Annotated in this window: 95 protein-coding genes (2 of these 95 cut by a window edge); 76 read left to right on the plus strand and 19 right to left on the minus strand. The window is 36.6% G+C overall.

The window, feature by feature from the left end; genetic code table 11:
• From ACQ33O_RS09825 to ACQ33O_RS09835, 3 genes are all read left to right on the plus strand, one after another.
• Positions 1-55, plus strand: the final stretch of a protein-coding gene (locus tag ACQ33O_RS09825) for a hypothetical protein (RefSeq protein WP_430995402.1). It extends 1,121 nt beyond the left edge of the window; the window shows 55 of its 1,176 coding nt (coding positions 1,122-1,176); the start codon falls outside the window, past its left edge; the stop codon is at positions 53-55.
• Positions 56-281: 226 nt separating this feature from the next.
• Entirely contained in the window at positions 282-5,459 is a 5,178-nt protein-coding gene (locus ACQ33O_RS09830; RefSeq protein WP_430995403.1) for a hypothetical protein, read from the plus strand.
• A gap of 322 nt (positions 5,460-5,781) precedes the next feature.
• On the plus strand, positions 5,782-12,342 hold the full coding sequence (locus ACQ33O_RS09835; protein ID WP_430995404.1) for a beta strand repeat-containing protein: 6,561 nt from the start codon (positions 5,782-5,784) through the stop codon (positions 12,340-12,342).
• 154 nt (positions 12,343-12,496) lie between these two features.
• Here the strand turns inward: ACQ33O_RS09835 and ACQ33O_RS09840 are convergent, their stop codons facing one another.
• Positions 12,497-12,811, minus strand: a complete 315-nt coding sequence (locus ACQ33O_RS09840) for a hypothetical protein (protein WP_430995405.1) — start codon at positions 12,809-12,811, stop codon at positions 12,497-12,499.
• Between the two features lie 61 nt (positions 12,812-12,872).
• Here ACQ33O_RS09840 and ACQ33O_RS09845 point away from each other — a divergent pair, with 61 nt between their 5' ends.
• The 52 genes from ACQ33O_RS09845 (at position 12,873) to ACQ33O_RS10100 (ending at position 77,363) form a co-directional block, all read left to right on the plus strand.
• Positions 12,873-25,082, plus strand: coding sequence for a fibronectin type III domain-containing protein (locus ACQ33O_RS09845; protein WP_430995406.1), 12,210 nt, complete (start codon positions 12,873-12,875; stop codon positions 25,080-25,082).
• A 47-nt stretch (positions 25,083-25,129) separates the two neighbouring features.
• A complete protein-coding gene (locus ACQ33O_RS09850; protein ID WP_430995407.1) occupies positions 25,130-25,348 on the plus strand; it encodes a PID-CTERM protein-sorting domain-containing protein in 219 nt (72 codons plus the stop codon).
• A gap of 206 nt (positions 25,349-25,554) precedes the next feature.
• On the plus strand, positions 25,555-26,370 hold the full coding sequence (locus tag ACQ33O_RS09855) for a polysaccharide biosynthesis/export family protein (RefSeq protein WP_430995408.1): 816 nt from the start codon (positions 25,555-25,557) through the stop codon (positions 26,368-26,370).
• Between the two features lie 30 nt (positions 26,371-26,400).
• A complete protein-coding gene (locus ACQ33O_RS09860; protein WP_430995409.1) occupies positions 26,401-28,800 on the plus strand; it encodes a polysaccharide biosynthesis tyrosine autokinase in 2,400 nt (799 codons plus the stop codon).
• Between the two features lie 73 nt (positions 28,801-28,873).
• Positions 28,874-29,380, plus strand: coding sequence for a UpxY family transcription antiterminator (locus ACQ33O_RS09865; RefSeq protein WP_430995410.1), 507 nt, complete (start codon positions 28,874-28,876; stop codon positions 29,378-29,380).
• A gap of 47 nt (positions 29,381-29,427) precedes the next feature.
• Complete coding sequence (locus ACQ33O_RS09870; protein WP_430995411.1) at positions 29,428-30,375, plus strand: GDP-L-fucose synthase family protein; 948 nt, start codon at positions 29,428-29,430, stop codon at positions 30,373-30,375.
• A gap of 34 nt (positions 30,376-30,409) precedes the next feature.
• Positions 30,410-32,182, plus strand: a complete 1,773-nt coding sequence (gene asnB, locus ACQ33O_RS09875; RefSeq protein WP_430995412.1) for an asparagine synthase (glutamine-hydrolyzing) — start codon at positions 30,410-30,412, stop codon at positions 32,180-32,182.
• A complete protein-coding gene (locus ACQ33O_RS09880) occupies positions 32,169-33,314 on the plus strand; it encodes a glycosyltransferase family 4 protein (RefSeq protein WP_430995413.1) in 1,146 nt (381 codons plus the stop codon). The genes asnB (ACQ33O_RS09875) and ACQ33O_RS09880 overlap by 14 nt, the downstream gene beginning before the upstream one ends.
• Before the next feature lie 9 nt (positions 33,315-33,323).
• Complete coding sequence (locus ACQ33O_RS09885; RefSeq protein WP_430995414.1) at positions 33,324-34,199, plus strand: ABC transporter permease; 876 nt, start codon at positions 33,324-33,326, stop codon at positions 34,197-34,199.
• A gap of 36 nt (positions 34,200-34,235) precedes the next feature.
• Positions 34,236-35,492, plus strand: coding sequence for an ABC transporter ATP-binding protein (locus tag ACQ33O_RS09890; protein ID WP_430995415.1), 1,257 nt, complete (start codon positions 34,236-34,238; stop codon positions 35,490-35,492).
• 2 nt (positions 35,493-35,494) lie between these two features.
• On the plus strand, positions 35,495-37,036 hold the full coding sequence (gene asnB / locus ACQ33O_RS09895) for an asparagine synthase (glutamine-hydrolyzing) (RefSeq protein ID WP_430995416.1): 1,542 nt from the start codon (positions 35,495-35,497) through the stop codon (positions 37,034-37,036).
• A gap of 3 nt (positions 37,037-37,039) precedes the next feature.
• Positions 37,040-37,456 (plus strand): adenylyltransferase/cytidyltransferase family protein, encoded by a 417-nt coding sequence (locus tag ACQ33O_RS09900; protein ID WP_430995417.1) that lies wholly within the window; start codon positions 37,040-37,042, stop codon positions 37,454-37,456.
• A 4-nt stretch (positions 37,457-37,460) separates the two neighbouring features.
• The gene (locus ACQ33O_RS09905; protein ID WP_430995418.1) at positions 37,461-38,624 is read left to right on the plus strand and encodes a CDP-glycerol glycerophosphotransferase family protein; all 1,164 of its coding nucleotides are present in this window, start codon (positions 37,461-37,463) and stop codon (positions 38,622-38,624) included.
• 318 nt (positions 38,625-38,942) lie between these two features.
• A complete protein-coding gene (locus ACQ33O_RS09910) occupies positions 38,943-40,058 on the plus strand; it encodes an MBOAT family O-acyltransferase (RefSeq protein WP_430995419.1) in 1,116 nt (371 codons plus the stop codon).
• A complete protein-coding gene (locus ACQ33O_RS09915) occupies positions 40,059-40,910 on the plus strand; it encodes a hypothetical protein (RefSeq protein WP_430995420.1) in 852 nt (283 codons plus the stop codon).
• A gap of 21 nt (positions 40,911-40,931) precedes the next feature.
• Positions 40,932-41,711, plus strand: coding sequence for a glycosyltransferase family 2 protein (locus ACQ33O_RS09920; protein WP_430995421.1), 780 nt, complete (start codon positions 40,932-40,934; stop codon positions 41,709-41,711).
• On the plus strand, positions 41,711-42,682 hold the full coding sequence (locus tag ACQ33O_RS09925) for a glycosyltransferase (RefSeq protein WP_430995422.1): 972 nt from the start codon (positions 41,711-41,713) through the stop codon (positions 42,680-42,682). The genes ACQ33O_RS09920 and ACQ33O_RS09925 overlap by 1 nt, the downstream gene beginning before the upstream one ends.
• Before the next feature lie 8 nt (positions 42,683-42,690).
• Complete coding sequence (locus tag ACQ33O_RS09930) at positions 42,691-43,119, plus strand: hypothetical protein (protein ID WP_430995423.1); 429 nt, start codon at positions 42,691-42,693, stop codon at positions 43,117-43,119.
• Positions 43,120-43,872 (plus strand): class I SAM-dependent DNA methyltransferase, encoded by a 753-nt coding sequence (locus tag ACQ33O_RS09935; RefSeq protein WP_430995424.1) that lies wholly within the window; start codon positions 43,120-43,122, stop codon positions 43,870-43,872. It abuts the gene before it with no gap.
• A 2-nt stretch (positions 43,873-43,874) separates the two neighbouring features.
• Complete coding sequence (locus tag ACQ33O_RS09940) at positions 43,875-44,984, plus strand: DegT/DnrJ/EryC1/StrS family aminotransferase (RefSeq protein ID WP_430995425.1); 1,110 nt, start codon at positions 43,875-43,877, stop codon at positions 44,982-44,984.
• On the plus strand, positions 44,985-46,229 hold the full coding sequence (locus ACQ33O_RS09945) for a glycosyltransferase family 4 protein (RefSeq protein WP_430995426.1): 1,245 nt from the start codon (positions 44,985-44,987) through the stop codon (positions 46,227-46,229).
• Positions 46,230-46,231: 2 nt separating this feature from the next.
• Complete coding sequence (locus tag ACQ33O_RS09950) at positions 46,232-47,329, plus strand: acyltransferase family protein (protein ID WP_430995427.1); 1,098 nt, start codon at positions 46,232-46,234, stop codon at positions 47,327-47,329.
• A gap of 11 nt (positions 47,330-47,340) precedes the next feature.
• Positions 47,341-48,342 (plus strand): glycosyltransferase family 2 protein, encoded by a 1,002-nt coding sequence (locus ACQ33O_RS09955; RefSeq protein ID WP_430995428.1) that lies wholly within the window; start codon positions 47,341-47,343, stop codon positions 48,340-48,342.
• Positions 48,339-49,460: a glycosyltransferase gene (locus ACQ33O_RS09960; protein WP_430995429.1), complete on the plus strand. Its 1,122-nt coding sequence runs from the start codon at positions 48,339-48,341 to the stop codon at positions 49,458-49,460. Before ACQ33O_RS09955 ends, ACQ33O_RS09960 begins: the two co-directional genes overlap by 4 nt.
• Positions 49,444-50,445, plus strand: a complete 1,002-nt coding sequence (locus ACQ33O_RS09965) for a GDP-mannose 4,6-dehydratase (RefSeq protein ID WP_430995430.1) — start codon at positions 49,444-49,446, stop codon at positions 50,443-50,445. The genes ACQ33O_RS09960 and ACQ33O_RS09965 overlap by 17 nt, the downstream gene beginning before the upstream one ends.
• On the plus strand, positions 50,445-51,407 hold the full coding sequence (locus tag ACQ33O_RS09970; RefSeq protein ID WP_430995431.1) for a glycosyltransferase family 2 protein: 963 nt from the start codon (positions 50,445-50,447) through the stop codon (positions 51,405-51,407). Before ACQ33O_RS09965 ends, ACQ33O_RS09970 begins: the two co-directional genes overlap by 1 nt.
• Before the next feature lie 5 nt (positions 51,408-51,412).
• Positions 51,413-52,249: a glycosyltransferase family 2 protein gene (locus tag ACQ33O_RS09975; protein ID WP_430995432.1), complete on the plus strand. Its 837-nt coding sequence runs from the start codon at positions 51,413-51,415 to the stop codon at positions 52,247-52,249.
• Between the two features lie 9 nt (positions 52,250-52,258).
• Positions 52,259-52,903: an acyltransferase gene (locus tag ACQ33O_RS09980; protein ID WP_430995433.1), complete on the plus strand. Its 645-nt coding sequence runs from the start codon at positions 52,259-52,261 to the stop codon at positions 52,901-52,903.
• Positions 52,903-53,520, plus strand: coding sequence for an imidazole glycerol phosphate synthase subunit HisH (gene hisH, locus ACQ33O_RS09985; RefSeq protein ID WP_430995434.1), 618 nt, complete (start codon positions 52,903-52,905; stop codon positions 53,518-53,520). Before ACQ33O_RS09980 ends, hisH begins: the two co-directional genes overlap by 1 nt.
• Complete coding sequence (locus ACQ33O_RS09990) at positions 53,521-54,279, plus strand: AglZ/HisF2 family acetamidino modification protein (protein ID WP_430995435.1); 759 nt, start codon at positions 53,521-53,523, stop codon at positions 54,277-54,279. It abuts the gene before it with no gap.
• Entirely contained in the window at positions 54,280-55,410 is a 1,131-nt protein-coding gene (locus ACQ33O_RS09995; RefSeq protein ID WP_430995436.1) for an N-acetyl sugar amidotransferase, read from the plus strand. It begins immediately after the preceding gene.
• Positions 55,410-56,414: a Gfo/Idh/MocA family protein gene (locus tag ACQ33O_RS10000; protein ID WP_430995437.1), complete on the plus strand. Its 1,005-nt coding sequence runs from the start codon at positions 55,410-55,412 to the stop codon at positions 56,412-56,414. The genes ACQ33O_RS09995 and ACQ33O_RS10000 overlap by 1 nt, the downstream gene beginning before the upstream one ends.
• A complete protein-coding gene (locus ACQ33O_RS10005) occupies positions 56,411-56,872 on the plus strand; it encodes an acyltransferase (protein ID WP_430995438.1) in 462 nt (153 codons plus the stop codon). The genes ACQ33O_RS10000 and ACQ33O_RS10005 overlap by 4 nt, the downstream gene beginning before the upstream one ends.
• Positions 56,873-56,880: 8 nt before the next feature.
• A complete protein-coding gene (locus ACQ33O_RS10010) occupies positions 56,881-57,981 on the plus strand; it encodes a DegT/DnrJ/EryC1/StrS family aminotransferase (RefSeq protein WP_430995439.1) in 1,101 nt (366 codons plus the stop codon).
• A gap of 1 nt (position 57,982) precedes the next feature.
• Positions 57,983-59,128 (plus strand): hypothetical protein, encoded by a 1,146-nt coding sequence (locus tag ACQ33O_RS10015; RefSeq protein ID WP_430995440.1) that lies wholly within the window; start codon positions 57,983-57,985, stop codon positions 59,126-59,128.
• 55 nt (positions 59,129-59,183) lie between these two features.
• Complete coding sequence (locus tag ACQ33O_RS10020) at positions 59,184-60,383, plus strand: hypothetical protein (RefSeq protein WP_430995441.1); 1,200 nt, start codon at positions 59,184-59,186, stop codon at positions 60,381-60,383.
• A gap of 1 nt (position 60,384) precedes the next feature.
• Complete coding sequence (locus ACQ33O_RS10025; RefSeq protein WP_430995442.1) at positions 60,385-61,104, plus strand: polysaccharide deacetylase family protein; 720 nt, start codon at positions 60,385-60,387, stop codon at positions 61,102-61,104.
• A gap of 78 nt (positions 61,105-61,182) precedes the next feature.
• Complete coding sequence (locus ACQ33O_RS10030) at positions 61,183-62,481, plus strand: glycosyltransferase (RefSeq protein ID WP_430995443.1); 1,299 nt, start codon at positions 61,183-61,185, stop codon at positions 62,479-62,481.
• Positions 62,482-62,523: 42 nt separating this feature from the next.
• Positions 62,524-63,162: a class I SAM-dependent methyltransferase gene (locus ACQ33O_RS10035; protein WP_430995444.1), complete on the plus strand. Its 639-nt coding sequence runs from the start codon at positions 62,524-62,526 to the stop codon at positions 63,160-63,162.
• A gap of 16 nt (positions 63,163-63,178) precedes the next feature.
• The gene (locus ACQ33O_RS10040) at positions 63,179-64,342 is read left to right on the plus strand and encodes a glycosyltransferase family 4 protein (protein ID WP_430995445.1); all 1,164 of its coding nucleotides are present in this window, start codon (positions 63,179-63,181) and stop codon (positions 64,340-64,342) included.
• On the plus strand, positions 64,342-65,502 hold the full coding sequence (locus ACQ33O_RS10045) for a glycosyltransferase family 4 protein (RefSeq protein WP_430995446.1): 1,161 nt from the start codon (positions 64,342-64,344) through the stop codon (positions 65,500-65,502). The genes ACQ33O_RS10040 and ACQ33O_RS10045 overlap by 1 nt, the downstream gene beginning before the upstream one ends.
• A gap of 42 nt (positions 65,503-65,544) precedes the next feature.
• Positions 65,545-66,981 carry a hypothetical protein gene (locus ACQ33O_RS10050; protein WP_430995447.1) on the plus strand — a complete coding sequence of 479 codons (1,437 nt, stop codon included), beginning with the start codon at positions 65,545-65,547 and terminating at the stop codon, positions 66,979-66,981.
• 52 nt (positions 66,982-67,033) lie between these two features.
• Positions 67,034-67,555: a hypothetical protein gene (locus ACQ33O_RS10055; protein WP_430995448.1), complete on the plus strand. Its 522-nt coding sequence runs from the start codon at positions 67,034-67,036 to the stop codon at positions 67,553-67,555.
• The gene (locus tag ACQ33O_RS10060; protein ID WP_430995449.1) at positions 67,552-68,694 is read left to right on the plus strand and encodes a glycosyltransferase family 4 protein; all 1,143 of its coding nucleotides are present in this window, start codon (positions 67,552-67,554) and stop codon (positions 68,692-68,694) included. The genes ACQ33O_RS10055 and ACQ33O_RS10060 overlap by 4 nt, the downstream gene beginning before the upstream one ends.
• Positions 68,691-69,248, plus strand: a complete 558-nt coding sequence (locus ACQ33O_RS10065; protein ID WP_430995450.1) for a WcaF family extracellular polysaccharide biosynthesis acetyltransferase — start codon at positions 68,691-68,693, stop codon at positions 69,246-69,248. The genes ACQ33O_RS10060 and ACQ33O_RS10065 overlap by 4 nt, the downstream gene beginning before the upstream one ends.
• Positions 69,249-69,283: 35 nt before the next feature.
• Positions 69,284-71,224, plus strand: a complete 1,941-nt coding sequence (locus ACQ33O_RS10070; RefSeq protein WP_430995451.1) for a dehydrogenase E1 component subunit alpha/beta — start codon at positions 69,284-69,286, stop codon at positions 71,222-71,224.
• Positions 71,224-72,537 (plus strand): 2-oxo acid dehydrogenase subunit E2, encoded by a 1,314-nt coding sequence (locus tag ACQ33O_RS10075; protein ID WP_430995452.1) that lies wholly within the window; start codon positions 71,224-71,226, stop codon positions 72,535-72,537. Before ACQ33O_RS10070 ends, ACQ33O_RS10075 begins: the two co-directional genes overlap by 1 nt.
• 2 nt (positions 72,538-72,539) lie before the next feature.
• Positions 72,540-73,274: a holo-ACP synthase gene (locus ACQ33O_RS10080; protein ID WP_430995453.1), complete on the plus strand. Its 735-nt coding sequence runs from the start codon at positions 72,540-72,542 to the stop codon at positions 73,272-73,274.
• Positions 73,275-73,353: 79 nt separating this feature from the next.
• Positions 73,354-74,109: a glycosyltransferase family 2 protein gene (locus ACQ33O_RS10085; protein WP_430995454.1), complete on the plus strand. Its 756-nt coding sequence runs from the start codon at positions 73,354-73,356 to the stop codon at positions 74,107-74,109.
• Positions 74,110-74,144: 35 nt separating this feature from the next.
• The gene (locus tag ACQ33O_RS10090; protein WP_430995455.1) at positions 74,145-74,882 is read left to right on the plus strand and encodes a tyrosine-protein phosphatase; all 738 of its coding nucleotides are present in this window, start codon (positions 74,145-74,147) and stop codon (positions 74,880-74,882) included.
• A gap of 93 nt (positions 74,883-74,975) precedes the next feature.
• Entirely contained in the window at positions 74,976-76,808 is a 1,833-nt protein-coding gene (locus ACQ33O_RS10095) for an ABC transporter ATP-binding protein (protein ID WP_430995456.1), read from the plus strand.
• A gap of 108 nt (positions 76,809-76,916) precedes the next feature.
• Positions 76,917-77,363 carry a DUF3276 family protein gene (locus tag ACQ33O_RS10100; RefSeq protein WP_430995457.1) on the plus strand — a complete coding sequence of 149 codons (447 nt, stop codon included), beginning with the start codon at positions 76,917-76,919 and terminating at the stop codon, positions 77,361-77,363.
• Between the two features lie 57 nt (positions 77,364-77,420).
• Here ACQ33O_RS10100 and pgi read toward each other — a convergent pair whose 3' ends face one another.
• The 3 genes from pgi to ACQ33O_RS10115 all read right to left on the minus strand — a co-directional run bounded on the left by pgi (position 77,421) and on the right by ACQ33O_RS10115 (position 81,038).
• Positions 77,421-79,013 carry a glucose-6-phosphate isomerase gene (gene pgi, locus ACQ33O_RS10105; protein ID WP_430995458.1) on the minus strand — a complete coding sequence of 531 codons (1,593 nt, stop codon included), beginning with the start codon at positions 79,011-79,013 and terminating at the stop codon, positions 77,421-77,423.
• Between the two features lie 101 nt (positions 79,014-79,114).
• Complete coding sequence (locus ACQ33O_RS10110) at positions 79,115-80,002, minus strand: hypothetical protein (RefSeq protein WP_430995459.1); 888 nt, start codon at positions 80,000-80,002, stop codon at positions 79,115-79,117.
• A gap of 19 nt (positions 80,003-80,021) precedes the next feature.
• A complete protein-coding gene (locus tag ACQ33O_RS10115) occupies positions 80,022-81,038 on the minus strand; it encodes a threonine aldolase family protein (protein ID WP_430995460.1) in 1,017 nt (338 codons plus the stop codon).
• A 109-nt stretch (positions 81,039-81,147) separates the two neighbouring features.
• Here ACQ33O_RS10115 and ACQ33O_RS10120 point away from each other — a divergent pair, with 109 nt between their 5' ends.
• Together ACQ33O_RS10120 and ACQ33O_RS10125 are read left to right on the plus strand one after the other, a co-directional pair.
• Positions 81,148-82,854: an endonuclease/exonuclease/phosphatase family protein gene (locus ACQ33O_RS10120; RefSeq protein ID WP_430995461.1), complete on the plus strand. Its 1,707-nt coding sequence runs from the start codon at positions 81,148-81,150 to the stop codon at positions 82,852-82,854.
• A gap of 261 nt (positions 82,855-83,115) precedes the next feature.
• Positions 83,116-83,973, plus strand: a complete 858-nt coding sequence (locus ACQ33O_RS10125) for a sigma-70 family RNA polymerase sigma factor (RefSeq protein ID WP_229760408.1) — start codon at positions 83,116-83,118, stop codon at positions 83,971-83,973.
• A 54-nt stretch (positions 83,974-84,027) separates the two neighbouring features.
• Here the strand turns inward: ACQ33O_RS10125 and ACQ33O_RS10130 are convergent, their stop codons facing one another.
• Complete coding sequence (locus ACQ33O_RS10130; protein WP_430995462.1) at positions 84,028-84,945, minus strand: T9SS type A sorting domain-containing protein; 918 nt, start codon at positions 84,943-84,945, stop codon at positions 84,028-84,030.
• Positions 84,946-85,093: 148 nt separating this feature from the next.
• Here ACQ33O_RS10130 and ACQ33O_RS10135 point away from each other — a divergent pair, with 148 nt between their 5' ends.
• The 5 genes from ACQ33O_RS10135 (at position 85,094) to ACQ33O_RS10155 (ending at position 90,206) form a co-directional block, all read left to right on the plus strand.
• A complete protein-coding gene (locus tag ACQ33O_RS10135; protein WP_430995463.1) occupies positions 85,094-85,975 on the plus strand; it encodes a DUF4249 domain-containing protein in 882 nt (293 codons plus the stop codon).
• A 51-nt stretch (positions 85,976-86,026) separates the two neighbouring features.
• The gene (trxB, locus tag ACQ33O_RS10140) at positions 86,027-86,974 is read left to right on the plus strand and encodes a thioredoxin-disulfide reductase (protein ID WP_430995464.1); all 948 of its coding nucleotides are present in this window, start codon (positions 86,027-86,029) and stop codon (positions 86,972-86,974) included.
• Between the two features lie 94 nt (positions 86,975-87,068).
• Positions 87,069-87,419, plus strand: coding sequence for a dihydroneopterin aldolase (locus tag ACQ33O_RS10145; protein ID WP_430995465.1), 351 nt, complete (start codon positions 87,069-87,071; stop codon positions 87,417-87,419).
• Position 87,420: 1 nt separating this feature from the next.
• Entirely contained in the window at positions 87,421-88,176 is a 756-nt protein-coding gene (locus ACQ33O_RS10150; protein ID WP_430995466.1) for a tetratricopeptide repeat protein, read from the plus strand.
• 68 nt (positions 88,177-88,244) lie between these two features.
• A complete protein-coding gene (locus ACQ33O_RS10155; protein ID WP_430995467.1) occupies positions 88,245-90,206 on the plus strand; it encodes a M1 family metallopeptidase in 1,962 nt (653 codons plus the stop codon).
• Between the two features lie 57 nt (positions 90,207-90,263).
• On the opposite strand, the gene ACQ33O_RS10160 is transcribed toward ACQ33O_RS10155, so the two are convergent.
• Complete coding sequence (locus tag ACQ33O_RS10160) at positions 90,264-91,628, minus strand: MATE family efflux transporter (protein WP_430995468.1); 1,365 nt, start codon at positions 91,626-91,628, stop codon at positions 90,264-90,266.
• Positions 91,629-91,670: 42 nt separating this feature from the next.
• Between ACQ33O_RS10160 and ACQ33O_RS10165 the strand changes: the two genes are divergently transcribed.
• From ACQ33O_RS10165 to ACQ33O_RS10185, 5 genes are read left to right on the plus strand one after another with little or no spacing between them, the layout of a single operon-like run.
• On the plus strand, positions 91,671-92,489 hold the full coding sequence (locus ACQ33O_RS10165; RefSeq protein WP_430995469.1) for a DUF3822 family protein: 819 nt from the start codon (positions 91,671-91,673) through the stop codon (positions 92,487-92,489).
• Positions 92,480-93,016: an RsmD family RNA methyltransferase gene (locus ACQ33O_RS10170; protein ID WP_430995470.1), complete on the plus strand. Its 537-nt coding sequence runs from the start codon at positions 92,480-92,482 to the stop codon at positions 93,014-93,016. Before ACQ33O_RS10165 ends, ACQ33O_RS10170 begins: the two co-directional genes overlap by 10 nt.
• Positions 93,017-93,033: 17 nt before the next feature.
• Positions 93,034-93,603 (plus strand): 5-formyltetrahydrofolate cyclo-ligase, encoded by a 570-nt coding sequence (locus tag ACQ33O_RS10175; protein ID WP_430995471.1) that lies wholly within the window; start codon positions 93,034-93,036, stop codon positions 93,601-93,603.
• A gap of 6 nt (positions 93,604-93,609) precedes the next feature.
• Entirely contained in the window at positions 93,610-94,677 is a 1,068-nt protein-coding gene (gene lpxK / locus ACQ33O_RS10180) for a tetraacyldisaccharide 4'-kinase (RefSeq protein ID WP_430995472.1), read from the plus strand.
• A 52-nt stretch (positions 94,678-94,729) separates the two neighbouring features.
• The gene (locus tag ACQ33O_RS10185) at positions 94,730-95,788 is read left to right on the plus strand and encodes a cytochrome-c peroxidase (protein WP_430995473.1); all 1,059 of its coding nucleotides are present in this window, start codon (positions 94,730-94,732) and stop codon (positions 95,786-95,788) included.
• A gap of 122 nt (positions 95,789-95,910) precedes the next feature.
• Here the strand turns inward: ACQ33O_RS10185 and ACQ33O_RS10190 are convergent, their stop codons facing one another.
• The 3 genes from ACQ33O_RS10190 to gyrA all read right to left on the minus strand — a co-directional run bounded on the left by ACQ33O_RS10190 (position 95,911) and on the right by gyrA (position 101,305).
• On the minus strand, positions 95,911-97,242 hold the full coding sequence (locus ACQ33O_RS10190; RefSeq protein WP_430995474.1) for a DEAD/DEAH box helicase: 1,332 nt from the start codon (positions 97,240-97,242) through the stop codon (positions 95,911-95,913).
• A gap of 132 nt (positions 97,243-97,374) precedes the next feature.
• Positions 97,375-98,595: a hypothetical protein gene (locus ACQ33O_RS10195; RefSeq protein WP_430995475.1), complete on the minus strand. Its 1,221-nt coding sequence runs from the start codon at positions 98,593-98,595 to the stop codon at positions 97,375-97,377.
• A 79-nt stretch (positions 98,596-98,674) separates the two neighbouring features.
• Entirely contained in the window at positions 98,675-101,305 is a 2,631-nt protein-coding gene (gyrA, locus tag ACQ33O_RS10200) for a DNA gyrase subunit A (protein ID WP_430995476.1), read from the minus strand.
• A gap of 241 nt (positions 101,306-101,546) precedes the next feature.
• Here gyrA and ACQ33O_RS10205 point away from each other — a divergent pair, with 241 nt between their 5' ends.
• Both ACQ33O_RS10205 and ACQ33O_RS10210 read left to right on the plus strand, forming a co-directional pair.
• Entirely contained in the window at positions 101,547-101,945 is a 399-nt protein-coding gene (locus ACQ33O_RS10205) for a hypothetical protein (protein ID WP_430995477.1), read from the plus strand.
• Between the two features lie 108 nt (positions 101,946-102,053).
• Positions 102,054-103,319 (plus strand): saccharopine dehydrogenase C-terminal domain-containing protein, encoded by a 1,266-nt coding sequence (locus tag ACQ33O_RS10210; RefSeq protein ID WP_430995478.1) that lies wholly within the window; start codon positions 102,054-102,056, stop codon positions 103,317-103,319.
• Here the strand turns inward: ACQ33O_RS10210 and ACQ33O_RS10215 are convergent.
• Positions 103,308-104,000, minus strand: a complete 693-nt coding sequence (locus ACQ33O_RS10215) for an SIR2 family NAD-dependent protein deacylase (RefSeq protein ID WP_430995479.1) — start codon at positions 103,998-104,000, stop codon at positions 103,308-103,310. The genes ACQ33O_RS10210 and ACQ33O_RS10215 overlap by 12 nt on opposite strands.
• The gene (locus tag ACQ33O_RS10220; protein ID WP_430995480.1) at positions 103,990-104,400 is read right to left on the minus strand and encodes an EVE domain-containing protein; all 411 of its coding nucleotides are present in this window, start codon (positions 104,398-104,400) and stop codon (positions 103,990-103,992) included. Before ACQ33O_RS10220 ends, ACQ33O_RS10215 begins: the two co-directional genes overlap by 11 nt.
• A 143-nt stretch (positions 104,401-104,543) precedes the next feature.
• On the opposite strand from ACQ33O_RS10220, the gene ACQ33O_RS10225 reads away from it, so the two are divergent.
• The 4 genes from ACQ33O_RS10225 to ACQ33O_RS10240 all read left to right on the plus strand — a co-directional run bounded on the left by ACQ33O_RS10225 (position 104,544) and on the right by ACQ33O_RS10240 (position 106,862).
• Positions 104,544-105,209 carry a DUF4331 family protein gene (locus ACQ33O_RS10225; RefSeq protein ID WP_430995481.1) on the plus strand — a complete coding sequence of 222 codons (666 nt, stop codon included), beginning with the start codon at positions 104,544-104,546 and terminating at the stop codon, positions 105,207-105,209.
• 35 nt (positions 105,210-105,244) lie between these two features.
• Positions 105,245-105,766 carry a DUF4331 family protein gene (locus tag ACQ33O_RS10230; RefSeq protein WP_430995482.1) on the plus strand — a complete coding sequence of 174 codons (522 nt, stop codon included), beginning with the start codon at positions 105,245-105,247 and terminating at the stop codon, positions 105,764-105,766.
• 91 nt (positions 105,767-105,857) lie between these two features.
• Entirely contained in the window at positions 105,858-106,169 is a 312-nt protein-coding gene (locus ACQ33O_RS10235; protein ID WP_430995483.1) for a hypothetical protein, read from the plus strand.
• A 12-nt stretch (positions 106,170-106,181) separates the two neighbouring features.
• Positions 106,182-106,862, plus strand: coding sequence for a HupE/UreJ family protein (locus ACQ33O_RS10240; RefSeq protein WP_430995484.1), 681 nt, complete (start codon positions 106,182-106,184; stop codon positions 106,860-106,862).
• Here ACQ33O_RS10240 and ACQ33O_RS10245 read toward each other — a convergent pair.
• Positions 106,851-108,137: a hypothetical protein gene (locus tag ACQ33O_RS10245; protein ID WP_430995485.1), complete on the minus strand. Its 1,287-nt coding sequence runs from the start codon at positions 108,135-108,137 to the stop codon at positions 106,851-106,853. The two genes, ACQ33O_RS10240 and ACQ33O_RS10245, sit on opposite strands and share 12 nt — an antisense overlap.
• A 267-nt stretch (positions 108,138-108,404) precedes the next feature.
• Between ACQ33O_RS10245 and ACQ33O_RS10250 the strand changes: the two genes are divergently transcribed.
• Positions 108,405-109,100: a HupE/UreJ family protein gene (locus tag ACQ33O_RS10250; protein ID WP_430995486.1), complete on the plus strand. Its 696-nt coding sequence runs from the start codon at positions 108,405-108,407 to the stop codon at positions 109,098-109,100.
• A gap of 7 nt (positions 109,101-109,107) precedes the next feature.
• Here ACQ33O_RS10250 and ACQ33O_RS10255 read toward each other — a convergent pair whose 3' ends face one another.
• Genes ACQ33O_RS10255 through pdhA form a run of 5 tightly spaced genes read right to left on the minus strand, consistent with a single transcriptional unit; the run spans position 109,108 to position 112,468 of the window.
• On the minus strand, positions 109,108-109,824 hold the full coding sequence (locus tag ACQ33O_RS10255) for a (Fe-S)-binding protein (RefSeq protein WP_430995487.1): 717 nt from the start codon (positions 109,822-109,824) through the stop codon (positions 109,108-109,110).
• A gap of 2 nt (positions 109,825-109,826) precedes the next feature.
• A complete protein-coding gene (locus ACQ33O_RS10260) occupies positions 109,827-110,234 on the minus strand; it encodes a hypothetical protein (RefSeq protein WP_430995488.1) in 408 nt (135 codons plus the stop codon).
• Between the two features lie 6 nt (positions 110,235-110,240).
• Positions 110,241-110,717 carry a 6,7-dimethyl-8-ribityllumazine synthase gene (gene ribH, locus ACQ33O_RS10265; protein WP_430995489.1) on the minus strand — a complete coding sequence of 159 codons (477 nt, stop codon included), beginning with the start codon at positions 110,715-110,717 and terminating at the stop codon, positions 110,241-110,243.
• Between the two features lies 1 nt (position 110,718).
• Complete coding sequence (locus tag ACQ33O_RS10270; protein WP_430995490.1) at positions 110,719-111,426, minus strand: tetratricopeptide repeat protein; 708 nt, start codon at positions 111,424-111,426, stop codon at positions 110,719-110,721.
• 49 nt (positions 111,427-111,475) lie between these two features.
• Positions 111,476-112,468, minus strand: coding sequence for a pyruvate dehydrogenase (acetyl-transferring) E1 component subunit alpha (pdhA, locus tag ACQ33O_RS10275; RefSeq protein WP_430995491.1), 993 nt, complete (start codon positions 112,466-112,468; stop codon positions 111,476-111,478).
• A 122-nt stretch (positions 112,469-112,590) separates the two neighbouring features.
• On the opposite strand from pdhA, the gene recF reads away from it, so the two are divergent.
• Together recF and ACQ33O_RS10285 are read left to right on the plus strand one after the other, a co-directional pair.
• Positions 112,591-113,661: a DNA replication/repair protein RecF gene (recF, locus tag ACQ33O_RS10280; protein ID WP_430995492.1), complete on the plus strand. Its 1,071-nt coding sequence runs from the start codon at positions 112,591-112,593 to the stop codon at positions 113,659-113,661.
• 41 nt (positions 113,662-113,702) lie between these two features.
• Positions 113,703-113,984: a DUF721 domain-containing protein gene (locus ACQ33O_RS10285; protein WP_430995493.1), complete on the plus strand. Its 282-nt coding sequence runs from the start codon at positions 113,703-113,705 to the stop codon at positions 113,982-113,984.
• Here the strand turns inward: ACQ33O_RS10285 and ACQ33O_RS10290 are convergent, their stop codons facing one another.
• Both ACQ33O_RS10290 and ACQ33O_RS10295 read right to left on the minus strand, forming a co-directional pair.
• A complete protein-coding gene (locus ACQ33O_RS10290) occupies positions 113,985-115,019 on the minus strand; it encodes an ABC transporter permease (protein ID WP_430995494.1) in 1,035 nt (344 codons plus the stop codon).
• A gap of 3 nt (positions 115,020-115,022) precedes the next feature.
• Positions 115,023-115,343: the end of a BT_3928 family protein gene (locus tag ACQ33O_RS10295; RefSeq protein ID WP_430995495.1), read on the minus strand. It continues 906 nt past the right edge of the window; the window shows 321 of its 1,227 coding nt (coding positions 907-1,227); its start codon lies beyond the right edge, outside the window — the gene reads right to left on this strand; its stop codon occupies positions 115,023-115,025.

Below are 115,343 nucleotides of genomic sequence, written 5' to 3' on the forward strand. Positions count from 1 at the left end.
TATACTTGGCCCCGAAAATAAATCTTTTCCGTCTGTTAAAATATTGAACAGATAGATGGTCCGTACCCCAATTTAAATTGATCCCGTTCATTTAGTTGAACGGGATTTTTTTGTTAATGAAAAAGGTTTCGCAATCGTTCCCGACATCGATTGTTTAAATTATTACCAAACCGTTTTGCTAATGAATACAATTAATGTGTATTTTTCGGTACACATTGTAGCGATCCTTGTGGCTTGTTTTCTGATTATAAGGAGAAAATGTTCTTAATACAATTGTCATTATGAAAAACTATTTTCTAAGAATTCTCACAATAATCTTTATTTTCCTTTTTAGTACTGAAAAGTCAAACAGTCAGGTTATTGTTGAAACTTTTGAAGCAAGTGGATGGGATCCTTTGCAAACTGCTCCGGGGCCAATATCAAGCGTTAGCAGTATTGCCATCAATGTCGCAGCTACAACTTCAGCGATCAGCATCAGCACATATTCCGGAAACAATTCTACAGCATTGGTTACAACGCCGATCACTACAGTTGGTAATATTTCAACAGGGAACTGGACATGGAATTACTCTAAAGTAAGTGTTATTCCAAATACAGGAAACTCCGCTTACAGAAAACACTCGGCCTACAGAAGTCTGGCTATGGTAAGTTCATCTTATCTAATCACACCGGTTATATCAAGTGGTATTGCAACCATAAGTTTTTGGGCCACTGGTGGTGATCTTAAAGTAGCTTATCAAACTAACACTACCAACAATGCTCTTTCCTCAACGGCATTCGAAGCCGGTTCAACCGGAACTGCGGGCATATCCGGAAATACTTCATTATCTACATTTGGTGCTACAGGTACCGGCGCATATCCTACACAAGCTCAATTCACATTCAACCAAACCGCTCCGGGCAGGGTAATTATATGGACGCAAGGTTCAAATGTTTTTATTGATGATGTGGTGATCACCGGATCTGCACCAACAGCTCAAAATCCAACGGCTGTTTCTCTTGCTACACCTTCAGGTTGCCAGAATGATCGATTGACATTGACATGGACAGGCCCATCGGGTTATAGTGCTACTAACAATACGATCATTGCATTTTTAAAGCAAGGTTCAGCAGTTACCGTAGGTACTCCTACAAATTTTATGTCATCCTATACAGCTGATGCAAACTTTGGCGGTACAGGAACAGTATATCAACATGACGGAAGCGCTAAATGTATTTACAAAGGTGATGGTACAAATGCCGCAGGGGATCACAGTGGATTGACTATAACTGGTTTGACTGCAGGAACTACTTATCATCTCTTGATTTTTAATGTGATAGATGCTACCCCTACTTATTCAACAGGTTCAACAGCAAATTTATCAACAATAAAAGCAGAGCCAAGTCAGCAAGCAACAAGTCTTGTAAGTGGTACTATAACAACAAGTAATATTCCTGTGTCGTGGACAGCAGCCACAGGAGCAGATGGGTACCTGCTTCAGGTTGCAACCGGTACTACTCCTTCTGAACCAACAGATACTAACAGCCCGTCAGATCAAACAAACGTTTCAGGCGGAACAGCTGTAGTAAAAACTGCAGCAACTTCTTATAACTCTTTTTCAGGTTTTTCTGCAGGCACTATGTATTATTTCAAAGCCAATAGCTATTCGAATTCGGGCAGTTGTATAGATTACAGAGCAACTGGTGCAACCATGAATGCTGCTACATTACCCAATGTTGCCACATCTCCCGGTATTTCTATTTCAGGCACAACCGGAACCATTACATGGACGGCAGCTACAGGATATAACAATACCAATCATACAACATTGGTGTTTGTAAAGGCGACCTCTGCAGTTACTTATGGAACACCTACTGACGACCCTGCTTCATATACAGCCAATACAGTCTATAATGCAGGTACTCAATATCAGGGAGATGCATCGGCAAAATGTGTTTTTAATGGCGATGGTACATCTGTTTCTGTAACAGGTTTAACGACCGGCACTACCTATCATGTTTTGATACTAACGGTAATGGTTAGTCCAAATTCAAATACGTACTATTCCTATTCGGCAGCAGCAACGGCAAGTGCACTGGCGCCTGCTACGTACACGTGGAAGGGGGGCAGCTCCGGTTCCTGGGCATCTAGTTTAAACTGGGATCCGGCAAGGACAACACCTGCTGCAACGGACATATTATTGATAAATACGCCATCAGTTATTGCATGTACAAATGTGCCTACGGAAACAATAGCAAGTCTTATAATAAGTGGCACTTGTGCAGTAACGTTAACAGGTAGTAGTTCTACACTTTCTTTTGCCAATAATAATGGTTCTTCCAACGATTTTGTGATAGGATCATCGGCATCATTAACTCAAGGCACAAGTGTTGATATAACAATGGGTACTAATACTTCGGCAAGTATTGGAGGTACACTAACAGTAAACAGTAGCCGAACATTTGATACCGACGCTTCAGGTGCTGTTACAACTGTAACAGGTACTATCAGTAATGCAGGAACCGTTACTTCAACAACTGCTTCAAAACTTGTATTGAATTCCGGAGGAACGTATATTCATGCCAGAAACGGAGGGGCTGTTCCCAAAGCTACCTGGAATACCAATTCCACTTTAAAAATTACCGGGCTTACAACATCCGAATCATTAGATGGTCTTGGGCAAAACTTCAGCAAACTGATCTTTGATTGTCCTTCATTAAATGCAACCAAAGTTTTTGTGCTAGGTGCGTTTAGCGGAGCGGATGATGGTAATGGAGTAGGCCCCGATACTTGCTATGTAGCTGATTCTTTTATTGTAAGAAGTACAGGTTCGGATACTTTACAGATCACTTCATCTGGTGGTCAACGCTATGTGAATATCGGGAACTATTATCAAACCGGAGGTATTGTGGCCGTGAACTATAACACTAACGGTTCCGGGTACAGGGAGCTTATCGTACGAAATAATTTTTATGTAGATAATTCTACTCAGTCTCCATCAAAGTTTTATATTATCAATGCATCTGTTAATGTCACAGGTAAACTAACGGTCTATGGCAACATCTTAATGACTAATGCAACGATTGCAAGAGAAGACCTGGGAGCGGCAGGTTCAACAACAGCCGAACTGTATTTTAACGGAGCTAGCGGTAATCAGTCTGCAACTTTTGATAATATTGTAGGAGATATTCATTTTTATATAAACAATACCAATGGTGTAACCTTAGGAAGTAATGCAATCTGTAAAAACCTTTATTTGAATCAGGGTGTATTTACTTTGGGAGCCAATAACACACTTACAATAAACGGAGCTGTATCAAGAACTTCAGGCTCTATTGCCGGATCAAATTCGTCCAATATTACCATCGGTGGAACGGCCGGTTCTCTGTATTTTACAACCGGCTCACAAATATTAAAGAACCTAACCTTACAAAAAGCTACTTCGGCCACATTAGCTACACCTTTGTCCTTAACTGCAGGTGCATCATTCGGAACTTTGCGTTTAGATACTTCAGCCGTTATCACAACCAACGATCAGCTTACTTTAAAATCAGATAACAATGGTACTGCCAGGATCGACAGTATTCCCGTAAACGGATCTGGGGTAGCACAGGCTACCATCACAGGTAAAGTAATACTGGAACGTTATCTTCCGATGCAAACACCATACTCCGGCAGAAGATGGCGATTACTTGGAGTGCCGATTTCGTCAACCGGAGCACCAACCATTAAAGCAGCATGGCAGGAAAATGCAACAGCTACCCCGGCTACTACCAGTGCCACATCTTCAACAAGTGTTTACAATCCTAATCCGGGATATGGTACTCATATAACTAACGGTATTGGTAGTACGAATAATGGATTAGGTTTCGATGCCGGATCAACGGCTAATCCATCTATCTATAAAACAGAACCGGGATCGGGTGTATGGACAGTTCCTTCTTCTACCAATAGCATAACAATCACGGATTATAATGCCTATATGCTTTTTGTGAGAGGAGATAGAAGTATTGTTGTAAGCAATCAATATATTAACACAACAGGAGGTGCCAACCTGCGTATTACGGGTAATATGAATACTGGACATGTGAGTAAGAGTATTGTTGCAGGCAAACAAATACTTAGCAATCCTTATGCATCAACCATCAGTATGAAAAGAGTAGTTTATGGCGGTGATACTATCGGCACAAAAACCGGTAAGACATACTACATGTGGGATCCGAAATTACTGGGTAGTAAAACAGTTGGCTCCTGGGTAACATTCAGCAGTAATGGTAATAATACTTTTGCAGTTGTGCCCAATCCGATCGACTCAAATTACATGAGTACGTTTACCAATGCAGGTACTATTGAATCCGGGAATGCATTCATGATCAATTCAACTGCTTCGGGTTCGGTAATATTTCATGAATATGATAAAGTAGCAAGCAGCACTACAACAGGCTTGGCAAGCAGACCGGTAAGAGGTAGTCGTCCGGAAATTAAACCGGCTACCTTATATACTAATCTTGCTTATAGAGATGAATTGAATAATCCTGTATTGGCAGATGGTGTATTGACCATGTATACCGATGATTTTAATAATGAAGTGGATGAGCAGGATGCACAAAAAATGCAAACATTTTTAACCCGGGAAAAGATTGGTCTGTTAAGAGATAATAATGATCTGTCAATTGAAAGAAGACAAACCATTCATAAGAACGATACCATCTTTCTTCAGATGTACAGATTGGATTATAACTACAACTATCAGTTACAATTCATTGGGGAAAATTTTGCAAAAAATCTGGATGCATATCTGATAGATAAATTTTTAAACAAAACATTTGAACTTTCTACGGAAGGTATTACAAGGCATGATTTTTCAACTGATGGTACAGACGCTAGTCTGGATATCAACAGATTTAAAGTAGTGTTCAAACAAAAGGGTGGTGGGCCTTTGCCGGTTACCTTTAATTGGATCAATGCCATCAAAAATAATAATACCGGTATTGTTACATGGAAAGTAGAAAACGAAATAAACATTGATCATTATGAAATTGAAAGATCAACAGATGGTTTGCATTTTACAAAACTGAGTACAACGATTTCGGCAGGTAATCTAACGGGTATGTATAGTTGGTCAGACAATACATTGAGTGTCGGTAATAATTTTTATCGTATTGTATCGGTTGGTAAGAATGGGGCTATAGTGTATAGCAAGATCGTTAGTATAGAATATTTACTTCAATCAAATTTTACGGTATATCCTAATCCTCCCAAAGATGGAAGGATCAATCTTGCAATCAGCAATGCGCCAAAAGGAAACTATACTATACAACTCACCAATGAGATTGGTCAGTTGCTGCATTATAAAAAACTGAATTTTACCGGCGGCACAACTGTTATAGCATTACCAAGGTTGATATCAAAAGGTGTGTATCATGTAGAAATACTTAAGCCGGATGCTACAAAAGAATTGATCAAAGTTTTGTATTGATCAATTCTTTTATCAGTTGTTTTCATTTCATAATCATCTTTTCCCAAAAGTCTTAAGCTGCATAACCGAATGTTTTTGCGTCTTACAAGTGAAATATCTCTATGAAATGTAGTGCTTTGAAATTTACGCAATCGTTCCCGACAGCGTTCCCGTTCATTTTATGCCCATTTTATTGATTTTGTTGACAATTCCATGCATAAAATGAGTTAAAAAAATTCTACATTTATACCACGATATTTACATGCTGCCAATAACATCCGATACTAGAAAAGCAAAAAATTAATTCGAATTGTTGTTGTAAAAAAAGTGTAAAACTTACTGTATGAAAAAAATGTTTACTTCTACTTTGAAAGTACTTTCTCTTATTTGGGTCCTTCTGCTAAGTGCTTTAAATAATGATCTTTTTGCTCAAACAATTACAGAGAATTTTGACAATACAACCACATGGGTATCTGTAACAGCTTTTAGTACATCGACAGTGCAGATAGGAACAAGTACTCAATCAACCTGGATATATAGCGGAGCAAGACCACAAACGACTACTTTTAATTCCAGTACACAGAGTTTTAATATCACTAATTCGGGGAATGCTTATCTGATATCTCCAATTATCACAGGAGGTTTTTCTACTTTAAGTTTTACCTACAGGAATAGTTCGAACAATGCTGCCATAGGTGTTGCGTTTGCTACAAACATTACATTTGTAACTGGTTCTGCTACGGCTGCAAGATCAAGCACCCTTACAACCGGAGCCAGCCCATGGTTTTCGACAGTACAATTTACAAATGCCACAAGTGCCAACTGGTCTACCTGGACATATGATGCTACAGCTTTGGGAGCCAATTCTACAAAAGATATGTACATTAAATTTTTTAGGGTTGGCGGAGCTATTTTTCTTGATGATATTAATATAACCTTGAATTGTTCCCCTCCAAATGTAACAGGCTTATCTGCAAGCGCTGCTACTATTTGTGCTAAAAATCCTGCAACCGTTACCGTTAGTTCAAGCAATCTGGCGTCAGGGTCATATACTGTAACCTATGATGTGAGTGGTACAAATACACTTAGTTCCAGAACGGCTACTATGAATTTTACCGCAGGCAGTCCGGGTACGGGTACATTTTTAACAGATACACTGGTTAGTGCAGGGGCAGCTAACGTGGTAAATATTACCAAGATTGCATCATCCGTAAGCTGCTTCAGTAATACTACAACATCAACCGCTGCTTTTACTACCGATGTAATTCCTACTGCTGCCGCAATTTCGGGCAGTTCATATATTTGTTCTATTGGTGGTACAACCACTCTAACTACTACCGATGTAGGCGGCACTTGGGGTACATCTAATGCAAGTATTGCAACGGTCAGCAGTGGCGGTGTTGTAACGGCTGTTGCCAATGGAACTTGTAACATTACTTATACCACTGCAGCCAACGGTTTTGGTTGTTCAGACGTTGCTTATAAGACAATGAATATTGGCGGAGTTAGTATCACACCTACAACGCCGTTAACAGTATCGTTAGGGCCCGGGGCAATGAGCCCCACACCACCTGCTTTGGCTTTTACTACTTCAGGTAGTCCTGATCAATATATTATAGATTACAGTGACGCTGGTTTTACAGATATATCATCTTATACATCCTTAGGATCTAGTCCGTTAAGTTTAACGGTACCTACAAATATTACAACACCAACTACCTTTAATGGTAATACAATCACTGTCAAAAATTCAACGAGTGGTTGTACTAGTTCAGCAACATCTTTCTCATTAGTATTTGGTACTTCTTCTACCGACTATTTCCGATCTAAAAGTAGCGGTAACTGGTCTGATGCTGCTAACTGGCAAAGTTCCGGTGATGGTTCAAATTGGTATGATGCTACTGCAGCACCAACAACTACCTCGAAGGGGGTTACTGTACGGAATGGACATGTTATTACTGTAGATGCAAACTTATCTGCTCCACCAATTACAATCAATAGTGGAGGTGAGCTCACTACTTCAGCAAGCACAATTACTCCCAGTGGATCCAACACAATTACTGTTGATGGCAGATTAAGTGTAACAGCCAATACAAAATTGCTTATTACAACCACTAGTAATTTGAGTTTTGGATCAACAGGTGTTTTTTATCTTAACGCAAATGGTGGGTACATGCCAAATGCTGCATGGAACGCAACTTCAACTGCATATATTACAGGTTGGACAACTGCCTACTCATTTACAGCTGATAATGGTACATTCCCGGCTACTGCAACAAACAGAGTTGGTTCACCTGCATCGCAATGGGGAAATTTAGTTTTCGATTTTCCCGCCTTCAATCCATCTTCTACAGCAAGGATTTTAGCAGGGTTTGCTAACAATGCTGCAATAACAATAGGAGGTAACCTTACATTACTAAGAACAAATAGTTTAAATACTCAGTTATTTACATCATCAGGTGCTACCGGACTTACTTGCGAAAGCTTAACCATAAACTGTGGTACTTGGAAGTTTAATAATGCCTCTTATAATGTAACAGTCAATAAAGATTTTAGAATGGTCGATTCGTTGAGTGCTACAGGAGGATACAGTGTTGCTGCACTCGATTTTGGAACAAGTGCTACTGATAATCTGAATGTAAAAGGGAATTTTGTACAAAGTATTGGCACCATAACAAGTAATGCAGGTTCACAAAGCATAAATTTTACAGGTACCTCTGCACAAAGTGCTACTTTTAATACACTTGTTAATGCAGTGCACCTGAACATAAATAATAGTGCCGGCGTAACTGTAACTTCAGGTTCAGCTAATCTTACGATGGAGGGATCAATTACGTTAACAAGTGGTGTATTTGATTTAAATGGTAAAACCTTAACATTGTCTAATAATACTTCTTTTCAGCCGATCATCAGAACAGCAGGAACGCTTACAGTTGGCTCGGCCGGTAGTTTGGTCTTTGGTATTGCAGGTAAAATATCAGGTGTTGATGTTGTTATTCCTAATGGAACATTTACAACCAGTAATCCCGCCATCACCAATTTAACATTATACCGAGATGATGTTTTAACATGGGGCGACCAAGGGGTTGAAGTAACAGGTACTTTAACTTTAACACAAGGAACGTTTAATATTGGTTCCGGTTTATTGAATTTAAATGGTGCGGCACTATCTGCACCGGCTGGTTACCTGTCTGGTAGTTCAACATCCGACTTTACGCTTACCGGAACGCCGGGTTCTGGTGCAAGCATTAACATGCCCATTGCTTCAACAATTAGTTTAAGAACAGTAACTATTGGCGGAAACAGAACATTGGTTATGCCGGGCACTACTGGTGTAAACCTTGATCTTTACGGTACAATGACGATTGGTTATACCAACTCAACTACTTATGGTACTTATGATAATAATGGAGAAAGTCAGATCACGAATAACGGATCTGCTGCACTTGTTATTAATGGTAGGTTTATTACCAGAGATGCTCAGGGATTTTGGGGTACCAACTCATCCGTTCCAACTGTTCCGCTTACTATAAATACAAATAGCACAGTTGAATATGGTCGTGCTGGTACTCAGGACGTTCAAGGTGGCTTAGGTGGTGCGGTTTATTATAATCTTTTAATTTCAAATAGTGGTACTAAAACTGTATTAGCTAGTAATACAATTCCCCCGGGTGGCACAATTACTATCACCGGATCGGCGGTATTGGATGTGGCTAATTTTAGTTTAGGAGCTACCGGAACTGCGGTGAACGTTACTATGACCGGTACGTCAAAAATGATTGTAGCAGGTACATCAACCAGGCCAGTTCAGGCTGGTACCTACACGCTGGCAACTACTTCTACCATTGAGTTTAATAACACTACTGTTGGTAATGTTACAGCAATAAGAACAACGGGTGTTACTTACGCAAATGTGATCATCAGTGGAACTTATGTAGCAAATATTTCTGTTGCGGCATCAGCCGGAATCACTTTACAATCGGGGTGTTCCTTTACTGTAAAAACCGGAGCAATTTTTAAAGTATCTAAACCGGATGGATTCTCAGGTAATGTCAACTCTGCAGTAAGTAGTACCAATAACCCAACGATTGTTTTAGAAACCGGCTCTATTATCGATTATTATGGTGGTGGCAATACAGCAACCGGTTCAAGTAGTGTGGCTGTAATCAGTAATGCTATTCCATATCAAGGTATCAGGCTTTCTTCCACCGGTACAGTAACGGCTCCGGCAGGTACGGTAACCGTTAATGGTAGCTGGTCAAATACCGGTTCTACTTTTGCACATGGCAATGGTACTGTTTTGTTTACAAGCAGCACAGCTTCTCATACCTTTACACAAAGTGGCGGTTCGGGTACATTCTATAATCTTACTTTAGATAATACATTTACAGGTGGTAAGTTGACCTATATGAACAACATGACTGTTGATGGTCAGTTAACCTTAACCAGTGGAGAGTTGGTTAATAATAGCAACTATACATTAACGCTGAACGGAACAATTGCCAATTCAGGTACCGGAACCATTACCGGATCTACAACAGCTAATATATACATTGGTGGCTCGTCAGGCGGAGCGTTGGGTATTATGAAGTTTACTTCAGGAGCAAGAATGGTATCTAATTTTACACTTAACCGTACAGGCGGAAGTGGTGCCTCAGCTACCATGGGAACAGATCTGAACATACAGGGTAATTTTATTGCAACTGCCGGTGCGATGGAGATCAATGGTAATACATTAAGATTCTACAATGGTATCTGGACGGGTGCTACCTTGACAGGTTCAAATACTTCCAGTTTGATAGTAGCGAATATTGGAGGCAATATGAGCTGCACCAATTCACATACAACTTTAAAAAGTTTGTCTCTTACAACAGGTGCTACTTTAACACTTGTAGATAGTTTAGATATTACAGCATGGTCTGGCTCAGTAGTTGGTGATGTAACACTTGCCAGTGGTGCAACATTAACCACCGGGGATAAACTAACCTTAAAATCAACTGTAAACGGTACGGCCAGGGTAGGAGTTTCTTATGGTAGTTTTAGTGGAAAAGCCATTGCAGAAAGATATATGCAGATAGGCACGGTAGCTACATCTAGAAGATGGCATTTATTATGTACTCCGTTCATAGATAACGGTAACGCACAAACGATAAAGCAGGCGTGGCAGGAAAACTCATCCAATACCGATAGAAATAGTCCGATCAACCCCAATCCGGGTTATGGAACGCAAATAACCAAAAGTACTACTGCAGCAAATGGGTTCGATCAAGGTAGTACCAATAATCCGTCAATTTACCACATGATACCGGGTGGCCAGCTGGGAAGTATTCAGTATTCTACTATTACAACAACCGATACGGTAATAACTGGTCGTGAGGCTTATATGATCTTTGTAAGAGGTGATAGAAGCATTATTGTTAGTTCGCAATATATCGATGCAGGCCCTACAACGCTTAGAGCAAAAGGTAATCTTTATGTAGGTGATAAGACCAAAACACTGCAGCCTTATATTAATGTGCTGGGTAATCCTTATGCTTCAGCAATAAGTGTAGATTCATTGACCTTTCACGGTGTTAAATTCGTAGCTTCCGGATACAATATGTATATTTTCGATCCGAAAGTTGCCGGAAGTTTGCCTAGTCCTGTTGGCAGATTTGTTACACTGAGCAGTGAGGCAGACAGTACTTATACTTTCAGCGGTAATGTTTCGAATTTCCTTGATGTTGCTCATGATTCGGTACCGTTTATTGAATCGGGAATGGGCTTTGCTGTTTACTCACAATCTGCTCCACACTCTTTTGGTTTTCATGAAACAGATAAAATAAGTATAAGTTCCAACACAGGCTTGGCAAGCAGACCGGTTGCAGGAGCTGCTAAGAAACCATCTAAAGTAAAAACAGTTGAAAAGCTCTTTACGGATCTTTATGCAGTTTTAAATAATGGCACATATTCTCTTGCAGATGGTGTTGCTAATACTTTCCATCAATCGTATAGCAATGAGGTAGATGAAAAGGATGCACTTAAATTATCATCATTTAATTTGAGAGAAGGGTTAGGTATTTTGAGTGGAGGAAAAGAGTTGTCTATCGAAAAAAGGAAAAAAGTTCTTCCTAATGATACTATCTTCCTGCAAACAAGAATGATGCAGGATCAGGCATATCAATTTAAATTCAGAGCACAAAATTTTAATCCGGGATTGAATGCATATTTGCAAGATACTTATACGGGTACAATCACACAGATTGATATCAGTGGCAGTAATGCAAGTGCATACGACTTTACCATTAACAATAGTATTCCGGCATCAGCCAATGTTAATCGTTTCCGTATTATATTCAAAAATGATCAGGGCGGACCATTACCGGTTACTTTCAATACAGTAAAAGCTACTCCGGAAAATAAGAATATTGCAGTAGAATGGAAAGTGGAAAATGAATTGAACATTAAAAATTACGAAGTGCAAAGAGCTGCAGATGGTGTGAATTTCAGCACTGTTGCAACTGTTACTGCCGATGGAAGTGCAGGTTACAATTGGTTAGATGTAAATCCGTTTAGTGTAACTAACTATTACCGTATACGCAGTATTAATCAGAATGGCGAAGTGTTGTACAGCCGTATTGTAAAAGTTACCACCGGAAAAACTTCACCTGCAATTACTGCTTATCCGAATATCATTGAAAACGGTGTAACAGGGTTACAGTTGAACAATATGCCGAAAGGTAAATATGATGTTCGAATGATCAATTCTACCGGGCAGGTAGTATTGGTTAAACAAATTAATTATGCAGGAGGTACCAGCGTTGAAACATTGAAGATCGATAACGCTTCGGTAAAAGGAATGTATCAGTTAGAAATTACAAAACCCGATAGAACAAAAACGGTTTTGAAAGTTTTGAATCAATAAAAATAGATGCAAAAGTGAATATAAAGAGTGCCCTCAAAAGCACTCTTTTTTTTATGCTATTTTATAAATCATCAACTACCCTTATACGTTAATATTTTTTCACTTAAAATTATACTTTTTAAATAGCAATAACTGCCAATAATGACCGTTTTGATTAACCTGTAAGTATTGTGAGCGGAGGTGTAGACAAATAAAAATAATCGCAATATGAGTAGGGTTGACCTGAATGTTTTCCACATGCCATTGCATAAATAATTGATTTGTAACAACAATACTGTAAATACTTAAAATATTTGTTAATATTGTTGATTTTCTGTACTTTAGCAGCCAGCCTTGGGCTAAAATTTCCGATATCCTTGTTATTGTTTGTTTGAATAAAAAACACCGTTGGTGCAACCAATATGCTATTTTTTTCATCATGTAATAATTGTAGTGAAAGCAATGATCCGGTTATTTTATGTAGAGTCATAATTTTTTAAAGATTTAATCAAGGTACGGTCTTCGATTGCTAACAATTCAATGTTGCTATTATGAGAAAAATATTTACTCCAGCCACTGGCATTTCTATCTTAAGTTTTCAATTTAAATTCATGAATAAATTTTTATCCAAAGCTGCTGCTTTGTGCGTAGCTGTGTTGTTACTTTTGTGTGGTGCTTTACATGCACAAAATCCTGTTTATATCAATACAGGAGATTATGGTGGATTTTCATGGAACTCAATCTCCGCTTCTAATAATTTAACAACTGCTTCCAATTATCCTGGTAACAGAATTGTGTTAACTCCAAGTGGAGCCGGTAACAAGTATTTTAGATTTACAAGTGCAACTTCAAGTTGGACGGAATATGGACCAACTACCGGTGCTGACATTCAAGTTACTTCCGGTGCAGCTCCATTATCTACAATTAGCGGAGCTTCAGGTGCATGGTTTTTAAATATTGCCAGTGGTTCAAGTAATGTTGTATTTAAAACAACTAATGGTGCACCTGCAACTGCAAAAATATGGGCTACGGAAGTACAAGGTGCAGTTAGAAGTCTTTCAGGTACAGTGCAGTCTCCATTGGCTTCAGGAAATATTTATGCATCACAGGTAGTAACTGTAACCTCAACATTATCCGGAGCTTTATCTACAGGACAAAATGCGTATATCCGTTACACAAAAGATAATTTTTCTACTTCTACAATAGCAGCAGCAACTTCTGTTGTTGGTACAACTGCTACATTTACAATTCCTGCATCATTCAATACTTCAGCAGCGTCAGTAAAATATTACGTTTTTACTTCAGGGGCTACAACTCCAACACATGCAGATGCCGATGCGATGACAATAAATTATGACAATAACAGCGGTAGTAATTATTCTTATACAGTAGTTACAGGTACTGCATATTATTGGGTGGGTGGAACTGGGCCTGCTGCAGCATTTAATGATGGAACAAACTGGAGTACAGCAGGTGTAGGCGGAACAGCAGGATCTTCCGGAGCAATTGCATTTACAACAAGTAATATTTTAATTATCGATGGTAGCGATGTTAGTGCTACTGGTGGTCTGCAAACGGGGCAAATCTCAGCAATAGCCACTTCTGCAAATTTAACGATTGGGCAATTAGTTTTAATGAACTCAGCTAATATACGAATAGGGGCCCTTTCCTCTACTAGGTCATATACGATTGGTGGCGGTATTGCAGGTGCCGATTTAGATATACAGGCAGGTAGTACATTGATCTTTGGTTATACAGGAGGGACATCACTTCAAACATTAGCAATAGCTGCATCTAACACAGCAAGTATTGCAGGGATATTAGATATTGGTAATTTGAATGCAAATGCTGCGATTTTAACAATCGGTACAGCTAATAGTGTTACTGTAACAAGTACAGGTACTTATCGACATGGAATTGCTTCAGGTACTTTTCCTGCTCTTGTATGGAATACCGGTTCAACAATGGAGGTAACAGGGCTAACAAGTCAGAGTCCAGGGACTTCTTTTAACCAAACTTATTCTAATGTAATATGGAATTGTTCTAATCAATCTCAAGCCATCGGTTTAGGGGGTAATCTTATAACTATAAATGGGAATTTTTCTGTTACAAATACAGCTACATTTAATATCAGACTAAATGCCGGTGCATCAAGCACTACAACTGTTGGTGGTAATTTAAATATCAATGGGGGAACATTGGCTTTAAACTCTGCCAATGGTAGTGTTAATTTAAACGTAACAGGTAATTGTAATATTTCTTCTGGAACATTGACACATAATACAGCAAATAATACCGGAGCACCGGCGATTAATATTGATGGTAATTTGAATATTTCAGGAACCGGTGTTTTGGATTTTCAATTGTCTGGTAGTACAAATGGTTCCAATAATGGGATTGTAAATTTGAAAGGGAATCTTACCATGACCGGTGGCTCAATAGTTAAAACAGGAACAGGTACTGGTACGGCTTCGTTCAACTTTGCAAAAACGGGTACACAAACATTTTCAAGATCAGGAACCACAACTATTTCGGGTAACCAAGCATTTGTAATAAACAATGGAGCAACAGTAGATTTTGGTACCAGTTTATTGGATGGAGGCTCAGGAACATTTACGCTATCTGCTGGAGGTGGTATTATTACAGCCAATACCAATGCAACAGGAGCATTAACTTCAAGTGGTGCAAATGGTACTATACAATTAGGGGGTACACGTACTTTTAATACAGGTGCAGATTATACCTTTAATGGGGCATCAGCACAAGTAGTGGGTAATGGATTTACCGGAGCCCGTGCACTTACTATAAACAACAGTGCCGGCGTAAAATTAGCTGCTTCAACAGCCGCAACAGTTAGCGGTACAGTTACCTTAACGAGTGGAGATCTTGATATCAATGCTAATACATTAACTCTAAATAGCGCTGCTGCAGCTCAGTCTATAACGGGTAGCGGTAGCCGACAAATTATAAGTACAGGTGCAGGTATAGTATCACTTACAGGTTCAGGAGCACATACTATTACGGTCTCCGGGTTGACTGGCCTTACTTTTGGTTCAACCGTTACAGTTCAAATGAACAGCAATGCAACATTAGATTGCGGGGGTAATGGCACTTCTACAAGTTTAGTTACCGTTAATGGAACATTGCAGTTAAATAGTACAACCAATTCAAATATTGCAAACTCACATCCTCCGTTTTATGGGAATGCCTCCACGTTAGAATATAAAGTTACCTACGGTGTATTCGATGAATGGAAAAGCGGTACAGCTTTAACCACACCAGGAGTTCCGCAAAATGTGAAAATAAATGGAAGCGGTATAACAGTTACATCGCCGACTACTGCTCGTAATGCTTTGGGAAATTTTGATATAACTCAAGGTACTTTTGCATTAAGTGCTACAGTAGGTGGTGACATAAATGTAGGAGGCAACTGGACCAATGCCGGTACATTTACACCCAATTCAAGAACAGTTAGATTTGTAGGAGCAAGCGGCAATCAAACCATAACAAAATTCGGTGGAGAAACCTTTGATTATTTAACCATTAATAAGGCTGCCGATTCTGTACTTCTAGCCAATTCTATAACAGTAAATCAGACACTTACTTTGACTAGCGGTGTTTTGAAATTAGGGAATAATGATTTGACATTTGGTACAACCTCTGGTACCAGTACCGGCGCCAGTACAACAAGTTATATTGCTACTAACGGTACAGGTAAAGTGATAAAAACACATTCGGGTGCATTTACGTATCCGGTAGGTACAGCTACAAAATACACGCCTTTATCAATCACTGCTGCTTCTAGTCAACAATATACCATTGGTTCTGCTGCCACAACTTATTCGCCTTCAACTGATGCGTCAGTGAATCAGTGGAGCATAGTAACAGGTGGTTCAGCAACTTCTGATATTACATTCAGCTGGTATACTGCAGATGCAGGTGCTAATCTTGCAGCAGCAGCAAGCACAGGTAAGGCTTTACAATACAATGGTTCAACATGGGATAACATAGGAGGCACAACAAACACAGGTACTCCAAATACAGTTGCTGTAACCGGTATAACGGCAGCAACATTAACAGGTACCAATGTTTGGTCGGTTGCAATACCTCCGGCAGTTCCGGATATTACTTTGGCAGACAATTCTGGTGGACAGGTAGCAAGCAGTACCGTGACTGCTCCAACTAACACAAAAATTATTTATAATTTCCAAACAACAATTGCTACTTCTACAGCTATATTGAATCAACTTACTTTCGCTACTACAAACAGTGCGTCAGATGTTTCGAAATATCAATTATATTATTCAGATAATAACAATAGTTTTGGTAGTGCCAGTCAGATAGGATCTGATATTACTACCGGATTAGGTACAGGTACCCATACTTTTTCAAGTTTAACAGCAAGTGCTATCAATGGCCATGTTGGTTATTTCTGGATCACTGCCGATGTGCCTTCCGGTGCTACACCGGGTAACACAATTGTTGTTACTGCGTTAACGACAAGCAACCTAACATACAATGGTGGTGGTAATAAATTCGGCTCTGCAAGTATTGGAGGAACCATTACTATTATAAAAGCCCCAACTGTTACAACAGATGCTGCAAGTGCTGTTACAACAACTACGGTAACATTAAATGGTACAATAAATGCAAATGCTAATAGTACAACTGCTTCATTCGATTGGGGTACAACAAATAGTTATGGTACAAATGTAGTAGCAAATGAAAGCCCTGTTACAGGAACAAGTAATACATCCATCACAAAAGGAATAACAGGATTAGCAGAGAATACTTTATATCATTTCAGTGCGAAAGGTGTAAATGCGGCCGGTACTACTAACGGTAGTGATGCCACCTTTACAACATTATCAAAAGCGCCTACTATTGCAACTGCAACATCAATAACATCAACAGGTTTTACTGCAAACTGGACAGATCCAACAGGACAAGGTTCAGAAACATTTACCATAACATTAGAAGTAGATGATGATAACGCCTTTGGTTCTCCTACTACAGTTAACAGTATAGCTTCAGGTACTCAAACATATGCAGTGAGTGGACTTAGCTCTGGCACTCAATATTATTATAGAGTAAAAGCTGTAAATGCAGGAGGTAGTTCAGCATGGTCTGGTACTGAAACTGCAACGACATCATCAGCAGTTGCACCAACTGTAACAACAACGGCTATATCTTCTATAACAGAAAACAGTGCAAATACCGGTGGTAATGTAACCAGTGATGGTGGTGATGCAGTTACAGCAAGAGGTGTTGTATATAACACAACAGGTTCTCCTACATTATCTGATCCTTTTACCACAAATGGTAGCGGTACAGGTTCATTCAGCAGCTCTTTAAGTTCATTATCTGCTAATACAACTTATTATGTAAAAGCCTATGCTACAAACGGAGCCGGTACAGGCTATGGCAGCGAAGTAAGTTTTGTGACATTAGCGACTGAGCCTGGAACTGCAAGTACTGTTACTTTTGGTGCAAGAACGAATACTAGTCTTGTAGTTAATTTTAATAGTGGTACAGGTGGAAGAAGATTTGTGGTGGCTCGTGCTACTAATAACTCATTTAGTTTTACTCCTACAGATGGAACGTCTTTAAGCGGAACAATCAGCAGTGATTTTGGAGTTGCGGATAATCAGGGTGGTGGTGATAAGATCGTTTACGATGGAACAGGTAATACTGTAACAGTAACAGGATTAACTGCTAATACTGCATATTATTTTGCAGTATATGAATACACAAATAACAGTGCAAGTTCTCCAAATTATTATTTAACTCCGGGAACAGGCAATCAAACAACTTATAATCCTACAATTACTACAATAGGAACTTTATCTGCATTCGCAAATACGGTAACCGGAAATAATTCTACATCACAATCTTATACTGTAGAGGGAACAGAATTAGCATCATCTATTACTGTTACTGCTCCTACAGGGTATGCTATCAGTCTTGATAATAGCGATTTTAGTGTTAATCCAATTGTTTTAACAAGAGATGGAAGTGATGCAGTCTCTACAACAACAATACATGTAAGGTTTTCACCTTCATCTGCAAATGGAACAGTTTCAGCGAATGTTACCAATGCGGCAACGGATGCTACCACAAGAAATATAGCAGTTACCGGTATTGCATTAGCTGCTGAACCGACCGATAAAGGAACGGTAAGTTTTGGAACTACTTCTGCTACATCTATTCAGGTAGATTATACTTTGCCGGGTTCAGGTTATGGTACTAACAGGATAGTTGTTATTAAAGCGGGTAGTACAGTTGATTGGGCACCAACGGACGGTGCAGGTATAAGCGGTACCGTTAGTGCTGCTTTTGGATCTGCAACAGACCAGGGTAGTGGTAACAAAGTGGTTTATAATGGAACCAATAGCACCACAAATGTTGTTACAGTTACTGGTCTTACAACAAATACTACTTATCATTTTGCTATCTATGAATACAATGTAGGTAGTAATAATTCTCAAAATTATTATGGTACTGCAGCAACCGGTAATCAAACCACTGCGGCTGTATCTTCGGCTGGCGATTACTTCAGATCTGCTGTTGCAACTTCAGGTAACTGGAATTCTGCGGCATCTTGGGAAAGTTCTCCGGATAATTCAAACTGGATACCGGCAACATTAACACCTGATGCTTCTTCAGCAAGAGTTACCATTTTGGCGAATGATACAATCGTTGTTCCAAATGGACAAAGTATTACAGCTGATAGTATTACAGTAGCCGGTACAGGTCAGATAACAATTGCATCGGGAGGTACACTAACGGTTGCAAACAGCACTGCAGCTCCTGATTTAACCTTAAATGGAACGATACTTAATTCGGGTACTTTAACTTTCAGCAGCAGCACTGCATCTGTTGGAAGTGGAGGTATTTATGAACACAATATTGCTAACTCTGTAGCTGTGCCAACTGCCTTTACTTGGGGCACAGGTTCAACTGTAGTTTTATCGGGTACTTATGCCGGATCTGCTACATTAGCGACACCTGCATCTGGCAACTATTATAATGTAACGTTTAAAAATAATATTTCAACGTTGGCAAGTGACTTTATTAATATTGGCGGCAAAACAATTGATGGTAAATTAAAAATATCAACATCAGGAAATGGAGCTGTAATACCTACTTCTACAACAACAGTTACTACCGCTGCATCTTATGAACAAACTAGTGGTAATTTCTTTGTAAACAGAAATGGCGGTGGTACAAGAGGCTTAACAATTACGGGGGATGTTGATATAACTGGAGGAATCCTAGATCTAAAGCAAAATACTTCAGCACAATTGGGACAATTAACAATTGGAGGTAATTTGAATGTAGGGGCTTCAGGTACTTTAACTGCAAGTGGATCAGGAACCGCTGCAATGATCTTTAATGGAGCTTCAGCACAGACATGGTCAAATGCAGGTGCATTCTCAGGAACATCAATTGGGGTAGCCGTTAGTGTTACTGGTGCAGGAGGTGTAACATTAAATTCCAGCATTACTTTACCTTTTGCAAGTAGCTTGACGTTAACATCTGGAAACTTTACTATTGCGTCCGGCGTTACTTTAACCATGGGTGGTACATCAACCGCCACAATTGGTGGAAGTAGAACTTTGACTGTAGATGGGACATTAACAAGAGTATCAAGTGGTACATTCACTACTACAGGTACATTAAGTATTTCTAATGGAGGTAAATATCAACATGCACACAATGCCGGGGTTATTCCAACAGCGACTTGGGTTACAGGTTCTACTTGTGAAATAACAGGTAATACGTCAACAACCCCATCTGCAGGTCTTGGTCAAGTTTTCTCTAATTTCACATGGAACTCTCCTTCGCAAACTACAACAACAAATATTGGAGGTGCATTAACAACTGTAAATGGTAACTTCTCTGTATTAAATACTGGTGCTGCCACCAATGGTCTTCGTCTCGTTAATGGAGCTTATTCACTAAATGTAGGAGGAGATTTAATTGTTTCAGCTGGTAATACCGCAAAACTCGATATTAATGGAAATACAGGAACTGCAACAATAAATGTTGGGGGAAATGTTACAATCGGTAGTGCAGGAACACTTAGTAATACTGGAGGTACAGGCGTAGTTAAATTAGCTGGAAACTGGTCAAATAGCGGAACATTTACAAATGCAAATACAACAATTGAATTTAATGGCTCAAATGCACAATCTATAACTAAATCAGGTGGTGAAACATTTAATAAATTAACTATTAACAACTCAAGTTCAACAGGTGTTACTTTAAACAATGATATAACTGTTTCTAATAATACTGCCGGTGGTCTTACATTAACTGATGGAGAGTTAATTACAGGTGGTTCATATAGAGTAATAATAAGTGGTACGGCTACAACTGTTATTAGTGGTGGCGGTACAGGAACTTTTGTAAATGGTAATTTACAAAGAGCTGTTGCAACAGGGACTAACACCTATGCGTATCCAGTTGGTAACACGGGTGAATATGCGCCTGCAAGTCTTGCGTTTACAACCGTAGGTACAGCTGGTAATGTAACTGTAAATACTACCAGTACGGATGAGCCAAACCTGGCGACTTCTACTATTGATAATATAGACAGGGCACAACGTTATTGGACATTAACCAATTCTGGTGTTGCAACATATACTTTAGCTCCTACATTTACGTATAATGCAGCAGACCTGGTTACAACAGTTGATGCGACATTGTATAAAGTTGGAAAATATAATAGCGGATGGACATATCCAACTGTTGCTTCAGCAACATCTTCAGCAATTACTGCTACAGGAATCACTTCGCTGGATGGTAATTACCAGGCAGGTAAAAATGCAGCAGTTCCTGTTGTAACAACGGATCCTTCTTCACAAACTATTTGCGATGGGGCTGTTGTAACATTTACTTCAGTTGCTACCGGTGCTCCAACACCAACTATCAAATGGCAAGTAAGTACTGACAATGGTAGTAGCTGGTCGGATGTAAGTGGAGAAACGGCGGCTGATTACGATTTCACTGTAGCTGTTGCCGACAATAATAATCAATACAGGGTTATTTATACAAACAATAAAGGTGCCGATACTTCAGCAGTTGCGGTGTTAACTGCGGTTGCAACCGGCGGATGGGTTGGACCAAACTCAGGCGGCGACTGGAACACTTCGGCTTATTGGTGTGGAGGTAGTGTACCAACATCTGCTGATGATGTAACTATTCGTTCAGGTGTAAACATTACAATTAGTTCTTCGGTAGCAGCGAAAAGTATCACACTTGAAAGTGGAGCAGGTATAACCTTCAGTGGTTCTCCAACATTAAGTGTTGCCGGTAACTGGACAAACAACTCTGGAACAGGAGCATTAACAGCAGGAACAGGTACTGTCGCATTTACAAGTGCAGCTACTGTCGGTGGTTCTTATGCAACTACATTCAATAATGTAACAACTAGTGCAGCGCTTAACCCCGGTGCATCTAAAACAGCGGTTAATGGTACCATTTCTATAAATGCAGGTGGTTCTATAACTACAAACGGTCCGGTGTACAACAGTGGCTCTACCTTGATTTATAACACTGGTGCAAACCCTGAAGTAAGAGGCGCAGAATGGACAAGTGCTGTTACGCCTGTGAATGTTCAGATATCAGGAAATACAATTATGAATGCTGATAACGTTGGAGGATCGGGTAGTCAGGCAGCGACATTGAGTGGCAATTTAACCATCGATGCAGGTTCAGCTTTCTATATGGATTATGGTGGTGGTAGTGCTGCATTAACGGTTGGTAATAATATCATTTTAAATGGTAATATAAGTTTAGGCGGTTCATCTGGTGGTGATTTATTCTTAGGAGGAAACTGGACGAGAGATGCATCTTCATCTTCTGTAAACTATAATGACAGAGCCGTATTCTTTAATGGTTCAAGTGATCAAATTATTACACTTGCAACTTCCGGAACTCAGGCATTTGCTTACTTTATTATTGACAAACCAAGCGGAAATGTTCAACTGGGTACCGGTACCGATGTAAGTATTGCTTCTACTAGTGGTAGTGTTTTACAATTGATCGATGCAGGTGGATTGGATCTTAATGGAAGAACATTTACTTTAAGTGGAAATGGTGGTAATATCCTTGTAGACGGAGCAGCAAGAAATATTACAGGTACAGGAACATTTGCTGTTACAGGTACAAAAACTGTAACAAGTGCAAACAGTGGTACACTTGTACTTGGTGCAAATGTTACTACAAATCTTACAGCAGCATTTGATCCGGGTTCTTCATTAACAACTGTTAACGGTACATTACAAATAAGCTCAGGCGGCTCTTTAGCTAACAATACAGTTACTTACGGTAGTGCATCTACTTTGGTGTACAACCAAACAGGTACTCCAACATTTGGTAATGAATGGACTGGAAATAATACGACAGCAGGCTCCGGAGTTCCTCAAAATGTTACCATACAAAACGGTACTACGGTAAATATGCCTTCAGCAGACAGAGGCTTGGCTGGTAACTTAAACATCAGCAACGGTACCTTGGTGTTGAACGGCACTGTAGGAAATGACCTTTATGTAGGGGGTAACTGGACCCGTAGCTCATCAGGAACATTTACTGCAAATGACCGTGCTGTATTCTTTAACGGTTCAAATGCGTCAGCAATTTCAGCTCCGTCAAGTAGTACAAAAGGTTCTAATGGTGAATTTGGAGGTGAAACATTCCCTTACCTGATCATTGACAAAAATGCAAAGACAACCAATGTTAATCTGTCTTCTAATATCTGTGTTACCAAAACACTGACCTTAACAAAAGGTACATTAGAATTAAATGCATCTGATCTTGTATTGCCTTCAAATGCAACAAGAACTGCAGATCTGGCACAGGTAAATCCTTCCGATGCAGATATTTCTTACTCGTCTACAGGTAGGGTTGTAGCGCAACGATTTATTGGTAATACAACTACCGTGCGTACTTGGAGGTTCTTAACAGCTCCATTGCAGGCAGATGATACTTTATCAATCAATTCGGCATGGCAATCAGGACAGGTAAACCCTGACTATACAACACCTAACAATACAAATCCTTGGCCTGGTTATGGTACACATATCACCGGACCATCAAGTCTTTATGATTTTGATAAAGGATTTGATCAGGGTACGGGTAATAATGGTTACTCGATTGAATACTTCGATAATACAGGAGCTACAACTAAATTGAGCTATCCTGCAAATACAAAATCTACCCGTTTAATGAGCCAGTTGGGCTGGGGCTTATTTGTGAGAGGTGATAGAAGTTATGTGTTTGGTAGTCAATATACCGCTTCGGGTAATACAACACTCGAACCAAGAGGTAAGATAAATATTGGAACAGTTGTTTCTACGATCGTACCAAATAAGACCAATGTAGTAGGTAATCCATATCCAAGTCAGATATATATGTATGGCGTTGATATGGGAGGATCTGGATTTAACCAACATGATTTCAAATTGTGGGATCCGGCGGCATATACCAACTATCAAAGTACTGGTAGATATGTGTTCTTTAACTGGAATGGCAGCAGCTATGATGTAAATAATGGACCAACCACCACTTGGGATTATCCGGGTACGGTAGAATCCGGTGAGGCATTCCTTACATACAACAATGCTGCTTCAGGAAGTACTGTAACTTTCCACGAAACAGATAAGGTAACTGGAGTAAGCACACTGGATGGTATTCAAAGTCGTCCGGCAAGGGGCAACACAAGCAGTGCTAATAGACCGGCTGCTACACCATCAGCTAAACTTCAGTTGGATCTGCAGTTCTATAACTCAACAACAAGCAGATTTACCAACCTTTCCGGTTCAAATGCTTATTTCGATCCTTTATTTAGTGATGCGGTTAGTTCTAATGAAGACAATATTTCTCCTGTGGGAAGCTTATTAGCTGAACTACGTATTTTGGAAGATGGATTACAATTATCAACAAATAGAAGGAGCCCGATAGCTGATGATGACACAGTTTTCTTGTATATGTCTAAAGCCAATCAAGTACAGCACAGATTGGTAGTTTCAACTAAATACTTTGCAACGGATGTCGCTGCAACTTTGATAGATAAGTATTTAAATACCGCTACGCCGATAACAATTAGCAATACAGATTCTACATTCTATTTATTTGATATTACTGCAGATGCACAGTCTAATAGAACAGACAGGTTCATGATCGTATTTAAAGTGTTAAATACGACTCCTGTTAAGTTCAGCAATGTTAAAGCAGCACAGCAAAACGCTGGCATAGCGGTACAATGGAGTGTAGCAAATGAAGTAAACGCTAAGTCGTATGAAGTTGAAAAATCAACTGACGGGGTTCATTTCACAAAAATGAGCACTATAGCGGCAGCGAATTCAGGTGCTACGGCGTCTTATAACTGGTTAGATGTTTCGCCGAATACAGGAGATAATTACTACAGAATACGCCTTGTAGATCAGTCAGGAGCGATTGCTTACAGTCAGATCATAAGAGTTAAAACCGGTAGCATTACTTCAGAAATAGGGGTTTATCCTAATCCGGTTGTTGACGGAGTTGTTGGTTTACAGCTTAATAATATGCCAAAAGGTAAGTACGAAGTACGAATTATTAACACTGTGGGACAAACAATTTTGAAGAAAACTGTTCAACATTTGGGTGGTAGTGCAATAGAAACGTTATCTTTGGGCAATAATGTGGCTAAAGGCCTCTATAAGCTCGAAGTTATTCACCCGGATAGGCAACAAACCGTGATTAACTTGTCATATTAAAAGCGTACTAACCATTAAATTATAGAACAGAAAAATTCGTCTTTCAAATGAAACGATATACTAAGATACTATTGTTCACAAGTTTACTTGTGGTTGTTTTAAATGTCCTACCTAAGTTTGCGCTTGCTCAGATCGATCCTGGAGAGGATCCGGATGCTCCAATCGACGGAGGGATCAGTTTGCTGGTAGCGGCAGGAGTTGGATACGGAGTAAAAAAGGCAAGAGACAGCCGAAAAGCAAAAGCCGGCGACAACACAAATAAATAATTCATTTTACATCTTTAAAAGGGGTGACAGATTCGTCTTGTTATCCCTTTTATTTTTATATACGTACCTAATTTATGTAGTAACAACAGTTGGCAATACAAGTTATTTTAACGAAGTTTGCATATAGCTTATGCTTGATTTGTTAAACCTTATTTGTAATGCCTTTTTTCGTTTTTAATAGAATATCTCCTTATATTTCAAAACTTATGTACAACTTGTTTTCTTTCGCAAAGTCTCCTGTGTTGAGGTTTAATTCCATTTTATTAGCGATATCATTTTTAGTAGTAATATTTAGTTCTTGTAAAACAACTTACACGAATGCGAATTCGTTTAAAACTTTAACTAAAGACACGACCATTAGTGCATTCGTTAATGAAAGAGCCGAATTGAAGATCCAGAAAGGAGATATCTTAACAATCTCAATAACGAGTTTAAACGCTAATGAAGACGTATTGTTTAATTCTACAAACGGTAATTCCAGCTCCGGGCATCAAAACATAATTGGATACTATTTAGATAAGGAAGGTAATATAGAATTGCATAAACTTGGTATTATACATGTTGAAGGAATGACCACAAAAGCACTTCAGGATAGGATCGCAAAAGATCTGGCGCCGTATTTAAAAGACCCGATCGTTAAAGTAGGGTTTCAAAATCATAAGGTTACTATTCTTGGTCAGGTAAAAACAGCTCAACAAGTTAATCTTGATAAAAGCGATCAGATTTCCGTTCTCGATCTGATTGCTATTTCCGGAGATCTAACCGCAGATGCCGATAAAAAAAATATACTGATCATTAGAGATAGTGGAGAAAATAAACAAGTTAAAAAAATAAATCTTGAAGATCATTCTATATTTTCTTCCCCATGGTTTTATCTGAAACCGAATGATGTTTTATATGTTGGAGCAAACAACAAAACCACTGATGAAGTAAAAAGAGCTAATAGGCAGCAAACTCTGACTATTGTATCATCGGTGATAACAATTACAGCTATAATTTATACCACGTTTATCAGAAAATAATATCAGCAGGCACAGCTAACTCTTACAACTATGATTGAAAAGAATATACAGGAGACCAAAGAGACCAATGTACTGATACAGCTTTTACAAAAATACTTGCCTTTTTGGCCGCTTTTTGTATTTACTACTTTTACATCTTTGATCATTTCATATTTGTATCTAAGGTCGCAAATACCGGTATATGTTGCCAGCGCAAAGGTTTTATTGAAAGATCCGAATAAAGGTGGTGGCGATTCTAAATTGCTTGATGCGTTAAATATCTTCAGCGAAAAAAAGATCGTTGAAAATGAGATATTGGTTTTAAAGTCTTCGGAGCTATTGAAAGAAGTAGTTAGACAATTAGATCTTTACACAGCTACATATATTGATGGAAAAGTAAGATTGGAGGAATTATATGGTAAAAGTGCGCCGGTGTATTTTAGAGCTGTATATAGAGATAGTGTGTATCCTGCAGGCAGGTATTATTATTCAATAGATTGGGCCCGAAAAAAAATATTCTTTAACGGCAGGTATATTGAAGATGGAGAAACTACCCGAATTGGAGGAACAAGTTATACTGTTACTTTAAATCATGCTTATCCCAAAAGCAGTTCTGCAAAAAAATATCTTATAGAATTCGGATCGGTTGAAGGATCTGCATCAACGATCAGCGGAGGAATAAATGCAAGTGCCATTTCCAGTGCTTCAACGGTATTGAATGTAAGATTAGAAACCACTGTACCCGAGAAAGGAAAAGAAATATTAAATAAGCTGTTTGAAGTTTATAACATAGCAGCCATTAGTGATAAAAATGAAATAGCCAGAAAAACACTTTACTTTATTGATAATCGTTTGGGGTTTGTAAGTAGTCAGCTTGATAGTGTAGAGCGTAATATTGAACGTTTTAAAGCAAGAGAATCTTTAGTTAACATAAGTGCTCAGGGGGCAAATTATCTTCAGAATGTTAATGAAGGCGATAGAAGAATGGCACAAACGGGTATTCAGCTGTCCGTTTTAAATGATATTACCACATATATCAATCGAAAAGAAAAGAAACCTGGAGTAGTTCCATCGCTCATGCTGGTTTCTGACCCTACATTGAGCAGTTTATTAACGAGTTTGTACGAATCTGAAAATGAACTGGAAAGAGCCAAAGCACTGACCGGCGATAAAAGTGATGCGGTGCAGTTGTTATATCAAAGAATTGCAAAGGTCAAACAAAGTATTCAGGAAAATGTTGCCAATATTAAAACTACTTTAGAAACGGTTAAAACAAATGTTCAAAGAGACATAGATTTTAATAGCGGATTGTTGCAAGGGATTCCCGCTAAAGAAAGAGAATTGCTGGATATCAGCCGCCAACAATCAATAAAAAATGCCATCTATACCTTCCTACTTCAAAAAAGAGAAGAAATGGCACTTAACTCAGCTTCTACCACTGCAGATCTTCGTGTATTGGAAACAGCTTCTACAGGCGGACAAATAAGACCAGTACCTAAAAACTTTTACATAAGTGGATTAGTCATAGGAATACTTTCAGCTGTATTTTTAGTTTTGCTTAAAGAACAGTTTAAAAATAAAATTTTATTTAGAGAAGAAGTAGAAAGTAAAACCTCTGTTAGTTTTGTTGGTGAAATTGCTCAGGCATATTCCAATAAAACAATTGTGATCTACGATGGTAAACGTACAGTAGTTGCTGAACAATTCCGCTCATTAAGAACCAATCTGAACTTCATAGGGCTCAATGAAAAACAAAACACGCTACTGATCACATCCAGTATTTCCGGAGAAGGAAAAAGTTTCATGGCGATCAACCTTGCTATCAGTTTTACTTTAACCGGTAAAAAAGTAGCATTACTCGAAATGGATCTGCGTAAACCTAAATTAAGTGTTTTGTTAGAAATTGATAGAGAGCCTGGGATTTCAAATTATTTGGTTGGTAAAACAACGCTAGATAAGATCATTAAAGAAACGTCAATCCCTAACTTATTTTTATTACCGGCTGGTGCTATTCCCCCCAACCCAACCGAGTTGATTGCTAAAGGAGGGTTTAAGGATCTAATGGATCAATTGCGGCCACAATTTGATTATGTTATCATTGATACCGCTCCGGTGGGGCCTGTAACTGATGCATTATTATTAAACCCATATTCTGATGTAACACTGTATGTGATCAGGCATGGTAAAACACCAAAACCTTTTGTTCGTTTGATCGAAGAAATGAATAAACAGGGCAAGTTCAAAAATATGTGTTTGGTATTTAATGGGTTAAAACCTAGAGGTATTGCATTGGGCAGCTTCTCTAAAGGTTATGGCTACGGCTATGGTTATGGATATGGTTATGGTTACGGATACGGCGGATATGGAAGTAGTGATGAAGCACCAAGGTCTATTTTCTATAATATAACATCTTATTTTAAAAAGATCGTAAGGTTTTTTGCTAATAAATAATGTGTTATAAAATCAATAAAAATTGTCTTCAGTTTGCTGAAATATGTGACTGAGGATTAGCGAAGCTATATTCATGCCTAAAAATAATCTACATTGGTTCGCTGTTTATACAAAGCCCAGATGGGAGAAAAAGATCGCTAAAACCCTCGACGAAAAAGGTATAGAGAATTACTGTCCGGTTAATAAAGTTGTTAAACAATGGAGTGATCGAAAAAAAGTTGTACTTGAGCCTGTTTTTAAATCATATGTGTTTGTAAAAATTTCAGATGACAATAAATGGGACCTGAAGCATGTCAACGGGATATTAAACTTCGTTTTCTGGTTGGGTAAACCTGCAGTCATTAAAGAATCTGAGATCAATACCATCAAAAAATTTTTAAACGAATTTTCAGATATACAGGTAGTCAATACCGGATTTGAAAAGAATACATCCGTTCGGGTTAAACAAGGCGTTTTTATGAACTATAAAGGTCAGGTGATTGAAGTGATTGGTAACAAAGCCAAGGTACAGATACAAAGTATGGGTATTATTTTACAAGCCAATTTCGAAAAAAAGAATTTAGAGATCGTTCATGCATAATATACCAGCTTTGTTGGTTTTCATGAACTTTTAAAATAATTGAATAAATGAATAAAACAGATAAAATATACATTGCAGGTCACAATGGTTTAATGGGTAGTGCAATTTTACGATTGCTTCAACAAGAAGGGTATACAAATATTGTAGTTAAAAGTTCATCAGAACTTGACTTGAGAGATCAATTACAGGTCAAAACCTTTTTCGAAAAAGAAAAACCTCAGTATGTTTTTTTGGCTGCAGCTAAAGTTGGCGGTATTTGGGCAAATAAAACTTATCCCGGTGAATTTATTTATGACAATTTAGCGGTACAAAATAATGTTATTCATCAGTCGCATTTGAATGGCGTTGAAAAACTATTATTTCTTGGTAGTAGTTGTATTTATCCTAAAAATGCAAAGCAGCCAATAAAGGAAGAATATTTACTGACTGATTTTCTAGAATCGACCAATGAAGCCTATGCAATTGCAAAAATTGCGGGTATCAAAATGTGCCAGGCATATCATCAACAATATGGCAGCAGGTTTATAAGTGTTATGCCTACTAATTTATATGGTCCGGGAGATCGTTACAATCTTCAGAATTCGCATGTACTACCTGCATTGATAAGAAAGTTCCATGAGGCTAAAATTCAAAATGACGAAGCCGTAACAATATGGGGTACAGGTACACCTTCCCGTGAGTTCTTATATGTTGATGATGCTGCAAAAGCCTGTCTGTTTTTAATGGATCAATATGAAAGTCCCGAGATCATTAATATTGGTTGGGGAAAAGATAATACGATTGCTGAGCTGGCAGAATTAATAAAGAAGATTACCGGATTTTCGGGTAAACTTATTTTTGATCATTCAAAACCCGATGGCACACCACGTAAACTTTTAAACGTAGACAAAATAAATGATCTTGGTTGGAAAGCATCCATCGACTTGGAAGAAGGCATTTCAACCACATATAAAGACTTTTCTGAAAAATACGATTATTATATTAGTCGTACGTAACGAACCTTAATCAGCATTTTTTTAACCTTATACTATGTGTAGAATTGCCGGGATAATTAATCCTAGTGCTACACCGGAAACATTGCAATCGATGGTACGAGAAATGTGCCGGTTGCAAAAACATGGAGGCCCTGATGATGAAGGAGTATTTTCTTCTTTCGAACATGGGTTAGCGTTAGGACATCGTCGTTTATCTATTATCGATCTCTCACAAACCGGCCATCAGCCAATGTCTTTTGCAGATGGCAGATCTCACATCAGCTATAACGGTGAGATTTATAATTACCTTGAACTAAAGCAAGAGCTAAAGAAACTAGGTTGCATGTTTAACACACATAGCGACACGGAAGTTATTTTAGCAGCTTTTAGTACTTGGGGTACAGCTGCATTTTCCAAACTTAACGGGATGTTTGCTTTCGCACTGTTCGATCAAAAGAACGGTGAATTGTTTTTGGTTAGGGATGCCGGAGGGATAAAGCCCTTATATTATGCTGTAACAAAACAGGGGTTGGCTTTTGCTTCGGAAGTAAGAGGGTTTCAATCGGTACCATATCTTCAAACAAAAGGCAGCCACTGGCAGGTGTATCTGATGGCATATCGTCATTTACCTGAACCAATTACCACACTTGAAGATGTAAAGCCTCTGCAAAAAGGGAGCTATCTTAAATATACCATCTCAACCGGTAAGTATAACATTGAGACTTTTCTTACGTATAAATATGTAGAATCAATATCAAACAGAGCAACAGCCATAGAATTAATTACTGACGGACTTCAAAATGCAGTAAAAAGACATTTGATAGCTGATGCCCCAATTGGTGTTTTTTTGAGTGGTGGTTTAGATTCAAGTATCATTGCTTCAGTTGCAAATGATGATAAGAAAGTTGATCTGAATACTGTTTCTATTTTTTTTAATGAAGCTGCTTATTCAGAAAAGGAATTTCAGGATCTGTTGCAAAGCAATTTAGCAGCTAATAATTTTCAATACTTATTAAATGAAAAAGATTTTCATGAAAATTTACCAGCTATCATCAATTCAATGGATATGCCGAGTTGCGACGGGATAAACACCTGGTTCATCAGCAAATTCGCAAAAGAGAGTGGCTTAAAGGCAGTGTTATCAGGTATCGGCGGAGATGAACTATTTGGTGGCTATCCGTCTTTTGGAAGAATTGATCCAACTTTATTATTAAAAAAACTACCCGATCTGTTATTGACATCGGGAAGATATACCGGTTTTCGTCGAATGAAGCGATTGCAATATCTTACCATTGATGGGCCTGTAGGCATGTATCTTTTCTTAAGAGGTCAGTTTGTACCCAGTGAAATTGCAAGAGAACTGAATGCGAATGAATCTGAAATATGGGAAATACTTCGAACAGATCCACAATTACCAGGCATTAATGATCTGTCAGCTAAAAATCAAGCTAGTTGGATGGAAATGAATATGTATATGCAGAATCAATTGCTGAGAGATGCTGATGTAATGAGTATGGCGCATGGTGTAGAGATCAGGGTTCCGTTCTTAGATAAAGATTTTGTTGAACTTGCACTTAAAATAAGATCGGACATAAAATATTCCGGAAAATACGGCAAGCAAATACTGATCGATGCCTTTGGTAGCAGAATACCCCAACAAGTATGGCAGCGACCAAAAATGGGTTTTGCATTTCCTTTTACGGAATGGTTCATCGATAATGACTATGCAAAACAATATTCTAAAAACCACAAGAAACTGAAAGAAGGCAAAATGCACTGGTCGCAGTTTTTAACTTTACTATTGATCGAAAATAATGTCAAGGCATAATTATAATTCTGTACTTTTTCTTACACTGAAAGTATTTTCTGCTACCGGCGGTATTGAAAAAGTAAACCGGATAGTTGGAAGGGCAATTCATTCTATCGGTCTTGAATCGGGCAATAAAGCGAAAGTTTATTCCATGTATGATGAGGTTGCTGATACAGATGAGAAATATTTTCCTAAGCAGATATTTAAAGGCTTTGGATCAAACAGATTAAAGTTTGTGCAGAAAAGTGTTCAGCAAGGAAAAAAAAGTGATGTTGTAATACTCAGTCATATCAATCTATTATCAGTAGGCTATTCAATTAAATTATTATCGCCATCTACTAAACTGATTCTGATAACACATGGTATTGAGGTTTGGAAACCTTTTTCTGCTTTTAAGAAAAAGATGTTTTTAAAATGTGATCTTATTTTGCCGGTTAGCAAGTATACCAAAAACAAATTGATGGAGCTCAATGATATTCCGGAAGAAAAGTTTTTTGTACTGAACAATTGTCTTGATCCTTTTTTACCGGAACCCGTAAAAGGAGCAAAATCTAATGAGTTGTTAAGTAAGTATGGTTTCACTAACGAGCATAAAATTTTACTCACTCTAACCAGATTAGCATCAGGAGAAAGATATAAGGGTTATGATCATGTGCTTCGATCATTAAAAAAACTCATCCCTGAAAATCCATTACTGCGTTATTTGATCATTGGCAAGTATGATGCAATTGAAAAGAAAAGATTAGATACACTGATAAAAGAATTGAACATTGAAAAATATGTTGTTTTTGCAGGCTTTGTTCCCGATGAAGCAATAGCAGAACATTTCAATCTGGCCGATGTATATGTAATGCCGAGTAAAAAAGAAGGTTTTGGAATTGTATTTATCGAGGCCATGTATTACGGTAAGCCCGTGATTGCCGGTAATAAAGATGGATCTGTGGATGCTTTGGCAGGTGGTGATTTTGGCTTATTGGTAGATCCGGATGATGAGGTAGAAATAATGAATGCCATAAAAAAAGTGGTAGCCAATACTCAAGCATACATTCCCGATCACCAAGAGTTTATGAATAAGTTCAGCTTTCCTGTGTATAAGGAAAAGCTTGTGCATTTATTATCGTCAAAAAATACAATAGAACTAACGGTATAAAATTTACTAATGCAAAATAAGGAAGCAAATACTATAAGTCAAGATCAGTGGGATATAAGCATTGAACCCAAGACTGCAATGTTTAACTTAAACTTAAAAGAACTCTGGCGTTATAAAGACCTAATGTGGCTTTTTGTAAAACGAGATTTTAGTGCACAATACAAACAGACAATACTTGGCCCGTTATGGCATTTTATTCAACCGCTATTTACTACAATTGTATTCTTGGTAGTATTTGGTCAGATCGCTAAAATTCCAATTCCGAAAAACATTGCACCTGCTGTGTTCTATATGAGTGGGATAACAATTTGGAATTATTTTACAAGTTGCTTAACCGGAACTTCTAATACTTTTGTTGCAAATGCAGCCATCTTTGGTAAAGTATATTTCCCCCGTCTGGTAATACCTGTTTCCGTTGTACTATCCAATATTGTAAAATTCAGTATTCAGTTCTTGCTTCTGCTTTTAGTAATGGGGTATTATGGAATTAAGACCGGCAACTTTTATATTGGCTGGACTTGGTTATTAATTCCGGTTCTTGTTGTAATGATGGCCTTAATGGGCTTAGGCTTTGGAATTATCATTTCTTCTCTAACAACTAAATACAGAGATTTTACAGTATTGATCGGATTTGCAATTCAATTGCTGATGTATGCTACTCCGGTAATTTATCCATTAGAATATTTTAACAACTCAAAATATAAACCATTTATAGAATGGAATCCGTTAACACCGATTATTGAAGCTTTCAGGTATGCGGTTTTAGGCGAGGGTACATTTACAATAACTAGTCTCTTGTATAGTAGTAGCTTCATACTTGTAAGTGTATTTTTTGGTAGCATGATTTTTACCAAGGTTGAAAAAAGCTTTATGGATACGGTGTAACTGTCTATATAATTAATTTATAAACGAAAAGAAAGTATGTCTGTTGTAATAAAAGTCGAAGATGTTTCAAAACAATACCGATTAGGACAGGTCGGCACAGGTTCGCTGAATCATGATCTTAATCGGTGGTGGCATAGCATCAGAGGTAAAGAAGATCCATATTTAAAGATCGGGGAGGAAAATAATAGAGCAAAAAAAGGTGTGAGTGAATATGTATGGAGCCTGAAAGACATTAATTTTGAAATTGAAAAAGGTGATGCCGTAGGTATTATCGGCCGAAACGGAGCAGGAAAAAGTACTTTATTAAAACTGTTAAGCAGAGTTACAAGTCCAACAACAGGATCAATAAAAGCAAAAGGCCGTATAGCAAGTTTGCTTGAAGTTGGTACAGGTTTTCATCCGGAATTGACCGGCAGAGAGAATATCTTTTTGAACGGCGCCATTCTAGGGATGAGAAAAAAAGAAATCGAAAGAAAACTTGATCAGATTGTTGACTTCAGTGGCGTTGAAAGATATATAGATACCCCTGTAAAAAGATATAGTAGTGGTATGTATGTTCGTTTAGCCTTTGCCGTTGCTGCACATCTCGAGAGTGAAATATTAATTGTAGATGAGGTGCTGGCTGTAGGCGATGCAGAATTTCAAAAGAAATGTTTGGGAAAAATGGGAGAGGTGAGTAAAGGTGAAGGAAGAACAATATTATTTGTAAGTCATAATCTTGGAAGTATACAAAGTCTTTGTACAAAAGGAATGGTATTACATTATGGCAATCTAATGTTCAACGGACAAATAGAAGACGCTTTGGTGACCTATCAAAAACTCTTCATGGAAACTAAAGTTGAATTTGAGCCTGTGAAGACTGCAAAATTTCATTTGAACCGATTAGAGGTTGTAAAAAAATCAGATGTCGCTTCTTTCAAAATGGATGAAGACATAGAAATATTGGTATCTTATGAATTGCCATTGCAATTGGAAAGCATTCAATGTGTTGTTCATTTGTGGGCTCTGAATGGCGTTCATGTCTTATCGTCTTCCGACATTGATATTCCAAGGGACACCAATATCAGAAAAAAAGGCGAATACACATATGTGGTTAGAATACCAAAAGGAATACTTGCGCCTAATCATTATCGTGTAACATTTGCAGTAGGTATACCTAATCTAGAATTGATACTTGAAACATCCACCGGTCCTGATTTTGAAGTCATTGATGCCGGGTCATACGCAGCTACCTGGAGTAAGGCTAGAAGAGATGTTGTAATTGGAACATTGTTAAACTGGGAAAACAAATAATTATGTGCGGAATTCTTTTTGCTCAAGGCAAAAAAATAAATAAGAACAATTTTTCTACTGCTTTAGAATGTATGCATCACCGTGGCCCCGATGCTACAGGCTACCATGTAGATAATGAAAGATATTTCGGGCAAAAACGCCTTAAGATACTTGACCTAAGTGATGAGAGCAATCAGCCATTTTATGATTCCACAAAAACAAGTTGTATCATTTTCAATGGAGAGATTTATAACTATCGGGAGCTAGCTATCAAGCATAATATTCATTTAAGAACATCATCTGATACAGAATTATTAATTGAGCTTTATCTGCTTAAAGGCGAAGCAATGTTGAATGAATTAAACGGTATGTTTGCCTTTATTATTTACAATACAATAACGCATGATATTTTTGCGGCTAGAGATAGACTAGGAGTAAAGCCATTGTTTTATTATCATGAAAATGATCTGCTTATTTTCAGTAGCGAAGTATCATCAATACTTTCACTAACGGATAGTGCAGAACCGGACGAAATAGCGATCAGACAATACAAAAAATTAAGAGGGTTTTATAATAACAGAACTATATATAAAAAGATATCTCAATTCCCATCTGCCAGCTTTTCAAAGAACGGAAAAATAAGTAAATATTGGGATGTAGATTTTTCTCCAAAAGAACCACCGACAGATGAAGAGCTTAAAGAGCTCGTTGAATCGTCTATCCGTTATCGATTGATATCTGACGTGAGTGTCGGAAGTTTCTTGAGTGGAGGGTTAGACAGTAGCATTGTTGCTACATTAGCGCATAAACCGGATACTTGGACAATAGGGTTTGAAGATAACAATGAGTTTGAATACGCAAGGATCGTTAGCGAAAAAATACATAGTAAACACAGAGAAATTCCAATCAGTAATAAAGAGTTTTTGGAGATTGCTAAATTTATGATCCAAAAACGCAAAGAACCGCTTTGTGTACCTAATGAGGTTTTGATTTATAAAATGTCTCTTGCAGTAAAAGAATTCAATACAGTTATTCTTTGTGGAGAAGGAGCAGATGAATTGTTCTTCGGCTATGATCGTATTTTCAGATGGGCCAATGAAAACAAATGGGATCTTAGAGGGTTTGATCAGTTCTATAGCTATGGGAAACATCAAGACGATGAAATATTGGAAGATGTTTTATCTCCATACACATCCAGATATACGAATGCAATAGATATTGTAGCTTCTTTTTTTCAGACAGCACATTTGCAAAATTTATTAAAGCGTTTAGATCACTCAAGTATGTTAGCTAGTATCGAAGGAAGGGAGCCCTTTGTTGACTACAGACTAATTGAGCGAATGAGTGGAGTTCCGTTCGATTATAAAATGAAAAACGGAATAGTGAAGGATCCTTTGAAACGTATTTTCAGCGATATACTTCCTGATGAAGTTGTTAATCGTAAAAAAGTAGGCTTCCCCGTAAATCTTAAAAATGTTTTCGCCGAATATATGCCTGAATCAACTCAAGATGCAAATTTTGATGTATGGTTTGACTTTAATTTAAAAACTCTTTTCAATTCTTAAAATATGACTATCGGTTATACAAGCGGTGTTTTTGATCTGTTTCATATCGGACACCTTAACTTATTGCGAAATGCAAAAAAGATGTGCGACAAACTAATTGTTGGCGTCTCAACAGATGAATTGGTTGCATATAAACATAAGCAGCCGGTTATCCCTTTCCTTGAAAGAGTAGAGATCGTACAAAGCATTAGTTTTGTTGATGCGGTAGTAGCACAAGAAGATATGGATAAATTTAAGATGTGGCAGAAGCTTAAGTATGATGTAATGTTTGTTGGAGATGATTGGTTCAATACGCCTAAATGGCAAGATTTAGATAAACAGTTCAATGATGTAGGGGTAAGAATTATTTATTTCCCTTACACCAAAGGAACTTCTTCAACGATTATTAATACAACCTTACAAAATCTCAGAGATAAGTAGTTTCATGTCTTTTCGCCTTCGTTTTTTTCTTTACTGCATTAAACTTCTGAAAAAGGGATATACCTTTTTTACCGGTAAACAGATATGGATTTTTACATCTTGGGAAGCTAAAGTTTACTCAGATAATCCAAAGTATTTATATGAATACGCATCTGTTGTTAAACGCAAATCAGTTAAAGCTATTTGGGTTACAGAAAATAAGAGTCTGTACAATGAAATGAAAAAAAGAGGAATGCCTGTTTTTTTAACAGACACACTCAGAAAAAAATATTTCATTTCAACAATGGCAGATTGCTTTTTCTTTTCAGATCTGGAGGAGCCGTTCACAAAACGGTTAAATCCCAAAATGCTTTATGTGAATTTATGGCATGGAATGCCCATTAAACATATTGGATTTGTTGGTGCAGATGTTAAACAGGATTATATTATTGCAACTAACCCCGATAGTCAACAGGTTCTTTCAAATGCAATGGGATTACCCAAGGATAAAGTATTACTAACAGGTCAACCGAAGAATGATGGATTGTTTACCAAAAAGAATTTGAAAGAATACCTTGGTCTCGATAAGAACAGTTATATCATTCTCTATATGCCTACCTATAGAGGAGGCTTTAACTCTTCAGCCTTTAATAGAAATAATGCTACCGGTATCTTTCTTGAAAATAACGATGCATTGATTGCATTTAACAAGCTGCTTGAAAAAGAGAATGCCTATTTTGTTATCAAACCACATCTTCGAAATAAGTTTGATGTCGATTTAGGATCAAGGTTTTTAATCCTGGATGACTTTAAAGATCTTGTAGCAGAATTTGAGAACTACGAAATAATGGGGAATGCTGATATGTTGGTCAGTGACTATTCAAGCATAATTTTAGATTATTTCGTTACTAATCGCCCCATATTGTTTTATACGCCGGATTTTGATGCGTATTCATCAACACAAAAACTGTCCTATAATTATACAACGATCTCTTCAGGAGAGCAGTGTTTTGATCAGGACGCCTTATTTAACCGTATCAATTTTTATTTGCAGAATAGAACCTTTTTACCTAAAGGCTATCAAGCAATCAAAGAAATGTTCAATCTTCATGTTGATGCTAAAAATTGTGAAAGGGTATTCGATACATTTTTTTCAGTTGTAAAAAAATCAATAGCACAGAATAGATAAAAGTTATTTAGTTCATGTCGCTTCTCAAATATGTTATTTAACAGTACGATATTTTTAATATTACTTTTTGTTACATTTATTCTGTACTACTTGCCGTTCCTAAAAAAGACGCAGGTGCAGATATTAATAGCAGCAAGCTTGGTGTTTTATGCTTACCAGAATCCGAAACTGCTTTTACTGTTGCTTTTTTCGGCTTTAATTAATATACTTACTAGTTATTATGTGTTTTATGGAAACAAGAAATATAGCAAGCTAATTGCCATATCCGGGGTTATTTTTAATCTCTTGATCTTGTCTTTTTTCAAGTATGGGCCCTTAATGGCAAAAACATTCCTCGGTAACGATGGAGGGGTTGGACAGTTCCTTATTAATATCCCATTACCAATTGGTATTTCATTTTTTACTTTTGAAGGAATAAGTTTGGTGGTTGATGTGTTTAAAGAAAAGTATTTTGAAAAAAAGGATGCATTATCAAAGTCTATTGTAACTCATGGCCAACGAACATTGTTATTCATTTCTTTTTTTCCGCATTTAATTGCAGGTCCGATTTTAAAGGCTCATGATTTTCTTCCTCAGATCACTGAAAAGAAAATAAAAGCCATTCAATGGGAAACTGCTTTTAGGAATATTTTGCTAGGATATTTTTTAAAACTTGTTGTGGCAGACAATTTGAAGGACTTTACCTATTGGATGGATTTTCCTTACTTTCAATCCCGTTCTTCCGTAACGTTGATCTTTTTGTTGATCGCTTACTCATGTCAGATATTTGCCGATTTTGCCGGTTATTCTTTAATTGCAATCGGGTTGGCAAAATTGTTTGGTTATAATTTTAACCCAAACTTTAGCTTCCCCTATATTTCAACTTCGTTCTCAGAATTTTGGCGCAGGTGGCATATATCTTTATCTTCTTTTTTAAAAGAGTATTTATATATCCCAATGGGAGGGAATCGAAAGGGGAAAATTCGTACTTACCTCCACTTAATGATCACAATGATATTAGGAGGTTTATGGCATGGAGCTGCATGGAGTTATGCTATTTGGGGTGCATTCCATGGCATTTTTTTGGCTATTGAAAGATTATTGGTTGACTATTTTGGGACAATAAACAATAGACTCTTTAAAGTTTTTAAAGGATTCTTTGTCTTTGCATGTGTAACCTTGATCTGGTTATTATTTAAGTTACCCAATTTTAGTAATGTACTCGGATACTTATATTGTATAAAAAGTAACTGGTACAGAGGAATTGATATGGATATGATACAATTTATACTTCTGTATTCCTTGCCGGTATTCCTGTATCATTTTTATTATCTTTTAAAGCCTGGCTATAGTCATGTGTTAAAAAAATATGACCACTTAGTCTATGGCTTTTTACTTTTTCTGATAATTTTTAACAGCGGTTCACCCGGTGACTTTATTTATTTCCAGTTTTAAATGATCAAAAGGAGTTTACTTGTAGCATTTTTGTTCTGTGGCATTTATGGTATTGTTATTTCAATATTCAGGCCAAGCTCTAATGCAGGTTTTTTGCAACAGTATATGTTGATGAATCAAATTACTGCTGAAAAATTCCTTTATGATTCATCAAAAGATGATAGATGTATTGTAGGAACTTCTTTGTCTAACAATATAACAATCGATAGCCTTCCGGGGTTTTACAATCTTTCATTAAGAGGTCGTGGTATTCAGGATTGTTTTTACTTATTAGAGAAAAGAAAAAATAAACCCAAGCTACTTTTAGTTGAAATGAATTTTGCATTACGAGCACCTGTAATAACAGAGCTTAATGATTTATTCAATTCACCATATGCAAGATTAAAAAATGAGATACCTGCTTTCAGAGCCGAGTATCAACCCATCGGGTTATTTAAAAGCGCCATCACTCTTCAAAAACCTGCGGAGAGATTTTATTTTCCGCACTATGATGATGTCGTTTTTAAATATGCATTGAACAGACATAAAGAAGAATTTACGAATCTACCCGATTCAGCATTTATTTCTAATCAATTTATCAATATCAAGAAGCAAATAAATGCATTGGTAAAAAGTGGATCAGATGTTGTTTTTTTTGAAATGCCGATAGATGAACGTTTGTCTTCGTTGCCATATCAACTAATTGTAAGGAAATTGTTTAAAGAATACTTTCCGGAAAATCAATACAACTATATACCACTACCAACAGGTAGTGCTTTTGAAACCTCAGATGGAATTCATCTGACAAAAGCATCTTCCCAACAGTATACACACTACATGAAAGATTGGTTGAGGAAAAAGAATTATTATTGATACGCTAACGGATTATTGTAAATGAAAACTACCCCCATACTTTCCATCATTACCATCAACTATAACAACATTGATGGATTAATGAAAACCGTTCAGTCTGTATTTGCTCAGAGCTTTAAAAACTTTGAGTATATAATCATTGATGGAGGATCTACGGATGGTAGCAAAGAGTATATTGAAACAATAAAAGAGAAGCTTTCTTATTGGGTAAGTGAAAAAGACAACGGAGTCTACAATGCAATAAACAAGGGTATCCAAAAAGCTACGGGAGAGTATCTTATGTTTATGAATGGGGGAGATTGTTTACATGATTCAACAGTGCTGGGAGATATATTTGAAAAAACAAGCATCAGTGAAGATGTGATCTACGGAGATACATTGTACTTAACAGCTGATGGTACAACGGTTTACAAAAGTTGTGATGAGGAATTGTCATTTGAGTATTTGATCAAAGACGATATCAATCATCAATCATGCTTTATTAAACGGTCGTTATTTGACAAGTTTGGCTTGTACGACGAACGCTTAAAAATTGCTGCTGATCATAAATTTTTTATTGCCTCAATAATATTGGGATCTGCTACAAGTAAATATGTAGCTCGTTGTATTGCCATTTATAATCTAGAAGGATTTAGCTCAAAAAATGAGGCAATGCAATATGTAGAAAGAGATCAAATTCACAAAGAAATTATTCCGCCACTTGTTTGGGCACTTTATGAAGAAAATCAAAAATTAAAACAACCGGCAAAAAAAGGATTCGCAACAAGGGTAATAAACAAAATAAGAAGATCATTAAAGTAATGTTAGTTTCCATCATTATACCTGCATATAACAGAGAAAGAATTATTGTACAAACATTAAAAAGTTTAACGGAAATTGATTTTCCAAAAGATCAGTTCGAAATATTTGTTTGTGATAATAACTCGAAAGATAATACGGCAAAAGTTGTAAAAGAATTTATTGAAGTAAACAAAGAGTACAATATTACCTACCTTTTTGAAGAAAGACAAGGTGTTCATTATGCAAGAAACGCCACTGCAAAAAAAGCAAATGGCAAATATTTGTATTTTACTGATGACGACATGATTGCCGACAAAGCAATTATTAAAGAATTGTTGTTTTGTTTTGAATGGGATGAAAAAGTAGGAGTAGCTACCGGGATTGTTCTACCCAAGTGGGAAGAAACGCCACCGAGTTGGGTTTTAAAACATTGTGCCAACTATCTATTAAGCTTAAATGACCCATCCGTAGATTTTGTGATCGACAATAACGATTGTGGTATATTCAGTTGTCATCAAATGATCAGAAAAGATGTATTCTTTTTATCCGGAGGCTTTAATCCGGAAAATACTGAAGGTAAATGGATAGGAGATGGAGAGGCAGGTTTAAATATGAAAATTAAGCAGTTAGCTTTTAAATTTGCATTAAACAGAAAGTCTGTAATTTACCATATCATACCAAAAGAGCGTCTTACACAGGATTATCTTGATAAAAGAATGATGAATGAAGGTAATTGTCACAGTTATGCATTTTACAGAGCTTATAAACCAAGTATTAAAAGATTGCTCTATGGAATGATAGCAATGTCTTATAAAATGATTAGCTTATACACTAAAAGTATATGGTTAAAAATAAGAGGAAATGATTATTGGCATCTTCGAAGAGCAAAAAGCTTTTACTGGTTGGCAAGAATAAAATATGATTATAAACTTTGCAGAGATGTAAACTGGAAGGCACTTGTTTTAAAATCAAATTGGCTTGAGGAGGCTTAAATAAAATTATGGTAAAAAAAATAATTCATAATGGTGAAGCACATGCAATAATAATTCGTGCTCAATATAAAAAAGACGGCATTGAATTTTTCACCAACGACAACGATTCTCAGCAATTGGGCTATATGAATCGTCCTGAAGGATATGTAATTGCTCCGCACAGACATAATATGGTTCCACGAGAAGTGCATTATACGCAGGAAGTTTTATTCATTAAAAGCGGAAAAGTCAGGGTAGATTTTTTTGACAATGCACAAAATTATTTTCAAAGCGAAATTCTTTATGCCGGCGATGTGATTTTGTTGGCAGATGGCGGTCATGGATTTAAGATGCTGGAAGATGCTGAAATAATTGAAGTTAAACAAGGCCCATATTGTGGCGAACGAGATAAAGTTCGCTTTGAACCTGTAAATGAAGATGCTGTAATAATAAAATAAATGAAAAAGAATTTCGAAAAATATAGCAAGTACTACGACTTGTTGTATAAGGACAAAAATTATCAAAATGAGTCTGATTATGTAGCCGGACTTATAAAAAAACACAATGCTCAGGCAAAAAAAATACTTGAGCTTGGTTGCGGTACCGGAAACCATGCCGCTATTTTATGCCAATCAGGTTATAGTGTAACAGGGCTGGAACGTAGTGCCGATATGGTTTCGTTAGCAGCCCAAAAAAACATATCCAACTTTGAACCAAAAGTTGCAGATATTACTGACTTTGAATTAAATGGAAAATTTGATGTAGCTGTATCACTGTTTCATGTACTTAGTTATTTAACCGACAATAAAAATTTGCTTTCTTGTTTTACTGCCGTTAACAGACATTTGAATAAAGAAGGTATTTTTATTTTCGATGTGTGGTACTCCCCGGCAGTGTATGTACAAAGGCCTGAAACAAGAGTAAAACGCATGAGTAATGATGAAATTGAAGTTACCAGAATTGCAGAATCTGATATACACTACAATCTAAACGTAGTTGATGTTAATTACGAGATCATTATCAAAGACAAAAAATCAGGCGTAGCCGAAGTGCATAATGAAAAACATCCTATGCGTCATTTTAGCGTTCCCGAAATTGAGTTGTTGGCAGCAGCTACTAATTTTACTTTAATTAAAAGCGAAGAATTTGGTACAGGCAATACTCCGGGATCAGATACATGGGGTGTTTGTTTTGTGTTACAAAAAAAATAATAATGAGTCAACCAATACCAGTAAATACGCCGCTATTATCCGGCAATGAGTTAAAATACCTTACAGAGTGTATTGAAACCGGTTGGATATCAAGTGAGGGCCCTTTCATTACGAAATTTGAAAGTGAATTTTCAAAATATGTTAACAGAAAACATGGCGTTGCAGTTTCTAACGGATCAGCGGCGTTGGATATTGCTATCAAAGCTGTAGGCCTTGGTAAAGGCGATGAAGTGATCATGCCAACATTTACCATTATTTCACCGGTACAATCTGTTGTTACTGCCGGCGCTGTTCCTGTTTTGGTAGATAGTGATCCTGTTACCTGGAACATGGATGTTTCTCAAATAGAAGCGAAGATCACAGATAAGACAAAAGCTATTCTGGTAGTTCACATATATGGGTTACCGGTAGAGATGGACGCCGTTGTGGAATTGTGTAAAAAACATAACTTATTGCTGATTGAAGATGCTGCCGAAATGCACGGACAAACCTATAATGGAAAAATGTGCGGTAGCTTTGGCGATATAAGTATTTTTAGCTTTTACCCAAACAAACACATCACAACGGGTGAAGGAGGAATGATCGTTTGTGACGATCAGAAAATCGCTGACAAGTGTAAAAAATTACGAAACCTTGCATTTGAACCGAACGGACCCAGGTTCATTCACTATGAACTCGGATGGAATTATAGAATGACAAATCTGCAAGCTGCTTTGGGGCTGGCACAGCTCGAAAAGATCAATCACCATATCACCAAAAAAAGAGAAATAGGTAATGCTTATCAGGAAGGTTTAAAAGATTTGAAGGGATTTCAATTGCCCCTATCAAAAACTGAGTACGCTGATAATATTTATTGGGTATATGGAATGGTTGGTGAAACTGAACAAACAAGTAAAACAATGCTTGCCAAACTAAGTGAGGCAAAAATTGGTACCAGACCATTTTTTTGGTGTATTCACGAACAACCGGTATTTAATCAAATGGGACTTTTTATAAACGAAAAGTATCCTGTTGCAGAAAAATTAGCCAGAAATGGTTTTTATGTACCAAGTGGTTTAGGCCTTTCTAATGAAGAGATACAAACCGTTATTAAAACCATCCTCGATAAATAAATGAACATAGGCTTTTACTTCAAGTTTGTTGGTGCTGAAATAGGAGGATCATATACTTTTCAAAAAAATTTCCTGACAAGTTTATTGCGAATGGCAGATAAACAACATGATATTTTTATTCTTTATTCAGGGAAAAAGCAATGGAAAGATGATGAAGTAGCTGCCAATATCACATTTATTAATATTGATGATTTGCCTACACCGGCAACTACAATAAATGGTGTGGGAATAAAGAACCTGATACCACAGCCCGTTCAAAAGATAATTAATAAAGTAAACTTATTGTTTACTTACTACAACACTAAAATTCAATATTACAATAATTATAATAATAAAATACAGCATATAGTTGATAAATACGGCATAGACTTTTTCTATTTCGTTCATCCAACTTATTATGCTTTAAAAATTCCATTTGCAATTACAGTATGGGATCTGGCGCATCGCAGGCATCCCTACTTACCTGAAGAAAGTTATATGCATAATAATTTTCAGCGTAAAGACAATTTCTTTGCCAATGTATTGCCGAGGGCTTCAATGATAGCAACCGGAACCAATGAATCGAAAAAGCAGATCATAAAATATTATAATTGTGAAGAAGAATTAATTAAGGTCATTCCGTTTCCTGTTATAGAAGATTTGGTAGTTGCTGATGTAGTTGCACCCGGAAAAGAATTGCCTTCTGAATATTTCTTCTATCCGGCGCAAATGTGGTCACAAAAAAATCACATTGTATTATTAAAGGCATTAGAGATCTTAAAGAAAAAAGGAAAGAAATATCATTTTGTTTTTACCGGAAGCGATCAAGGCAATTACACATATATTAAAAACAAGATCAGCGAATTGGAATTGACCGATCAAATTACATTTGCCGACTTCGTTGATAGGGGACAACTGAAATATTTATATCAAAACGCTATTGCCATGGTTTTTCCGGCAATTATCGGCCCCGACAATTTACCTCCAATTGAAGCCATGTCATTAGGTTGCCCGGTATTGTGTGGTAATTATGAAGGTGCAACAGATCAATTGGGAGATACGGCTTTATTTTTCGACAGATTGAATGAAGAAGACCTTGCAGGCAAAATGGAGAACGTATTTGAGAATATTGACCTTCGAAAAGAATTGATAGCAAAAGGATATAACCTGACCAACGAATTAGGCAATTTTGATAATTACTTGAATAAGATATATAGCCATTTGAACATCTATCAAAAAATAATCAGAACCTGGAAAGATAGTTAAACGTGTACTTTAAGAACTTAGATTTTGTTAGATTTTTGGCAATAGCTCTGGTGATATTGGAACACTGGTTTGCAACACCCGTAAGCGATTTTTTTATGACAGGTCGTTTAGGGGTGTCGTTATTTTTTACACTTAGCGGATTTTTAATTACCGGCATTTTGTTGTCAAAAAAAGAAGAAATCGACGCCGGTAAAACAAGTACAAAAAAAGCACTTAAAATTTTTTACATCCGAAGGTCTTTGCGGATCTTTCCTATTTATTATTTAATATTAATTTTTTTATACCTGGTAAAGAACCAGGAGTTAATCGATCATAAGTATTGGTATATTTTTTACGGTTCTAATATATTAACATACATTCAACAACATTGGGATGGTTTGCTCGGCCCATTTTGGTCATTAGCTGTTGAAGAGCAATTTTATCTGCTATGGCCTTTTCTTATTTTTTTTATTAGCAAAAAGCATATTCTGAAAACATTATATGCCTTTATCGGGTTAGCTATTATAAGCAGAGTTATTAGTATTTGGGCAGCTGAACAATTTTTACAGCCAGTCGATTATTACGTATCAATGGTTGCACTTACACCAAGCTGTTTCGACTGTTTTGCGATTGGAGGGTTATTGGCATATTATAATTTATATAAGGATGAAAGCAATAGGTTATCCAAATTAATTAATAGTAAGGTTTTTGCAGTAGTAAGTTTTATTGGAGCGGCAGTATTCCTATACTTTAAACAGACATATCTTTTTTACTTGTTTTTTCCTACTGTATTTTCTCTAGCATCTTTATATGTGATAAAATATTTCATTAGCGACAAAAAATCCATTTTAAGAAATATTGCAGGATTTAAACCCTTTATATATTTTGGTAAAATAAGTTATGGCATCTATGTCTATCATTCATTTTTATTTATAATTGTTAGCTTTTGCACATTAACAGTTGCAAGGTTTAATCTATCATCGTCATTTGAAGCATGGCTCGATAATTCTCAAGGAGTATTCAGAGCATTTTTAATGATCACTTATTTGTTGATCATTTGTACAGTTTCTTATTTTTTGGTTGAAAAACCAATGATGCGATTAAAAGAAAAATTCCGGTAATTTAATTTTTGATGGTCTCTATAATAATGCCTGTATATAATGCTTCTAAGTTTTTAAAGGAAGCCATTGACTCGATCTTAGGACAAACATTTAAAGATTTCGAACTGATCATCATTAATGATGGTTCTACAGATAATTCGGAAGCAATAGTTAAGTCTTATACCGATAACAGAATACGATACGTTTTTCAAGCCAATCAGGGTGTTGCCAAAACCTTAAACAATGGGATACAATTGGCAACAAAAAAATACATCTGGCGGCATGATGCTGATGACATTTCTTTACCCACCAAACTTGAAGAAGAGTTTAATTTTTTAGAGCAGAATACAGATGTTGCTCTCTGTGCCTGTCAGGTTGCATTTATGACAGAAAGAGGCAAAGTTGCCTGGGACTACAGACAGCCGAAAAATGATTTTTGGAATGCGGGGGAAGCATACAAAATGGTCACTAGAGAAGGCTTCTCACCTTATTGTCCCATCACTCATGGAACTGTATTGGTTCGTACAGATGTTATGAGGAATTTAGATGGATATAGAACAGAATTTATTACCGGCGAGGATGTTGATGCCTGGTTAAGGTTGATTCAACAATACAAAGCAGTAGTACTGAACAGGTGCTTGTCTTTACACAGATTAAGCAGCAATTCAGCAACACAGGTGCATGGCTGGAAAAATGAGTTCTTTAGAAACCTTTCGTTTCAATATTATGAACAAAGAGCAAGTGAAGGAAAAGATGACCTGCAAAAAGGAATAAAAATTGTTTTACCTGCCACCAAAGAATATACGACAAAACAATTAGTACCCGGCAAAACTTTCAGAGGCGATCTGTTAGATTTTTCTTACCCTTTATGTATTAATGCTAAAGATTGGAAGGAATGCTTTAATATCATACGCATTGCATTAAAAGATGGATGGAAATTAAGTGTAACATGGAAAACCATATGCTTTCCTTTTATTGGAAACACATTGGTAAAACTAGGTGTAAAATTAAAGAAGTTAGTCTCTAATAAATGACCGTATTTTATTTTGGTGCTGACGGTTCGTGGAAGGATGTTTCAAAAAACGGCTTTATAAGACGCAACACATGTATTTTAAAAGCACTTGTTGAAAATGATAAGGTCGACAAAGTTTTTGTTGTAAAAAAAACTTCCAGGTATGCTTTCATTCGTTCTTTTTTTAAAAGATCTGCTAACGCAAAAGTTCAGGATATTGTATTCGCTTCAGTATTGCCTGAATCAATTGCAGAAAAGTTCGGTTTGTCCTTTATTAACAGAAAGATCAATTCATTATTGATAAGAATAAAATGCAAAAAATACGATCCAACCGACTTATTATGGTGTTACTGGCCCAAAGGTTATATCGATGCAAAATGTAGCGGATTAAAAGGTAAATTGATTTTTGACGCTGATCATAACATCATCGATGATCCAAATTTACCCCTTCAACACAAAGTTGAAAGAGAAAAACTGTTGATCGAGATTGGAGAAAAGGCAACATATATTTTATCTTCCACTTTATCAATGATCCACTGGTTTAATGAAAAGGGATTTTCTAATTGTGTGCGTTTACGAAATGGCGTGTCTTCCGACAGATTTAAAACGAATCAGATAAAATCAAAGAATGCTGCTTTTACTGTTGGCTATTGCGGAACTTTATCCAAATGGATCGACTATGACCTTTTTGAGCAATTAGTTCAGCGCAATCAGACATGGGATTTTGTAATTATCGGAACTCCATATTTGACCACTGACTGGGAGAAATTGAAAGCCTACAAAAATGTACATTTTCTGGGAAGGAAGACAGAATCTGAAGTCGCTGAAATTCTGCCAACCTTCGATGTAGCAATTAATTTATATCTGCACCATACTGCATTAGATGTAGATAGTATGAAATTATACGAGTATATAGCTGCTGGTGTTCCTGTAGTATCAACTCCATTTCATAATAATTTAAAAACAGATTTTTCAAACCTTATATCAATAGGGAATAATATTGCTGAAATTGAAAACCTGATTGAAAAATCTAAATCATTAGGGACAAATACAGAGTATCATACCACAAAAAACTTTTTTTTAACCGAGTCGAGTTGGAATAAAAGGGTTAACACATTTATAGATGCAATTGGACAATAAAATATTAGTAACAGGTGCTATTGGTTTTATAGGCTTTCATTTAAGTAATTTCTTTTTAAAGAATGGCTTTACCGTTTTTGGAATAGACAGCATGAATGAATATTATGATATCAATTTAAAAACTTCCAGGCTGAATATCCTTTCAAAACATGAAAATTTTACTTTTAAACAAGTAGATATTTGCGATAAGCAAACATTGGATAAGTTATTTGCTGAAGAAAAATTTGATATCGTCATCAATTTAGCTGCGCAGGCCGGAGTACGTTACAGTATTGATCATCCATATAAATACATCGACAGCAATCTTATTGGCTTCATTAATATTTTAGAAGCTTGTAGGAATTTTCCGGTGAAGCATATGATCTTTGCTTCGTCGAGTTCTGTATATGGTAGCAATACAAAGATACCTTTCTCCGTATCCGATCAAACAGATAGCCCGGTTTCATTATATGCTGCAACAAAAAAGGCAAATGAATTAATGGCGTATTCGTATTCACACTTGTATAATATCCCTATGACAGGCTTGCGATTTTTTACTGTTTATGGCCCATGGGGCAGACCTGATATGGCCTATTATAGTTTCACAAAGAATATTATAGAAGGGAAACCTATCAAATTATACAACAATGGAAAAATGAGAAGAGATTTTACCTATGTTGATGATGTGGTTTCGGGAATCTATGGATTGCTGGAGCACCTGTCGAAATCAAACTTTGCCTGGACGAACACCGAAAAACAAATAGCAATATTTAATATAGGAAACAACAAACCTGTTGAATTAATTCATTTTGTACAAACATTAGAAAATGTAATTGGCAAAAAAGCAAATATTGAAATGTTGCCAATGCAAGATGGAGACGTTGTAGAAACTTACGCTGATATAGATTGTCTTAAAAAAATAATAGGCTTTAATCCTAAAACTAATATCGAGGAAGGGCTTCAGCAATTTTTTGATTGGTATAAAGTGTTTAATCAGACAAATTAATGACTCCGTTACTTTCTGTTGTTGCCCCTATTAAAGATGCGGCTTTTTGGATTGAACATTTGGTTCAGAAATTATTAGCACAAACTTTAGCAAGTCAAGCCGAAATAATTTTTGTTGATTCAGGGTCGACTGATGGCACCATCGATATTCTAAAAAAATATCCGGTTCAGGTTATTCAGATCCGCCCTGATGAATTTAATCATGGTGAAACAAGAAATGTTGGCGTAAGAGCCGCAAAAGGTAAATATGTTGTTTTAACTGTTCAGGATGCCGTACCTGAAAATGAATATTGGTTGCAATCCTTATTGGATGGTTTTATTGATGATGAAGTTGTAGCTGTATCCGGGCAACAAATCGTTTCACACGATCTGGATAAGAATCCGCTTCGATGGTTCAGACCGATTAGCGATCCATCCATAAAAAGAGTGCAATTAAAACCGGGTGAATTTGATCAGTTAGAACCGGCACGTCAACGGGAAATGGCATCATTAGATGATGTTACGACCTGTTACAGAAAGGAAATAATGGACATCATGCCTTTTGAAAAAACAGCTTTCGGCGAAGATTTTATTTGGGCAAAAAAAGCATTGCAAAAAGGATATGCCTTGGTGTATAGCGACTTTTCAAAAGTTTACCATTACCATCACGACGAGCCGGATTTCGTTTTTAAAAGATGTATGGTTGAATGGCTAAGTATTTACAAGAGTTTTAAATTATTGCCAACAAACCCTGCTTTATCCTTTAAACAGCAATTATCAATCATTAAACTGTTGTTTACTTTAAAAGAATTATCAATTTCAAAAAAAATATTTTGGTTGAGATTCAATCAAAAAAGTAATGCCGCTGCAGAAAAAGCATACAAAGAATTTATGCAGGCATATAACAATGGAGATGCAGCCGTAAACGAAGCTTATAATTTATATTGCAATAAAGTGCCCTCAGCAAAAAAATGGGCAACATAATAAATATGACGGAAAAGCCTTTGGTCAGCGTTTTAATGACCGCTTACAACAGAGAGAAATACATTGGCGCAGCCATTGAAAGTGTATTAGCATCAACCTATGCGAATTTTGAGATCATCATTACGGATGATGGGTCAAAAGACAAAACATTAGAAATAGTAAAAGAGTACACAGCAAAAGATCAAAGAGTAAAACTATTTATCAATGAAGTGAATCTCGGCGATTATCCTAATAGAAACAAAGCTGCCAGTCATGCTCAAGGTAAATATCTAAAGTATGTAGATGCTGATGATCTTATTTATCCTTGGGGGCTTGAATTACTCGTGAATATGATGGAACAGTTCCCCGATGCAGGTTGGGGACTATGTTCAATTGAACAGGATGTTTCCCAAAAGTTTCCGATACAGTTGTCTCCAGCTGAAACATACAGATATCACTATTACAAGTGGGGTATCTTTGCGAAAGCTCCTTTATCAAGCATTATAAAAAAAGATGTATTTGATGCAGTAGGAGGTTTTGCCAATTACAGAATGGTGGGTGATTTTGAAATGTGGAATAAATTGGCTCAAAAATTTCCTGTAGTATTGATGCCACATGGCATTGTATGGTACAGAGAACATGATGATCAGGAATCTAATCATCAAAGAAAATTCAGTTCGTTATATGCTAAACTCGGGGTCGATTATTTAAGACATTCAGATTGCCCCTTGTCTAAGGAAGATGCTCAGCAGATTATTTCGATGAGAAAAAAAATGTTTGTTAAAAAGATCATTAGTTCGCTCTTAAAGTTAAAATTCAACCTCGCTGTTGATAATTATAGAATTTTAAAAGAACACTTTTAAGAACAGTTGATGCAAAGAATAAAATACTTTCTTCGAAACCCATTACGCTTACTAATAGTGCCAATCACTAAGTTGCCGTATTTCAGGTTTATTCGGGAAACACAGGATTATCAGAATCCGGTGAATTTTAATTTTTGGCTTGTTCAAAAATTTCTGAATATTGGTGGAAACAGAAATGTTTACTGGCCTGTGCATCCAACAAGTAAAGTTTATGATGCTGAAAATATTATTGTTGGTGTAGATGCCTATCCCGGAACAATGGGTGGCTGTTACATTACCGGACGTGGCGGATTAACCATTGGTGATTATACTCAAATTGCACCGAATGTTGTAATCGTTACTGCCAATCATGACGTATATGACTCAAGGAAACATATATTAGCCCCGGTAAAAATTGGCAAGTACTGCTGGATTGGTGCAGGCGCTAAGATCATGCCGGGTGTAGTGCTAGGAGACTGGACAGTAGTTGGCGCAGGAGCTGTTGTTACAAGATCTTTTGAAGAAGGGTACTGTATATTAGGTGGTGTGCCGGCAAAAAAAATAAAAGAACTGGAAACAGAAAAATGTATTCCCTTTGAAAATAAGATCAGATATAGAGGATATATCCGTGAAGATAAATTCGAAATATTTCGAAAAAAATATTTGAAAGCATAGTGATAACCATCATCGATTATAATACAGGCAATCTCGGCTCAATAAAAAATATGCTGAAGCGATTAAACGTTGCAGCAGAGATCACGGGAGAACCGGATAAAATTGCTACTGCAACAAAATTAATTTTACCTGGAGTAGGTCATTTCGATTATGGAATGCAGCAATTAAATCAAAGTGGTCTAATTCCGATTTTAAACAAAAGGGTTATTGAAGAAAAAATTCCGATCCTGGGTATTTGCCTAGGCGTACAACTATTAACTGAAGGTAGTGAGGAAGGAGTTGAAAAAGGATTGGGTTGGATAAAAGGTAAAACCATTGCTTTTGACAAATCTAAATTGCAATCCAATCAGAAAATACCACATATGGGCTGGACAGATGTGACCGATTATACTCAATCGAAATTGTTTGAAGGAATGTACGAAGAACCAAGATTTTATTTTGTGCACTCATTTCATTTAAGTCTGGCCAATGAAAATGACTGTCTTGTAAAAGCTAACTATGGATACAAGTTTGCTGCAGGTATTGAACATGGGAATATATTGGGTACACAATTTCATCCGGAAAAAAGTCATAAGTTCGGAATGAAACTTTTGGAGAATTTTTCAAAAAACTATTAATTGAGAATCAGAGTTATACCATCGTTATTATTGCATAAGGGCGGGCTGATCAAATCCGTTCAGTTTAAAAACTATAAGTATGTTGGTGACCCCATCAATGCGGTAAAGATCTTCAATGAAAAAGAAGTGGATGAAATTGCTGTCATCGATATTGATGCAACAAGAGATAACCGTCCTCCGGATTTTGATCAAATAAAAGAGATTGCCAGTGAAGCTTTTATGCCAATGGCTTATGGGGGAGGTATTACTACAATTGATCAGATAAAAAAGATACTATTCAATGGCATAGAAAAAGTGATCATCAACAAAGCCTTACATACAAATATCAATCTTGTAACACAAGCGGCTAATTTGGTTGGTAGCCAAAGTGTTGTAGCATCTATCGATATAAAAAAAGCATTATTTGGTGGATATAAAATTTACACCGACAATGGCAGAAATAGTATCAGTACAAAACCTGAACAATTTGCCAAAGACCTTGAAAACGCAGGTGCAGGCGAAATTTTGGTCAATAATATCGATGCAGATGGCACTTATAAAGGATTTGACACCAATCTTATACATCAGATAACTTCAGCAGTTAAAATTCCTGTAATTGCTATTGGTGGTGCAGGAAATGTTGAGGACTTTTGCAAAGCGAAACAAGCCGGTGCATCGGCAGTAGCTGCTGGTAGTATGTTCGTTTTTCAGCGACCACATCAGGCAGTACTGATTAGCTACCCGACACAAAAAGAATTAAAAGAAAAATTATTTAAATAAATGGTATTATCTAATCAAGATCCGAATTACCGTCAGTGCAGCATAAGCGTAATGGATAATATTGCAGACCCCGATATCAAATTTGATGACAAAGGGATTTGTAATTATTACTATGAATACCTGAAAGCAGAAAAAGAACAGGTAAAAAAAGGAGTAGAGGGCGAGAAAGAGTTTAAAGCGATCATTCAAAAAATAAAAGAAGACGGCAAAGGCAAAGAGTATGATTGTATTCTTGGTGTAAGTGGCGGAGTAGATAGTACATATCTGGCTTATATCGCTGCACAACAAGGACTCAGGGTTTTATGCGTTCATTTTGACAATGGATGGAACAGTGAATTGGCGGTTCAAAATATCGAAAATATTGTAAGTAAATGCGGCTTTCAATTATACACATATGTAATTGACTGGAATGAATTCAAAGACATTCAGCGTTCATATTTCAAAGCAAATGTGATAGATATTGAAGCAGTAACCGATATCGCTATTTTTTCTGCATTAGATATTCTTTGTAAACAGTTCAAAATAAAACATATCATTGATGGAAGAAATGTTGTTACAGAAGTAACATTACCTCCGGCCTGGATATGTAAGAACTCAGCCAACCTTAAAGACATTCAGAAAAAATTTGGTACGCTTAAATTGAAGTCGTACCCATTAATGAATATAATAAGGAGAAGAGTTGTTGCTAGAACCAAACCTTTTACTTCTTGGCCAATATTAAATTATATTCCTTACGAAAAAAGTGAAGCTAAGAAAACGATCATTGAAAAGCTGAACTGGCGTGATTACGGCGGAAAGCATTATGAATCGGTTTTTACACGTTTTTATCAAGGTTATATTTTACCGGAAAAATTTAAAGTTGATAAAAGAAAAGCGCATTTATCAAATCTTATCTTTTCGGGGCAGATAACAAAAGAAGAAGCGTTGGAAGAATTAAAACAACCGATCTATCCTCAGGAATTATTTACAACCGATTATGAATTCGCAATTAAAAAATTAGGATTCACTCACGAAGAATTTCAGGCTTATTTAAAAGCACCTCAGGTACCGCATTCAAACTTTGAAATGAGCAATTCAATATTTGATGAAGTGCCTGCATTAAAACCTTTCAGAAAAATATTTAATAAATAATGATACATTTTGCAATAATAGGTTGTGGGAGAATCGCACAACGTCATGCTGAACACATCAACAAATTCGGAAAACTAGTAGCGGTTTGCGATGTAGTTAGAGAAAAAGCAGATGCAATGGCTAAGCAATACGGTGCCAAAGCTTATTACGATACTGCGGAGCTTCTTAAAAATGAAAAAGATGTTCAGGTTGTATCCATCTGTTCTCCGAACGGTTTACATGCGCAACATTCTATAGAAAGTTTAAAAGCTGGTTATAATGTTTTGTGTGAAAAGCCAATGGCTATTCATGTGAGTGATTGCGGAGAGATGATAAAAACAGCTGAACAAGCAAATAAACGTTTGTTTGCGATCAAACAAAACAGATTCAACCCACCTGTAGAAGCGGTAAAAAAAATAATTGATGAAGGCAAGTTGGGAAAAATATATAGTGTTCAGTTAAGTTGTTTCTGGAATCGAAATGAAGATTACTATCACAATTCCTGGAAAGGAACAAAGGATATGGATGGCGGAACTTTATATACGCAGTTTAGCCATTTCATCGATTTACTTTATTGGATGATCGGTGATATTAAAGATGCGGAAGCATTTACTTCCAATTATGCTCATCAGGGAATCATTGAATTTGAAGATACCGGAGTGGTGATATTGAAGTTTCAAAATGGTGCCATCGGTACCATCAATTATACTGTAAACAGTTTTGGGAAAAACATGGAAGGATCGCTAACGATCTTTGGAGAAAAAGGTACTGTAAAGATCGGGGGACAATATTTGAACGAACTGGAGTATCAGAATATTGAAGGGTATAAAATAGAAAATCTTCCTGCAGGAAATACTGCTAACAATTATGGAAATTATCAGGGCTCTATGAGTAACCATGATAAAATATACATGAATGTGGTAGATGTTTTAAAAAATAATGCAAGTATTTCTACCAGTGCATTCGAAGGTTTGAAGACAGTAGAGATCATTGATAAAATATATTCTAAGGCACAAAAAATATGAACGAACCAATCAGATTTCAAAGTAAAATAATTGATGTACAGTTTGGCGAAAATGTAAAGATCGTTGAACCATTGAATATGTATGGCTGTTCGATCGGAAGCAATTGCTTTATTGGTCCATTTGTAGAGATACAAAAAGATGTAACCATTGGCAATAACACAAAAATACAATCACATAGTTTTATTTGCGAATTGGTGACTGTTGGCAATGATTGTTTCATAGGACATGGCGTAATGTTCATCAATGACCTGTTTAGTGGTGGAGGCCCGGCAAGAGGTGATAAATCAAAATGGAAATCCACTGTTATTGGAAACAATGTTTCAATCGGTTCAAATGCTACAATACTACCCATTACAATTTGCGATAATGTTGTTGTCGGCGCAGGTGCAGTCGTCACAAAAAATATTACTGAACCGGGTATTTATGCAGGCAATCCTGCAAAAAAATTAAAAAGTTAAATTAAGTAATGAATAAAGTTCCTTTTGTTGATCTGTATGCTCAATATCTAACAATAAAAAATGATATTGATGATGCGATCGCAAGTACAATTAAAAGCTCATCATACATTGGTGGTGATGCTGTAAAGAAGTTTGAGAATGCTTTTGCCGAATATCTAGGTATAGATCATGTAATGAGTTGTGCCAACGGTACAGACTCATTAGAGATACTATTACAATCTTTTGGTATTGGCAAAGGTGATGAAGTGATTGTTCCTGCTCACTCCTGGATTTCAACATCTGAATCTGTAACGGCTGTGGGAGCCTCTCCGGTTTTTGTAGATACTGAAGAAGATTATTTTACAATTGATGCTGCTTTGATCGAGAAAGCAATTACATCAAAAACTAAAGCGATCATTCCGGTACACATATATGGTCATCCGGCAGATATGGAAGCTATTATGCAAATTGCCGACAAATACAAACTTGTTGTAATTGAAGATTGTGCACAAGCACATGGGGCTACCATCAACGGAAAAAAAATCGGAACAATTGGTCATGCCTCCAGCTTTAGTTTTTACCCGGGTAAAAATTTGGGAGCATATGGAGATGCCGGAGCAATGGCCACCAACAATGCAGCTATTGCGGAAAAAGCAAGAATGATCGCAAATCATGGACAAAAAGGAAAGCACAATCATATCATTGAAGGCAGAAACAGCAGACTGGATGGTTTGCAGGCGGCGATCTTAAGCGTTAAACTGAAACATCTGCAAAAATGGACTGAGCAACGAATTGCTAACGCTTCATCCTATTCATCTCTACTTAATGCTGTAAACGTTGATCTTCCTAAAACAAAAGATAACTACGCTCATGTATTTCATTTGTATGTAATAAAACATGATAACAGAGATGCATTACAGCAAAAATTAAAAGATGCCGGCATTGAAACTGCAATACATTATCCGGTGGCATTGCCATTTTTACCATGTTATAGTGAATCTAATTATAAACCAACTGACTTCCCGGTTTCATACAAAAATCAATCTCGTATTTTATCGATTCCGATGTTTGCTGAATTGACCAAAGAACAAATGACTTACGTAGCAGAACAGATAGCAGCAAGCTTGTAAAGTGAAATTGACACTGAGAAATAAAACAATATGCATTCTTACCCAACAGGACTGGGGGAATATGTTGATTTCAAAACATCACTATGCCATAGCATTGGCTAATGCCGGCAATACGGTTTATTTTATTCATGGACCGAAAAAGATCGATTCATTAAAGCCCGGAGAAGTAAAGATATTAACAACAGATCATCCGAATATTTTTTTGGTAGAAAACAGATACGCATTTAGCGATAAGTTTTTTTATCATTCAAAACCGATATTTTACCTTTTAGTAAAAAGACATATTTCAAACATTGTAAAAAAGATCGGACTTCCAATAGATATTACCTGGTCATTCGATCTGTCGAATAAATTACCACTAAGGTTTTTTCCTAAGAATAGTTATAAAATATTTATGCCCGTTGATGAACCGCAACATAAAGAAGCGATCAGATCGGGCAATGGTGCAGATATCATATTATCGGTTACAAAAGAGATATTGGAAAAATATGATGGGTACAAAGTTCAAAAACATTTTATAAATCATGGTGTGAATGAAGAGTTTATTGCTGATGAGATCAATACTGCTATTGGTAATCCAATAAGAGTGGGTGTTTCCGGAAATCTTATAAGACCAGATATTGACAGAGAAACTTTCATCAAGATAATCAGCTCAAACCCGGAAATAATTTTTGAATGCTGGGGAGCAATCAGTTCTTTGAATTCAAATCTTGGTACTTTCAATGAAAAAGATCTTGCGACTGTTTCATTTATTGACACACTAAGAACTTACAAAAATGTTAAACTGCGCGGATCTGTAAAACCGACTGTATTGGCAAGTGAATTTAAACGGATGGATGCATTTTTGATTTGTTATGATATCTTTAAAGATCAAAGCAAAGGAACCAACTATCATAAGATAATGGAATTTTTGGCAACAGGAAAAGTTGTTATTGCAAATAATGTCACCACATATCGCCATATTCCCGGCATGATTGAAATGTCATCTGAAAGAGACAGTAACAATGGCTTGCCATTGATCTTTAAAAACGTTGTTAGTAATTTAACGAAATACAACAGTGTCGAATTACAAAAGCAACGCATTGATTTTGCAAAACAACATCTTTACCAAAATCAGATTAAAAAAATAGAAGCATTGATCAATTAGTATATTGGTCTTTCACTTTTATTAAACTTACTCACCGTAATTCTTTTAAACCTTAATGAAAATCTGTCTGATTTCTGATTTGCATCTCATCAATAACCCAAGGGTATGGAAGGAAGCTAAATTATTATCAGATGAAGGATATGAGATTAGTATACTTACAATTTGGACATCTGCAGAAAGAAGAGATAAGGATCTAAAATTATTGGAAGGCTATCCAATCAAATATATTGCTCCGATCAATTTGATAAAGGGTGAAATTTCATTTATACAACGATTCTTTCATCGGGCAATTCTAAAGTTTAGTAAACTACTAATGCAGTTTCTGAAAATTGAAACCAAATGGTTAATAGGCTTTTCTCCTGATCTTATGTTGAAAAAAGCGTTAGAAGAAAAAGCAGATCTGTATATAGCTCATACAGAATACGGGATGTATATTGGAAATGAATTGATCAAAAAAAGTAAAAAAGTAGCGTATGATTACGAGGATTGGTATTCACAGGATTATCTGGTAGCGTCTCGTCCGGTAAAATTCTTGAGAACAATTGAAAAGTTTGCTTTGCAACATGGAGCATTTTGCATTTGTCCTTCATTAGCGATGGCTAAAGCTATTCAGGGAGATACAGATTGTTCAAATGAAATTATTCCTGTTTATAATGGCTTCTCTATAACAGAAAAAAAAACTACCATCGGTAATTCTGAAAAAATCCCGAATTCATTGATCTGGTTTTCACAAACTATTGGGCCGGGTAGAGGATTGGAAGAATTAATTGAATCACTTAATTTTTTGTCAAACGTAATCGAATTGCATTTGCTTGGTTCGGTTGATGAGATGTATAAGAATAAATTAATGAGTGCATTCCCGTCAAAGCATAAGCTTGTTTTTCATGAACCTGTGAGCCATAAAGACCTGTTAGGTATCTTATCAAAATTCACCATCGGTCTTGCATTGGAAAGTCGTTATCCTGAAAGCAGGAACACAACCATTACAAATAAGATATTGCAATATGTTCAGGCGGGCATTAAAGTTCTTGCAACAGATACATTAGGGCAAAGAGAAGTTGCATCGTTTTTTCCTGAATTGGTAGAAATTGTTCCACAAAATACTCCTGAACGGTGGGCAAAAGCAATTGAGCAATTGTTGAGTTCCGATTCTGTTGATGAAGTTGCAATTGACGAAAAATTTAAAAATATTTTTTCATTAGAGGCACAGCAGAAAAAAATATTATCACTGGTTTCTAAAACTTTGAATAGTTAATATGTTCCCTTCGGTTATAATGTTGCATCATGTAAGTGATAAAACGGAATATGCTTCGTTACAGCCGTATTGTATCTCTACAAGCAAATTTTCTCAACTATTGGATTATCTTGACAGGGAGAAAATTGAAACAACAACATTCACAGCAATTTCAGCAGGAGAATTATCTACATCAAAAAAAATAATTCTAACCTTTGATGATTGTTCAAAACATTTACTTGACTTTGCAATTCCGGAATTGGTTAAAAGAAAGCATACGGCTTCTTTTTATATGCCTACTGCTAACATTGGCGGATATAATAATTGGGATGCAGATAGAGGTATGGCACGTGTAGAAATTATGGATCAACATGATCTTGTGGAATTACAAAAACTTGGTATGGAGATAGGAGGGCATTCTCACGACCACATAAAATTAAGAGCTGAGTCAAACAATAAAGTTGAATATCAGATAGAAAAATGTAAGTCCATTTTAGAAACTATCTTAAACAAAAAGGTCGACTCTTTCGCTTATCCTTTTGGTTCAGTCCCCGAAAATTACAAAACAATTTTAGCAAAAAATGATTTCAAATACGGCTTGAGTATTTTTCAGCCTTTTGAAAATAAATTTGCAGTAAGACGATCTATATTTCACAATGGCGATACAGATCAGTCGATCAAGCAAAAATTATCGTTTGCGTATAAACTCTACAGGACTTTTACAGACCCATTAAAAGGTTAGCAAAAGCTTGTAATGAAATGCACCTTATTCCCTAAAATAAATTAACTATTGCAATTGCAATAGAACGCTTAGACCTAAATGAAAAAAGTTTTAATCATTTCTCCTCATTTTCCCCCGATAAATAGCCCGGATATGCAAAGGATCCGGATGAGCTTACCGCATTATAAAGAACTCGGATGGGAGCCAACTGTTATTTGTGTTGATGAAAAATATGTAGAAGGATTTAGAGATCATATGTTAAGCGAAAGCATCCCTAAAGATGTACCCGTGCATAAGATAAAGGCTTTTAAAGCAGAAAAAACTAGAAAGTTCGGATTAGGCAGTTTGTCGATGCGTTGTTTTTTTCAGATGAGAAAAAAGGGAAATCAATTACTGAAAAAAGAAAAATTCGATCTGGTATTTTTTTCTACTACTATGTTCCATGTATGTGCATTGGGAAGATATTGGAAGAAGAAATTTAATGTGCCATTCATAATCGATATGCAGGATCCGTGGAGAAATGATTTTTACCTGCAATTTCCCAAAAATTCCCGCCCCCCAAAATTTGCTTTTGCCTATAAAATTCATAAATTTTTGGAGGCACGTACCATTCCTCATGTCGATGGGTTAATGGCTGTGTCTGCCGGGTATATAACAACACTGAAACATAGGTACGGCGGTATTAACAGTGTCCCATCTGCAGTTATTCCTTTTGGGGTTTCTGAAGGCGATTTTGAGCTTGTTGTAAATAAAAAGATTGAGGCTGAGTATATTGGTCGGACGATTGATAAAATAAATGTTGTTTACATTGGAGCAATTGTTCCGTTTTCGGTAGAATTGGTGAATGCATTTTTCAAATCATTCAGCAGATCCGTTAAAAACAAAAGCGACTATCATTTTTATTTTATCGGCACAAGCTATGCTGTAGAATCAAAGCATAGAAAAATAGATGAGATTGCTTCAACTTTGGGCATAAGCGATATTGTAACAGAAATACCACAACGTATATCATATTTTTCTGCATTGGCCACTTTAATGAGTGCAGACATTTTATTGATCCCTGGCTCAAAAGATATAGACTATAATGCATCAAAAATCTGTAACAATATACTTGCTGGCAGGCCCATCTTTTCAGTTTTCAATAATAGAAGTACGGTAAAAAAATTAATGGACGAAACCAAATCTGGTGTAATAATCGGTGTAGATGGGAATGAGTCAGATGAAGAATTAACAGCCATGATCGATAAGCAAATGGAAGAGTTCCAGAAATTACATTTGATCAAGGAAGTTGATATCAACATTGAGGCATTAGTGCCATACATGGCTAGAAATAAAACGATAGAGCAAGTAAAGCTTTTCAACAAGGTCATTGCCAATTGGCAGCAAACAAGAAAATAGGTTACTTTTGAAACTAATATAAAAACTAAAATCTCCTCTTCAATGAATGAAAGTTTATATGTGCAGTACGGTTGTGGTTTAGCCGCTCCCGAGCAATGGATAAATTTTGATGCATCTCCAACATTACGTATTCAAAAAACTCCCCTTATAGGTAGTCTGATGAAAAGCAGACTGAATACCATATTTCCTGACAATGTTAGATATGGAGATATTGTAAAAGGATTACCTGTGAAAGCAGATTCCTGTATGGGAGTGTATTGTTCACATACACTGGAACATCTTTCACTAAATGATTTCAGAACATCGCTTAAAAATACTTATGCTATTTTAAAACCAGGAGGTATTTTCAGATGTGTAGTACCCGATCTTGAAATAGCCTCAAGAGAATATCTGGAAAGATTGGATAATGGTGATAAAGAATCCAGTATTAAGTACATCGACCATATCTTGATTGGACTGAAAAACAGACCAAAAGGTATTAAAGCGATCATCAGCTCCATTGCCGGTAATTCTCATCATTTATGGATGTGGGATCATGCATCTCTGGCCTTAGAGCTTGAAAAAGCCGGTTTTAAATCTGTTAGACGTTGTACTTTTAATGATAGTGCTGATGAGATGTTCAAATACGTTGAGAATGAAGGAAGATTTTGGCATGCAGCTGCAATCGAAGCAATAAAATAATTTAGTTCTGGCGTAAATGAAGCGAATAGCGATTGTAACATCTCACCCGATCCAGTATAATGCTCCTCTTTTTAAATTGTTGGCACAAGAAGCCAATATACAGATCAAGGTTTTTTATACCTGGGGCGAAGGTGTACTCAAAAAAAAATTAGATCCCGGTTTCGGTAAAGTCATTGAGTGGGATATACCCTTACTTGATGGATATGACTATACTTTTGTAAACAATGTGTCTGTGGATCCGGGTACACATCATTTTAAAGGGATTATCAATCCTACGCTAAATCAGGAAATAGAAGAATGGAAAGCCAATGCCGTAATTGTATATGGATGGAGTTTTGTCAGTCACTTTAAATGTATTCGATATTTTAAAAATAAGATACCGGTTATTTTTAGAGGCGATTCAACCTTATTAGATGAAACGTCCGGTGTCAAGGTGCTACTAAGAAGATTATTTTTAAAATGGGTATACAAAAAAGTAGATTACTTTTTATATGTAGGGACGAACAATAAAAAATATTTTTTGAAACACGGAGCTAAAGAAAATCAACTCATCTACGCTCCACATGCTATAGACAACGCAAGATTTGCCGAACCTAATAGTGACTATATTTCAGCGGCATTTCAATGGCGACAAGAATTAGGAATAAAACCTGAAGATGTTGTAATACTCTTTTCAGGAAAATTTGAAAGAAAAAAAAATCCTGAGTATATTATTGAACTGTCAAAACAATTGCCCAATCATAACCTTAAGTTTATTTTTGTTGGTAATGGTGTTTTAGAGAATTCCTTAAAAGTAGCTGCTGCAAATGATAACAGAATAATCTTTTTGCCATTTACCAATCAGCAAAAAATGCCGGTTGTTTATAGAATGGCCGATGTTTTCATACTTCCTTCAACCGGCCCCGGTGAAACATGGGGCTTAGCAGTGAATGAAGCAATGGCTTCAGGAAGAGCTGTGATGGTTTCAGATAAAGTTGGTGGAGCAATAGATCTTGTGAGTAAAGAAAACGGACTCATATTTTCTCCAAATGACATTAATACGTCAGTTGAATTTATTAAACAGATTTTAAAGGATAGAAACATCTTAGCAGCTATGAGTGAACATTCTAAAACTGCTGTACAATCTTTTTCTTATAAAAATATTTTGCAGGGCATTCTTTCTTTGGTGAATAAATTATAATGATACAGTTTTCTGGCAAACAAACAATGCTTCCAAAAATATTATTTATAAATGCAGCTTCTTACGTTTACGGAAAAGAGAAAATGGCATTTGCTGTTACCGATGGTCTTATAAAAAAAGGATATACTGTACATACAGCCATCTGCGGATGGAATGATGGGAAATACAAAGCAATGCTTGAAACAATCGGAGCTAAAAGCACTGAAATAAAATTAGGCTGGTATTATCTTAATAAGATCAAATGGTCGTTAGATAGTTTAATAAACGCACCGCTTGCAGTAATTAAATATTATAAGTTGCTGAAGCGGCTCAAACCTGATGTGATCATCTCTGTTTCTTACAGAGAAGTTTTTTTACTTAAATTTTTTATCAGAAAAATACCGGTTATACTTGGTGTGCATGATAATGTAATTTCTAAACAAGATCGCTTCTTTATAGGGCGTTTAAAAAAAAGTATCACTGTTTATACCCCTTGTTCAAATTACATCGGTAATCAGTTAAAAGAAATTGGTATCCAATCAAACAGAATTAAAGTCATACAAAATGGTATCGACTTTAATCAGAGTGCAAGCAATATGTCTACCGCTGTCAATTCTAATACTATTGGTATCGTTGGACAGATTCAGCGACATAAAGGACATCATATACTCATACAGGCACTTAGTCAGATTCAAAAAGACAATATCGATTTCCAATTATTGATCTTCGGCACTGGCAATGAAGCGTATATTCAGGAGCTAAAAAGAATGATCGATCTCTACCAATTAAATACAAAAGTTCAGTGGATGGGGTATGAGGAAAACAAGGATAAGATATACAACAGTATCAGTTTTTCAGTAGTCCCTACAATAAGACCCGAACCTTTTGGTTTGGTAGCAGTAGAGCCAGCAATATATTATAAGCCGGTGATTGCATCAGATAATGGTGGTTTAACAGAAATTGTTGTAAACAATGTAACTGGGTTGATTTTTAAAACTAATAATTATTTGAGTTTATCCGATTCATTAAAATTACTTTTGCAAGATGAACCATTTGTATTGAGACTAGGCAAAGAAGCAAATCAGCAGTACAAAGTAAAATTCAATAGCAATAGAATGATTGAAGAGTACCATGAGGTTATTCAGTCCGTAACAAGTGAAAAGAGTATCAGTAAAAATTAGTTTCGTGAATTCGTACTTTACTAAATATACACAGAATTAAAGATGGCCACAGCTAGACCCAATAGAATTCAAATCGATGAGTACTCAGTATTCCTGTTTCTGGTAGTATTATTCAGTCAGTACTTTCTAGCAAATGGCGAGTATATATTTGCATCGTTTGCTACTTTAGCAATCCTACTTTACAGTATAACACAACCTTATAAACCGGCAGTATTTTCAGTTATTGTATTACACCATGTGTTACAGGTTGTAGCAGGGGTATGGCAAGCCAATTACCGAAATGTCGATATTAATGCAAGAGCGTTAGACACTTCTGTGGCAGTTATTGCCAGTCTTATCGGTTTATTTTTTCTATTTTATCCAACAATTTACTTTCAAAATAAATTGCCCAATTACCAGAAAAAAGATCTTAAGGAATTTGCTAGTACACTCTCTACACAAAAGGTACTTACCCTTTATCTGATAGCTTTTTTCATAGCCTCAGTCTTACAAGGGCTGGCTTTTGTTTACTCGGGTATTACACAAATTATTTTCAGCCTTTTAAAGATAAAGTGGTTGTTATTTTTGCTGTTAGGATATATGTGCATTCTTAAAAACGAGTATAGAAAAGTATTCTACATTATAGTTACTATAGAATTTATATTAGGATTTTATAGTTTTTTTGCCGATTTTAAAACAGTAATTTATTACTTGTTGGTTCTATTGGTGAGTTTTATATCTGTGCTAAACATCAAGCAAATTATTATGGTAAGTATTTTAGGGGTAGCGCTTGGGGCCCTAGCTCTTTTCTGGACTGCAATTAAAGAAGATTACAGAGCCTTTTTACAAGGTGGGGATGAAGTAGAAGATGGGAGGGTTCAATCTGTTTCAGTATCGAGTGGGGAGGCATTTGATAAAATAGGTGATCTCAGTGAAAATCTTAATCAAGATAAATTTCAATCATCTACAGATCAGCTTCTCGATAGGCTACAGTACACTTATCACTTTGCCAAAGCAATAGAAAATGTTCCGGATAGAATCCCTTTTCAAAATGGAAAAAATTGGCTTGAAGTAATTGAATTTACAACTACTCCACGATTTTTAAATCCTGATAAGCCCGTTCTGGAAAACTCTGTTAAAGCCAGTAAGTACACAGGTATTCGATATCTCGGAAAAGAAAAAGGGGTGTCATTCAGCCTGGGTTACTTTGCTGAATTTTACATCGATTTTGGTTTTAAAGGAATGATGCTCGGTATTTTGGCATTAGGCATTGTATATGGTCGGGTATATTATTATTTCGCAAGAAAAGCAACTGAAAATCCACTCGTAAATTATGCTGTGGTTGGTGGCTTCTTTCTGGAGTTCTATGCATTTGAAATGGATGGAACCTTTTTAGTAGGTAGATTTTTAGCAACACTGGTAACATTCAGCCTTATCATTTCTCTTTTTGGAAAATGGTTTATTCAGTTCATAACATTAAGATATGATGAGAATGTTTAAGAATTCATACTTCATAAAATACCTTCTTAAGTTTATCGTTACATTTTGTATAATGTATTATGGTACAATTGCATTGATTGCTTTGGTATCACCGGAAGGCTATTATTCACCCTTCATTGCTAAATATCTCGATTATGTAAGTGGACTTCGATTCCTGCTAATGAAATCATCTGTATCCTTTTTATGGCTCTTAGGATTTTCTGCAACAATATTTGATGAGTACTGGATCAAAATGGGTAACGGTTCAGGAGTAAGAATTGGATATGACTGTATTGGTTACGGAGTACTATTTTTTTGGATGGCATTTATTTTTGCCAACAAAGTTCCAATAAAGAAAAAAATTAAATGGATCATTGGTGGAATGATAGTTATCTGGATCATTAATGTATTACGGATATCATTATTACTTTTAGCTATAGATAAAAACTGGCGAGCATTTTTCAGTATTAATAATCATACTTTATTCAATATTGTTGCCTATGCTGCAATATTTACTATGATCTATTTCTTCGATATGTCCGAAAAGAAAAGAACAGCCGGTATCGAAAATAATAACCCTACAACTAATCCGTGAGCAAAAAGAAAATTTTGATCCTGATCGACTGGTTTGTGCCCGGATATAAAGCAGGTGGCCCCATTCAATCATGCGTGAATCTGGTACATGCGTTAAAAAACGACTATGATCTATATATACTCACTACAGACACTGATCACGGTGAAACAGAACCCTACCCGGATGTCATTTCAAACAAATGGATAACCGATAGTAAACTCGGTGCTACTATTTTTTACGCTCAAAAAAAGCATCTTACCACAAAACAATTAAAAGAAGAAATAAATAGGATCGATGCAGATTATATTTACCTGAATCATCTCTTTTCGCCAATGTTTGTAGTATATCCGCTATGGCTAAAGTTTACTGGCAAACTAAAAACAAAGTTTGTTGTATGCCCAAGAGGTGCGTTGTATAAAAGTGCGTTAACTATAAAATTATACAAAAAGAAACCATTTTTATTGTTGTTTAAATGGATGGGCATTCAAAAAAAAATACTTTTTCATGCTACAAATGAAAGGGAGCAAAATGCTATTCTGGAATATTTTCCGGGCAGCAGTGTTTGTATAGCAGACAACCTGCCTAACATGAACCAGCCTGATTTTTTGAATTTACAAAAAGATGCAGGTCATTTAAAATGCATTTTTGTAGCAAGAATTGTGTCTATCAAAAATTTACTCTTCTTGTTAAATGCTCTTGATAAAATTAAAGCTAAGGTCGAATTAACAGTCATTGGCCCGGTTGAAGACGCAGCATATTGGGAAGATTGTAAAACAAAGATTCATCAATTACCTGAAAATATTAAAGTAGAGTACATTGGTACTAAAAGAAATGAAGAGGTAATTAAAAACATTCAGCAAAATCATTTATTCATATTACCAACCACCGGCGAAAATTTTGGTCATGCCATATTTGAGGCAATGCTGGCCGGCCGACCGGTTTTGATCAGCGACCAAACCCCATGGTTGAATTTACAGCAGCATCAAATTGGATGGGATGTGCCGCTTACTGAACCTGAAGGTTTTGTTACCGCTTTGGAAACCGCTGCAGGCTGGGATCAAACAGCATTTGATGAATATGCAAAAAATACTTGGTATTTTGCAAACCGATTCATAAATAACCCATCCTTAAAAGAACAGTATATCAAATTATTTGCATGACGCAATTAAAGAAAGTAAATAACGCTTCTTACAAAACCACCATCAATATTAATGCTTCTAAGCTAAAGCAACTGATGTGGTATTTTACCAATATCTTCTTCTTCAAAAATTCATTGAATATAAGCTCAGGCTTAAAAGTTCTTTTACTTAAACTTTACGGAGCTAAAATTGGAGCAGGTGTTGTTATAAAACCTTCGGTAAATATCAAATATCCGTGGAAACTTAGTGTAGGTAATCATACATGGATTGGCGAAGAAGTTTGGATCGATAACCTATCGGATGTAACCATCGGGAACAATGCAACGCTTTCACAAGGTGCATTGTTATTAACCGGCAGCCACGATCACACCAAAGAAACATTCGATTTTGTATCATTCCCCATTGTACTTGAAGATGGTGCCTGGGTTGGAGCAAAAGCTGTTGTATTTGGCGGCGTAACCTGTTTTACACATAGTATTTTAGGTATTAATTCAGTAGCTGAAACCAATTTACAGGCATATACCATATATAAAGGGAACCCAGCGGTACCAGTGATCAAACGAATAATATCATAACAAGCAAATCAATTGGAATAAATTTGCAGCAACAAATGAACAAAGAACTTATCAATCATAAATTAATTAAGGAAGCGCTTACTATCAGAGTAGTGGAAGAAAAGTTCCTCGAACTTTTTTCTGAAGGTAAACTGAATGGAACGGTGCATACCTGTGTAGGACAAGAATTTTCTGCATTAGCCTTTGCCGGACAGTTGAAGAAAAAGGATTTTGTTTTCTCAAACCATAGATGCCATGGACATTATATTGCGTTTACCGGTGATACCCGTGGTTTGTTGGCCGAATTATTAGGAAAAGCATCAGGTACTTGCGCCGGGATCGGAAGCAGTCAGCATTTATGTAATAATAATTTTTTCTCTAATGGAATTCAGGGAGGTATTGTACCTGTTTCAGCAGGATATGCCCTTGGTAATAAACTTAAAAAGAATGGAGCAATTGGTGTAGTATATATTGGTGATGGTACTTTAGGCGAAGGCACTTTATACGAAACAATGAATATCATTTCCAAATGGGAAATTCCTTTGCTTATTGTTTGTGAAAATAACTTTTATGCTCAATCAACACCGCAAAGTGTAAACCTTGCAGGAGATATACAAGCCAGAGCAGCAGCCTTCGGCATTAAAACATATAAAGGTAATACAGAAGATCCTGAAACATTATTGCAATTAGCGAATGATGCCATTCAATATGTAAGAGAAGAAACAAAACCTTCCTTCTTTTTGGTAGAAACGTATAGATTGAATCCGCACTCAAAAGGTGATGACGACAGAGATAAAGCAGAGATCCAACAGTTTAGAGAAAAAGACTTTTTGGAAATCTTCAGCAAAGAATATGGTTCATACTATAACAATTACCTCGATGCCATTAATAAAGAGGTAGGCGATATGGTAGATGCCATTTTGCTTGAAGGCGAACTCGATATAGATCAGTATTACGAAAAAACTGAAATAAGGAATAATGAAGAATGGCTACCTATTGAACCGATCAACAAACGTCAGATAGAATTACTGAATAATTTTTTCAAAGAAAAGATCGTTTCAAACGAGCAATTGGTTTTTCTTGGAGAAGATATCCTTTCGCCTTACGGTGGTGCATTTAAAGTAGCAAAAGACCTTTCCTTCATAGCACCTGAAAGGGTTTTTTCAACACCGATCTCTGAATCTGCCATCATGGGTATCTCAAACGGACTGGCGCTGAATGGCTTTAAATCTTATGCAGAAATAATGTTCGGTGATTTTATTACACTGGCATTCGATCAAATTGTAAACCATGCATCCAAGTTTCACCATATGTTCAATAAAAAGGTAAACTGTCCGGTAGTGGTTCGTACACCGATGGGTGGTCGCAGAGGCTATGGCCCTACACACTCACAAACACTCGATAAATTTTTAGTAGGAATTGATAATATTAAAACCGTTGCATTAAATACCACGATCGATCCTGCAATTATTTACAATTCGATCGAAATAGAAAAACATCCCGTAATTGTGATCGAGAACAAAACCGATTACGGAAAGAAAATTCTGAATCATCAAAGCAAGAATTTTGTTTATCAAAGAAATCAAGATGCATTTCCGGTAGTAAAAGTAAGCCCTGCGGTTTCGGCTCCATCATTAACAATTGTAGCATATGGTGGCATGGCCGATCTGATGAACAATTTACTGGCAACAATTTTTCTTGAAACAGAACAGAAACCGGAATTGATTATTCCGTCGCTTATTTCTGAACTACCGATTGATATCATCATTCAATCATTAGATGTTACAGGAAATTTATTAGTTGTTGAAGAGGGTAGTGCTTATGCTTCAATCGGTGCAGAACTGATCAGTCAGGTAGTAGAGAAAACAGATTATAAAATAAAAACAAAACGAATTGCAGCTTATCCGGTACCGATTCCGTCAGTAAAAAATCTGGAACATACAGTGTTACCGGATAAAGAAAGAATTATTCAAGAAATTAAAGAGAGTTTTACATAATGGCCATTTTACAAGAAATAAAAGTTCCTTTAATATCGGTAAACGATACCAGTCTTACGGTTGTAAGTTTGTTGAATGCAACCGGAGATGCTGTAAAGAAAGGAGAAATTATACTTGTTTTTGAAACATCAAAAACAACCTATGATGTTGTTGCCGAAGCTGATGGCTTTATACAATACCTCTGTGAAGAAGGTAATGATTACGAAGTAAACGATGTTGTTGCAAAAATATTCAGTGAGGCAAATGAAGTTGAAAAAGTAACTGCACCATCTCTACAAAAATCGAAACAATCTGTAAAAGCTCCTGCTGTGAAAATTGTAAGTGATTGGGAAGGAGAAACTCTGTTTACAACTGCGGCTTTGGAACTAATGGAGGCAAAAGGAATCAGCAACAGCGTATTTGCCGGAAGAGATTTTGTAAACAAGCAGGATGTAGAAGAAATTACAGGTGGAAACACTGTAAAGAAAAAAAACAAAGCTGCTGACAAGCCAGCAGCCAAGGCACAAAGAGTTGCATTACCTGTTGATGCAGCAAAAGTAATCGTTGAAAAATTATCTTCTAATAAAAAACGTGAGATCGACTACCTCAGTGAAGTACAGTCAACCGGTTTGATCAGTACCATCAACACGGTGGTAGAGACAGAAGGTATTTTTGTTCATATAAACGAATCTTTACAGCTCTTAAAAAACTCTTTACTACCTGTCATTATTTATGAAGGTAGCAGGCTGTTAGAAAAATACCGTGAACTCAATGCCTATTTTACTGATAATTCCATTGCATTTTATAAGCAAGTAAATGTTGGTTTCGCAATCGATATTGATAAAGGATTAAAGGTTTTAAAAATAGAGAACTCATCTTCCAAAAGTATGGCTGCAATTGAGGATGAAATATTGACCTTGTCTAATAAATATTTAGATGATACGCTTCAGGTTGAAGATCTGACGGATATTACTTTTACCATTACCGATCTTTCATCAGAAGGAGTTGATTTTTTCAAACCTTTGGTCAATATGATGAACAGTGCCATTCTTGGTGTATCGTCAATCGATCCAAAACTGAACAGATGTGTACTGAGTGTAACTTTTGACCATCGTGTTACAGAAGGAAAATTAGTAGCAAGATTCTTAAAAGATCTGAAAGACAGATTGGAATCTTATCAATCGAAACATTATCCCAACTTAAATCAAAACATTAACTGTTTTAAATGTTTCAAAACATTAAAAGAAGATTTAAGTGATGTTGGTTTTACAAAATGCATTACGCCTGAAGGCAAGGAGGCTTATATCTGTCAGAGTTGCTTCAAAGGATTTTAACAATGGAAGAAAAAATTAAAAGTATAGTTGCTGTATATACAAAAATACCTGCTGAAAATATCAGTAATCAAACGGTTATTGACAGAACAGCAGTAGCTAGTTCTATCATACTACATCGTATGTACGGGAATCTTCGTAACGAAGGCATTCCTGTAGAAAATTACTGGGACATAAAGACCTTTGGGGATCTTTTGAAACAATTAAACGGGGCAGACAATATTGTGGTTTCGGAATATACTGAAGCCGATTCAAATGCAAACATTCAGGACGAAGCAATTTTGGTTGGCTCCGACATTGAAGAAGTAAAAAATATGCCCGTTGTCAATGATTTTCGTGAAGACGAATTTTATACGATGAATTTTACCTCTACAGAAATTGCCTATGCCATTCTTCAACCTAATCCTTTTGCAACTTTTGCAGGTCTTTTTGCGGCAAAAGAGGCAATCATAAAAGCAGATAATACATATCGAAATAAAAAATTCAACTCTATTTTTATCGATCACCTCCCGTCCGGGAAACCAGTACATCCTGAATTTTCATTATCTATCTCTCACACAAATGAGTTAGCAATGGCCACTGCTATCAAAGTAAATTTAAGTACTGTTTCTTCTCAGGCTGCACTTAATCCTTCCGTCGAAAAAAAATCTTCAAATAATAAATTATTGATTTACGTGTTGCTCTTTCTTGCCGGAGCTTTAACAGCAACACTTCTCATGCTTATTAACAGTAAAAAATAATATAGTTTATTGATTATCAATACAAGGGAATTTCTAAAATAATTGTTAATTTGCATATTATACGCAAACCATCCTGTAAATGAAAGTATCAATAATAACAGTTACGTTCAATTCTTCCAGATTCCTGGAGGATTGCATCAAGTCTGTTATTATGCAGGACTATGATAATATTGAACATATTGTGGTTGATGGTAAATCAACGGATGGCACGGTTGCTATAATAGAAAAGTATAATAACAACATTGCTAAATGGGTTTCTGAAAGAGATTTTGGCATGTATGATGCTATCAACAAAGGAATGGCAATGGCAACCGGTGATATTATCGGGATACTTAATAGTGATGACATTCTTGCTTCTACAGATGTGATGAGCTCCATAGTAAATGCCTTTCAGCAAAACAATGTTGAATCTATTTTCGGAGATCTTGCTTATGTTGAACAAATGGACACCCAAAAGATACATAGATTTTGGAAGGGAGATGTTTACAAACGCAGCAGATTTAAATTTGGCTGGATGCCGGCACATCCAACGTTTTATGTAAAACGTTCGGTAGTTGAAAAGTTTGGAGGGTACGAATCGCATTTTTATACCGCAGCAGATTATGAGTTTATGGCGAGGTATCTTTTTAAAAATCATGTAAGTGCTCATTATCTGCCAAAGCTATTAGTACGTATGCGTATAGGCGGAATGAGCAATAATAATTTAAAGAGCCGATTTAGAGCAAACAGAAGAGATTATCTTGCGATGAAAAAGAATAAAATACCATTACCATTTATCGTATCCATATTAAAACCATTAAGAAAATTACCTCAATATTTTAAAAAATATTCATAGTCTGATCATTCAGAACTATGCTGTTTTAACACAATATGTTCTCCTTTTTTAAAAGAAGCAATTCAGGCGAAGCTACTTTGACTACGCTTCCGGTTTCTACCGATATTCATTCGCATATATTACCAGGTATTGATGATGGTTCTCCTGACATAGACACTTCTTTGTCTTTGGTAAGAGGCTTATATGAACTGGGGATCAGGGAAACTGTTGCTACGCCGCATGTTATTGGAGATCTCTATAGAAATACTCCCGAAACAATCAATGCAGCATTACTTAAGTTACAAGAAGCTTGTGCTGCGGCAGCTATCGATATTAGAATATCTGCAGCTGCTGAATATATGATGGATGATAATTTTATGCGTTTGTTGAAAGATAAAAACTCACTACTGACGATAAAAGATAAAGTAGTTTTAACGGAGCAACCTTATACTTCACAATCCGATTACCTTCGGGAAATTTCATTTGATCTGGCAACTGAGGGATACAAACCTATTATGGCGCATCCGGAAAGATATTATTATTATCATGAAGATTATGAGAAATACAGTTATCTCAAAGATCTTGGTTTCACTTTACAGGTAAATCTTTTGTCGCTGACAGGCTATTACGGTAAACCAGTAGCAAAAGCTGCGAAATATATTTTTGATAATGACCTTGCAGATTACGTCGGTACCGATCTTCATCACGACAGACATTTAGCAGCTTTGCAACATAAAGGGAATCTGAATTTATTTAAGAAATACCTGAGCAAACGAGCGTACAACGTATTGTAGTAACATTACATAGATCTAATTGTAAAAGGTTCAGGAAATAGCTGAACCTTTCTTCTTTTATACAACCGATCTTTTAGTATATTTTTGTAGATCATGAAACACCTCATATCCATCAATCATTTTTTCTGGAAACATCGCTGGAGGTTTTTACTGGGGATATTATTCATTATTCTCACAAACTATTTCCGAATATTATCTCCTCAACTAACAGGATATGTTGTAAACACCGTTGTAAAAAAAATCGACGTTACTAGTAATGCAGGGAATATCGACAAAGCCCAAAATGACATCATTGTTCAGCACATTATTGCCGCATTATCATCAAGCAGTTTTTCCGAAAAAATTATATGGAGCGGAATTATATTATTGATACTTGCAATTATCAGTGGTTTCTTTATGTTCTTAATGCGACAAACGATCATTGTTATGAGTCGATTGATCGAATACGATCAAAAGAACCAGATCTTTTCGCATTATCAGGATCTGGATAGCAGTTTTTATAAAACACATAGTACCGGTGATCTGATGAACCGTATATCTGAAGATGTAAGCAGGGTGAGAATGTATACCGGCCCGGCTATCATGTATTTTATAAACCTTGCTGCTGTATTAGGTTTTAGTATCTTTTTTATGCTGAAAGCTAGTCCGAAACTTACACTGGTAGCATTGTCGCCTTTGCCCATATTGGCGATCACCATTTATTTTGTAAATACGATCATTAATAAGAAAAGCGAAAAAGTTCAATCGCTGCTAAGTAGTCTAACAACCAATGCTCAGGAATCTTATAGTGGTATACGAGTAATAAAATCCTTTGTTGAAGAAAAAGCGATGCTCGGATTTTTTAAAACTAACAGTGAAGCATACAAGAAAAATGCTTTGGGCCTTGCAAAAACGGAAGCGATCTATTTCCCAAGCATGGCACTGCTTATTGGCATCAGTACTTTATTGACGATCATGGTTGGAGGAATGTGCGTAATTGATGTCAATGATCCACTATATGGCAGGGTAGGTACCATTGCCGAATTTGTGATGTACATACAAATGCTCACATTTCCGGTAAGTGCTATAGGGTGGACGGCCAGTATGACGCAAAGAGCTGCAGCATCACAAAGACGTATCAATGAATTTTTACAAATTCAACCGGTAATAAAAGATCATGTTGAGAATATAAAAGTTACATTGCAAGGAACGATCAATTTCGATCAGGTGAATTTTACTTACGAACATACAGGTATTCATGCAGTGAATAATTTTTCGCTATCTATTCAAAGCAAAGAAAAAGTAGCGATAGTTGGAAGAACCGGATCAGGCAAATCTACCATTGCACAATTATTATTAAGAATGTATGATATTCAATCCGGCATGATCACATATGATGGTGTGCCAATTAATAAGATTGAACTGGAATCTTTACGATCGCAGATCAGTTATGTACCACAAGATGTTTTTCTATTCAGCGAAACAGTAACCAACAATATAAAATTCGGATTGAATACTGCTTCGCAGGATCAGGTTCATCTTGCAGCCGGACAGGCGAATATTCACAATGAGATACAGGGTTTTGCCGAAGGATATGATACAATGGTAGGAGAAAGAGGAGTAACTTTAAGTGGCGGGCAAAAGCAACGTATTTCAATCGCCAGAGCCCTGATCAAAGATGTAAAACTTGTCATTTTCGATGACTGTTTAAGTGCAGTGGATGCAAAGACGGAAAAGGAGATACTTAGTACATTAAACAATTATATGAAGGATAAAACAGCTGTGATCATTACACACAGAATTTTTTCCTTACTTCAATTCGACAAAATAATTGTTATGGATGAGGGCAAAATCGTAGAATCGGGTACTCACGGACAGCTATTAGAAAAAAACGGATATTACGCCGAAATGTATGCCAGACAACAAAAACAGGAGAGTGCTATATAAGATTTATGCCCAAAAAACAGGTTTATTTTGTCATTTCAAAAACAGTTTTATCTTTGCCCCTTATAACAAATAACCAAACCAGCTAATTAATTAAAAAATTTTACTACTGTGGCGTACGAAAATAACGACAAAAAAATGGAAAGCGTTTATAGCAAACGCATCAGAGCAGGGAAACGCAGAACTTACTTTTTTGATGTAAGAGAAACCCGTGGAAGTGATTACTACCTGACAATTACTGAAAGTCGTAAACGTTTTGATTCTGATGGATACGATAGACATAAGATCTTTTTATACAAAGAAGACTTCAATAAGTTTGTGAAAGGTTTGGGTGAAGCTGTGGATTATGTAAAAACAGAATTGATGCCTGATTTTGATTTTGATGCATTCAATCATGATACACCGTACGAAGGCGAAGAAGGTGGAGAAGCCCCTGTACAAAACAATACAGAAGTGATCAAAGAAGAAGTTGCTGAAGTAAAAGAGGTAATTGCACCGGTTGTAGAAAACAATACACCGTTAGACAATGGCAGTACTGAAGAAGTTGATAAATGGTAATACCAAAACAAACTACATAAAAAAGTCCCGATACATATCGGGACTTTTTATTTCTAACTATCTGAATTTTTTATACGCATTTATTAAACTATTGGTAGATGAATCGTGTGAGCTAACTGTTTCATCCGTTACCAGCTCAGGCAATATTTTATTTGCCAGCACTTTCCCCAACTCAACACCCCATTGATCGTAACTGAAAATATTCCAGATAACACCCTGTACAAATATTTTATGTTCATACAAAGCAATGAGTATCCCCAACGTTGTTGGTGTTATCTTTTTTACCAAGAATGAATTGGTTGGTTTATTGCCTTTAAATACCCTATACGGATTCTCATGATCTGTTCCATTCATCAAAGCTTCTGTTTGAGCAAAGAAATTACTCAGTAGTTTTTGATGATGATCACCTATGGCATTGTGACTGATGGCAGGAGCAATGAAGTCACATGGTATCATTTGTGTGCCCTGGTGTATCAACTGGTAAAAAGCATGCTGACCATTAGTACCCGGCTCACCCCAAATAACAGGGCCCGTTTCGTAAGTAACTGCATTTCCATTTCTATCTACATATTTTCCATTACTCTCCATATTACCCTGCTGGAAGTATGCAGCAAAACGGTGCATGTATTGATCGTATGGCAAAATAGCTTCGGTAGCCGCTCCATAAAAATCCACATACCAAATACCTAATAATGCCATCAATACCGGAATGTTTTTATCAAAACTTTCTGTAGCAAAATGAGTATCGGCCTTATGTGCACCTTTTAATAGTTCTTCAAAATTGTCGTAGCCAATAGTTAATGCAATGGATAAACCTATGGCACTCCACAAACTATATCTTCCACCAACCCAATCCCAAAATACAAACATATTTTCTGCAGCAATACCAAACTTCACAACTGCGGCTTCATTGGTGCTCAATGCAGCGAAGTGTTTTGCAACATGAGCTTCGTCTTTTGCAGTTTGTAAAAACCAATCTCTTGCACTCAGTGCATTGGTCATGGTTTCTTGTGTGGTAAATGTTTTAGAGGCAATTAAGAATAGCGTTTCCTCTGCATTTACTTTTTTTAGCGTTTCAGCAATATGAGTGCCATCAACATTACTTACAAAATAGGTTTGAATGCCATCAACCCAATAAGGCTTTAATGCTTCTGTAACCATCACCGGCCCAAGATCGCTTCCCCCGATACCAATATTGACAATGTATTTTATTTTTTTACCTGTATACCCCTTCCATTCGCCGCTATGTATTTTATGACAAAAAGCTTTCATCTGCTCCAATACTTTTTTAATATCTGGCATCACATCTTTACCATCCGTGACTACTGGTTTGCCCGAAAAATTTCTTAACGCAGTATGTAAAACAGCTCTGTTCTCCGTTTCATTTATTTTCTCACCATTGAATTGTGCAGCAATGGCTTCTTTCAACTTGCATTCCTCTGCCAATTGGATCAATAGTTCAACTGTATTTTCTGTGATGATGTTTTTTGAATAATCAAAAAGTATATCATCTATCGTTAATGAAAATTGATTGAAACGATCTACATCATTAGCAAACAGATCTCTCATATGAACCGGTTCAATAATAGCGTGATGTTGTTTTAAGGCCTTCCAGGCTGGTGTAGAAGTGGGATCAATTTTGGGAAACATTTATAATTGGTTTGTAAGATTAGAATTGGGAGCGAAGATATTTATAAAAAAGAAAACCGCAGCTGTCAGAGCCACGGTTTATTGAAAAAGATGTGTAAAATTTACATTTTTATCGGAATCAGTCCTCTGATGCCCATATCAACCACCGTTTCGGCTGTGGGAGACAGGGTTGGTTCAAACTTTCCATTACCATTCACATCTATCCATTCAAAGCTTTTGTTAGTAGACAAAGAAACCGTAATGTTGATATCGCTGGTTTCATTTCCTGTAATGACAAGCGGTGAAGCAAACTGCCCCGTTACAACACAGGAACCTGCCGGAATCGGCGAAGTGGCAAACAAGGGATTCGGAACTGTTGTTGAACCTGCAGGAGCTTGTCCGGTTTGAACATTTCCATAAGTCAAATAATGCCCTTCGGTTGCCCAATAACCTTGTGCCTTATTTCCATTAACAACAACAGTTGAATCATCAATTTTAAAACTTGATAAGTAAGTATTGAAGCCGATAAAAGATGCAACAGTAGCATCAACAGTAATACCGGCGGTTATTCCGGAACCTTCAACATATACATTGTAATTTTGGTATGCTAAAGAAACCCTGAGCCAGTTATAATTTCCTGCCGCAATACCGGTAACGGGTACACTCAAAAACACTTCATTGTTACCTGCGAATTTTGCTTTGGAAAAATCAATTGCATTTGAACCTCCAATGTTTGTTTCCGGTGCTCTATATAAAACAGCACCTGCACCAAGTAAGGTAAATTGATCAGGGGTCATCTCAACATAATGTGCACTCATTGAATTGAATCGGGGAGATTGTCCTGCATGTCCGGCTGGCATTGTTGCCGCAACACCTAAATTATTTAATCTTATCTGGGTGGAATCAAATTTAAATTTGAAGATCACTTTTGCGCCGGCTGAAGAGTCTTTCTTACAAGAAGAAAAAAACAAAACAAATGTTACGCCGGCAAATAAGAGGGATATTTTCATAATGGATGATACTAGGCTTTTATAATTGCTGAATAAATGTAACCAAATTCTGTACCATCTTATCGGTTACGTCTAAATGGAATAGCATTCTAATTTGTGTAGAAGAGATATCCATTGTGAAAATACCTGCCTTTTCCAGCATTACTGCAAAACTTTTGGCTGTATAAGGTTGCAAGACCTCAAAGATCAGGATATTGGTTTCTACCGGCATTATCTTTCCAACAAAAGGCTTCTCTGCAAGCGCATTCGCTATTTGCTTTGCATGAAGATGATCCTCCGCTAAACGTTCGATATTATTCTCTAAAGCAAAAATTCCTGCTGCGGCCAAATAACCTGCCTGACGCATACCACCGCCTAATACTTTTCGAACTCTTCTGGCTCGATCTATAAACTCACGATTGCCGACAAGCACACTTCCAACCGGAGCACCCAATCCCTTGCTCAAACATACAGAGATGCTGTCGAATATTTCACCGTACTGTTTCGGAGTTTCACCCTTGGCAACAAGTGCATTGAAGAGTCTTGCTCCATCTAAATGTAATTTCAATTTATTTTGCAAACAAACATCTTTTATTGATTGAATATCAGCAAATTCATAACAACTTCCTCCGCCTCTATTTGTGGTATTTTCAAGGCTAACTAAACTGGTTCTGGCCTTATAAGTGGCTATTGGATTGATCGCTTCTGTCACCTGTTGGGCAGTTATCTTCCCATTAATGCCATCAATGGCATTTACCTGACAACCACTATTAAAAGCAATGCCGCCACCTTCATAAATGTAAACATGGCTAAGTTTATCGCAGATCACTTCATCGCCGGGTTGTGTATGACATTTTATAGCGATCTGGTTTCCCATGGTTCCGCTGGCACAGAAAACGGCGGCTTCCATACCGAACATTTCTGCCATCATTGCTTCCAGTTTATTCACGGTAGGATCTTCTCCAAAAACATCATCACCAACTTCAGCTTTAAACATGGCTTGGAGCATTGCCGGAGATGGCTTGGTAAAAGTGTCGGAACGTAGGTCAGTGATCATAAAACAAATATAAGTTTTTTAGATACTGTTAGGTATAGTTCAGGGAAGATCAATACATTTGTCGTTTGCTCCAAAGCAACTTTATGGCTTAAAACAGCGACTTGTTTGTATGATAAAAAGATATTTTTTAACGTTGATGGTATTTTCTGTGTTCATATCTTCCTTAAATGCACAGAGTATTTGTATTGATGGGAAATTCAATGACTGGAATGGTGTTACCACAAATACAGATGCGGCCAACGATGGCAATGGTGTTGACATGCGTGGGTTTTCCGTAGCAAATGATGCAGAAAATCTTTATATAAGATTAATTACAAACACCGATATAAATATAGGAGACAGTATTAATCTCTATATGAATATTGATGCTGACAATAATACCTCTACCGGATTTTACTCAAATGGGATAGGGGCCGATGTGGCCTGGCGTTGCGGTTATGGTTATGGGTTTTATTATCATGATGGTACTAAAGATACCATCTATGCTTCACAGTTAGGTATAGCCGGACTAACAACATACAAGAACGATACATTTGAAATTGCGATCAGCAGGGCTGCACAAGTCGGCAATCCCGTAAAAAATTTATTTATCGGTAATTCAGTCAAGATCAATTTTGTGAACGGATTAAGTGGTGGAGACTATATGCCTAATTTTAATTCAACCTATACTTACACATTTTCTAATCAGCTTACATCAGATTTTGCTCCGATGGAGTTAGCCAAATGCAACGCTAATTATATTCGTGTAATGTCTTACAATGTGGAGTTTGATGGTTTAATAGATGCCGCAAGAACCAATCAGTTCAAAAGGGTTTTTCAGGCAATCAATCCCGATATAATTGTGTTGAATGAATGTGGCAGCACATCCTATACACTGGCAAAAGCAAAACTCGATTCATGGTTACCGTTAGGAACCGCTAATGGCTGGGTATGTTATAAGGTAGATGGTGGAAATATCATTTGCTCAAAATACCCGGTTAGCTATGCAACAAATATTAATCCGTCAAGAAAAGCCACTGTTGCCTATATAGATCTTCCGGCAACATATCAGACGAACCTGTTAGTGATCGGCACACATTTAATGTATTTTAGTGATGGGGATTCTACCAGACAAAGAGAAGCAGATATTATCTCGGCCTATTTACGAGATATGAAAGCTGGCACAACTGCTTATAAAATTCCTGCAAATACACCTTTCTTTATCGCAGGCGATTTTAATATGGTCAATAACTACAGCCCTTTAAATACTATGTTGACGGGCAATATTGTTCACACAGAAACTTACGGAACTGGTTCAGCTCCTGACTGGAATGGTGGGCAGCTCTCGAGTGAAAATGCCAAAGTTGCTGATAAAAACATGACCTACACCTGGAGGCCGAATGATGTCGGGGGTAGAAGATGGCCGGGTAAACTCGATTACATTTTACATTCAAATACCAATCTTGAGATAAAAAAATCGTTCGTATTACAATCTGAGATCATGAGCCAGGCCAGATTAACACAATACGGACTTTTAGCTTCAGACTCTTACATTGCAAGCGACCACCTACCAATAGTAGCCGATCTTCAGATCCCAACTTCGAACTCTCTATTATTTACCGTGCAATGGAACGGAAAAGTAAACACCGCTTGGGAGAACCCGGCTAACTGGGATTGCAGTACAGTGCCGGATAAGTACAGTAATGTTGTTATTCCCGCCAATGTACCAAATTACCCTTATGTCAATTATAATACTGAAATTCATAGTCTTACATTAAATAATGGCAGTACGGTCAATGTAAAACCAACCGTAAAGCTTTTAGTGAACGGACAGTAGGTAGCTACAAGCCTTAAGCTTCAAGGGATAAGCATTTGAGGTCAAGTTTTTTTGCTTGTCCGTTGAAGCTTGAGGCTATCTCGGCTCACATTTTACCCACCATTCATACCTTTTTTTCATTTTCACTATGAAATACAGAATTCGCAACGTAACTTTGCACACTATTTTGAGTGATTTGCGTCTTTTTTACAAAGCATTTGCAACATTTTCTCAACAAAAGTGGTCATATAAACGTTACTAACCCGAATATAATACAAGACAATGAGGCAACTTAAGATCGCTACGCAGATAACGAACCGTGATTCTCAGGCAGTTGAGAAATATCTCCAGGAAATTTCAAAGATCTCAATGATCACTCCCGAAGAGGAGACCATTTTGGCCCAAAAGATCAAAATGAACGACCAAAGAGCTTTAGACAAGTTGGTACAGGCTAACTTACGTTTCGTGGTTTCTGTAGCTAAACAATACCAGCATCAGGGTCTTTCTTTAAGTGATTTGATCAATGAGGGTAATCTTGGTTTGATTAAAGCTGCACAACGTTTTGATGAAACCAAAGGTTTTAAGTTCATTTCTTACGCTGTATGGTGGATCCGTCAGTCGATCCTGCAAGCTTTAGCAGAACAAGGAAGATTGGTACGTTTGCCTCAAAATAAGATCGGTACTTATAATAAAGCGAACAAAGCTTACATGGCTTTTGAACAAGAGCATGAAAGAGAGCCATCAACAGAAGAATTAGCAGAATTGCTTGAAATGAGCGAAACTGAGATCAATAATATTTTCCAAAGCAATACACGTCATACTTCATTAGATGCTCCGGTACACGAAGCAGAAGATGTTGCAATGGGTGATCTTTTACAAGGTGGTGATGATACCGACGAAGATGTAATGCATGATTCATTGAGAAATGAAATCCGTCGTGTTTTAAAATCTTTGAGTCCACGTGAAGCCGAAATCGTAAATGCTTATTTCGGATTGGATGGCGAAAATGGTGTTACCATTGAGCAGATTGGTCAAAAATATGATCTAACTAAAGAACGTATCCGTCAGATCAAAGAAAGAGCGATCAAACGTTTACAAAAAGCTCGTTATAGCGGTGCGTTGAAAGCTTACTTAGGTTAATATATTCAAACATAATATAAAAAATCCCCGATACTTTATCGGGGATTTTTTATATCAATTCACCACAACTCTTTTTGTCTCCTTCATATCACCCATAGAAAAAATAAGCGTATATACACCAGGGTTAAAATCACATACATGTACATGCCCGCTATTGAGTCCGGGCAGAGCAGACATATCGGTATCATATACAAGTTTACCAGCTGCATCTAAAACCTTTACATTCATTGAGCCTGCTTTATCAGCGTTAAAATATACCATTAACTGCCCCGGTCGTGTAATAGGGTTAGGGCTGACCTTAGTGATCAGTTTATTTGTGGCATGAGTATTTTTGAACATTTTAATTTCACTCAGTTTTTCTCCCCCTTCTTCATCAACAATCGCCAGTTCATAATAAACAAACCGGCTATTGCCAACATTATTATCAGTATAACTATAGTTTTGAATAGCAGTAGAACTGCCCGTAGCCTTTACTTTAGCAATCTCAGTAAAGTTAATTCCATCCGTACTTCTTCGTACCGAGAAATGATCGGTATTGACTTCTGTAGCAGTTGTCCAGTTCAACAATGCTTTTTTATCTGCCGCTACAACATTGAATTTGTTCAGAATAACAGGCGTAGTTGTTGATGCTGTAAACTGTCCTCTCATTCCTGTAAAACTGCCTGCATCACCATGTAATTCACAAACATACTTATATGTGCCGGCTGCAGTAACAGTATAATCATACGATGTTACGCTACCTAAAGACCCACTAAAAATGGCAGTAGCTCCAATTGGCACTCCACCGGCAACACCATTGCTTGATGCATTGTGAAAGCCGGAAAATGTAAAATGAATAACATCCCCAACATTGACATTTACGTTGGACGGACTGAATTGAAAATTGGTAGCAGCAATTGTAATGATACTTGCTTTGGCGGCAATGGTCACGAAAAACAAGGTAATAAAAAACAAAGCGTATAATTTTTTCATAACATGCAATTTGGTCTCCTAAGTAATATCTTTAATCTAACATATTATAATTTTTTGTGTAAAAATTAGGTCACATTTATACATCTAAACTGTTTTACCACTCAACCAATTTCGTTTTGCTTTGTTGTTTATCCTTTAATTTTGCAATATGATTAGGATATTGATTGTTTTAGCAAGCGTACTTTTTCTATCGAGCTGCGAAAAAGATATAAATTTTGATTTGAAAGATGCACCCAATGTATTGGTGGTAGATGCTAATATTGAAAACGACAAACCGCCTGTAGTAGTGCTTACTAAAAGCTTTAATTTTTTTGATAGTATCAATCCCTCATTATTGGTAGGTTCATTCGTACATGATGCTGTTGTAACTATGTCTAATGGAACCCTGACTCATCAATTGAAGGAGTTTACTGTACCCTTATCTAATGGGTATAGTTATTCGTACTACACACTTGACCCTGCTAACCCGGCAACGGCTTTCAATGGAGCGGTAAATACAAATTATTCTTTAAAGATTGTTGCTGAAGGAGAGGAGTATAATGCTATTACATCAATTCCCGCTATATCCAAAAAACCTGATTCTCTTTGGTGGAAACCGGCACCATTTACAGATGACACCTCAAAAATTGTATTGATGGTAAAAGCCACCGACCCTCCCGGCCTGGGTAACTATATCAGGTATTTTACTCAAAAGAACAGTGGTAATTTTTTACCCGGCGACAATTCAGTTTTTGATGACAATATAATTGACGGCTCTACATATCAATTACAACTAGACCCCGGTGTAGACAGAAACAATAAAGTGGATTTCGACAGTAATTATTTTCACAGGGGAGATACCATTACAATGAAGCTGTGCAATATTGATAAAACTACTTATACTTTCTGGAGTACATGGGAGTTTGCCCAGGGTAGCATTGGCAATCCTTTTAGTCAACCAAATAAAGTAATTGGCAATATAAGCAATGGGGCATTAGGGGCATTTTATGGTTATGCCGCCTATTATAAAACATTAATTGTTCCTAAATAACCATCACAGATTATATTTGCAGACTTTAATTTACAAGGAGAAAAATAAAATATGGATACTAACACAAACGAAAAAGTTCATTGTTTAATAATCGGATCCGGCCCGGCAGGTTATACAGCAGCAATATATGCAAGTAGGGCAGGATTAAATCCTGTATTATATCAGGGTATTCAACCGGGTGGACAGTTGACCATCACAACTGAAGTAGAAAATTATCCCGGATATCCGGAAGGTATTCAGGGCCCCGATATGATGGTTCATTTTGAAAATCAGGCCAAAAGAATGGGAGCCGATATACGCTACGGTCTTGCAACAAAAGTTGACTTTTCATCTCAACCATATAAAGTAGAAATCGATGAAGAGAAATGGATAGAGGCTAATGCAATTATTATCTCAACCGGTGCCAGTGCAAAATGGCTTGGCCTTGAAAGCGAACAACGTTTAAACGGTTATGGTGTAAGCGCCTGTGCGGTTTGCGATGGTTTCTTTTTCAAAGGAAAAGAAGTAGCCATTGTTGGCGCAGGCGATACTGCTGCGGAAGAAGCACTGTATCTTTCTAAAATATGTTCTCAGGTACACATGATCGTTAGAAAAGGAGAGATGAGAGCAAGTAAAGTAATGCAGGAAAGAGTATTGGCTGCACAAAATATTACTGTTTACTGGCATAGCGAAACCGATGAAGTGTTAGGAGATAAAAAAGTAGAAGCGGTAAGAATAAAGAACAATCAAACAAACACAACTCAGGAAATACCTGTTAGCGCTTTCTTTGTTGCTATCGGACATCAACCTAACAGCGATATTTTTAAACCTTGGATCAATATGGACGAAGCCGGCTATATCAAAACCATACCGGGCACATCTAAAACAAATATTGAAGGTGTTTTTGCAGGTGGAGATGTGCAAGATAAAATTTACCGTCAAGCCGTAACTGCCGCAGGTAGCGGTTGCATGGCTGCGTTAGATGCAGAGAGGTATTTGAGTGAGAAAGGGCTTCATTAAGTTTATAGTTCATTGTTTTTAGTTCATTGACAGTGGAGCTTTAATTGTGTCTTTGAAGTAAAAACTACGAAATATAAAGTATAAACTAAAAACCATGTTATCCATCCACCTAAACAAACTGAAATTTCACTCTTTTCATGGAATGCATGAAGAAGAGAAAGTATTGGGCAATGAACTTGAATTGAATATTACCGTGCTTGTAAGAAATGAAGAAAAGATCGTTTCGTTGAAGCAAACAGTGAATTATGTTACGCTATATGAAATAATCAAGCAAAGAATGGATAAACCAACTCCCTTATTGGAAACTGTGGCACAAGATTTGGCAGACCTTATAACAGCATTCGATAATCGGATCAGTTCAGTAGATATTAATATTAAAAAATTAAATCCACCTATACACAATTTTCACGGACAAATTAGTGTTAGTTATAAAAAGGAAATGTAAGATGAAAGCGCTATTTACTTTTTGGCTACTGTTGCTTTCTTGCGTAGCAGGCTTTTCGCAAGATGTAACAGCTATGATTAAAGAAGCTGATAGATTGGAAGCAATTCCCGACGAGACAAAAGCTTTTTTGAAATTTAAAGATATTATAAAAATTGCACCTACCAATGTTTATTCACTATCTAAATGCAGTGAATTGTGTGCACGGATCGGAAAAAGACAAACAAATAAAACGATCAGGGAAGAATTTTATACCGCAGCTAAATCATTCGCAGAAACGGCTTTAAAGGTAGACCCTAAAAGTTCTGATGCAAATTGTGCAATGGCCATGGCTTTGGGTCATATATCTATGAGCAAGAGTAATAAAGAAAAGATCAACTCTGCAAAAGACCTCAAAAAATATGTTGACCTGGCTATAAAAGCCGATGCAAATAATTACAAAGCCTGGCATATCCTTGGTAGATGGCATTATGAGATAAGCGACCTGTCTGCATTGGAAAAAGCAGCGGTTAAAGTATTGTATGGAGGTATGCCACCGGCTTCATTAAAAACAGCAATTACTTGCTTCGAAAAAGCTAAAGCTTTAACAGGCGCAGGTTTTGTTTTAAATTATTACGAGCTGGCAAGAGCCTATAAACGAAACGACCAGAAACAAAAAGCTATTGATACGCTGAAAGCAATGCTCAATCTCCCCAACGCCACAGAATCTGATGCAGCTACAAAAGCAGAAGGCAAAAAACTCATTGCTGCCTGGGAATAGTTTTTCATGATGAACGGTATCTTCTGTAAAATTCTTTTATTTACCTTCGGATAAATAAATTATTATCGATGACAATTAAAGGTTTAATGCCACTGATATGCTTCAGTTTCATTGCTAGTTTTTCTTATGCACAAACTGAAGATACTTTTGAATCAAAATATGATTCCCGTAAATTATTCTCACCACAATTTTACCCCACGGGTGGCACAGAAACCAGAGCCGCTAACGGAGAACCCGGAGTAGGGTATTGGCAAAACAGAGCTGATTATAACGTCAATGTTTCGCTGAATGATAAAACGAATGAAATAAAGGGGAGTGAAACAATCACTTATCAAAACAATAGTCCGCAGGCATTAACCTACTTGTGGGTTCAGTTAGATCAAAATCTGTTTACGCAACGAAGCAGAGGTAAGTCTAAATTACCGATCGATGTTCGAAGTCGTTATGGTGATAGCAAAAGCACATTTGATGGCGGTTACAATATTACAAGTGTAAAATACGAAGATGGAAGTGCTGCTGATTATGTGATCACTGATACAAGAATGCAAATACGTTTAAAAAATGCTGTAAAAGCAAAGGGAGATATCATTAAATTAAATATCGAATACTCATTTACGTTACCTGATTACGGTGCTGACAGATGTGGTATTCAACCAACAAAAAATGGTAATATCTACGCAGTAGCGCAATGGTACCCACGTATGTGCGTATATGATGATATAGTAGGATGGAATACTTTACCATATACCGGAGCCAGTGAGTTCTATTTAGAGTATGGCGATTTTGATTTTAATATTACTGTACCTGCATCGCATATTGTAGTTGCCAGCGGTGAGCTGTTAAATCCTGCTGAAGTATTAACCGCAAAGCAACTAACCAAATACAACGAAGCTAAACAAAGCGATAAAACTGTTATAATTCGTTCTGCATCTGAAGTAACCAATGCTTCTTCAAGACCGGCAGCTAATACATTAACCTGGCATTTTAAGATCAGCAATGCCAGAGATATTTCATGGGCTTCTTCAAAAGCATTTATTTGGGATGGAGCAAAGATCAATTTACCGAGTGGCAAAACGGCATTCGCAACTAGCGTATATCCCGTAGAAAGTGAAGGCAAAAAAGCATGGAGCAGAGCAACCGAATATACAAAAGGCTCTATTGAAAATTACAGCAAACGCTGGATGGAATATCCTTATCCTACTGCATCAAATGTTGCAAGTAATATCAGCGGTATGGAATATCCCGGAATAGTTTTCTGCGGATGGAAATCTGAAACCGATGGCTTGTTTGGTGTAACGGATCATGAGTTTGGACATACATGGTTCCCAATGATCGTAGGCAGTAATGAACGTAAATACGGTTGGATGGATGAAGGTTTTAATACATTCATCAATTCTTTGGCAGATGATGATTTTAATAATGGCGAATATAAAAGTGATCCGATGGATATGACCATGATGGCCAATTATATGTTTAGTAAAAAAAGCGAAGCCGTGCTAACAACGCCAGATGCAATGAAGGAATCTAACATCGGCATTGCATTATATTACAAACCGGGCTTGGGTTTAGAGTTGTTGCGTAATGAGATCATTGGTGCAGATCGTTTCGATTATGCTTTTAAAGATTACATAAAAAAATGGGCATACAAACATCCTACACCTTGGGATTTTTTCAGAACAATGGATAATGGAACAGGTGAGGATCTTAGCTGGTTCTGGAAAGGTTGGTTCATGGAAAATTATAAATTAGACCAAAGTATTCTTTCTGTTAAATACGAAAATGACCTTGAATCGAATGGTGCCATTGTAACCATTGGCAATGTTGAAGAAATGGCAATGCCGGTGATCATCAGTTATACTACTGTAAGTGGTATAAGCGGTACAATAAAACTTCCGGTAGAAATATGGAACAATAACAAACTATGGAAAGTTAAATTACCGACAAATGAAAAGATCAGTACGGTTGTAATTGATCCTGCTAAAATATATCCGGATATAAACTATAAAAACAATAGCTGGAAATCAGAATAATTTTTGAAAAGGATATCAAATAAAAACGCTGCACCGATGTTCTGCAGCGTTTTTATTTTACGTTAATTGCTTATCAGTTTTCCACTTCCCACTCTTTAAAAATATAAATGACATGATGAGTATCACACTCCAGTAGACCACTTCATTGCTCCATGCCATGGCAAGAGAAACAAAATGCCATTTCATAAAATAGAAGGAGTGCAGCAGGTAAAAAATTATTGCAACGATCTCAATCATTAAATTCACTTTTGTTTTGCCTGTTCCCGTTACTCCGTTCAACCAGATATTAGCCATACTCATAAACAACATACCCAAAGAAACAACTCTTGCTACAGGAATGCCGGCTTCTACAAACGCATCATCTTTTCCAAAAAGGCTGAAAAACAGCTCAGGAAAAATATTCAACAGTATTACCATTACCAAGCAAAAAGCAATACTCAACAGCATTGTTTTTGTGATCGCTTCCATCACTTTGTCTTCACGTTTTTGACCCATTAAATTACTCACCACAACATTACTGGTACTTGCAAAGGCCCATACAAATACGCCGGCAAGCCCGAATACATTACGCATTACATTACTGATGGCCTTATCCATTATATTTCCTCTTGCTTCAATTAAAAAGAAAAATATGAGCCATGTAGTTACACTAATAACATACTGAGCCACCAAAGGGGTAGAGACTTTAATAATAGCTTTATTGATTACTTTATCATACACGAAAGTTTTAAGCAGACCATATTTTTGCTGCAATCCTGTTTTGTTCAAAACCAAAAATACTACAAGAAAACCCATTGCTTCAGCGATAACCGAGGCGACAGCTGCACCATTAAAGCCCATTTCAGGAAAACCAAAATGACCGTATATCAATACATAATCCAGCAAAATATTCAACAAGGCTTCGCAAATAAAACCAATCATCAATAGTCGACTATTAAGCGATGCAACGAGAAATGCATTTCCCATCTGAAATAAATACAAAAAAGGTAGCCCCAATATTCTGATGCGTAGAAAACTAATTTCCTGAGGATATGCATCTGCAGCTGCTACAGATTTTAAAATAAACGGAGCAATGATCCATGTAAATGCAATGCCAATCAATGACAACTGTAAACAGATGCGAATGCCCTGAGATAAAATGATCTTAAAAGCACCGGTATCACCACTACCGGCATGCCTACTGAAGACCGATTGCATGGCATTATTCAAACCATTACCCGCCACAGCAAAGATCAGGTAATAAACCCCTGTTATACCTGCATTACCAAGAGCCTCGGTATCATATTTCCCCAAAAAAATACTATTTGTCAGCATATTAATCTGCGGAATCAGTATGGCGAGGGTAATGGGCAATGCAATAGATAAGATCTGCTTATAGCTGACCTGCACCCGTAAATCTTTTATTATAGCAGTATTATCCATAAGTCGACAAATTTATCTTATTTTGCCACTCAAACTTTTTTATTGACACCTTTATTTAGCATATCAGGTTCATTCATTAATTATACTGCTGCCCGTCTGTTTATAGAGGTGGGCGAGTGTAGTTTGTCATTTTTTATTTTGAATGAAGCAAATGAATTTATAGCGGTTTCTGTTTTTCAGTTTACAGATAAATTACAAGCGGAAAAAGAAATTCAACATATTTTATATCACGAAGCTGTATTAAAAGAAAGATACAGAAGGGTTGATATTATCTATGTTTTTTCTGAATCGATATTGGCACCAAAAGCATTGACAGATATTGCTACCAACAAAGAAATGCTTGAGTTGGTATATGGCGATTTTGCAGATAAAGCCATCAGAAGTGATTTTATGTACAAACAAAATGTACAAAATATTTACAGGATCCCAACTGTCATCGATAATGCTGTAAGCAATCAATTCCCAACAGCAACCATCACACATCTTTATTCGGTTTTACCCGATGTGGTAAGTAACAAGGAAAATGTTTTATATACCATTTTCAGTCCGAAGCTTATCATTGCCATATTAGTGAAGGATGGCAAATTACAGATCGTACAAAATTTCAGATATCAAACAGCCGAAGATGCTGCGTATTATTTGTTGAGTATTTGCAACAATTTTGAAGCTGATATCAATCAAACCAATCTGATACTGACCGGTATGATCGATGTTTCTTCTCCTTTATATGCTGAGTTGTACAAATATTTCTTAAATACATCATTTGGTACTTTGCCAGATCAGTTTCAATATTCGGATGAAATAAAAAATTATCCGGCACATTATTTCAGTCATTTATTCTCGATAGCTGCATGCGTATAATTAGCGGAATACATGGTGGCAGACGAATCAGTCCTCCTGCAGAAATGCCCTACACCAGGCCAACAACAGACATTGCAAAAGAAGGTCTATTCAATATCATTCAAAATAACCTGGAGATAGAATCGTTAAAAACGCTTGACCTTTTCGGCGGCACCGGCTGTATCAGTTATGAATTGGCCAGCAGGGGAGCACAGGACCTGACGATCGTTGAAAAAGACACGAAGATGTATGAATTCATAAAGAAGACATCAAAAGAACTCGAGTTGGAAAATTTTAAATTGATCAAGGGAGAAGTATTCAAATTTATTGAAACTTGTGGCGAACAATTCGATTTTATTTTTGCAGGGCCACCTTATGCACTGGGCACCATTGACGATCTTCCATTGAAAATATTTGAACGAAAATTACTTAAACCCGGAGGTTGGTTTGTATTAGAGCACACTCCCAGAAATGATTACAAAAAATTTGATCATTATAAAACAGAACGTAACTACGGTACAACAATCTTTTCTATCTTTATCCAATGAAAACAAGCTAATAAACGGTGGCAATAAAAAAAGAAATACGAAATATTTATAAAGAGAAAAGAACCAAACTTTTATCGAATGCGATCAATAAAATGGATGATCTGATGTTGATACAATTTCAGCAATTGCCCATTGAAATCCCATCGATCATAATGACCTACGCACCGTTGGAAGATCTCAAAGAGTTTAATCCGCAGTTGATCACAGATTATTGTTTTTTCAAAAATCCCAATCAGACATTATTATATCCTGTTATCGGAAGCAATGATGAATTGTTAAGTGTTGTTGTAAATGATAACACTACTTTTGAAAAAAATAAATACGGCATAGATGAGCCTACTGACGGCATTGATATTTTCGCTGAAGAGATCGATCTCGTGATTGTACCTCTATTGGCTTTTGACAAAAGTGGGTACAGAGTCGGTTACGGAAAAGGCTACTATGATAAATTTTTAAAAGAATGTCGCTCTAATGTTATAAAGATAGGCTTCAGTTATTTTCCACCAATACCAATGATTGAAGATGTAAATGCTTTTGATGTGAAATTAGATTATTGTGTAACGCCGGAAACATTTTACGAATTCTAATTACATATGCTTAAAAGCTTCAGATATCTTTTCTTACCATTCTCCCTTATTTATGGCGGAATTATTGGCATAAGGAATTGGTTATTCAATAAGAACTATCTCAAATCTTCCACCTTTAATTTCCCGATCATTTGTGTAGGTAATTTAGCAGTAGGGGGCACTGGCAAAACACCGATGACTGAGTATCTGATAACAATTTTAAAAGATCGATATAAAGTAGCAACACTTAGCAGAGGCTATAAAAGAAAAACAAAAGGGTTTGGTATTGCTAATAAAGAAACTACTGCTTTGGAAATTGGCGATGAACCAATGCAGTTCCATCAAAAGTTTCCTGATGTTACTGTAGCGGTTGGAGAAGAAAGATTAGTAGCTATTCCGCAATTGCTGCATGAAAAACCCGATACACAGGTGATTGTATTGGATGATGCGTTTCAACACAGAAGTGTAAATGCAGGATTAAATATTTTATTGACCGATTTTCGAGATCTGTATACAAGAGATTTTTTAGTACCCGCCGGAAATCTTCGTGATATAAGAAGCAGTGCCAAAAGAGCACATATTATCATTGTTACAAAATGTAAATCCGATCTGAGTAATGTTGAAAGACAGAAGATCATTGATGAACTGGATCCATTATCCGGCCAAAAAATATTCTTTACCGAAATAAATTATGGTACACCGTATCATTTGTTTTCAAAAGCAAGCAAGCCAATTGCAAAAGAAACTGATGTAATGCTGGTATGTGGTATAGCTAATCCGAATCCCTTAAAAGCCTATTTGACCGAACAAGTACATACCTATGATATGCTACGTTTTGCTGATCATCATATTTTTAAAATGGATGATCTGCATGATATCATCAATCAGTTTGAAAAAATGCAATCTTCAGATAAAATTATTTTAACTACGGAAAAAGATGCGGTGCGGTTACAAAAATTTGAGAAAGAGTTGAAAGATTTTCCAATATACGTTTTACCTATAAAACATAGTTTTTTGTTTGATGATGCTGAAAATTTCAATAGTAATGTTATTAATTTCATCAACGCATACAATAAAAACAAACATGGTAATTAAACCTATTGTGTTAAGCAGAGTCTAAAGTTTTTTATTAAAGCCATTGAAAATAATGAAGAAAGTAATTACTATTCTGCTATTGCTTACTCTTATAGTAGTGTTTCAATTTTGTTCAAAAAAAGATGACACTGCAACAGTCTTGGAGCCTGTATTACCATCAACCCCTTACAACTATGTAGTTAGTTACCCAACGCATATTCAGGTTGCCCTAGCAACTAACGACAATACACCGCCAGATAATCAACTTACAAATGATGGCGCAACTTTAGGAAGAGTATTATTCTATGATACTAAACTCAGTAAAAACAATACTGTTAGCTGCGGAAGTTGCCATAAACAAGAATTTGCTTTTGATGATAATGTACAATTCAGCAAAGGTTTTGAAGGAGGGTTTACAACAAGAAACTCTATGTCTTTATTAAATGAACGTTTTTATAAAAACGGGAAAATGTTTTGGGATGAAAGAGCACTAACGCTAGAAAAACAAGCATTGCAGCCTATACAAAACCATATAGAAATGGGTTTGACCTTAGCTGAGTTAGAAACAAAAGTGAAAGCACAATCTTATTACCCGGCATTGTTTCAAAAAGCATTTGGAAGCACCGATATTGATTCTATAAAAATTGCTAAAGCCATTGCTCAATTTGAGAGAAGTATTGTTACTTATCAGTCAAAATATGATCAAGTAAAAGCAGGTACAGCAAGTTTTACTACTTTAGAAGAACAAGGAGAACAGTTATTTTTGAATGCAACCGGTCCGGGTGGTAGTACAAATACTTGTGCAACCTGTCATGCTCCTCCAATGTTTATTAAAAGTAACGCTCCGGGGTTTTCAATTACAGATGCTGGTGATACTACAGGTATAAACGGTGTAAATAAATTCAAATCCGGTTCATTAAGAAATATAGGAAATCGTGTGAATTTATTTCATACAGGAACTGTTTCCAATTTAACAGCCATGTTAACTGCCGGGGCGCCTGGCACCGGTACAACTCTAATCAAAGCACATTCTGTAGCACCGGGAGATGTAGAAAAATTATTGGCATTTTTGAATACACTGACAGATAATACAATTATTACTGAAGAGAAATTTTCGAACCCGTTTAAATAGGTGAGAGGATGCTGTTAAAGAGATTCACCGAGTTGACCAGAAAGGAAGATTGAGATGTTTTTTAAGTGAAGAATCTCTCTGTGAAACTCCGTATTTCTTTGTTCATCTTTCTGAAATAGATATTATTTCGCTACGGCGATCTTAATTTTCTTGCCCTTTATCTTTTCATCCTTAATCAACTCCAGCATCTCACCAACTTTCAACTTACGTACAGCCGCAAACGAACAGAAATCTTTTACTTCGATCAAACCAATATCATCTTTTTTTAATAATCCTTTGTTGGATAAGAAACCAACGATATCGATCTTATTCACTTTATCTTTTTTGCCGGCAGCAATGAATAGGGTGCTCCATTTTGGCTTTTCGGGCAATTCCAATCTTTCAGGCAATTCAAAATGTTCAACTTTATCGGTGATGTATGCAGGTAATTTTTCCTCTTCCGATAGAATTAAAACCGCTTTACCACCTGCTTCCATACGTGCTGTACGGCCGTTTCTATGTGTGTAAACATCAGGCGTTGGTGGCAAATGATAGTGGACAATGTATTTAATATCCGGAATATCTAAACCACGGGAAGCAAGATCAGTTGTAACCAATACATTGGATGTGCCGTTCTTAAATTTACACATCGCAGTTTCACGGTCACGTTGCTCCATACCACCGTGGTAGAAAACATTTACAATGCCTTTCTCTTTTAATAGTTGACTGGTACGTTCTACAGATTCTCTGTGATTACAAAATACAATGGTTGATTTATTGCCAATAGAACAGATCAGTCTGAATAAGGTATCAGATTTATCTTTTTCAGGAGAGAAAACCGTTCTTACCACCAGTTCATCAATTTCTTCTTTTTCAATGAGATTGGAGAAACTTAGTCTCACAGGATCGCTTACACCAATAAAATCCGGTATGCCGACAGCCTGTGTGGCAGATGTAAGGATCCGTTTCTTAACATTCGGTAAAGAACCGATGATAAACGACATTTCTTCCTGGAAACCCAGTTCCATGGTTTTGTCGAATTCGTCCAGCACAAGCGTTGTAATATTATCTACAGCAAAATTATTACGGCGAATATGGTCGGCTACACGGCCGGCTGTGCCAATAATTACCGCCGGCGACTGTACCAGGTTATTTTCCTCAATTTCTCTTTTATGGCCGCCATAGCAGCAGGTAACTTTATAACCGGTGCCCATTTTTCTGAAAACTTCATCGATCTGTATCGCTAATTCCCTGGACGGAACCAATATCAATGCCTGTACAGATTTGATATCACGACTCAGGCCATGAACCACCGGCAACAAAAACCCAAGGGTTTTACCCGAACCTGTCGAGGATAAGATAATCACCGAATCATTTTCTTCCACAGCTTTTACCGAAGCTATTTGCATTTCGTTTAAAGCTTCAATTTTTAGGTTGGAGAGAATTTTTTCGGTAGGTGTGTTTGTGTTGTGCATTTCAGCAAAAGTAAGTTATAAATAATAAAGGAGGTCTCGACTACAATTAATCAAGACTAACTAATAGTATATCAATGATATTGGGTTGAGTTATGGCATAACAAAGATAATACATTTTGCCTATAATTAATATTATGTTAAGTAAAGTAAAATAATTAATATGGTTACTATTGCAGTTGTCAATTTCTTTAATAGTGTATTATACCTCCTAACCTGCGTAGGTTGTTTGAGAATCTTATAATTCCCTATCAACAACTTCACAGCTTCGATCTTCAAATTCTTATTAGCTTTCGGAGATCTATCTGCCACCTCTTTCAAATATGCGTTGGATTTAATGAGAAAGGAAGAAATATTTGTTCCGGGCTTTTCCTTTTGCGTATCCACTGCTTTATTGATATAGAATTTACCAAAAAGTAATTTAGCAGCTACATCAGTCTTATTAGTTTTTAAGTAATCTTTTAAAGTAGATTCCAGTGATTTTACCCAAGTTGCTTTTTCAGTTACAGATAAAGAATCTGTAGGATTAGTATATAAATAATTAAATAAGTCCTGGCAAAATGTAAGTTTGTATTTAGGCTCATCCAGTGTTTTATTTTTTATCAAGTGGTGATAAAACAATAAAACCGGCTTTAAATCTCCTTTATTTCTGTGAAAATCTATAAGGTTCAAATAACCATAATTCGATCTAGGAAACGCTTTCACAAATTTTATGGTATAGCTCATCAAAGTAGCCGATTCTCCTTTCTGTCTGTAATGATACAATAACCATTGATAAATAGGTTCAAAATCAGTCCTTCTAATCCCAAGATCTGCTATCCGCTTACTGTAATAAAAGGCTTCCGGCTCATCCTCTGCATATATCGCCGCCTTTGCTGAATATAATAAATTAGTTGTGTCAATCTTCAGTAATTGTTTGTTACGATTAATGAAAGCCATTACATCTGCGGCTTTTTTAAAGCTTTTCAAAGCCCGGGCATAATCAGTTTTATCCTGCTTTTCAGTACCGGCATTAAAAAAAGCTACACCATCATTGGTGTAGCCTTCATAAATTTTATAAGCCGTTGAGTCGGTTGTTAGCGATACAGGATAGTCCGCATAAGCAGTTTTCAAAGCTTCAAATGCTTCTTTTTTCGGATCAGCCACCAGATCTTTATACTTTGCGTCTACACTGATCGACTGGTAAATTTTTGCTTTCAGCAACCAGGCTTCTGTTGTGGCCGTAGTATCCTCCAATATCAGATCCAATGCCCTCCCTAACTCATTCCGCTGCCATAAATGGCGGGCAGAATCAAGGTTTTGAGCCTCCATCGTACCCCAAAATAACAACGATATGAGTACAAACAGTAGTCGCATATTATAAAAGAAGCCAAGCTTTTCAGAACTTGACTTCTCTATATTATTTTTTATTAAATTTTAAATAACTTAATATTACTTATTCATTACCAGCTTCTTCTGTCTGAGTGTCCGTATTGTCTTCGGCTGGTGATTCAGTAGCATCAGCAGCAGTTTCTCCTTCCGGTAAAACTGTTTCTTCCTCTTCGCTTTCATCTATTTGTGTGATTGCTGCTATTTCATCGCCTTCATCCAAACGGATCAGTTTAACCCCCTGTGTAGCCCTTCCTTGCGGACGAATACTTGCAACACTCATACGGATAGTGATACCGCTTACGCAGGTGATCATCAGATCCTGGTCTTCACTCACTGCTAATAAACCAACCAGGCGCCCGGTCTTTTCAGTAACGTTCAAGGTTCTTACACCTTTACCGCCACGGTTAGTGATACGGTAAACTTCTTCACCATCTTCATCGATCAGCGGAGTACGTTTACCAAATCCTTTTTCACTCACCACCATAATCGTCTTGGTCTTATCTTCCCTGTTCACACAGGCCATACCTATAACTTCATCTGTAGCATCATCTACCTCAATTCCATACACCCCAATACCACCACGACCGGTACTGCGTACTTTTTCTTCAGGGAAACGGATAGCACGGCCGCTCTTAACAGCCATCATGATCTCACAATTACCATCGGTCAGTTTAGCTTCCAATAATTGATCGCCTTCCTGTATGTTGATGGCATTGATACCATTCTGACGAGGACGACTGAAATCTTCCAGATCAGTTTTCTTAATGATACCTTGTTTAGTACATAAAACGATATAATGCCCGTTCACATAATCCTTATCCTCAAAATTCTTAATATCAATGATCGCTCTCACTTTATCATCCGGCGGTATCTGGATCATATTCTGCAGTGCTCTACCCTTACTGGTTTTATCACCTTCAGGTATTTTGTACACTTGCAGCCAGAAACATCTTCCTTTTTCTGTAAAGAATAACAAGGTATGATGTGTAGACGCTACAAATAAATGTTCGATAAAATCTTCCTGTCTTGTACTACTTCCTTTAGCACCACGTCCGCCCCTGCGCTGCTGACGGTATTCGCTAACCGAAGTACGTTTGATATAACCCAAATGAGAAATGGTTACCACCATATCTTCTTCTTCGATCAGGTCTAACATGCCAATTTCGTCGTCGGCATAAGTAATTTCAGATTTACGGGCATCCCCGAATTTAGCTTTTATCTCAGCTAATTCATCTTTGATGATCTGGTAACGCAAACCTTCATTCGCTAAAATTTCTTCCAATCTTGCAATTTCTTTCATAATCGCAGCATGCTCTTCACGGATCTTATCGATCTCCATTCCGGTCAAACGTTGCAACCTTAATTCCAATACAGCTTTCGCTTGTATTTCGGTCATACCAAACTGAGTCATCAATCCATCCTGTGCAATATTGGGTGTAGACGATTCACGGATGAGTTTAATAACCGCATCCAGATTATCCAAAGCAATAATATAACCTTCTAAAATATGAGCTCTTTCTTTTGCTTTACGCAATTCGTATTGGGTACGACGAACAACTACTTCATGACGGAATTCGATGAATTCACTAATCATGTCCTTCAGGTTCAATATTCTCGGACGACCTTTTACAAGGGCTACGTTATTGATACCGTAAGAAGTCTGCAGTTCAGTTAATTTGTATAATTGATTAACAATAACCTGTGCTACCCCATCTCTTTTCAGTTCAACAACAATACGAGTACCTTCTTTATTATTACTTTCATTATTTACGTCTGATACCCCTTCAATAGCTCTGTCATTAATCAGGTCACCAATTTTTTGTGTTAGTGTATCCCTGTTTACCTGATAAGGCACATCAGTAATAACGATCTTTTCTTTACCCTTGCCATCAACCTCAATGGTTGTTTTACCTCTCAACACTACCCTACCTCTACCTGTATGAAAAGCCTGACGGATACCTTCAATACCATAGATCACACCACCGGTTGGAAAATCAGGAGCTTTTACATGCGTAATTAACTCTTCGATTGTTATCTCACGGTTATCAATATACGCAACACAGCCATCTACCACTTCACTTAAATTATGCGGCATCATGTTGGTAGCCATACCCACGGCAATACCACTTGATCCGTTCAATAATAATTGAGGAATTTTTGTAGGCAATACAGTTGGCTCTTTCAACGAGTCATCGAAATTCAATTGATAGTCTACCGTTTCTTTTTCAAGATCATCCAGCATGGCTTCGGAGAACTTCTCCATACGCACCTCGGTGTAACGCATAGCAGCCGGCATATCACCATCCTGACTACCGAAGTTACCTTGGCCATCGATCATTGTATAACGCATAGCCCAAGGCTGTGCCATACGCACCATTGTATCATAAATTGCAGAGTCCCCATGCGGATGGTATTTCCCCATTACGTCCCCTACAATACGGGCACTTTTTTTATACGCTTTGTTGCTGGTATTTCCGAGTTCATACATACCGTACAAAACTCTCCTATGTACCGGTTTCAAACCATCACGTACATCCGGCAAAGCCCTTCCCACGATCACACTCATCGAGTAATCGATATACGAAGTTTTCATTTGTTCCTCAATGTTTACCGGGATGATTTTACCTCTGTTACTGCTTGCGGCACCGTTGTTTATCGGTAATTCGCCGTCACTTAAATGCTCGTTATTCTCCATAATGTTTTAACCGAAATCGTCGGGTTGCGAATGTACCGATTTTTGGTCATTTTTAGGGTATAATTGTTAACGATTTTGGGTGTTTTTTCCCACATTTTTGGGCTTTTTGTGGACAAGGTTTTGGTATGGAAATTTGTTCCCTCATGAAGCTCCAACAATCTGTTTAAAAGAGTATTATTTTAATTCCAACGTTTTAAATAGAATAAACTAAAATTGCATATAATCTCCTAAATTTTAATAGATGTATATGGTATTGGAATGCTACGATTTACTGCAAAGAATAGAACATCATCCTGCTATGTGGGTTGGCGAAACCAGTTTGAAAAGCATCCATAATTATACATCCGGATACTATCAGGCACTTTTAGATAATAGGCTTATAAATAAGACTGAAACAAATGACCCATTTTTTGATTGGGTAGCCAAGAAGCTAGATTATTCTTCATCTACAGCCGGTTGGGCTAATATGATATTGGCATATAGTATGGAATTTGAAACAAAAAGCATTAGCTGGGAAATCATGCTTAAAACACCTGTTACAGAGGAACAGCATATAAAATCGATCGCCACTTTTTATGAGTTATTAAGACAGTTCAAAAATGAAACTGAAAATACTAAGACTACATCCAATTCAGTATAATAATCACAAATAAATGTAGGCAGTAATTAACTCTCCTATATTTACAGCCAATGCTAAAACAGTTTGTAAAACAATAATTATATTGTGGTATACTAAACATAAAGTTGCTTGAAAACTATCCTACTTTTTGGTGCCGGAAAATCTGCTACTGTTTTAATTGATTACCTCATCAAGGAAGCAGAAACGAACAAATGGAAATTCATCATTGCCGATGCAAATAAAGAACAAATTTTAAGCAAGACAAATAACTCCCCTATTGCCGAAGCCATTGAAATGGATATAACAGACGACGATGCAAGAGAAGCGGTTATTCAAAGAGCACATGTGGTTATCTCAATGATGCCGCCTGCCCTTCACTATTTAATAGCTAAAGATTGTGTTGAAAATAGAAAACATTTACTCACCGCTTCGTATGTAGACAGTAAAATAAAAAGCCTCAGTGATGAGATCAAGCATAGAAAATTATTATTCTTATGTGAGATGGGATTAGATCCCGGAATTGATCATATGAGCGCAATGAAGATCATTGATGATATAAAATTCAAAGGGGGTAATATTACATCATTTAAAAGTCATTGTGGCGGTTTGGTAGCACCTGAGAGTGATGACAATCCATGGCATTATAAAATAAGCTGGAATCCTCGTAATGTAGTAACAGCAGGCAAAGCCGGTGCTGAATATAAAATTAACAATGAAGTAAAGCATAAAGAATACGCAGAGATATTTAAAACTTGTGCTGAAGTACATATTGATGGTATTGGTAAGCTGGCTTACTATCCTAATAGAGATTCTTTAAGTTATATTCCAACGTACAAATTAAAATCTGCTGAAACATTTGAACGAACTACTTTACGTTATCCGCAATTTTGTACAGGCTGGGATACAATTGTACAAGCAGGATTGACAAATGATATTGATGCTATTGGAACGAATATAAGTTTTGCAAAATGGTCATCTTCAATTATTCCATTTGTCAATGAGACCAATAAAGAAATGCTTCAATATTTAGGTTTGTTTGATGATGTATTAATTCCATCAACAGCAAAAACCTCGGCAGATGTTTTGCAGTATTTATTAGAAACAAAATTGATCATGCAACCACATGATAAAGACATGATCGTTATGTTGCATGAAATAGAATATAATAACAGCAAGATAGAAAGTAGTCTTATTGTAAAAGGAGAAGATAATTTAAGAACAGCCATGGCAAAAACGGTTGGACTGCCTTTAGGTATTGCAGCTAAACTAATTTTAAATGATGTTATTAAATTACGTGGCTTACATATTCCTACAACAAAAGAAATATATGAGCCTGTTTTAAAAGAGTTGGAAAATTTTGGTGTTGTTTTTAATGAAAAGCATTTACCTGTTTAACAATATTTGTTGTAACTCCTTCACTCCTTCTGTTGCAGGCATTTCAATTAAGGTGAGATTAGGATATTTTTCTACCGAAGGTATTTTTTTATCAATAATAAATTTTGGTAAGTATGATGGAGCATAGTGTAACAATGAAGCGGCTGGATAAACCTGTAAAGAGGTTCCAACTACAACAAAATAATCACAGGCTCTCATTACTCTCACAGCATCTTCCATTTTGGGTACCGCTTCTTCAAACCAAACAATATTAGGTCGTAACTGATACCCATCTTCTGCAATATCTCCAACATTAATATCTCCTCTTATTTCAAATATTGTGTTTTCATCAGCAACACTTCTCATGGTAAAAATTTCTCCATGCAGGTGAATAATATTTGTTGACCCTGCTCTTTCATGCAGGTCATCGATATTTTGTGTGATGATCGTTACATCAAAATCTTTTTCTAATTCTGCTAAGCCAAAATGAGCAGCATTGGGTTTTGCCGCTGCCACATCTCTTCTTCGTTCGTTATAAAAATCTAAAACGAGTTGAGGGTTTCTTTTAAATGCTCCGGGTGTAGCAACATCCTGCACATTGTATCCCATCCATAATCCATCACCATCACGAAAAGTTTTTAATCCGCTTTCTGCACTGATGCCGGCACCTGTTAGTACAACAATTTGCTTTCTATTTTTCACCGGCCATTTCCATTATTATTTTCCATTCATCTGCTTTCACTGTTTGTACAGATAGTCTGCCTAATCTTACCAGGTCCATATTAGCAAGACGTTTATCATTTTTGATTTCTGAAAGTGGAACAGATTTTTTTAACTTCTTTACAGGCTTCAAATCCACTGCTACCCATGCAGTATCTTCTGTGGTAGAATCCTGATGGGCCTCTTTAATGATTGTTGCTATACCAACGATCTCTACCCCTTCATTACTGTGATAGTATAACACTTCATCGCCTTTTTTCATTGCTCTCAAGTTGATACGTGCGGCATAATTACGTACACCTGTCCACTCTGTTTGTTTGTCTTTTACAAACTGATCCCAGCTATAAGCCGAAGGTTCTGATTTCACTAACCAATAAGCCATGAGTAAAAAGTTTATTATTTCTAACAAAGTTAGCTAAACAAATAATTTAAAAAGCATTGTTAAAAATCCAAGGCGAAGAATGTTTCGTATCTAATGCAAGCCGAAAGGACATTACAATCATTATAAATTTAAAAACATTCGTTATGAGACAAAAAAAATTATTCATTGCAGCATTGGTCTTTCTTGCTGTAATAACCGGCAGTATTATTTATGCTGCGGATCACATTGATGCTCCCGCTGTAACAAGTCAGTCAACTGATATCACCGACCTCTATGTATTCAGAGGTCAGGATGCCGGCAATCTGGTATTTGTTGCAAATACACAGGGACTATTAAGCCCCGGGGCAACATCCGCCGCCAGTTTTGATGAAAATACACTGATCGAATTCAACATTGATAATAACAACGATAAGATAGAGGATCTTGCTATTCAATGTAAATACGACGCTGCTTCCAATGCCATGCTTGTATATGGCCCCTATCCTGTATCTGAACCCGGAACAATGAGTAAGATACAAGGACAAACTACAGCAAGAGTTGCAGTTACGGCATACGGTGATGCTAAACCAAAAATTGGAACAGGCACTTATGGAATAAAAGTATTTGCCGGCCCGAGAGATGATCCTTTCTTTTTTGATTTGAACAGATACAAAATGATACTTGCCGGTACTGCGCCAGGGTTCAATAACCCGGGAACAGATGCTTTTGCAGGCACCAATGTTCTTAGTACTGTTGTTGAAGTTCCTAAATTTTTATTAGGTAATACCAATAGTTTGAACGTTTGGGTAGAAACAAAAAAGAAAATGTAATCAACTATTAAAAATCTAAAAAGAAAAAAATGAAAATGTTAAAAATAAAATTGTTCGCTTCTGTTATTGCAGTAAGCTTACTTATTGTTTCTTGTAAAAAAGATACAACCCCTGTTGATAATTCAATATATGCTCAACAGGATCAGATGGGCAGACCAGCTATTAATACTGTATTCAATAGCGCTGCCGATAAAGATGCATTCAATACAACTACCCCATCTGCAATGAACGCTGCTTTTCAAACAAAATTCCAATCACGTCTATTAGCGTTAAATCCCGGCTATACAACGAATGCATTGGGGCAAGATGCAGCAGCACTAACAGGACTATTAGCAACCGACTATTTAAATGTTTCTACAAAAGGTGTTACAACATTCTTTGACGGAACAAATATTTTAACCGGACGAACATTGAGTGATGATGTTATTGATGTTGAATTGTTATTACTTTTCGGTGGCCCTACAGGAGCAAGCAACTCTGGATTGACCAGCGATCACGTAAATGGTAATGATAAGACGTTTTCTGCATCATTCCCATACCTGGCATCGCCGTGGTAATAGTTTCTATATAATTAATTAAGACATAAGTTGGTCTTTTAATCCGTACCACATTTGAAATCTTAGCTTACAAAAAACATAAAATATTGTTATGAGATTTCTAATAATTTTTCTAGCATTTTCTATTGTAATGTTTTGCTGGACGAATAGATGTTTTGCACAAAAAATGCCTCCGGAAAAAATAATAGAAGAAATGAATAATCAACTTTTAGAGTATGCAACTGTAACGGACATTACAAAGAATTCTGTTACTGGTATAACAAATAAAGAAGATGGACTTTCTTTTATCACAACAGATGACTCAGCTAGATTATCTTTTGGATCATCAAAATATACTATAGAACTACATTTTACTCCGAACAACATATTTGTTGGAGGATTGAGATTAGCCGTTATTTTCTAATATAAAGTATACATGAAAAAGCGAAGTGCAAATAACACCTACATCAAACCCATAGTTATTACAACTGTGCTGATACTTTTTATTCAATCTGTATCGGCACATGTTGTTGTGGGTGAATTAGAAAAAATGTCGAAAACAGAAACCGCTGTTTTGTACCTGGGGCTAGGTTTTAAACACATTCTTCCCTATGGGCTGGATCATATCCTATTCATATTGGGGCTTTATCTTTTGAATCCTAAATTAAAATCTATTCTACTACAAGCCACAGCTTTTACACTGGCTCATTCTGTTACATTAGGCTTATCGATGTACCGGATCATCAACATCCATCCTGGAATTATTGAGCCTATTATTGCCATGTCTATTGTTTATGTTGCAATTGAAAATATAACCACTCAAAAATTAAAAGCTTCCAGAATCGGAATTGTATTTTTATTCGGCCTTATACATGGATTAGGATTTGCCAATGTTTTAAATGATCTCGGATTACCACAAAACGCCTACTTCTCCTCACTGATCTTTTTCAACCTTGGTGTTGAGTTGGGACAGATCTCCATTATCCTGGCTGCATTTTTATTATTTGGAAAATGGTTCGGAAAAGAAAAGTATTATCGTAGCAGAATAGTTGTTCCTATATCAGTTGCCATTGCAGTTGTTGCCGGCTATTGGACAATAGAAAGATTAATGATCTAAGTTTTTTTCGAGATCCTGTATAATAACCGGGCTAAGATCATATTTATTCTTATTGGCTTCTTTAAAAAACTGTTCAGCATTGTAACCTTTATTCAAGCCCTTCATAACTTTACCCATCCAATATAATTCCAACCCTTCTAATGGCTTTCCGGATACATGATTTTGAAATACGTTGTATGCTTCTGAATATCTATTATTTTTGAACAATGCCCAAACATACCATGCATACGTTTGTGAAGTTGATCTGTTAAGAAGTTCATTCTTTGCAATGGCTTCAGCCTTAGCCGGCTCGTTTAAAACTCCTGTAAATATTTCGATAAGATATTTGTTATACATGTTGCCGTAAACCGAATCTGAAACCTTCAATACAAATTCCTTTGCATACTGCATTTCTTTAATACTATCACCTTTAGCTTGTGCTACATACATTAATTTATAAATTGGTTCCGGAGATTTAGTTTTTATTTGAACATGGGCCAGTAATTTTTCAGCCAAAAAAGTATTTTTGTCATGTACTAATGCGATCCATGCTATTCCCATAATGCTATGTAGATCTGCCGAACTTAGTTGTATCGATTCTTTATAATACGCATATGCTTTTTCCAATTGACCATTATGAAGATAAAGGTCTGCCAAATTTGATAACGCAGCTTGTTTAAGAAAAAGATTTGTTCCTGCAGTTTCCAATGCTTTTTGCATGGAACTTATAGCTGTATCTACATCACTTCTATAATGAGCTAGTTTTGAAAATCGGAAAAAATAGCCGTAATCATTGGATGTGATCTTCTTGAGTTCTTGTTCGGCTTCATAAAATCTGCCCAATTCAAAATCAACATCAAATGATGTGGTAGATGATTCGTATGGCTTGATCCCGATACGCTGTGCCTGTTGCAAAAAGGAATCGGCTAATAAAAACTTATGCTGTAATATGGCATGCCTTATCAGGCCTAAATATGGAGCCGCTTCTTTATCCTTAAACGTTCGATTTATTGTATGTAAAATACTATCCGATCGTTTTATATCATTTATATCTCCTGTAAGATTAAATCTTGTGGCTAAGGATGAAGCATATTTTAATTCAGCTACCATCCCCGGATTTTTAGGGTCGATCTTTTGTTGCCAAAACTTTATCTCCTCTGCATTTTGCTTATAAGCAACAGGTATAACAGTCTGTTGTAGCAAACTATCAACATACTTCTCAGAAACAATATGAATCGGACGGTGTTGGCAGGCAGTAAATAGAAAAATAACGGTTAATAAATGCAAATGCTTCATGTTTAAGTTTTTTTATAGATACGTAACCAGTCAGCAAATGGTTTAAACCACACAAAGGTTAACCTGAGATCCCAAACAGAGCAGTATAATTACTAATATTCTGGTATACTGAACATCAACCACTTAGGGGCATCTGCGGTTTTCCACAGTTTTAACGATTTGTGAATAATATTAGGATAACTATCCCATTAAATATTTGGTTCTTTGCATGCAACCAAAATCCAGATAAAAGCTTCTTACGTAAGTAAGATTAAATGCCAATTGATTATGATTCCTTTTATTGCCAGCAACAACAAGTTGACCTATGGTGTTAAAGCATTGGGTCTGTTAGTGTTATCTATTTTCCTGACTCAATTCCTATGGTCAAATGTTAGTTTTACAGAATTAACGCAAATTTCCAAACCTAGTACTTCTTTTGCCTTTATTCAGTTAGGTGCTGCAAGTTTTACAAATCTTGCTATGGGACACCTTATGTTTGTACTTAGTCTTTTCTTATTTGGTTCTAAACATGAATTTGTGATGAAACAATTAGTTGTTTTCACATTAACTCATATGCTTACACTATGGTTAGGGGCTTTTAATGTTATTCCTTTTTCTCCATACATTGCACAGGCATTGGCGTTGCTATCAACTGTATACATAGCAGGTGAAAATATTTTTGCTTTTAAATTAAAGAGTTTACGAGTAACAGCTGTGGCAATCTGCGGTTTGGTACATGGCTTTGCGATGTCAAGTCATTTACATGAAGCCGGTGTAACGGAAGGAGCTTTCGGCAAATCACTTCTAATGTATAATTTGGGAATGGAGTTGGCTATTGCCTGCTTTGCAGTTCCTGCATTTTTAATTTTCGTAAAACTTGCTGCCGGAAAACATTATAGTAAAGCTTTTTTCAATATCGCTTCAGGTGCATTGGTTTTATTGGCGAGTTACTATACAGTAAACCAACTTTTAATCACAAACTAATCAAGAATCAATAGTTTGCCAAAACATCTGCTATATGCATTGTTTTGATGTTCAAGTTTTTGTTTTTGATATAACCATCTAAGTGCATAAGGCAACTTATGTCTGTAGAAATGATGTATTCGGCACCGGTAGCTATTGCATTACTTACCTTTTGATCAGCCATACCTATCGAGATGGAATCGAACTTAACAGAAAATGTTCCACCAAAACCACAACAGGTTTCAACATCATTCATTTCCACCAATTGCAATCCTTTTACAAGGCTTAATAATTTACGGGGGCCTTCTTTTATTTTGCATTCTCTGAGAGCAGCACAACTGTCATGATAAGTAGCTTTTGCATTTAATACTGCTCCAAAGTTTTCTATTTTCAATACATCAGTCAGGAATTCGGTAAACTCATAAATCCGATTACTCAGATCCTTTACCTGATTATGCTGAGAAGAGTTTTCAAATAGTTTTGCATAATAATTTCTTACAAAGCCAACACAACTTGCACTCGGAGCAACAATATAATCTGCCCCTTCAAAATCTTTTAAAAATTTTGAGCACACTGCTCTTGCTTCATCCCAATAGCCGGCATTAAAGGCAGGTTGGCCGCAGCAGGTTTGATTGGTATTATATGAAACATCGCAAGCAGCTTTTTCCAATACTTTTACCATATTGAAAGCAGTTTGCGGATACAATTGATCTATAAAACAAGGAATAAATATTTGTACTTTCATGATTACTTCTGAGCTTCTAAGTATTTTACTAAAGGTGTTTTTACATCGGCTACCGGATCGTATACTTTTATGTCGAATGTTTTTGGATCAACATAAAATTGATAATAAGTAAAGTATCTGTCTTCCGCATTATATCCGGCTTTTACATGAATATCGGATTCGCCTGACCGCAATGTATCAATAATAAATGAAATAGCGTCTAAATGATCAGTGACTGAATCGATATGAGCATTAGCTTTAATAATAAAAGGCAATTTCATTAAAGTATCTACGATCTTGTCTTCAGTTAAACGATTAAAAACTACGGGGGGTGATGCATTCTTTTTTTCCTCTGTACTCTCCCAGGGCTTAATATTATTGTTGCAGGAAATTAAAAGAATACATAGTGATATGATCAAGTAAAAACGCATGGATAACTACGCATTCGTTAATGCAATCATTTTTAAAGCAGTAACTGCTGCCTCCTCTCCTTTATGGCCATGCTTTCCGCCTACTCTTTCATCAATTTGCAGCTGATTATCTACCGTTAGTACGCCGAATATAGTTGGCACAGGAAGTATAAGGTTTAATTGAACAATTCCATCTGTAACTGCTTTGCATACATAATCGAAATGAGGTGTATCACCTCTTAAAACACAACCCAAAGCAATAAAAGCTGAAGGTTTATCAGTTGCTTTATCCCAAAAGCTTTTGATGCCAAACGGAATTTCAAAAGCACCGGGCACTGTAATAATTTTATAAGCGATATTATGTGCTTCCAATACCTTGATGCTACCTTCTTGTAGTTTATTGATAGTATCAGCATTCCATTCGGTACGCACAATAACTACACAGGCATCCTTTGGTAGTTGGATGCCTGTAGTAGAATATAAATTATCTGACGATATTGCCATATTAGTTTAGTACTCCCAATTTAGCAAGGTATTTATCAATTTCACCTGCTTGTGAGCTTTTTGGATAATCAGTTTTTAATTTTTGGTAAAGCTCAATAGCTTCTTTTGGTTTACCGGTTTTTTCTGCAAAATTTCCGGCATGAAATAAATAGAAGGCAGACATAAACTCATCCTTTTCATTTACTGAAGAGGCTTTTTTGTAATAGTCTAATGCCTCATCATTTTTCTTTAACTCAGCACTGGCATCACCCAGCATTGAATAAGCCATTGTCTGAATCTGAGAAGCACTGGTAGAGAACCCTTTCAGGTATTTTATAGCATTTGCAAAATCACCTCCTTGTAAATAACAGGCTCCGGCATAATAATTAGCCAGATTTCCAGCATCTGTTCCTTTATAATCTTTAGCGATCTTTAAAAAACCCGTAATGCCATTACCGCCGTTCAATGCTAGATTGATAGAATCTTTATTAAATCCGTTCTGAGCCATTTTAGCATAAAGATGTTCTGCAGCAAATATTGCGTCAGCAGCTTTTGCATTTTTGGGTGCTATGATAAAGTTCTTATAAGCCAACCAGCCTCCTGCCAACAATATCACTGCACTACCTGCATAGATAATTGGTTTACTAAATTTTGACCAAAAATCTTTTGCCTTTGCAACAACTTCATTGGTTTCAACATTTGCAACATCTATTACTTGCTTCTCTGCCATCTTTCATTTAAATTTAAATACAAAATAAAATACTCTAACTTTATATAAATTAGTCCATTATAAATGGATAATCTTGTTGAACATAAACATCTTTCAATAATTCATCGTCACTTGGCCAAGGGCTTTCTTCCGCAAAATCTACGCTTTCCTGCACCTGAGCTTTAACTCTTTCGTTGATCACTTCGATCTCAGCATCTGTTACTTTGTATTCTGTTTGTAATACTTTCAACACATGCTCAATAGGATCTTTTTCTTTGTACTCCTCTAATTCTTCTTTTGTACGATATTTTTGAGGATCACTCATACTGTGACCTTTATAACGATATGTTTTGATCTCCAATAAAGTTGGTCCACCTTTTTCTCTTGCTCTGTTAACCGCTCTCAATACACCATTGTGCACTTCTTCTGGGCTCATTCCATCGATACTATCGCTTGGCATATCGTAGGCATCACCTAATTTATAAATATCCAATACATTACTTGTACGGGCTACAGAGGTACCCATTGCATATTGGTTGTTTTCGCAAATGAACACAACAGGTAATTTCCATGTCATGGCCATGTTGAATGTTTCGTGTAGCATACCCTGACGAGATGCACCATCACCAAAGAAACACAAAGCCACATTATCTGTACCCTTATATTTTTCAGCAAATGCTAATCCGGCACCTGTTCCAATTTGAGCACCTACAATACCATGCCCGCCAAAGAAACCAACATCAACACCAAAAAAGTGCATACTTCCGCCCTTTCCTTTACTACATCCTGTGGCTTTACCGTATAGCTCAGCCATACAAGATTTAGCCGAAACACCTTTAGCAATTGCCAAAGCATGATCACGGTAAGCGGTAATGAATTTGTCTTCAGGATTGGTTGCAGTCATACAACCTGCAGCTACTGCTTCTTGTCCGATATATAAATGACAAAAACCACGAATCTTTTGCATTCCATACAATTGCCCGGTTTTTTCTTCAAAACGGCGCAATAAAAGCATTAATTCGTACCAGTAGAGATAAGTGTCTTTAGAAAATTTTGTTGCCAATGGGTTAATTTTTTAGACCGCAAAGATAAGGGTTTTCGGTTTTCAGTTGCTTGTTTTTCAGAAGGAGATTTTACGGGTTTTCCACAATTTTTATAGGTAATTCATAGTACTTTGCAGCCCGGATGCTCAGACTGACCAAAATAACCCTTACACAGTTTAAAAACTACGATTTTACTGCTTTCAATTTTACTGAAAGGGTCATTGGTATTTGTGGCCTGAACGGAAAGGGCAAGACCAATTTGCTGGATGCCATTTATTACCTCTGCTTTACAAAAAGTTATTTCACCAAAACTGACAGTTTAAATACAAAGTTCGATACTGATGGGTTTAGGTTGGAAGGAATCCTGAATGATACAAAGATCGTTTGCATTAACCGGGGGGTTGGGAAAAAAGAGTTTTTGCTGAATGATATTCCCTATTCAAAATATTCGGAACATATCGGCAAATTTCCTGCGGTAATGATCGCTCCGGATGATATTGAATTGATAACCGGTGGCAGCGAAGAAAGAAGACGTTATTTAGATACAGTCCTTAGTCAGATAGATGCCGATTACTTACAACACCTGATCATCTATACCAAAGTACTACAACAACGAAACAGTTTATTAAAACGTTTTGCAGAACAAGGAAAAACAGATTGGAGTTTATTGGAAGTCATCGATGAACAATTGATTCAACCAGGAAATTATATTTATACAAAACGTAAAGCATTTACTCAAGAGCTCATTCCTTTGGTGCAAAAATTTTACCAGCAAATTGCCAATAAAGAAGAAGCTGTTACACTTCAATATGAAAGTCAGTTGAACAACAATAATTTCGAAGCGGTGCTCAATCAATTCAGAGAAAAGGATTTTATTTTACAACGCAGTAATGGCGGTGTTCACAAAGATGATATTGGTATACAACTGAACGGACAAATATTTAAGAACATTGCATCGCAAGGACAACGTAAAAGTTTACTGTTTGCTTTAAAATTGGCCGAGTTTGAATTATTAAAGACAAACAAGGGCTTTGCTCCTCTCCTTTTGCTGGATGATGTGTTTGAGAAATTAGATGATAACCGTATGCAGAATTTATTGCATTGGGTTTGCAATGAAAATGAGGGGCAAGTCTTTATTACTGATACACATAGGGACAGATTAGAAACTGTTTTCACTCAATTAAATACGAGCTTTCAAATAATAGAGCTTTAACCAAAAACTTATTACTTAGAACTTAATACTATTTTTACAGTATGGGAGAATTTTCGATGCAAGATGCAATGAAGGAATTTTTAAAAAAAAGCCGTTTAAAGAACGGCATTCAAGCTTTAAAAATTGAAGATGTGTGGGAACAGATCATGGGTAAGACCATTGCTAAATACACCGATAAAATTCAGATCATCAATCATACTTTATTTATTACTTCTCAAGTAGCTCCGCTGAAAAATGAATTGCTTTTTCAAAAAGAAAAAATTATTGAAAGAGTGAATGAAGCGTTGGGAGAAAAGATTGTAAAAGATGTGGTGATAAAATAATTATGTTGCAACTCTCGGATCAACTATTTTATACATTACATCTGCCAACAAATTTACCAGAATAAAAATACAGGCACTCAATAATACAGAGCCCATTACAACAGGATAGTCTAACTTCTCTAATGCATCAACAGTTATTTTTCCTATACCCTGCCATCCAAAAATATATTCAACAAAAAAAGCGCCGGCCAATAGTTCTGCAAACCAGCCGGTAATAGCGGTAATAACAGGATTCAAAGCATTTCTCAATGCATGCTTGAAAACGACAACTCGTTTACTCAATCCTTTTGCATACGCAGTACGGATATAATCCTGATTCAACACATCCAGCATAGAACTTCGGGTAAGTTGTGTAATGATTGCAAGCGGTCTGATGCCAAGTGTAAAAGCAGGAAGAATTAAATTTTTGAGTGTGATGTATTTTTCTCCTGTTACTTCATCAACATCAAACCAGCTGCCGGTTAAATTAAGTCCGGTATAAGGATGTAGTATTATCCCAAAGAAATAAGCTATGATAATAGCCATAAAAAATGATGGTGCTGATATGCCTGCAATACTTGCGAATACGGCACCTGTATCGAACCAAGTTCCTTTTTTTACTGCTGCCACCACCCCAAGAAAAACACCCACGATGGTTGCAAAAAGCATTGCAGCAATTGCCAGCAATAAAGTGCCGGGTAAGGCATTCATTAAAACCGTGCCTACATCTTTTTTTGTTTGATAACTTTTACGGAGATAAGGAATTTTTATTGCAAGCTTTGTATCGTTACCAATAAATAATCCTTTCAATTCTTTTTTTTGAATATCGTCTTTTGAATGAAAACTTATTGGAGAAACATCATTGAGGTAAAGGAAAAACTGTTTCCATTTTGGTTGATCGAGATAAAGATCTTTTCGAATATTCTCCATCGTTTTTTTATCACCACTTTGCCCAACGATCATTTTCACCGGATCTCCCAATCCCTGAAACATAATAAACACCATTACTACTACACCAAGCAGTACCAATAATGCATAAAATGATTTCTTTATCATACACTACTTGTCAAGTGCTTTAATAATGTCTTCGCCGCCCCACTTATTTTGTACTATCGGACCTTTCATGAGATACAATGTAATATTATTTCGTGATACCGTTTTAAGAGCAGTAGCATCACAACTAAATACAGAAACATTCGCTTTTTCTTTTTTGTCTTTTAAGTTATAACGATCTTCTGCTTTTTTTCTATCTGCAGTAACAACATATATGCGTTTCCCTTTTGTAAGAACATTATTGATGAGTGTATGATCAGTTTCCCAGCCCGATGGGAATTTAGAAATATCTCTTACATAGAGAATATAATATTCACCCGGTTGTCC

Origin of the sequence: Ferruginibacter sp. SUN002, from assembly GCF_050611725.1 — a bacterium.
Classification (GTDB): Bacteria; Bacteroidota; Bacteroidia; order Chitinophagales; family Chitinophagaceae; genus Ferruginibacter.

Excerpts from the sequence above, each read along its gene's own strand:
- ACQ33O_RS09830 (WP_430995403.1), top strand. The coding sequence starts at position 282 with ATGAAAAACTATTTTCTAAGAATTCTCACAATAATCTTTATTTTCCTT.
- ACQ33O_RS09835 (WP_430995404.1), top strand. The coding sequence starts at position 5,782 with ATGAAAAAAATGTTTACTTCTACTTTGAAAGTACTTTCTCTTATTTGG.
- ACQ33O_RS09840 (WP_430995405.1), bottom strand. The coding sequence starts at position 12,811 with ATGACTCTACATAAAATAACCGGATCATTGCTTTCACTACAATTATTA.
- ACQ33O_RS09845 (WP_430995406.1), top strand. The coding sequence starts at position 12,873 with ATGAGAAAAATATTTACTCCAGCCACTGGCATTTCTATCTTAAGTTTT.
- ACQ33O_RS09850 (WP_430995407.1), top strand. The coding sequence starts at position 25,130 with ATGAAACGATATACTAAGATACTATTGTTCACAAGTTTACTTGTGGTT.
- ACQ33O_RS09855 (WP_430995408.1), top strand. The coding sequence starts at position 25,555 with ATGTACAACTTGTTTTCTTTCGCAAAGTCTCCTGTGTTGAGGTTTAAT.
- ACQ33O_RS09860 (WP_430995409.1), top strand. The coding sequence starts at position 26,401 with ATGATTGAAAAGAATATACAGGAGACCAAAGAGACCAATGTACTGATA.
- ACQ33O_RS09865 (WP_430995410.1), top strand. The coding sequence starts at position 28,874 with ATGCCTAAAAATAATCTACATTGGTTCGCTGTTTATACAAAGCCCAGA.
- ACQ33O_RS09870 (WP_430995411.1), top strand. The coding sequence starts at position 29,428 with ATGAATAAAACAGATAAAATATACATTGCAGGTCACAATGGTTTAATG.
- asnB (WP_430995412.1), top strand. The coding sequence starts at position 30,410 with ATGTGTAGAATTGCCGGGATAATTAATCCTAGTGCTACACCGGAAACA.
- ACQ33O_RS09880 (WP_430995413.1), top strand. The coding sequence starts at position 32,169 with ATGTCAAGGCATAATTATAATTCTGTACTTTTTCTTACACTGAAAGTA.
- ACQ33O_RS09885 (WP_430995414.1), top strand. The coding sequence starts at position 33,324 with ATGCAAAATAAGGAAGCAAATACTATAAGTCAAGATCAGTGGGATATA.
- ACQ33O_RS09890 (WP_430995415.1), top strand. The coding sequence starts at position 34,236 with ATGTCTGTTGTAATAAAAGTCGAAGATGTTTCAAAACAATACCGATTA.
- asnB (WP_430995416.1), top strand. The coding sequence starts at position 35,495 with ATGTGCGGAATTCTTTTTGCTCAAGGCAAAAAAATAAATAAGAACAAT.
- ACQ33O_RS09900 (WP_430995417.1), top strand. The coding sequence starts at position 37,040 with ATGACTATCGGTTATACAAGCGGTGTTTTTGATCTGTTTCATATCGGA.
- ACQ33O_RS09905 (WP_430995418.1), top strand. The coding sequence starts at position 37,461 with ATGTCTTTTCGCCTTCGTTTTTTTCTTTACTGCATTAAACTTCTGAAA.
- ACQ33O_RS09910 (WP_430995419.1), top strand. The coding sequence starts at position 38,943 with ATGGCAAAAACATTCCTCGGTAACGATGGAGGGGTTGGACAGTTCCTT.
- ACQ33O_RS09915 (WP_430995420.1), top strand. The coding sequence starts at position 40,059 with ATGATCAAAAGGAGTTTACTTGTAGCATTTTTGTTCTGTGGCATTTAT.
- ACQ33O_RS09920 (WP_430995421.1), top strand. The coding sequence starts at position 40,932 with ATGAAAACTACCCCCATACTTTCCATCATTACCATCAACTATAACAAC.
- ACQ33O_RS09925 (WP_430995422.1), top strand. The coding sequence starts at position 41,711 with ATGTTAGTTTCCATCATTATACCTGCATATAACAGAGAAAGAATTATT.
- ACQ33O_RS09930 (WP_430995423.1), top strand. The coding sequence starts at position 42,691 with ATGGTAAAAAAAATAATTCATAATGGTGAAGCACATGCAATAATAATT.
- ACQ33O_RS09935 (WP_430995424.1), top strand. The coding sequence starts at position 43,120 with ATGAAAAAGAATTTCGAAAAATATAGCAAGTACTACGACTTGTTGTAT.
- ACQ33O_RS09940 (WP_430995425.1), top strand. The coding sequence starts at position 43,875 with ATGAGTCAACCAATACCAGTAAATACGCCGCTATTATCCGGCAATGAG.
- ACQ33O_RS09945 (WP_430995426.1), top strand. The coding sequence starts at position 44,985 with ATGAACATAGGCTTTTACTTCAAGTTTGTTGGTGCTGAAATAGGAGGA.
- ACQ33O_RS09955 (WP_430995428.1), top strand. The coding sequence starts at position 47,341 with ATGGTCTCTATAATAATGCCTGTATATAATGCTTCTAAGTTTTTAAAG.
- ACQ33O_RS09960 (WP_430995429.1), top strand. The coding sequence starts at position 48,339 with ATGACCGTATTTTATTTTGGTGCTGACGGTTCGTGGAAGGATGTTTCA.
- ACQ33O_RS09965 (WP_430995430.1), top strand. The coding sequence starts at position 49,444 with ATGCAATTGGACAATAAAATATTAGTAACAGGTGCTATTGGTTTTATA.
- ACQ33O_RS09970 (WP_430995431.1), top strand. The coding sequence starts at position 50,445 with ATGACTCCGTTACTTTCTGTTGTTGCCCCTATTAAAGATGCGGCTTTT.
- ACQ33O_RS09975 (WP_430995432.1), top strand. The coding sequence starts at position 51,413 with ATGACGGAAAAGCCTTTGGTCAGCGTTTTAATGACCGCTTACAACAGA.
- ACQ33O_RS09980 (WP_430995433.1), top strand. The coding sequence starts at position 52,259 with ATGCAAAGAATAAAATACTTTCTTCGAAACCCATTACGCTTACTAATA.
- ACQ33O_RS09995 (WP_430995436.1), top strand. The coding sequence starts at position 54,280 with ATGGTATTATCTAATCAAGATCCGAATTACCGTCAGTGCAGCATAAGC.
- ACQ33O_RS10000 (WP_430995437.1), top strand. The coding sequence starts at position 55,410 with ATGATACATTTTGCAATAATAGGTTGTGGGAGAATCGCACAACGTCAT.
- ACQ33O_RS10005 (WP_430995438.1), top strand. The coding sequence starts at position 56,411 with ATGAACGAACCAATCAGATTTCAAAGTAAAATAATTGATGTACAGTTT.
- ACQ33O_RS10010 (WP_430995439.1), top strand. The coding sequence starts at position 56,881 with ATGAATAAAGTTCCTTTTGTTGATCTGTATGCTCAATATCTAACAATA.
- ACQ33O_RS10020 (WP_430995441.1), top strand. The coding sequence starts at position 59,184 with ATGAAAATCTGTCTGATTTCTGATTTGCATCTCATCAATAACCCAAGG.
- ACQ33O_RS10025 (WP_430995442.1), top strand. The coding sequence starts at position 60,385 with ATGTTCCCTTCGGTTATAATGTTGCATCATGTAAGTGATAAAACGGAA.
- ACQ33O_RS10030 (WP_430995443.1), top strand. The coding sequence starts at position 61,183 with ATGAAAAAAGTTTTAATCATTTCTCCTCATTTTCCCCCGATAAATAGC.
- ACQ33O_RS10035 (WP_430995444.1), top strand. The coding sequence starts at position 62,524 with ATGAATGAAAGTTTATATGTGCAGTACGGTTGTGGTTTAGCCGCTCCC.
- ACQ33O_RS10040 (WP_430995445.1), top strand. The coding sequence starts at position 63,179 with ATGAAGCGAATAGCGATTGTAACATCTCACCCGATCCAGTATAATGCT.
- ACQ33O_RS10045 (WP_430995446.1), top strand. The coding sequence starts at position 64,342 with ATGATACAGTTTTCTGGCAAACAAACAATGCTTCCAAAAATATTATTT.
- ACQ33O_RS10050 (WP_430995447.1), top strand. The coding sequence starts at position 65,545 with ATGGCCACAGCTAGACCCAATAGAATTCAAATCGATGAGTACTCAGTA.
- ACQ33O_RS10055 (WP_430995448.1), top strand. The coding sequence starts at position 67,034 with ATGTATTATGGTACAATTGCATTGATTGCTTTGGTATCACCGGAAGGC.
- ACQ33O_RS10065 (WP_430995450.1), top strand. The coding sequence starts at position 68,691 with ATGACGCAATTAAAGAAAGTAAATAACGCTTCTTACAAAACCACCATC.
- ACQ33O_RS10070 (WP_430995451.1), top strand. The coding sequence starts at position 69,284 with ATGAACAAAGAACTTATCAATCATAAATTAATTAAGGAAGCGCTTACT.
- ACQ33O_RS10075 (WP_430995452.1), top strand. The coding sequence starts at position 71,224 with ATGGCCATTTTACAAGAAATAAAAGTTCCTTTAATATCGGTAAACGAT.
- ACQ33O_RS10080 (WP_430995453.1), top strand. The coding sequence starts at position 72,540 with ATGGAAGAAAAAATTAAAAGTATAGTTGCTGTATATACAAAAATACCT.
- ACQ33O_RS10085 (WP_430995454.1), top strand. The coding sequence starts at position 73,354 with ATGAAAGTATCAATAATAACAGTTACGTTCAATTCTTCCAGATTCCTG.
- ACQ33O_RS10090 (WP_430995455.1), top strand. The coding sequence starts at position 74,145 with ATGTTCTCCTTTTTTAAAAGAAGCAATTCAGGCGAAGCTACTTTGACT.
- ACQ33O_RS10095 (WP_430995456.1), top strand. The coding sequence starts at position 74,976 with ATGAAACACCTCATATCCATCAATCATTTTTTCTGGAAACATCGCTGG.
- pgi (WP_430995458.1), bottom strand. The coding sequence starts at position 79,013 with ATGTTTCCCAAAATTGATCCCACTTCTACACCAGCCTGGAAGGCCTTA.
- ACQ33O_RS10110 (WP_430995459.1), bottom strand. The coding sequence starts at position 80,002 with ATGAAAATATCCCTCTTATTTGCCGGCGTAACATTTGTTTTGTTTTTT.
- ACQ33O_RS10115 (WP_430995460.1), bottom strand. The coding sequence starts at position 81,038 with ATGATCACTGACCTACGTTCCGACACTTTTACCAAGCCATCTCCGGCA.
- ACQ33O_RS10120 (WP_430995461.1), top strand. The coding sequence starts at position 81,148 with ATGATAAAAAGATATTTTTTAACGTTGATGGTATTTTCTGTGTTCATA.
- ACQ33O_RS10125 (WP_229760408.1), top strand. The coding sequence starts at position 83,116 with ATGAGGCAACTTAAGATCGCTACGCAGATAACGAACCGTGATTCTCAG.
- ACQ33O_RS10130 (WP_430995462.1), bottom strand. The coding sequence starts at position 84,945 with ATGAAAAAATTATACGCTTTGTTTTTTATTACCTTGTTTTTCGTGACC.
- ACQ33O_RS10135 (WP_430995463.1), top strand. The coding sequence starts at position 85,094 with ATGATTAGGATATTGATTGTTTTAGCAAGCGTACTTTTTCTATCGAGC.
- trxB (WP_430995464.1), top strand. The coding sequence starts at position 86,027 with ATGGATACTAACACAAACGAAAAAGTTCATTGTTTAATAATCGGATCC.
- ACQ33O_RS10145 (WP_430995465.1), top strand. The coding sequence starts at position 87,069 with ATGTTATCCATCCACCTAAACAAACTGAAATTTCACTCTTTTCATGGA.
- ACQ33O_RS10150 (WP_430995466.1), top strand. The coding sequence starts at position 87,421 with ATGAAAGCGCTATTTACTTTTTGGCTACTGTTGCTTTCTTGCGTAGCA.
- ACQ33O_RS10155 (WP_430995467.1), top strand. The coding sequence starts at position 88,245 with ATGACAATTAAAGGTTTAATGCCACTGATATGCTTCAGTTTCATTGCT.
- ACQ33O_RS10160 (WP_430995468.1), bottom strand. The coding sequence starts at position 91,628 with ATGGATAATACTGCTATAATAAAAGATTTACGGGTGCAGGTCAGCTAT.
- ACQ33O_RS10170 (WP_430995470.1), top strand. The coding sequence starts at position 92,480 with ATGCGTATAATTAGCGGAATACATGGTGGCAGACGAATCAGTCCTCCT.
- lpxK (WP_430995472.1), top strand. The coding sequence starts at position 93,610 with ATGCTTAAAAGCTTCAGATATCTTTTCTTACCATTCTCCCTTATTTAT.
- ACQ33O_RS10185 (WP_430995473.1), top strand. The coding sequence starts at position 94,730 with ATGAAGAAAGTAATTACTATTCTGCTATTGCTTACTCTTATAGTAGTG.
- ACQ33O_RS10190 (WP_430995474.1), bottom strand. The coding sequence starts at position 97,242 with ATGCACAACACAAACACACCTACCGAAAAAATTCTCTCCAACCTAAAA.
- ACQ33O_RS10195 (WP_430995475.1), bottom strand. The coding sequence starts at position 98,595 with ATGCGACTACTGTTTGTACTCATATCGTTGTTATTTTGGGGTACGATG.
- gyrA (WP_430995476.1), bottom strand. The coding sequence starts at position 101,305 with ATGGAGAATAACGAGCATTTAAGTGACGGCGAATTACCGATAAACAAC.
- ACQ33O_RS10205 (WP_430995477.1), top strand. The coding sequence starts at position 101,547 with ATGTATATGGTATTGGAATGCTACGATTTACTGCAAAGAATAGAACAT.
- ACQ33O_RS10220 (WP_430995480.1), bottom strand. The coding sequence starts at position 104,400 with ATGGCTTATTGGTTAGTGAAATCAGAACCTTCGGCTTATAGCTGGGAT.
- ACQ33O_RS10225 (WP_430995481.1), top strand. The coding sequence starts at position 104,544 with ATGAGACAAAAAAAATTATTCATTGCAGCATTGGTCTTTCTTGCTGTA.
- ACQ33O_RS10230 (WP_430995482.1), top strand. The coding sequence starts at position 105,245 with ATGTTAAAAATAAAATTGTTCGCTTCTGTTATTGCAGTAAGCTTACTT.
- ACQ33O_RS10235 (WP_430995483.1), top strand. The coding sequence starts at position 105,858 with ATGAGATTTCTAATAATTTTTCTAGCATTTTCTATTGTAATGTTTTGC.
- ACQ33O_RS10240 (WP_430995484.1), top strand. The coding sequence starts at position 106,182 with ATGAAAAAGCGAAGTGCAAATAACACCTACATCAAACCCATAGTTATT.
- ACQ33O_RS10245 (WP_430995485.1), bottom strand. The coding sequence starts at position 108,137 with ATGAAGCATTTGCATTTATTAACCGTTATTTTTCTATTTACTGCCTGC.
- ACQ33O_RS10250 (WP_430995486.1), top strand. The coding sequence starts at position 108,405 with ATGATTCCTTTTATTGCCAGCAACAACAAGTTGACCTATGGTGTTAAA.
- ACQ33O_RS10255 (WP_430995487.1), bottom strand. The coding sequence starts at position 109,824 with ATGAAAGTACAAATATTTATTCCTTGTTTTATAGATCAATTGTATCCG.
- ACQ33O_RS10260 (WP_430995488.1), bottom strand. The coding sequence starts at position 110,234 with ATGCGTTTTTACTTGATCATATCACTATGTATTCTTTTAATTTCCTGC.
- ribH (WP_430995489.1), bottom strand. The coding sequence starts at position 110,717 with ATGGCAATATCGTCAGATAATTTATATTCTACTACAGGCATCCAACTA.
- ACQ33O_RS10270 (WP_430995490.1), bottom strand. The coding sequence starts at position 111,426 with ATGGCAGAGAAGCAAGTAATAGATGTTGCAAATGTTGAAACCAATGAA.
- recF (WP_430995492.1), top strand. The coding sequence starts at position 112,591 with ATGCTCAGACTGACCAAAATAACCCTTACACAGTTTAAAAACTACGAT.
- ACQ33O_RS10285 (WP_430995493.1), top strand. The coding sequence starts at position 113,703 with ATGGGAGAATTTTCGATGCAAGATGCAATGAAGGAATTTTTAAAAAAA.
- ACQ33O_RS10290 (WP_430995494.1), bottom strand. The coding sequence starts at position 115,019 with ATGATAAAGAAATCATTTTATGCATTATTGGTACTGCTTGGTGTAGTA.